Raw genomic sequence first — 115343 nt, forward strand, 5'->3', positions numbered from 1 at the left:
GAAGCAATACCGCTGGAACCGCACACGGCGGCCATTGCCATTGAACCTTTAATAAATCGTCTACGATTCATACCTGAAAATGAGTCCTTCTGGTCTTGTGAATGGTCCCGCGCTGGTTTTTTCAGCAGCAAGAATGTGCCCGTTTCTGACCGCTCACTCTAGACAAAATTCATTAATAATCCAATTGTTGGTCGCCTGGAAACTGTGCAAAAGCGTAAATATTTTATGTCGATAAGAACCGACCGAATCGGATGTAAACCTCACGCAGCATTCTTCAGGTTATGAAAAGTTTATTCCAGACTAACGTGATGTTTCATGACTCGTTTAAACAGCGCCAGACGCGCACGCATAAAGCGGTTTTCCACTTTAAAACCGGCAAGTTTGTTCAGCCCAATCCGCAACAGACGATCTCGCCCCCGAATGCTGGCGGGCCAGCGAACCGGGCCGTGCAGCACGTCGCGCGTGCGGCTGGCATGACGAGCGAAATTCACCCAGTAATCCGCCACCTGCGAGGCAAAGGCCAGGTCATTCTCATTCACATAATGGCATGTGGGCTCAGCCCGCGTTAACGTATCGAATACATACGGTATTTCATTGCCATGACAGGCGCCATTCGCGTAGGTGTTATGCTCCGCTTCGGCGACATAATCAAACCAGTAACGCCAGCACGGTTCGCCGATCCGCTGCTGCGCTTGCATGACGACATAACCCAACGTGGTAAATACCATATCCCGACAGACCTGCCGCCCTAGTGCTTCGTCGCCTTTCACTCCAGGATAAAGCAGCCGGATTAACCCCAGACCAACACGCCGCTCACGGCGCATTTTTTGAATTTGACCGGCAATATCGACGCCAAAAACTGCCAATACGCTGGCTTCATCGCTATTCGAGCCGATCATCACCGGTATTGGATGCTGTTTCGCCGCAAAGAAGGTTTCCAGCATCGGATGCGGCAGCACGACGTCGCCGGAAATCGGCGTCGGCGCAATTTTAAAAGGCGCGTCCAGCGGCCAAAACGTCTCTGCCGGTAAAGCGCGTAGCTGTTCGGCAGTGGCATGGGCTAAGCCAAGATGTTCCGCCAGCGCAACGCCTTTTTTTAGCGCCTCCTCGCGGGGCGTATCCGGCAGCGTATAACCACTCTGAATAATCGCTTTATGAAAAAGCCCCTTCGCCAACGGCGAAGCCATCAACGACAGCACGCTGCGGGCGCCGGCGGATTCGCCAAATAACGTCACATTCTGCGTATCGCCGCCAAACGCGGCAATATTGTCCTGCACCCAACGCAGCGCAGCGATTTGATCGAGTAAAGCGAAATTATGAATACACTCCGCCCCTTCGCCTTCCAGCGCCGGATGCGCGAAAAAGCCCAGATGGCCAAGCCGATAATTGACCGTCACCACGATCGCGCCGCGCTTCGCCAGCGCTTGACCGTCATAGGGCGGCAAACTCCCCGCGCCAATGGTGTAACCGCCGCCGTGTAGCCAGACCATGACCGGCAACGGTTCATGACGCACGGCGGGAGCCCAGACGTTCAGATAGAGGCAGTCTTCGGAAAAATTTCCCGGATCGCCGCCGCCGAGTTCACGACACCAGGTAATATCCTGCCAACTGGCGCAGGAGAAACAATCCGCCTGGCGCACATCCTGCCAGGGCGTAACAGGCTGCGGCGCACGCCAGCGTAGCTCCCCTGTTGGCGGCGCGGCATAAGGTATACCGCGCCAGATATGGATTTCTTCCTGTACGACGCCCACGATTTTACCGTGACGCGTCGCCACCAGCGGGATGGAGGGATTCAACATAACGCCTTCCTTTTACAGTATCCTCACAGCCTGTGAAGCTTACCGCTTTTAAAGCAGACCGCAACGGCGTTTACTGCGTTCTTCCGCTTCCTGATATAACGAAAATTCATCCCGTACTGCACATCCCAGCGCCTGTTCAAAGGCATCGCGGCTGGCATTGCCGTGGCTTCTTGCCAGCGTTTCATCTCCTAAATTCGACTGAAAAATGCCGGCTGCGCTGACCGGAAGAAAATCTTCATAGGTAATCGGCTGCGCGATTACCCAACCGCGCTCAATAAGCGGCTGCGGATCGTCGCCAGGATGGATCGCCTGACGATGCGCCTCGCCGGATGGCGTTAAGCGATAGCGGAACCAGGCAAGCCCCTGCTGGCGAAGCAGAAATTCGCTATCCGGAAAGGCGTTAAAGACCTCCCGCAAATGGAGTTGATGCGTAAAGTTATCCTTACCCGTTCCCGCCTTGTGCAACAGCTCGTCATATAATCGACGACCTTTTGGCGTCAGCGCGACGCCACGTTGCTCAATTTCGCCGAAGCGCGCCGTGTGCGTACCCTGCTTTTCATCAACGAAGAGCACCTGCTCTTCCAGGGCTTTGAAACTGGTTTGCCGCAACAGAATAGGCACTTCGCGGCGAGGCGGACCTTCGATAAGAATTTTAGGCGTAATGCCGCACTCCGGCATCATGGCCTGTACCCGGTCGATATCCAGAGTACGTGGCGTCAGATGGTTAATGTGACATCCCGGAAAACAGACCACGTCGGCAATTAAACGATGCTCACGATGCAGGCTGAGGTACGTTTCTTCATCAACGGTAGCCTGACGATGCCAGCGAAAAGTCTCCAGCGTTTCACGGACGAACTCTTCGGCCTGAGCAGCACTAAAACCGCCCTGCTCGTCGTACTCATCCAGCAATTGTCGGCAGCGCGATGTAAAAATATCCCGCTGCGATAAGATTTCCGCCGCCCGCTGGCGTAATGCCGCGTTTTCAATGAGCTCCAGGCGTAATAGCGAAGTGAACATGCGAAAGGGATTACGCGAGAGCGAAGCCTCGTCAATGGGACGAAATGCCGTGGAGTGCACAGGCACGCCCGCCTGAGAGAGATCGTAATAACTTACCGGGTACATCCCCATGATGGCGAATATCCGACGCAAGGTAGAAAGTTCTTCTGCGGTGCCAACACGAATGGCGCCATGTCGTTCCACGTTCAATCGCACCAGTTCATCGGCATTAGCCAGCTGCTCATGCAGTTTGGGATTATTTTCCAGCACCGCCAGATTCACGTCAGCCACAAGTTCCAGTAACGTACCGTACTGCGGAACTTCCTGCTGGTACATTGCCGACATTGCCTGCGAAAAGTGTTCCCGAATCTCATCTGCCGTGATGGTGTTCGCCATAATGTCATGCCTCCAGTGAATGTTACCTGGAGTGTAGAAAACCTCATCCATTCCGGGGAGAAGAATTTATAAAGTGTGATCCGGTCTGAATTCATTATGCAGAACGGATTGACATGAGCTAGCGTATCCCCGACCAGATCGCGGCTTAACACGCTTAACGGCAGTTGAATCATCAGTAAAATAAAACAGTTGTAACTTGAAATGGTAAAATGTTAATAATATTTTGCTATCAGGTTATCAAAAACAAACAACTTTACTTGTCACCCGCACGGCTCTGTTTTTAACATCGCTTATGGAAAAAAATGGTCTGTTTAGTCAGCGCATTCGGTTGCGCCACCTTCATACATTTGTCGCCGTTGCGCAACAGGGAACGCTGGGGCGCGCGGCTGAAACCCTTAACCTGAGCCAGCCAGCGCTTTCTAAAACGCTGAACGAACTGGAACAACTCACCGGAACCCGTCTGTTCGAACGCGGGCGACTGGGCGCGCAATTAACGGTTCCTGGCGAACAATTTTTGACTCATGCGGTAAAAGTATTAGATGCATTGAATACCGCCGGGCAGGCGCTGAATCGCAAAGAGGACGCCAGCGCCGATGTGGTGCGTGTTGGCGCGCTCCCCACCGCTGCGCTGGGTATACTCCCGGCGGCTATTGGGCGGTTCCATCAACAGCAAAAATCGACCTCGTTACAGGTCGCGACCATGAACAATACGATGTTGCTTGCGGGTCTCAAGTCAGGCGAGATCGATCTGGGTATTGGCCGCATGTCAGACCCGGAATTAATGGGCGGTTTAAATTACGAACTGCTGTTTTTAGAATCGCTTAAATTAGTGGTACGCCCCGGTCATCCCCTGTTACAGGAGACGATCACGCTCAGTCGGGTTATGGAATGGCCGGTAGTCGTCTCGCCAAAAGGCACGGTACCGCGCCAGAATGCGGAAGCCCTGTTGCAAAGCCAGGGGTGTAAAATGCCTGCCGGATGTATCGAAACGCTATCCGCATCGTTATCACGACAACTTACCGTAGATTACGATTACGTCTGGTTCGTCCCCTCTGGCGCGGTTAAAGAAGATCTTCGCCAGGCAACGCTGGTCTCATTACCCGTGCCGACCCAGAGCGCGGGCGAACCGATAGGTATTCTTACGCGAGTTGATATCCCGCTCTCAACCGGGGCGCAAATGCTGATTGCGGCGATCCGTAAATCGATGCCGCTGTGATAGCGGCTGTCGGGCATTAAACGCGCCCGCGGCTAAAATAGCCCGCTGGCGCGACGCTCATTAAAGGAAGGATGATCGCATCGTCGCGCCAGTATCCTGTAAATGAAACGCATCAACGGCTTGCGTCAAACGGGCAGCCTGTTCTTCAAGCGAAGCTGCCGCCGCGGACGCCTCTTCGACCAGCGACGCGTTTTGTTGCGTAACCTTGTCCATCTCAGAAATCGCCTGACTGACCTGAACAATACCGCGACTTTGCTCATCAGAGGCTGCCGCGATATCGAGCATAATATCGGTGACGCGTTTGACGGCATCCACAATCTCATTCATGGTGCTCCCCGCAGCGATAACCTCTTCAGATCCTTGTTCAATCAGGCTGACCGATGCGCCGATCAAGCCTTCAATCTCTTTTGCCGCCTGCGCGCTGCGACTGGCGAGGGTACGAACCTCACTGGCGACCACCGCAAAACCGCGTCCTTGTTCCCCGGCACGTGCCGCCTCGACCGCCGCGTTCAGCGCCAGTATGTTGGTCTGGAAAGCGATACTGTTAATGACGGCGGTAATTTCCGAGATTTTTTTCGAGCTGGTGGAAATATTCCCCATCGTTTGTACGACCCCGGAAACCATCTGGCCTCCGCGACTGGCTTTACCGGAAGCATCTTCCGCCAGTTTGCTGGCGTGATGCGCATTATCCGCATTCTGCTTAACGGTTGCCGTCAACTGTTCCATACTGGCCGCGGTTTGTTCAATGGCGGCAGCCTGCTGTTCAGTACGAGAAGATAAATCCGTATTACCGGCGGTAATTTCGCTGGTGCCTCGATAAATTTCCTCCGCCCCCTGACGCACCGCCCCTACCGTTTGTTGCAACGCATGCTGCATCTGCTGAAGATGATGACTCAGACGACCAATTTCACTGCGTCCTGTGGGCTCATCAGCCATGGTCAGATCGCCCGCCGCAATGCGTTCGATACGTGACGCAGACTGCTGCAAGGGTTGTATCACCGTGCGACGCAGCACCATGAAGGTCATTAACGTCAATACCAGCGCCAACGTAAATGCGCCAATCATAAACATCATACCGAGCCGGGTACGTTGGTAAGCCTGCTCGCTAAGTAGTCTCGCCCGCTCGGTGCGCAGTTCAATCGCTTTCAACAGGACATGGTTATATGCGGCATCCAGTTGTTTTGCCTGCTCGTTTTCATGATTAATGATCGCTTCGAACATGCCATTTTTGGCAAATTTCAGCATCGGTTGCAGGCCGTTGATATAGGCGGTGTAACGGGCGTTTAACTCGTTATCCAATGCATCATCGGCGGGTGTTTTCACCGTTCTGGACATATAAGCGTTAAAGCCGTCCTGAGACTGCTTGATCCGCGTTTCCGCAGCGGCAATATTGGCTTTCATTTCATCCATTTCAGCAATCCGGCTCGCCGCGCCAGCGTGGATCATATTGATACGTGCGGTACGTAAGTGGTTAGCGCTGTTGGATAATCCCATCCGTACCTGAATCTCGTCCGTGACATCACGCTGATCGCGATCGGCCTGTAACAGAAAATAGCCTGCCAGCCCGGCGCTCAAAGCAAAAAGAAGAAGGATGCCACCGAGAATGGAGGAAAACAGCGGAACCAGCCGAATATGATGCAGGAAGCCCAGTTTATGCGAGGCTTGCATCGAGAATGTGTTGCCCATGACCGTCGACTCTCTTGTAAGTTTTATGCGTAAAACACGCCCGTTAGATAGTCATCGGCACTTCGTGACGTTTGCTTATCGCGAAAAGCATCGCCTTCGTCACATTTTCACAACATTCATTCCAGAAAATTCAGAAAAGCGCCAGCGGAAAATCCGCTGGCGGATGAATCAGTTATCGCTAAAGTGGATAACAGTACGGATGGATTTACCCTGATGCATCAGTTCAAAGGCATCGTTAATCTGCTCCAGCGGCAGGCGGTGAGTAATAAAAGGATCTAAACGGATTTTACCGTTCATCGCATCTTCGACCATCCCTGGCAGCTGCGTGCGCCCTTTCACGCCGCCAAAAGCGGAGCCACGCCAGACGCGACCAGTCACTAGCTGGAAGGGACGGGTTTTGATTTCCTGCCCTGCCCCCGCTACGCCAATAATAATGCTTTCGCCCCAGCCTTTATGACAACATTCCAGCGCCGCTCGCATCACGTTAACGTTGCCGATACATTCAAAACTGAAATCTACGCCGCCATCAGTAAGCTCAACAATAACGTCCTGGATCGGTTTGTCGTAATCATTCGGATTAATAAAGTCCGTAGCCCCCATTTCGCCCGCCAGCGTAAATTTTTCCGGATTCGTGTCGACAGCTAAAATACGCCCGGCTTTAGCCTGAACCGCGCCCTGAATAACCGCCAGCCCAATACCGCCTAAACCAAAAACGGCAACGGTGTCGCCCGCTTTCACTTTAGCGGTGTTATGGACGGCGCCAATACCAGTCGTCACGCCACAGCCCAACAGACACACTTTATCCAGCGGCGCCTGCGGGTTCACTTTCGCCAGAGAAATTTCCGCGCAAACGGTATATTCGCTGAACGTGCTGGTTCCCATATAGTGATAAACGGGTTCGCCGTTATAAGAAAAGCGGGTAGTGCCATCCGGCATCAGCCCTTTTCCCTGAGTGGCGCGTACGGCCTGACAAAGGTTAGTTTTACCGGACTTACAGAACTTACACTCGCCGCATTCCGCCGTATACAGTGGAATAACATGGTCGCCGGGTTTCAGGCTGGTGACCCCCTCGCCGACCTCGACTACCACGCCGCCGCCTTCGTGACCCAGGACTGCCGGGAATACGCCTTCCGGATCATCGCCGGAAAGGGTAAAAGCATCGGTATGGCAAACGCCGGTATGGGTGATTTTGACCAGAACTTCGCCTTTTTTCGGCGGCGCAACGTCAATCTCGACAATTTTTAGCGGCTGACCGGGACCAAAAGCAACTGCTGCACGTGATTTCATATATCTCTTCCTGTTACGGTGAGGGAAATTGTTATTTTAGATAAGCGCGAAGGAGATGGCCGATTTCCGCCATCCGAACCGCGCGCTGATCTGGCGTAGTTTCCCCGCTGACCAGCTCATCTTTCAGATGGATTTCAACCATTTCACTCATCAGGCCATTAGACGCGCCGCGCACGGCGGCAATCTGTTGCAGAATCGCCAGACAAGGTTCGCCAGACTCAAGCGCCCGCTCCAGCGCTTCGACCTGCCCGCGTATGCGACGAACACGGGTAAGGATACGTTTTTTATCTTCAGGTGAATGCGGCATTCGACCTCCATATACTATAGGGGGGTATACTATCAGAATTTTATGTTTATGTAATTGTAAAATTACACACAATATAAAAATCAATAGCTTATAGATTTCCGGCATAGACCATCAAGAATCAGTTCACATTCAGCATATTCAGCTCATGGGAACTTTTTCAGGCCACAGACAATAAACACCAAAGCTTTCTTTCTAAGCTGCAATGTTCTGCCCGACTGGGGCACAGAGGTAATGCCGGTAAATCCAGTCCCATTACCCAGAAGTAAATATTTGCTTAATAGTTTTTATTTACTCACCAGGTGGTAATGAATAAAGGTTATGATATGCAGATGTCAGTCTTGTAAGAACGTAACATCACAACTGCGATACACCGCCGACGGGTAGCGAAAATATCTCAACCCTGTGTCTTTCCAGGCTTAGTCAATGTGGACAAAAAATCAAATGAGCGTTATTTGAAAGATTTTTAATACCCAAAAGCGTCATCATTATTGTTAATTTGAAATCAATCTCAGGTAATAATCCATGCCTATTTCGATTTGTAAACATGGTGCTCCTTTTGTTGTTCAACATGAAAATCGGTACGGTTCCGGTGCAAGTCAGTCATCATCACTTTCAAAATCAATCCGCCATATTAGCAACTCTCATGAGGAAATAAAATTTATAAGTTGCTATAGTGCAAATGGAGCCTGTTTTTCCAATGCACAGATGCTAGCCAATGCCTCAGGGAGGCCTGTTATAGGTTACTATGGGAAAATAAATAAGTTAACAGCCAGTCTGGATAATAGCGGTCGTATATTCCGCCCACAGCATAAGCTTGCGGCCAATATTTGTTATGTAGGTAATCGGCTTCTGAGCGCTCCAGTTCAACTTGGGTTTGGCCTGAAACATCTGCTAACCTGTCACTCAAATGGTAATGTCAGATAAAGTGTCATGCCATGTCCTTCCCGGCATTGCTATTCCACAGCCTACAGATATGGGCGCTCAGTTCTTTCTCTAATCTCTGCCATGGGAAGCTCTGGCGTCATTTCACGCTCTTGCCAACCAGTATTTTATTAAAGTCTGACTTTTACCAGGGTAATTTCATAAGAGTGTCCATCTTCTGGTCTAAAAATAATAAATCTATTGTTATTTTTAGTAAAGGATTTCGACAAAATAAAACTATCATGATACCTGGCCAGGACGTAGTACCAGCCTCCATCATACAATATCATTTCGTATTCTTTCTTTAATTGTGGCTTATAGATCCCAACAAAAAAAGAAAATATAAAAAAATATATAATAAAACCAATCATAACTATAGTGAAACAATGCCTTCGCACCCAACTGAGTTGCGTAAAACAAATCACTGGCATCAATTTACTATAAAAACGCATCCCCACCGATAAGCATAAAGCCACCAGTAAAATGATAAAAAAAAGCTCCCACAAAAACGATTCTGTTAAGAGAGAAAACTCGATAACAATTGGAATAAAGAACAAAACCGCTGCCAAAAAAAGGCGTAAGAAGCTAAGGTCGTGGATACGTGCTTTTTGCTTTACTAAAAAAAATAATAGAATACCCACTCCCCACGCTATTATGAATATAGCCATCAGGCTAATCGCATGGAATAGACTTCGGGCAATGTTGTCAGGGCCGACGCCTACATACCACCACGGGAAACCATAGTACGCGGAGACGCCCCAGCCATAAAAATAGGCGCTCCCCCATCCCAGACCACCTAAATAGGCCAAAAGCATTGAAGAGTTTTTAATAATTGAATCATCACTCATTATAGTTAACTCACTTAAGAAATATTTAATATGAAAATAGAAATCAACACGTCATATAAAACACCACCCCCTTGGAAATAATAGCTTGATGATAAGCTTACCTAATTTTCCTGAGTATCAAGCCAGCTCATACCCACGCCAGCACACTAAAATCAGGAGTGGCTACTTTTTTTAGAGGTTTGCCTTAACCAGACGCACAGTCAATAATGATAGCAGTCAGATAATATGTACCCGGCATTAACCTCACGTTGTTGATGATATATTTACTTCGTTGAAAAATAATAAATATTGCATGTGTTTTTTTTGGCGGCGACAAACTGTTAAAGAAGCGCAATTCTATATACACCATTTACCTGATTACTTTTCTTGCTAATATTTGTTAATTAATGTTTTGCTAAAGCGTGATTAATTAGTAAGGAGGACACTATGCCATTGAGTGTTGGACAGGGTTATTTCACATCATCTATCAGTGCTGAAAGATTTAATGTGATAAAAGAAAGCGCACGCCCTCCGGAATTAAGTTTATGGGAGAAAATCAAAGCATATTTCTTCACCACTTACCATGCAGAGGCGCTCGAATGTATCTTTAAACTTTACCACTATCAGGAACTGAATCTAACACCGGTACAGGTTCGCGGAGCCTACATCAAACTTCGAGCCTTAGCGTCTCAGGGATGTAAAGAACAGTTTATTATAGAATCACAGGAACACGCCGATAAGTTGATTATTAAAGATGATAATGGTGAAAATATTTTATCTATTGAGGTTGAATGTCATCCGGAAGCTTTTGGTCTTGCCAAAGAAATCAATAGATTACATCCCAAGCCAAAAAATATTTCTTTAGGTGATATTACCAGACTGGTATTTTTTGGCGACAGTTTATCTGACTCCATGGGGCGTATGTTTGAAAAAACACATCATATCTTACCCTCCTATGGTCAATACTTTGGCGGAAGGTTTACTAATGGATTTACCTGGACTGAGTTTTTATCATCTCCACACTTCTTAGGTAAAGAGATGCTTAATTTTGCTGAAGGGGGAAGTACATCGGCAAGGTATTCCTGCTTTAATTGCCTCGGTGACTTTGTATCAAATACGGACAGACAAGTCGCATCTTACACCCCTTCTCACCAGGACCTGGCGATATTTTTATTGGGGGCTAATGACTATATGACACTACACAAAGATAATGTAATGATGGTCGTTGAGCAACAAATTAATGATATTGAAAAAATAATTTCCGGTGGAGTTAATAATGTTTTAGTCATGGGGATTCCCGATTTGTCTTTGACGCCCTATGGCAAACATTCTGATGAAAAAAGAAAACTTAAGGATGAAAGCACCGCTCACAATGCCCTGCTAAAAACTAATGTTGAAGAATTAAAAGAAAAATATCCCCAGCACAAAATATGCTATTTCGAGACTGCCGATGCATTTAAGATGATAATGGAGGTGGCCAGTAATATTGGTTATGATACGGAAAACCCTTATACTCACCACGGCTATGTACATGTTCCCGGGGCTAAAGACCCTCAGCTGGATATATGTCCGCAATACGTCTTCAATGACTTTGTCCATCCAACCCAGGAAGTCCATCATTGTTTTGCCACAATGTTAGAAAGTTTTATAGCTCATCATTATTCCACTGAATAATGTTCCATCGGCTGCGGTACGCCTTGAGCAAAACACCGCTCAATATCATAGTGCCGGTGGCATGAAAATATGAGGTTGTCTTTGCTGCCGGTTGGTCAATAAGTGATCCATACTCTATGTTCAGTAGGACAAAAATGGATAGAGTCGATAGATCGCCACCGTAACTACAATACTCACTATCACACTGACGATAAAGTATGTTTTGAATGGCTGCTTTTGCGTTTTATGACGGAAGAGTTGTTGACCAACAATCGCACCAGGCCACCCACCGACAACCCCAAACACCAACAAAGTGGATTCCGGCACTCTGCGCCAGGTTTTACGTGCCGCCGTTTTGTCTATACCGTAGATCGCCAGCGTTAGCACGTTGGCGAGCAGGAACCACATCGCGACGGGATGCGATGTAAAAATGCTTCCGACCGCAGCGGAGATCAGGAGTAAATAACAAAAGCGGTTAAGATACATATCATTATGTCATAGCAATAATTAGGGGCATCGGAGCCCATTATACGCGATACATGCGCCTATGTGATGTAGAATTTTTTTTCACTCAGCCAACGAGTCATTAAGGATTCATTTTTAATTACCATGATAATCATAAGGTAATTAACGTATTGTGAACACGATTAAAATGGGTAAAGCCACCGAAAATGTTACCACCTTAACCGTTGCCAGGATAACTTAATGAAGAATCCTCTTTATTGCTGTTTGTTATCCGGTTGGCAGTCTCAGTTTTGGATTTATTTATCGTATTTATATTTATTACATAAGATGTACGATGTTAATTTGAGAATTTTATCTCGACAACCGCATATATTAAGATATTTCTGAATTAAGATTATTATCGATTAAAACAAGTTAACGTTTTGATAAACATAACAACATCGTCAGAACTCCTGATTTGTTGTCGTTTGTTCATAGGATAAATAATTTATATGCTTGCAAATATAGATAGCACGCAAATCAAATTAGCTCAGAAAATGTATTTGACAAGCAAAGATAAGTCTTTATATTGGCCCTGGATAGAGTGGCAAGATGATACTTAGAGACATTAAATACACCGTCACTGAAGCATTTATCTGCTTATCATGTAAATATGTATGCGTAAATGGAGCATAAACTATGTCCAGTATACTAATGTCTATGGTATTTTTACATTTTCACCTTTCATGGGGTCGCTGCACTCATATCCAGTTGATATCTCATGGTATATTCAATCCATTCCCTTTGATGATTCCTGTCAAACCTCCTGATTAAATTAGTTAACAGCGATGGAATACATAACGTTAAGTACTTTACGCCTGCAAATGTCAGGTTCACGCCCTAATGCTTAATTTATAATACACATTACCTTACTACAGGAAATAGATAGCATGTTATTCAAAAAAATTGGCTTATCGATGATAGTGTTGGGAATAATGTCGTCTTCAGCTTTTGCTGATAGCATCGTTGAAGGGAAAACACTCAATGTCGCAGTATCACCGGCCTCTCCCCCTATGTTATTTAAAAGTGCTGATGGCAAATTGCAGGGGATAGATCTGGAGCTTTTTTCGTCTTACTGTCAGTCACGGCATTGTAAGCTAAACATCACCGAATATGCCTGGGATGGAATGCTTGGCGCAGTGGCGAGTGGTCAGGCAGATGTCGCATTTTCGGGAATTTCAATCACAGATAAACGTAAGAAAGTTATTGATTTTTCTGAACCTTATTACATCAACTCTTTTTATCTGGTCAGTATGGCCAATCATAAAATAACGCTCAATAACCTCAATGAATTAAATCAATATTCTATTGGATACCCTCGAGGAATGGCTTACTCCGACCTTATCAAAAACGATCTGGAGCCCAAAGGATACTACTCGTTAAGTAAAGTAAAATTGTATCCAACATATAATGAGACGATGGCTGATCTAAAAAATGGCAATCTTGATCTGGCTTTTATAGAAGAGCCGGTTTATTTTACCTTCAAAAATAAGAAAAAGATGCCGATAGAAAGCCGTTATGTTTTCAAGAATGTTGATCAGCTTGGCATTGCCTTTAAGAAAGGCTCTCCCGTGCGCGATGATTTCAACTTATGGCTTAAAGAGCAAGGGCCACAAAAAATATCTGACATCGTCGATAACTGGATGAAATAGTAAGCTATGTCATCAGGTAATATGCTGGCTATCTTTTATTTCCTATTGGAAGGGATTGGTAATACGCTGCTTGTAACCTTTACCTGTTTTCTCTCAGCGTTTTTTACCGGGCTTACAGTCGCCGTATTACGGCGACTATCCCCCCTTCCACTACAGAAGATACTCGACGCAATGGTCTTTATTCTTCGGGGAATTCCAATACTTATTGCTGTTTTTCTTGTTTATTTTGGATTGCCATCGATTGGCATATATGTTTCACCTCTGGTAGCCATGAACCTCAGCGTCGGCTTAATCAGCGGGAGTTATCTTGCCGAGGTGTTCAGAGGGGCGCTTAAATTAGTTGAGCCATTCGAAATCACGGTAGCGAAAGTAGCAGGAATGCGTCAATTACAGATTATATTAAATATTGAGTTGCCACAGATGTTGCGATTTTCTGTGCCCGGTATTATCAATGAGTTTTCTTCTGTATTAAAAGCGACGCCCTTTGCTTATACTGTAGGTATCGCTGAAATAACGAAGCAGGCAATGTCACTGACAGCCATCACGCTGAACGGGTTACAGATCTATACTCTTGCCGGGGTATTATATTTCATTATTTATAAAATTTTTACTCTTCTGGCCGGAGTGTTTGAGAAAAAATATCGCATCAGTTGAAGCATAAAAATAGAGGTGATACTCATGGCTTTACTGGAACTAAAAGAGATAAGTAAGGAATATTCAGGAAAAAAGGTTCTTGATACGGTTAGTCTAAAAATTCAATCGGGAGACATGAAAGTAGTCATGGGGCCATCGGGTTGTGGAAAAACGACGCTTTTACGCTGTCTGCTTCGATTAGAAGAGCCTGATTATGGTGATATTTATTTTCACGGGAGAAATATTTATGACAAGGAATTTACTATTCTTGAGTTCAGAAAAAAAGTTGGTTGTGTCTTCCAGAATTACGCTTTGTATCGCCATCTTAACGTCATGGATAATATTACCCTTGCCCTATGTAAAGTGTTTGGCATGCCGGGACAACTAGCCCGGGAGAAAGCCTTACATGAGCTACAAAAACTTGATATGGTCTCGCATAGCGCGAAATACCCTTCGCAATTATCGGGCGGGCAGCAACAGCGCGTCGCCCTGGCCCGTACAATGGTCACCGACCCAGAACTCATTATTTTTGATGAGCCGACGTCTGCGCTTGATCCGCTCATGACTCGTGAAGTCGGAATGTTGATCAAGCAACTTCACGACAATGGCGTCACTATATTATGCGTCACTCATGATATTCGCCTCGCCAGATTACTAAGCGATAACGTAACGTTTCTTAATCATGGCAAAATTCGTGCAGAAGGCGCTTTTACCGATCTTGCTTTACGAGAAACGGATCCAGATATCCACTGTTTTTTTAGCGAGGCACAACGATGATCGCTGGCTGGTCTCTCTTCTTTAATGACCTGACTGAACAACTGCCACTTGTTGTGGACGGTATTAAAGAAACCTGTAAACTTGCGCTGATTGTTTCCATCACCGGTTTTTTGTGGGGAATTATTATTTTCTTTCTGAGCCTGAGCCATCGCCCCGTGGTAAAAGCCATAACTCGACTGTACATGGATTTCTTTATCGGTACGCCACTCATTCTTATTCTGTTTGTTATCTATTATGGTTTACCTCAATCTGGCATTCACCTGTCCTCTTTTACCGTGGCGGTTACAGGGTTTACTTTAAACGTCGGCGCATATAATGCCGCGTACATGACAACGGCCTATAACGCATTGAATAAATATGAAACGGAGGCCGCAGTCGTTCAGGGGTTGAACAAACGGCAGGTCTTTTTGTGGATTATACTGCCTCAGGTATTGCTGTCTTCCATTCCAGCCTTAACGAATCAGGTGATTAATAACCTTAAAGACAGCACCATCGTTTTTCTTATCCAATATACTGAGTTTTTCGCGCGAATTCAGGAGGTTGCTGCAACCAGCTTTAAATTCTTCCATGCTTACCTTTTTGCCGCCATAGTGTACCTTATTGGCGTTACCTTTATTGTCGGTTTGACCCGGTTTTTAGAGCATAGACTGCTTCGCCATTACGGTCAGGATTACTGAGTTGCACTGCACTATTCTGATTAATTCATCGCTGACATTATCAAAGTTATTTTTATTTAGTGTTGGTTAAGATTTTAACCTTCATTATTGCGTTAGGTGTCCATTCTGGTCTAAGTCTTACTCCATTGAGGATATTATGGAGCTACCACAACTATCAATATGGCAGCCCGGCGATGGGTTAAGAAAAATAAAGTATAAATATCATGTTTGTCTCATTGTCATATTCTCCGTCCTTATACGGTTGCTGTTTTTAACTGACCGCTACCTTTGGTGTGACGAAGCGTCCAGCGTGCTGATTAGTCGACATAGCGTAGATAATCTGCTCTTCCATGCCGCTTTTGACGTGCATCCTCCGCTTTATTATCTGTTACTGCATGACTGGATCATATTATTGGGTGATAGCATTGCAGCGGTACGCTCTCTCAGTCTACTCTTTGGGATCCTGACAGTTGTGCTGGTTATCGCGCTTACGCGATGGCTGGCAAATGAGCGTACAGCCTTATTGGCGGGATGGTTCGCCGCCTTGATGCCGATGGCAGTCCATTACAGTCAAGAAACGCGCATGTACGCGTTAATGGGAATGCTAACGCTCGCTGCCGCGTTAGCATTGATGATGTGGATAAAAACACCTACCCATAATCGCTATCTTGTCGCGTATGCTTTACTTATGACGTTCAGTTTTTACACCCATTATTTTACCCTGTTTGCACTTATTGCCCACTGGCTCGCAGTAACAATATTATCCTGCCAAAGCCATAAAACGGCCTGCTACCTTAAACTTCCTGGCTGGTGGTTTGCTAACCTGGCGATTGCTGTCGCTTATCTCCCCTGGTTGCCCGTATTGTTTAATTTACTGACTCATCTGGCGCAGTTGAGAGCCGGTAATGATATCGGTTGGATTCCCCCCGTAACATGGCGTGATCTGCCTGCAATGTACTGGCATTTCTTTACCGGAAACAACGGACAGGGTTTTCCGTCGATCATTCTGTGGCTGGCTGTGGGAAGTTTTATCGGTACTGTGGGGCGAATATCTTTATGCAACGGAGAATATGAAAGATATCAGCTGATATTATTTTGTAATCTGGTCATCCCTGTAATGCTGGTCTTCATCATTTCCTGGTGGATGCCGTTATTTATCGATCGTTATTTCTTCTTCTCATCGCTGAGCATTCCTCCCCTGCTCGCGGTATTACTTACCCGCGCAAAAAAAGCGGTTTGTGGCTTCGGTTTTATCTTATTCACCTTATTATTCGGCTATGGTTCATATCATAATAATCCTGAGCACATAGACGAGTTTAAACCATTGGTAAACTATATTAATACCCGTCACCAGCCTAATGATGCCGTGGTAGTCAGTAAAATGTTCGATTATTTAAGTTATGTGTATTATAATAAACGAGATTATCGTGCGTTTCTTTATACACCACCTAACGCACACGGAACATCAGGCAGACCGAATGCCTATGGCTTTGGTTCACTGTTTTATGCGCAAGCCGACCAGACATATATTGATACTCTGACAACGCTTTCAAAAAGTCACCATCGTGTCTGGTTGATAAGCGGCGGTAACTTTAGTCAGGATTACCCCTTGCCGTCAGAATGGCAAAATATCGCAAAATTCAGAAGTGGTAGATTTCAGGCACAATTATTTGTAATACCGACTCAACAGGCGCATCAAATGCAATGATTACCGTTTTTTATCCAGTGCAGTGATAAACAGTACTGCCACTGCCAGACCGCCTAAAAGTAAGGTCCAGCCAAACGCTTCAAAAACCTCAATCATATCGCCTCCGGGTAGGTGATATTAAATCAAGATGGCTATCTCATCGTAACATTTAAAATATCAATTAATGTGCAATAATCGCTTTATATGTATGAATAAATATTGTTCCTCATGTATTTAATTGCATTGCTATTATCATAGGACTCAATATGTGTATATTAACGATTATTAATTATCAGCTTATAATAATATGAATGTCCAATTCATTTATCAGCTATTATTATCCTCTACCTTCTTTAAGATAGCCGCTTAATTCATAATATCGCCTTTATTCGTCGCATTAAATTACTCACTCACCTGATTAATGCTTGCCTAACGATTGCTTCGTTGTTTTAATTCCAGCGCGAAATTATTTAGTGAGAGAACAATGAAGCATACACAACAATCAGGCGCAAAAGTCTATAACCCATTCACGCTTAGCTTATATGACTGGTGGGTACTCAATATCTCAAACAAATATGCCTGGAAGTGTCCTACTGATACGCGACTACTTCCTTTCTTCCTGCATCACATGGGCGAGACTCACCTGGATATTGGCGTAGGTACAGGTTATTACCTGAAACATGCACCTGCGACTCATGCCATTTCGCTGATGGATTTAAATCCGGATAGCCTGAAAATAGCCGCCAGCCGAGTGGGTAATACGAAAATCCGCGCCACACTACAACACGATGTTTTCGACACGTTCCCGGCGGACTGGCACGGGCGCTTCGATTCCGTTTCGATGTACTATCTTCTGCACTGCTTACCTGGTGAGATGACAACAAAAGCGAAGGCAATTAAAAATGCCAGTATGGCGCTTAAACCCGGCGGCACACTTTTTGGTGCCACGATTCTGGGCAAAGAGGTTCCTCACAATGCTTTTGGCAAGAAATTAATGGCTGTTTATAACAAGAAAGGAATATTCAGTAATACCAATGATTCAGCCGATACGTTACGCAGCGTGTTGGACGAACATTTCGCTAAGGTGACTTTGGAGCAACATGGCGCCGTTGCGCTATTTTCCGCCACTATGCCACGTTCATTGTAAGTGTAGTCACTTCCGGGCGGTCGGCAGCGCGATCATGTGGGTTTAACCCGTTGATTAAACATTGGATTACGGAATAGTAATTGTTTATTTTATTTGTCATACAAATAAGTATAATACCCGCTTCCGATGTAGACCCGTCCTCCTTCGCCTGCGTCACGGGTCCTGGTTAGACGCAGGCGTTTTCTGTATGGAATACGCCATCCCCTCTGATAGATGCCTTGTTTGCCTGAAGCAGTTAACCCCACCTGCGACAAACGTCATACAGGACGGTCAGTCACGCTTACGCGGCATCATCCGTAACAGCGTATTGTCTTTCCAGAAATAGTGATGCATCAAAGCAGCGATGGCATGAAGTCCAATAACAAAATAGCCCAGATTCGCCAGCGTGACGTGCCAGGATTTCAGCATATCTACGCGTTCAAAGTTAGCTTCGGCGGCATGGGGCATAGTAATGCCAAATGCGACCCAAGGATTGCCGCGGTTATACATCATGACCAGACCAATAACAGGCAGCACGATAAATAACAGGTAAATCACCAGATGTCCTAAATGCGCCATTCCGGTCATCATCGGTTTTGGACGAGGAACAATGGGCGGCGTGGGATATTTCAGCCGAATAAACAAGCGTGCCACCATTAAAAGCAAAATAGTGATACCACATGAAACATGCGTCATATTAAACCAGGGCCGATAACTACGCGGCGCAAAACCGCGTAGCTCCATCGCGGCGTAAGCCACAATAACCAGAAAAAAGACTAACCAGTGAATACCAATTTGCAGGCCGGAATACTTATTGCCCATAGCGCGTCCTGAATGAAAACCGTAAAGCGACAACATAACCAGCTTTTATAAATAATTCATCAAATTTATGAGATGGTGGTCGCACTTGCCCGTTCACCCTCGCAAACGGGCGATTTTTAGCGTAAAGCTCTCTGTTCTAACGCACTGCGCAGCGTAGTATCTGCCTGCAATACCTGCCATGCGTTTTCAATATCACGTGGGATATCAACGTGAATGATAAAATCTTTACCACGCGGTCCATACCCTGTTTCATCGTCACGCAAACGTGGCAGCTCGCCGGCAATCAGAGACAGATAACGCTCCACCGTCCAGATGCCCTCTTCAACATTGGCAAAACGTGTACCGCCATTAAGGTGGCTCAGTACCGGAACAAAACCAGGAAAACTCAGCCAGCGCGGCGCATCGGTGTCGTCGTTTGTCACGCGCCGGAATGCCGCGATAGTGCGCCGCTGCATGGTGGGGTCTTGCACAACGATAGCCGTGTTAATGTTTTCTTTCGCCTGACGGATCAGTGCGCAGGAGAAACGGGCATTTTCGCCGCAATTAGTTGACCGATCTTCCAGCCAAATTTTCTCAGCCGGAATATGCCAGAACTGGTTCGCGATATCCGCGAGGATCGCGGCTTCAGCGCGTCCGGTTGTGCGAATAGTGTGGTAGCGCGGATGCCGGGCAATCACGGCGTACAAAAACGGCGTCGAATGGCCTATACCGCCGCTAATCAGTAAAGGAACACCTTGCGCTTTGGCGATGCGACAGGCCGCGTCGATAGTGGGGATCACCGCATTGCCCGCCAGGACGACGCAATCCGACGAATAAGGTTGTTCGCCGGAAAAATCATTTTGCGCCAGCCACTGTCCGACGGTATTCACCGCCAGCAATGTTTCCGCAGAGAGCGCCGGAAATGGCGTTGTATTCATAATTCCTCCTTTTTGTTCCGAACCTGTACCGGATCTCTTTGAAAGACGTCGTCGCCTGGCTTTTTAGGCCGTAATCTGATCCATGGCCTGTAAAATACGCTTATCGGAAATAGGATAAGGCGTACCGAGCTGTTGCGCGAAATAACTGACACGCAGTTCTTCAATCATCCAACGGATCTCTTTAACATCATCATCTTCGCGACGCGCTGGAGGCAATTTATTTATCCATTGTTGCCACGCCTGCTGGACGCTTTCGACTTTCAGCATTTGCGCCCGATCGCGGTGCGGATCGACAGCCAGTTTCTCCAGCCGCTTTTCAATTGCCTGCAGATAACGCAGCGTATCGCCGAGACGTTTAAAGCCGTTGCCAGTCACAAAACCACGGTATACCAGACCGCTCATCTGCGCCTTGATATCGGAAAGCCCCAACGCCATGCTCATATCCACCCGCCCTTTCAGACGCTTATTGATATTGAATACGGTCGTCAGGATCCGCTCAACCTGCTTCGCGATATCCACCACAGTATCATTCAGCTCGGCGCGTACCTTTTCGTGCAGCGCGGTGAAACCTGCTTCGCTCCACACCGGTCCGCCGTTGGCATCTATCAGTTTATCTACCCCGCAGGCAATACAGTCATCAATCAACTCCAGTACTTTGCCGTACGGGTTAAAGTACAGCCCCAGCTTGGCTTTATTCGGCAATTTCTCATGCAGATACTTAATCGGTGAAGGAATGTTGAGCAACAGCAGACGGCGTAAACCGCACCACATCGCCTGTTGTTGTTCCAGCGGATTATCAAACAATTTGATAGCGACGCTGTCACGCTCATCCACTAACGCCGGCCACGCCTTCACTTTATAATTACCGCGTTTCTGTTCGTAGCTTTCCGGCAGCTCGCCGAAACTCCAGATATGCAGCCCGCTCTGCTCGATGCCGTCATCCGCCACCGCCGAGAGCGTCTCCTGCACTTTGCCTTTCAGCGCATTTTTAAGCTCGGCGAGCGAACGCCCTTCCTGCAGTTTCTTGTTTTTGTCATTCACCACGCGAAACGTGATTTTCAGATGCTCGGGCACCTGATCCCAATGCCAGTCTTCCCGGTCGACCGTGACGCCGGTCATCCGGCGCAGTTCACGCTCCAGAGCGTCCAGCAGCGGCAGCTCCAGCGGCGTTACGCGACCTAAAAACGCTTCAGCATAGTTTGGCGCCGGAACAAAGTTGCGACGTACCGGTTTTGGCAACGATTTAATCAGCGCAATAACTAATTCACGGCGCAGCCCTGGGATCTGCCATTCAAAACCGCTCTCGTCAACCTGGTTAAGTAGCGGCAACGGAATATGGACGGTCACGCCGTCAGCATCCGCGCCCGGTTCAAACTGATAGCTCAAACGCAGCTTGAGATTGCCCTGGTGCCAGAAGTTCGGGTAATCCAGTTTGCTGATTTTTTCCGCGCCTTCTTTAATCAGCATACTTTTTTCAAAGTTGAGCAGATCCGGCGTCTCGCGGCTGATTTTTTTCCACCAACTATCAAAGTGGCGGGCGGAAATAACGTCATGGCTAATACGCTGGTCATAAAACTCAAACAGGGTATCGTCATCCACCAGGATATCGCGGCGGCGAGATTTGTGCTCAAGTTCCTCGACTTCCGCACGCAATTTTAGATTCTCACGGAAGAAGGCGTGACGGGTTTGCCAGTCCCCCTCCACCAGCGCATGGCGGATGAACAACTCGCGACACAACGCCGGGTCAATCTGGCTGTAATTCACCTTGCGCGCGGCGACAATCGGCAGACCGTAGACAGTAACCTTTTCCGTCGCCATCACCGCGCCTTGCGCCCGCTCCCAGTGCGGTTCGCTATATGAACGTTTAATCAGGTGCTGGGCTACCGGTTCCACCCATTCTGGCTCAATGCGGGCAGCGATGCGCCCCCACAGGCGGCTGGTCTCCACCAGTTCTGCGACCATTGTCCATTTCGGCGGTTTTTTGAATAAACCGGATCCGGGGAAAATAGAGAATCGGGCGTTACGCGCGCCGGTGTACTCTTGTTTATCGGCATCTTTCATCCCGATATGCGACAACAGCCCCGTTAACAACGCAACGTGAATTTCCCGGTACTCTGCGGGTTCACTGTTTACCGGAATCCCCAGTTCTTTGACCACCTGACGCAGTTGGGTATAGATATCCTGCCACTCACGCACGCGTAAATAGTTCAGATAGTCGGTGCGACACAGACGGCGGAATTGATTCGACGACAGGGCCTTTTGTTGCTCGCCGAGGTAATTCCACAGGTTAACAAACGCCAGAAAATCGGACTCCTTATCATGAAAGCGCCGGTGTTTCTCATCGGAAGCCTGCTGCTTATCCACTGGGCGCTCGCGCGGATCCTGAATAGAGAGTGCGGAAGTAATGATCATCGCTTCGCGCACACAGCCATGCTTTTGCGCTTCCAGAACCATACGGGCCAGGCGCGGGTCGACCGGCAACTGGGATAATTGTCGGCCCAGCGGCGTCAGCTTATATGCCGTTTGCTGTTCGTCGGCGGTAATCGCCCCCAGCTCTTCCAACAAACGCACGCCATCCTGAATATTGCGCTTATCCGGCGCTTCGACAAACGGGAAGGCAGCGATGTCACCCAGCCCCAGGGCGGTCATCTGCAAAATAACCGACGCCAGGTTGGTACGTAGAATTTCCGGGTCGGTAAATTCCGGACGTGACAAAAAGTCATCTTCCGAATACAGACGAATGCAGATCCCTTCCGATACGCGTCCGCAACGCCCTTTACGCTGGTTGGCGGAAGCCTGTGAGATCGGTTCAATCGGCAGGCGCTGCACTTTAGTGCGGTAGCTGTAGCGGCTGATGCGCGCAGTGCCAGGATCGATCACATACTTGATACCCGGCACCGTCAGCGAGGTTTCCGCCACGTTAGTCGCCAGCACGATACGGCGTCCGCTGTGCGACTGGAAAACGCGGTTCTGTTCGCTGTTCGACAAGCGTGCATACAGCGGCAACACTTCGGTATGCCGTAAGTTCAGCTTGTTCAGGGCGTCGGCGGTATCGCGGATTTCCCGCTCTCCGCTCATAAAAATCAGGATATCGCCGGGACTTTCACGCCCCAGTTCATCAACAGCGTCAAAAATTGCCTGTAGCTGATCGCGTTCAGTGTCGTCAGCCTCTTCCACGATGGGGCGATAACGAACTTCTACGGGATACGTTCGGCCAGAGACTTCGATAATCGGCGCGTTATTAAAGTGGCGCGAGAAGCGTTCCGGGTCGATGGTCGCAGAGGTAATAATCACTTTCAGATCGGGGCGACGCGGCAGAAGCTCTTTCAGATAGCCGAGCAAGAAGTCAATATTCAGACTGCGTTCATGCGCTTCATCAATAATGATGGTGTCATACTGCATCAATAGCCTGTCCTGCTGGATTTCCGCCAGCAGGATACCGTCCGTCATCAGTTTGACCATGGTGTTGCTACTGACATGATCGCTGAAACGAACTTTATAGCCGATGCAGCCGCCAGGCTCCGTTTGCAACTCTTCGGCAATGCGGTTAGCGACGGTGCGCGCCGCCAGGCGACGCGGCTGAGTATGACCAATAAGTCCTTTAATTCCGCGTCCCAGTTCCATACAAATTTTCGGCAACTGGGTGGTTTTACCGGAACCGGTTTCCCCTGCCACGATCACCACCTGATGATCGCGGATCGCTTCCAGAATGTCCTGTTTCTTCTGGCTAACAGGCAAATTTTGCGGATAAGTGATTGAGGGGCGCGCCGCTTCGCGGAGGGCGACCTGCGCCGCAGCCTGTTCAATTTCTTTCGCCATCGTCTGGAAAATGGCCTGTTGCGCATCAGGATTTTTTACTTTCTTTACGCCATGCAGGCGGCGCGCAAAGCGCTGTTTGTCGCGCAGCATCAGTGCATCCAGCCGCTGCTGTAACACCTGAAGCGTCAACGTAGATTGTTCAGTCATAAAGCTCTTGGGCAGCATTCTGCCTGTTTAAAATCGTTTTAAATGATAGGTATAGAGTACCACATTGGGGCTTTTTTTGTATTGTTCAATAATTTCGAACAAAGGGTTCGATATATTGCGCTATCCCTGCGACATATTTGTGAATAAAGTGTCAACAAGCAACGGGGCCCGCCCCTTCAAACACATAAAAGGAAACACCCATGAGCAAGGTATTAGTTCTTAAATCCAGTATTCTGGCAGGGTACTCTCAGTCTGGTCAGTTGACTGACTATTTTATTGAACAATGGCGCGAAAAACACGTCGCAGATGAAATTACTGTCCGCGATCTGGCGGCCAACCCTGTTCCGGTGCTGGATGGCGAGCTGGTGGGCGCGATGCGTCCGGGCGATGCGCCTTTAACGCCACGTCAGCAGGACGCTCTGGCGCTGTCTGATGAACTCATTGCTGAACTGAAAGCCCACGACGTCATCGTTATTGCGGCGCCGATGTACAATTTCAATATCTCGACGCAGCTGAAAAACTACTTTGATCTGATTGCCCGCGCCGGTATCACTTTCCGCTATACCGAAAAAGGCCCGGAAGGTCTGGTAACCGGTAAACGCGCGGTGGTTCTCTCCAGCCGCGGCGGTATCCATAAAGACACCCCGACGGATTTGATTGCGCCTTACCTGAAAGTGTTCCTTGGTTTTATCGGTATTACCGACGTGAATTTTGTCTTTGCCGAAGGCATCGCCTACGGGCCGGAAGTGGCGGCTAAAGCCCAGGCCGACGCAAAAGCCGCGATTGACAGCGTCGTGGCCGCTTAAATATTTTTGCCTCCCGTTTCGACGGGAGGTGACTTCTTAGGTTCGTAGCGCAAATATCCTACCACGCCGCTACTGCCGCCATCGCTGGGATGCGTTACCCCATCATTGACTTCAACGCAGGCGAAATCAAAAGGCGACACATTTTCGATGCACGCCACATTGACCCCATATTGATCGGGATTGGATCGACGTTGATGAAAAGTATATATCCCGCATACCGAACAGAAAAAATGCACCGCCTTGCCCGTATTGAAGCGATATTCGGTAAGCTTATCCTGCCCTTTTAGCACTTTAATACCCGATAGCGGCGCAGACACTGCCACCGCTCCGCGCATCCGGCAAAACGAACAGTTGCAGCGCCTGGCGGTATGAAAGCCATCGCTAAGTTGAACGGTAAACACGACGCTGCCACAATGGCAGGCAGCAGATAATTTTTCAGACGTCATACCTGGTTACTCTCGCGAATAGTGATACCAGTCAACAGTATAGAAATGGCGTTTCCGGTTCGCCTAATATAAATACGACCTTCATATTCAGAAATTACCAATATAAAAATGCATTTTGCGGTAAAAAAATTGTCGAAAAGCGGTTATTTACGCATCCATTTGCCATTAATTCCCTGGACATATTCTCCCGGCCTGGCGCGCTCAACCAGTTTTTGCCCTGCCATCTTCGCCACCTCATCCACGGGAAGATGATTGCTATCCGCTAACTGCTGATAACTGGCGCGACGGGCATGATTAATATCAAGCACCAGTTTCTGGGTTTCGGCATCATTCTTTAAGGCCACCAGATAGCCATTCAGCGTTTCCCCAACCCGGCCCTGCGTGCGCGCTTCGTCCAGGGTTAAGGCCCACACAGAAGGTGTGAGCAAGCTCAGCGTCAGCACCCATAGCATTAAATACTTTTTCATTATGGCCTCAGAATAGATCGCTGCGTGATTTCAGGAGTTCTTCAACATCTTTATCGACTTTGATATGTATTTCATGCTCGATCTTTACATTCATGTTGATGGTAATCGGCTGTTCCGGCGCGGCGACTTCAATACGTGGCGTGCAGCCCACCACGATAAATGACGCAAGCGCTGACAGCATGGCAATACTCATTTTCATTATTTATCCTCACAGTCCTTGTCTTTCCGGCAAGGAGGTTGCGGCAACGCTGTATTTTGTTCAAGCCATGCCTGTAAATTGTCGCCAAAACGCAAACTGCGCCACAGCGTAAACACATTTTCTTCATGGGTATAGTTCAAGTTAACGATCGCGGTTTTACCATCTACCCGGCTTTTGCCGGTAATGGCCGCCTGCATCGTTAGTACGCCCAGGTTATCAACGTTAATTTTCGTCCACGAATGCGTAATCTCCATATAACGTAACCAGTTGATCGCCGAGCCTGCCGTGACATTATCCTTCACCACCGCATCCGCAGTATCTTTATCGATGCGCAACGTCATTGGCCCGGGATTCGTAAGCCAGCCATCTTTGATTATCCATTTTTCATTGTTCAGCCACAGCGGCAGCGCGCCGCTAACCGGACCAGACATGGCGAATTGCTTTGGATTTATGGCGCTAATCAATTCGCTGGATGAAATATTTTGCACCCGCAAAAGCGCCGGGTCGTGCTGCGGCATTCGCAACTGTTTCATAATGATTTGACCGCCCAGCACGTCTACGCTGACATCGCTTAGCAGTAATGGATTCGACTCGCTCCAGGGATAACCGCCCTGTAAATCAGCGGTGATATTTTTCGCCGTGACCTGGTTGACTATCCCGGCAATACGCAGCGAGACGGGCCCGCGCGTCCCCAATTGCCACGCGCCGTTGTGGAAGCGAAATGGCAGAATGAAATCGACGCCGTTGATTTTGTTATCCGGCATCCAGGCGCTACCGCCTTTTAACACGCCGTGTCCACCTGCTTCAAACCCCTGCCCCTGTGCGGCGGAAAAAGCCACCTGCGCATACAGTGAGCCTTCGCGCAGCGTCATTTTCCAGTCTGGTGGAAGCAACGGCTGGAAAACGATAAGCGACTGCTTCGGCCACCAGGCCTGTCCGCGAAGGCGTTCGCCATCCCAGCGCCCATTCAGCCGTACCGGCCCTATCGCCCCCGCCCGAAGGTCGCCTTTAAACTGGAACAGGGTTGGCTCGCGCCCTTCAACGCTAAAATTAATGGTAGAAGGCGGCAGCACGCTCCCGCTGGTAAATACGGTTTTTCCCGCCTCCAGAGACAGCGCGCCCTGTAGCGACGGCGTTGTGGCGTCGCGAACCCAGACAATAGGTTTATTCAGCGCCAGTCTTGGCGATGTGACGGTCATTGCGCCATAGTGCAACTGATCAAAGCCGGTGGACAAACTGGTCAACCTGATGGTGTTATCATGCCATTCGCCCTGTCCGGCAATATCCCAGCGGGCGCGCATTGGTGTAAAGCTTCCTTGCCCCCAATAGCGCCAACGCCAGCGACCAGCATCAGGGAGAAAATCATTCGCCAGGCCATCAAGATGAAGAACGAAATCGCCCATCTCATTTTCGTGCGCCCGTAAAATAGCCTGTAATCGACCATCAACGCCGCGCGGCGTCACCTTAACGCCCGCCAGCGGCCAACGAATTTCATCAATATCTAACGCATCAATCACCCGTCCGCGCGAGCGTAGCAATGCGCCAGGTGCAAAGGTGAGCTGCGGATCGGCCAGACTGCCGCGGAACATAGCGGGCAATACGGCATAAAAGATTAAATCCTTCTGTTTAGCCTCGCCGGTAAGCTGTAGAGGCATCTCACTGCTGTCCATGCTGAGTTTTCCCGGGCCGATAGTCAGTACAGCGTTCGCTTTACCGGCATCGCCCTGGGTCAGAATATTCAGGCGTCCGCTGACTCGTGCATTATCCGGCCCGGCTTGCCAGTTATCGATATTAAAAGCCAGACGTCCGCTCAAGGGGAATCCCTGATATGGCCAGTTCCAGCGGCCATCGCTGATGGTAAGCCGCTGACGCGTTACCGCCCAGGGGAGATCGAGAATCGGGTCAGGATTACCTCGCGCCATCACGATGAGCTGTCCGGCGTTATCACGCCACTCCAGTTCCGCATCCACCAGCGACGGCTCCTGCGGCAGACGCAAGGTCGCTGCCGCATGACCGCTGACCGGCAGGCCATCCGGTACCAGCGGCAACATAAACTCCCCCGCCAGGCTAACGGGAGGCTGGTTGGCCAGCGCGGCGATCTCCAGTTGGCTCACCGTCAATGCCTGACCGCGTAACTGCCCTTGAAATTTTACTTTTTCGCCCTGATAACGTATCTGCTGAATGAGCGGCGTCATGGAGATCGCCAGCTTGCCCTGCCATTCCGGCCAGGGCGCGAGAATGACATTATCAATGTTAATCCAGGTATTGGGCAGCATTGACTGCCACTGCGCCAGCGTACGCGGCGCGGCGGGAGAAGCTTCCGAAGCGGGCAGTTTCGCCAGGCACGCGGCATCCAGTTTAAGGCTTTTAATATTCAGCAACCAACGGCTGGGATGCGTCAGTTCCGCCTGGGTAATATGCGCTAACGAACAATCATTGACCAGATAGCGAAGATCGGGAATCACTAACCCATGACGTGTCAAGCGTGGACTTTGTTCCAGAGCGATACGGGTACCGACGGGTAGCCAAATTCCCGCCAGAGTGGGAACCCACAGCCCGAGGGTCATCAGTAGCGTCAGAGGGACAAGAATCAGCAGTAACAGTAGCGCAAGGGCGGCTTTATATTTACCCTTCATGGGCCATTAATTTCCTGATTTAACGAAAAATTCAGTCGGCTATCTCTTTATTTTGGCATGATTGCCCGTACATAGCCTAATAGTTCATGTTGCAGGGGCGCCCTCCGGCTATTTGAGGCGTTGTGGAGAATGATAACCTAAAATTATTCATTATATGTATGACTATCAATTATTTTTGATTTTTTGTAAGATAATTTTAAGTATATTTGTGTGATTCTAACATCACTGGAGAAGGTCATATGAAACTCGCCGTCTATAGTACCAAACAGTATGACAAGAAATATCTACAGCAAGTGAACGAAGCGTTCGGTTTTGAACTGGAGTTTTTTGATTTTCTGCTAACCGAGAAAACGGCGAAAACCGCCAATGGATGTGAAGCAGTTTGTATCTTCGTGAATGACGACGGGAGCCGACCGGTACTGGAAGAGCTGAAAAAACACGGCGTGAAATACATCGCGCTGCGTTGCGCCGGATTTAATAATGTCGACCTGGATGCCGCTAAAGAACTCGGTTTGCAGGTGGTGCGCGTACCGGCTTATTCTCCGGAAGCCGTCGCTGAACATGCGATTGGCATGATGATGACATTGAACCGCCGTATTCACCGCGCTTATCAACGCACCCGCGACGCTAACTTTTCCCTTGAGGGGCTGACCGGCTTTACCATGCACGGAAAAACCGCTGGCGTCATTGGTACCGGTAAAATCGGCGTCGCCGCGCTGCGTATCCTGAAAGGCTTCGGAATGCGTTTACTGGCGTTTGATCCCTATCCCAGCACCGCCGCGCTTGACCTCGGCGTCGAGTATGTGGATCTGCAAACGTTGTTTGCCGAATCGGATGTCATTTCCCTGCACTGCCCGCTCACGCCGGAAAACTACCATTTACTGAACCATGCGGCATTCGATCAAATGAAAAATGGCGTTATGGTCATTAATACCAGTCGTGGCGCGCTGATTGATTCCCAGGCGGCTATCGAAGCTCTGAAGAATCAGAAAATCGGCTCGCTGGGGATGGATGTGTATGAAAACGAACGCGACCTGTTCTTTGAAGATAAGTCAAACGATGTTATCCAGGATGATGTTTTCCGCCGTCTGTCGGCCTGCCATAACGTACTGTTTACGGGGCACCAGGCATTCCTGACCGCAGAAGCGCTGATCAGCATCTCTGAAACCACGCTACAAAACTTAAGCCAGCTTGAGAAGGGCGAAGCCTGCCCGAACGCGCTGTTCTAATCCTGTCGCTCCCCTGCGCTCAGGGGAGCATTTTCGGATAACCCCTGAAGATCTATCCGGTCATATTATTACTATAGTCAGTGTTAACTATCAGATTACAGAGAATATCAATGAAGAAAATCGTCACGCTGGTCGCCCTGAGCATCATAATGACGGGGTGTGTGAGCAGTGGAAAAGTGTCCGTCAAACGCGAGCAACTGGAGCACCACCGCTTTGTTCTGGAAAGCGTAAACGGTAAAACGGTCACCGGCCCGGAGCTCAGCTTTGGCGAGGACATGACGGTATCCGGCAAAATGTGCAATCAATTCACCGGCGAAGGAAAACTGTCGGACGGCGAATTAAAAGTGAAAAATTTAGCGATGACCCGAATGATGTGCGCCGATCCGCAGCTTAATGCGCTGGACGGTACCCTCAGCGAGCTCTTCAGCAAAGGCGCACAGGTCGATTTAACCGCGAACCAATTAACGCTGGCGACGGCAGAAACAACGCTAATGTATAAACTGGCGGATTTAGCGCACTAAGCCATTAAGTGAAAAGTTATACGCGTCAGGCGAAACGCCGCGCTTAATAACTCCCGCAGCTTCCGGCGGCAAGCGACTGTTCGCTACAACGTTTGCCGTTGGGTAGCGCGCACATACCAATTACTGAACCATCAAGCTGCCGGGCCGCTGAAAGCGAACCGCCAATCATAGCGCAATTCGCTTCGCCGGCGCTGGACATCGCCGCTTTCATCCCTGGCGAAACATGCGCCGCGGTTGCCTGCTGAACAGGTTCGCTACTGCAAGCCGACAATAATAACGCGGCACATCCCACCCAAAACGCTGCGCGCATTTCTCTCCCCTCTGTTTATTCATCCAAACGACACCGCCCTAAATAATAGGCAGCAGAAACTGACGCGTCGAGAGGCAAAGCGCGCATTTATGCGCTTCATTAACATTTATTGGCAATTTTTTACGTCTTTTCGGCAAGAAATCGCCATTCTCCTCCCGCCAGGGACACAAAAGCGAAAATGGGGCTTGAAGGGCTTTGCTAAAATAAAAGGATAACTACAGGATGCGCTCACGATTATGCGTGTCCCTCTTTTTTGCGCAATGTAAGGGTGTCATATGCAAACAATTGACGGTAATGGCGCGGTAGCGTCGGTGGCGTTCCGTACCAGCGAGGTTATCGCCATTTACCCGATTACGCCCAGTTCAACAATGGCTGAACAAGCGGATGCCTGGGCCGGTAATGGGCTTAAAAATGTCTGGGGCGATACGCCGCGTGTGGTAGAGATGCAGTCGGAAGGCGGAGCGATCGCCGCCGTTCACGGTGCGTTACAAACCGGTTCGCTTTCTACGTCATTTACATCATCGCAGGGGCTGCTGCTGATGATTCCAACGCTGTATAAACTGGCGGGGCAGCTCACGCCGTTTGTACTGCACGTTGCCGCGCGCACCGTCGCCACACACGCGCTTTCTATTTTTGGCGACCATTCCGATGTGATGGCGGTCCGCCAGACAGGCTGCGCGATGTTATGCGCCGCCAGCGTTCAGGAAGCGCAGGATTTTGCGCTGATCGCACACAGGGCTACGCTGAAAAGCCGCGTTCCGTTTATTCATTTTTTTGATGGCTTCCGTACATCGCATGAAATCAACAAAATTATACCGCTAACGGATGAAACCATTCTGAACCTGATGCCGCAGGCGGAGATCGACGCTCACCGCGCCCGCGCGCTGAATCCGGAACATCCGGTGATTCGTGGAACTTCAGCGAATCCGGACACCTACTTCCAGTCTCGCGAAGCGACCAACCCGTGGTACAACGCCGTTTATGATCATGTTGAAGAGGCGATGAGGGCATTTGGCGACGCTACGGGCCGCCACTACCAGCCATTTGAATATTATGGCCATCCCCAGGCTGAACGCGTCATCATTATGATGGGCTCCGCCCTCGGCACCTGCGAAGAGGTCGTGGACGAGCTACTGATACGCGGAGAAAAGGTTGGCGTTCTGAAAGTCCGTCTGTTCCGTCCCTTCTCCGCCAAACATTTGTTACAGGCATTACCGGAAACCGTTCGCGCTATCGCCGTGCTCGATCGCACCAAAGAGCCTGGCGCCCAAGCCGAGCCGCTTTATCTGGACGTGATGACCGCACTGGCGGAGGCCTTTAATAATGGCGAGCGCGAAACGTTGCCGCGCACCATTGGCGGCCGTTATGGGCTATCATCCAAAGAGTTCGGCCCGGCGTGTGTACTGGCGGTCTTTAATGAACTCAGCCATGCGAAACCCAAGCCACGGTTTACGGTGGGCATTTATGATGACGTTACTAACCTCTCGCTGCCATTACCGGAAAATACCCTGCCCGGCAGCGCTAAACTTGAAGCGTTATTTTACGGTCTGGGAAGCGACGGCAGCGTATCCGCCACGAAAAATAATATTAAAATTATCGGTAATTCTACACCGTGGTATGCGCAAGGTTATTTCGTTTATGACTCTAAAAAAGCTGGTGGGCTCACGGTATCGCACCTGCGCGTCAGCGAAAAACCCATTCGTTCCGCTTACTTAATTGCTCAGGCGGATTTTGTCGGCTGCCATCAATTACAGTTTATCGATAAATATCAGATGGCGGAGCGTCTAAAGCCCGGCGGTATCTTTCTGCTTAATACGCCGTACAGCGCCGACGAGGTCTGGTCGCGTCTGCCGCAAGAAGTTCAGGCGGTGTTGAATCAGAAAAAGGCGCGTTTTTACGTGGTTAACGCGGCGAAAATCGCCCGCGAATGTGGACTTGGCGCCCGCATCAATACCGTCATGCAAATGGCTTTCTTCCACCTGACGCATATTCTTCCGGGCGATAGCGCCCTGGTTGAGCTGCAGGGCGCGATTGCCAAAAGCTATAGCAGCAAAGGTCAGGATCTGGTTGAGCGTAACTGGCAGGCATTGGCTCTGGCGCAGGAATCGCTGGCGGAAGTGCCGTTGCAGGCGGTTAATCCGCACAGCGCGCATCGCCCGCCGGTTGTCTCCGACGCCGCGCCGGATTTCGTGAAAACCGTTACCGCTGCCATGTTGGCGGGCCTCGGCGACGCACTGCCTGTTTCCGCCCTGCCGCCGGACGGAACATGGCCGATGGGCACCACCCGCTGGGAAAAACGCAATATCGCCGAAGAGATTCCTGTCTGGAAAGAGGAGCTGTGTACACAATGTAATCACTGCGTCGCCGCCTGCCCTCACTCGGCGATTCGTGCGAAAGTCGTTTCCCCGCAGGCGATGGAGAACGCGCCAGCCAGTCTGCATTCGCTGGACGTGAAGTCCCGCGATATGCGCGGCCAGAAATATGTGCTGCAGGTCGCGCCGGAAGACTGTACTGGCTGTAATTTATGCGTAGAGGTCTGCCCGGCTAAAGATCGGCAAAATCCACAGATCAAGGCGATTAACATGATGTCGCGCCTTGAGCATGTGGAAGAAGAGAAAGTGAATTATGACTTTTTCCTCGACTTACCGGAAATCGATCGCAGCAAACTGGAACGGATTGATATCCGCACATCGCAGCTCATTACGCCGCTGTTTGAATATTCCGGCGCCTGTTCCGGCTGCGGTGAAACGCCGTATATAAAACTGCTGACTCAGTTATATGGCGACAGAATGTTAATCGCTAACGCCACAGGGTGTTCCTCTATTTACGGCGGTAATTTGCCCTCAACGCCTTATACCACCGATGCCAACGGACGCGGCCCGGCATGGGCGAATTCGTTATTTGAAGATAACGCGGAATTTGGTCTCGGTTTCCGTCTGAGCGTGGATCAGCACCGGGCGCGCGTCATGCGTTTACTGGCGCAATTCGCCGATCGCATTCCGGCGGAATTAAACGATGCTCTGCATACCGAAGCAACGCCTGACGTTCGGCGTGAGCAGGTCGCCGCATTACGCCAACATCTGAAATCGGTTGCGGGCGCAGAGGAACTGTTAAAGGATGCTGATGCGCTGGTAGAAAAATCAATCTGGCTGATTGGCGGCGATGGTTGGGCATACGACATCGGCTTTGGCGGTTTAGACCATGTGCTAAGCCTGACGGAGAATGTCAATATTCTGGTTCTGGATACGCAGTGTTACTCCAATACTGGCGGCCAGGCGTCGAAGGCGACGCCGCTTGGCGCCGTCACTAAATTTGGCGAACATGGCAAGCGTAAAGCCCGTAAAGATCTTGGCGTCAGCATGATGATGTATGGTCATGTTTATGTCGCGCAAATTTCGCTGGGCGCGCAGTTAAACCAGACGGTGAAAGCCATCCAGGAGGCCGAAGCCTGGCCAGGACCGTCGCTGATCATTGCCTATAGCCCCTGTGAGGAACATGGTTACGATCTGGCGCTAAGCCATGACCAGATGCGCCAGTTAACGGCGACCGGTTTCTGGCCGTTATACCGCTTTGATCCCCGCCGTGCGGATGAAGGCAAACCGCCGCTGGCGCTGGACTCTCGGCCACCGTCTGATGCCCTGGCGGAAACGTTGCTTAATGAACAGCGTTTCCGTCGCCTGAATGCGCAACAGCCTGAAGTAGCTGAACAATTATGGCGAGATGCCGCATTGGATTTGCAAAAACGCTATGACTTTCTTGCCTTGCTGGCAGGAAAAGCGGAAAAATCCGGCGCAGATTAAAAAATATTCTAAGGATTAGCCTGGAAACAAAAAAAGCCCGAACATTCGTTCGGGCTTGTCAATTTATACGCTGGAAAGCAAAGGTTAACGCAATGGCCCAGCGACAAAATGAATATGTGACAATAAAGGCATATAACAGGCGTAGAATATCGTAACCGAATGATATTGTATAATTTTTATTTCGTATAATACTCCCAAAAGCATTCGTATAAATTATATCTATTTCACTGCGAATTATTTCATTAATTATTGAATTAAACGGTAACATCTCTTTTTAGGTCTTTCCTGACAAGGCAGAAATAACGTTTTAACGTCAACTCGCTGATTATTTACGGGGAATGCGCTTAATATTACGCCGTCCTCCCCTGTTGGTAGTCCCCGCAGAGTATCGTGGAGCAGCACCTAAAATGTGACGTATGTCATTGTACATAAAGTGCCTTTAGGGAGTAGAATTTCAGTGGATACTTAAACAGGAGGTTTTATGAACAGAACGATTCTTGTACCCATCGATATTTCAGATTCAGAATTAACTCAACGCGTGATTTCACATGTTGAAGCCGAAGCAAAGATTGACGACGCTAAAGTGCACTTTTTGACTGTAATCCCGTCTTTGCCCTATTACGCTTCACTGGGACTGGCTTATTCAGCAGAGCTCCCCGCAATGGACGATTTGAAAGCCGAAGCCAAATCTCAACTGGAAGCGATTATCAAGAAATTCAACCTTCCCGCGGACCGCGTGCAGGCGCACGTTGCAGAAGGCTCTCCTAAAGATAAGATTCTGGAAATGGCAAAAAAATTACCGGCCGATATGGTGATTATCGCCTCGCATCGTCCGGATATTACTACCTATCTGTTGGGTTCCAACGCCGCAGCCGTTGTGCGTCATGCGGAATGCTCCGTACTGGTGGTGCGCTAAATACCCGAGCCCGCATAAGAGAGTGCGGGCTCAAATCAACCATCATCATCGCCTAGTGACTGACGCTTTTTGAAAACAGATTGATTACGATTACGCCGCAGATGATAAGCAACATGCCAATAATAGCCGGCACATCCAGTTTTTGGCCAAGAAACAACCATCCTATCAATCCAATAAGAACAATCCCTACCCCAGACCAAATGGCATAAATGATACCAGCAGGGATGGTTCGCATTGGGATGGTAAGGCACCAGAACGCGATACAATATCCGATGATGGTAACGAGGCTCGGTACCAGACGCGTAAAACTATCCGATAATTTTAATGAGATCGTGGCGATAACTTCTACCACGATGGCGATAAATAGAAAGATTACAGCTTCTTTAGTCATACATCTCTTCGTTCCGATATTTTTCGGGTCGTGGTGACATCTTAATTAATACGGATGACAGAATAAAGACGCTTTTGACCCGTTGCGTATCTCGCCATAACATACTTCAGGTTGCATGTGCTGCGGCTGCGTTCCCTTACCCCAGTCACTTACTTGAGTAAGCTCCTGGGGATCCGCTCACTTGCCGCCTTCCTGCAAGTCGAATTATTTAAAGTATAAAAGCAATCTTTCATACACAAGAGATAAAAACAATAAACTTGTTCAGGATTTATGATTACTTAGAAGCGTTTGCCTGCCCCGTATTTTCTGCTTTACCATATGTCCTGTCAATTATACCAACAGGGTCCACTGGTGTTTTTTTTGGCATAACCCAGCCGCTTTCACTGACGCTACCTCGTGTAAGATATTTGACTTTTACCCTAACGATAATAAGATAATGTTCCCTGCTGAACCTGTCTGCAACACTAAGATCGGTGGTATATTCAGGTACGATTCTTCCACTTCGAACCTGCTCTTTGGCTATTTCAGCAGAGACAGGCAATACCTCTACATCGCCCCCCTCAATACCGTCTGCTGTTTTAAAACTAACAATATTTTCAGCCTGCGGACCTATTGTACCTCGGCATAATACCACTTCGGTCTCCCCTGCTGCAGCATCCCCACTCTGGTATTTCTTATAAATACCTTGTACATTTTCTTCTGATGTAGGGTATAAATCTTCTGACAGGGAGGACAGTATGTCTTCCAGTAGGGGGGAATCATCCGTAATATCCAGAAGTTCTTCATCATAACCCGCGTCTCCTTCTCTTAACTCTGAATAAGGCTTATCAATATGGCGAATAAGCCCCCCACCTTTCAGCCCAGACGCCTGATAAAATCTTCCATCAGAAGATCGGTAAAATATCATGGCTGAATCTTTTCCGCTATCCGAATAGGTTGCCCGATACGTTTCTGAACCGGGTTCTTTAGTTAAAACGAGCTCTCTGTCGCCATATTTTATCGTATTAGGCGCTTCCGATGACAGCGGTGGATATGAAGCTTGTTTTCTGTAAAAGCCTTCTCCTGACGGTTTGTAATAACCATACGTTTGTTTATCAAAACCTGTAGCGCGATAGAGCCCATCGTTTCCCGCTGGACCTAACTCAAGAACTTTCTGACTACTCTTTTGATAAATAAAATCTGTATTTTCTATTGACTCTATAGTTTTATAATTACTCCCCTTTTGAATCGGCGCTCGTACTACACCTCTTTGTATTTTATCTTCAACAAATCGGAGGCCCGTATACTTTGCATTTGCCGCTCTTTCTGTGAACTTCGCTCCAGCAACAGGAACAGCCTCCATACCAATACGTACAATATCCTGTACGTAACCGCATACATCCGCAGAGTTTTCCACAACAGCCCGGTTAAGAATACTGCTGGTACCAGCCAGAGCGTTAAAACCAGGGACAAGACCCATTACAATATTCCAGACCGTTCCTAAGAGGTGAAGTCCTGCCCTTGCAGCCGGACTTAATGAGGAAGTTGTGCGATGATGTATAGTATCATCAAGATCAAAACTCAGCTCAATTAATCCTCCCAACCCCTCCTGAATAATCTTATTAAATGCATAAACGAATTCTTGCCCGCCATTCATGGAGGAAAGCTTCTCCTTGAACGATTCGAGAGCCTGAGCCTGTCTCTCATGTTGTTCTTCTAATGTCAGCCAGCTGCTTTGCGCAATATCACTGATCTCGTGAATAAGCCCAATAACGGCCTCTCGCACCATTTTGTTGGTGTCCATTAGTCCTAAAATGTCACACTCCTGCATATGTTCCTTCATATGAGTCTCTGCTCGATAATATTTCTCCGCCCAGTTTAGCTGCTTATTGATCGCGGCTTTCATTAACGAAATTAAAGGATCGTTGCTTTTGGGAAGTATTGATTTAACACCGTTGGAAAATTTATTATTAACCACAATTTTTCTTGCTATTGCGTTTATTTTTTTATCGTTAATTGGCCCCGTTATCTTTGCACACCAAAAAATAATATGGCGCATAATAATAAAATTATTTTTTATGCCTTCAGGGCTAAGCAATACTCTAGCACCACCATTGCTGGATAAATGGTGTATCACTAATTGAACTAGCTTATAAAGATGACTCATCCTTTTTTTATTAAAAGCGCTCTTTCCTCTTTCTTGTCTATCGAAAGATACTATTTCTAACGCTGTAATAATAGCTTCCTTACCATAGAAAACCTCAAAGCTTGAACCAGAAATGTCAGGAAACTTTTCATACAGGACTTTCGTATAATGGCTTTCCATTGTCCATAAAGGCCTGTCTATCATGGGTGGTGCAGACTCAGTGCTGAAATGCAAAGGATGAACCAGCATATCACGCGCTATTAGCTCATATATTTTATATTGGTGTTGGATGTTTTCTCTTACAAAAGATAAAAAAGAAACGAAACTTCCCTCACCGAGAATAATGAGTTTATCACTTAAATGAACTAAAAGACCTTTAAACATATATTCAGCAGCAATAGCTCTTCCATCATGCGTCCACTGCCCAGTTTGAGAAAATGCAAGTAATTCATGATAGCCTCTTTTATAACTATTTGCCTCTTGTTCTTTTCCAAGTAGTTTGAGTACTGCGACAAGGTGTCCTCCTGCAACAGATGTATAGTGATCAAATAGACCATCTAACACCTTACCCAGCGGATGAGGCTCCGTATTTGGGGCAGGATGATCCTCCGGGAGAGCCCTTTCATATCTCTGTAATTCTTTAACGGGTAAAAAATCATTCTCACCCTCTGAATTACCATTTTTTATCCTATAATCACCAGATGTTACTGCTAATCTTGATGATAATAACAAACCAGTTACTGCAATGTTTTTAATACTCCTGTCCATTTTATGAATGGTTACTGGCTGAAGATGATTGCGGCTATGAGAAGATAAGAAAATTTGCTTTTGAATTTCCTTTCCCTCAAATATAATTTGCTCAGTGCTTTTAGGTGGAACAGTTACGCTATCTACATTAAATAGCTCATGTTCACCACTCATCGTTACCTGAGAAAAACACGACGATGTATATGCAATTGCAGCGGGATCAATCTCTTTATAAATAACATTGGCGTAAACGTTTGCAACTTCACCGCTTGCATTTAAATGATCGTGCAAAATATGTTTTAGAAATAGATCTAACAACAATTTTTTTGATGTGATTCCATTTACACAGTTGTGAAAGTCAGGGGGGATTGGATAGCCGTTTTGATCAAATGGAAGCGATAAACATCCTCGCCCCCCATCAATATTTTCGTAACTGTAATTTAGAGATATCTTTACCTCGCATTTATTGGTATTTACATCGTCATTGATACTGCGCTCTACTTTATAATTAACCAGCCTACGGAAGGTTGCGCTATTTGAATAATAAAAATCCAATGTTGATTGGATTTCTTCACATATAATTTCATGTGTTGGCTCAAAGAAGAATTCATAAATATTTAAGCTGTTCTTTTCTTCATCTTTGGCCATCTCATCCAGCTTAATATATTCTTCTGGTAAATTAGATATTTGCTCATGAAAGATATCGTCCTGATAAAGTCCATCCAACATTGAAAGGTACGGTATGGTATCCCAACTTCTGATAGCTTGTATCTGTACCGTCTGCTGTGATTCTCTGGTTGATATATCACTTACTGTTATACGCATTACGTTCTCCAGCCAGAATTATGGTATACATCATAAGATGTAGATATCAGGTAGCAATTCTCATCGCAAATAATTTGTCTGAACTGTACATATGAAACAGGCTATTTTTAATTCAATACGACCACCAGAATAGGCAAGAAAATTTTAAATAGTATACGGTAAACTGATCTTACCCAACGATAATTAAACACTCTGCACTATCTTAGTAGATAATAAAATACTGATACCGTATTTTATATCACCAATAAAAGAGCAAAAAGGGTGTGCCGAATATCATTTTACACCTGTCCCGGTTCACCCCACGGAACCACTTGAAACGTACCATCATCAGGACGCAGCAGCGCCTGAATTTCAGTTGAGCCCGTCACTTCTTAACGGACCTGGCTGCATGATGTATACAGTTGACAATATCCGAAGGTACTATCTCTATTAAAACGTGCTGGCATTCGTCGCCGTAATCCGTACCATACGCGACATACTTTTGCCTGCTGGCTGTTGACGGCAGGAGCGAACCCGGCATTTATAGCCGGCCAAATGGGGCATGAAACTGCGCAGATGGTGTATGAAATTTACGGTATGTGGATTGATGACATGAACGACGAACAGGTAGCGATGTTGAATGCGCGGTTATCGTAGTTGCAAAGTTTGCCCCCAATTTGCCCCATTTAGTACCAGAGAACTGAAATAATGCAAGAAATTCAAAAGAATACAAAAAAAGAGCAATACAACCTCAACAAGTTGCAAAAGCGCCTGCGCCGTAACGTTGGCGAAGCGATTGCCGATTTTAATATGATTGAAGAAGGCGATCGCATTATGGTTTGCCTTTCTGGCGGCAAAGATAGCTATACGATGCTGGAAATTTTACGTAATTTGCAGCAAAGCGCCCCGATCAATTTTTCACTGGTCGCCGTCAACCTCGATCAAAAGCAGCCAGGTTTCCCGGAGCATATCCTGCCAGCCTACCTTGAGCAGCTGGGCGTAGAATATAAAATCGTCGAAGAAAACACCTATGGCATTGTGAAAGAAAAGATTCCGGAAGGAAAAACCACCTGCTCGCTGTGCTCGCGTTTGCGGCGGGGTATCCTGTATCGTACTGCGACTGAACTGGGCGCGACCAAAATCGCCCTGGGCCATCATCGCGACGATATTCTGCAAACCCTGTTTCTGAATATGTTCTATGGCGGAAAAATGAAAGGGATGCCGCCGAAGCTGATGAGCGATGACGGCAAACATATCGTGATCCGCCCGCTGGCTTACTGCCGCGAGAAAGATATTATCCGTTTTGCTGAGGCCAAAGCCTTTCCTATCATTCCTTGTAATCTGTGCGGTTCGCAACCCAACCTGCAACGCCAGGTGATTGCCGACATGCTACGCGACTGGGATAAACGCTATCCTGGACGGATCGAGACGATGTTTAGCGCCATGCAGAATGTCGTGCCGTCTCACCTTTGTGACACTAACCTGTTCGATTTCAAAGGGATCACTCACGGTTCCGAGGTCGTCGACGGCGGCGATTTAGCGTTCGATCGTGAAGAGATTCCCTTGCAGCCCGCTGGCTGGCAGCCGGAAGAAGATGACACCTCCTTAGAGGCGTTGCGGCTTGATGTTATCGAAGTGAAATAATCTGCAGGCGTCTCAGCACTCCGCTGAGACGCCATACTATCGATCATTTTAATAGCCGTACCCGGCATGACTTGCCTTTGATCTTCCCGTTTTGCAACTGCTTCCAGGCTTTTTGCGCTACTGCTTGACGTACGGCGACGTAAACGTGCATGGGATGCACGTTAATTTTGCCGATATCCGCCCCGTCTAATCCAATATCGCCGGTCAGCGCGCCTAAAATATCTCCCGGACGCATTTTCGCTTTTTTGCCGCCGTCAATGCATAGGGTAGCCATCTCTGCGGCCAGAGGGAGTAACGGCTGCCGGGCGGGCGCATTCAGCCAGTTCAGCTTGAGTTGCAGCATTTCTGAAAGAATATTTGCCCGCTGCGCCTCTTCCGGCGCGCAGAAACTGATCGCCAGACCGCTGCTTCCCGCGCGCGCCGTACGGCCAATACGATGGACATGCACCTCCGGGTCCCAGGCCAGTTCATAGTTAACCACCAGTTCGAGCGATTTAATGTCTAATCCTCGCGCGGCAACGTCGGTGGCAACCAGAATGCGCGCGCTGCCATTTGCAAAACGCACCAACGTCTGGTCGCGGTCGCGTTGTTCCAGATCGCCGTGGAGCGCCAACGCGCTTTGTCCTACCGCATTAAGCGCATTACAAACAGCCTGACAATCTTTTTTGGTATTGCAAAACACCACGCAGGACGCTGGCTGATGCTGGCTAAGCAACGTTTGTAGCAGCGAAATTTTTTCATGCGCAGACGTTTCGAAGAACTGTTGTTCGATAGCCGGTAGCGCATCTACCGTATCGATTTCAATACGTATTGGCTGCTGCTGTACACGACCGCTAATCGCCGAAATGGCGTCAGGCCAGGTTGCTGAAAACAATAACGTCTGGCGCGTCTCAGGCGCAAAGCGGATCACCTCATCAATGGCGTCACTGAATCCCATGTCCAGCATTCGGTCAGCTTCATCCATTACCAGAATATGCAGCGCATCCAGCGATACGGTTTCTTTTTGTAAATGATCCAGCAGGCGCCCCGGCGTCGCGACAATGATATGAGGAGCGTGCTGAAGCGAGTCGCGCTGTGCGCCAAAGGGTTGCCCGCCACACAAGGTCAGAATTTTGGTATTTGGCAGAAAACGGGCCAGGCGACGTAACTCTCCGGCAACCTGATCCGCCAGCTCCCGCGTCGGACAAAGCACTAACGCCTGTGTCTGGAACAGAGTGACATCAATTCGATGCAAGAGTCCAAGACCAAACGCCGCCGTTTTGCCGCTACCGGTCCTGGCCTGCACACGCACATCATTTCCCGCCAGAATGACGGGTAATGCTGCGGCCTGAACAGGCGTCATCTCAAGATAGCCCAGCTCAGTAAGGTTATTGAGCTGGGCGGCGGGCAAAACATTCAGGGTTGAAAAAGCGGTCACAATTTACTCTCGCGGTAACGACTCATAGTCAGCAGGCGCGTATCCTCGCAGATCCGGGCGTTTGATGCGACATTTTAATCGGTTCTTCGTCCGGCGGCGGGTCGGGCATCGGCTGAGGACGGGGAAGCGGCTCAGGAATGGGAACAGGGTCAGTGGGAATCGGGTCCGACAAGGACGAGTGTAGATATAGTAAGGTCAAAAGACAGCTCATATTACCCTCCAGAATGTCATTCAGACTCTTAAAGGGTAGACGCAGATATTCTACAGGCAAAAAAAAGCCGACTAATCTAAGTCGGCGTCGTACGAATCAATTGTGCTATGCAGTAATTCAAAAAAGGAAGTAAGACAATATGGAGCGCAACGCCCATCGCTTGACGTTGCATTCACCTGCGAGAGAGATATTGCCCCGAATAGGTAGATGGTTTATTGACTTCGCTCAAATTTCTCGGCGTTTTTTCATACGAAATGGTCTGAAAAGCGCTTTTGTTACAACCATTTACTGCGATGCAACCATAAAGTAACACCACCGATCAGGACAACTAACAGAATACAAAACAGAGAAAAGCCGAACCGCCATCCGCCGCCAGGAATACCGCCCAGGTTAACGCCAAATAACCCTGTTAAAAAGGTGCTGGGCAGAAAAACCATCGCCATAAGCGACATGGTATAAGTTCTGCGCGCCAGAGACTCCTGCATCACCTGGGCAATTTCATCCGCCATGATGCCAGTACGCGCGATACAAGCGTCAATTTCATCCAACCCCCTTCCCAGCCTGTCGGCGATATCCTGCATTCTGCGCCGGTGATCGTCGCTCATCCACGGCAGCCGTTCACTCGCAAGCCGGGCATAGACGTCGCGCTGCGGCGCCATATAGCGGCGCATAACAATTAGCTGTTTACGTAGCAATGCGAGGAAACCGCGCGGTGGGATTTGCTGGTCGAGAAGATTATCTTCCAGATCGATAATTTTATCGTGTAGCTCTTCAATAAATTCACTGGCGTGATCGGTTAACGCATCGCACACATCCACTAACCAGCCGCCGCAATCTACGGGCCCGGTGCCCTCCTGCAAATCACTGACCACATCGTCCAGCGCCAGAACCTTTCGCTGACGGGTAGACACAATGAATCGCTCGTCCATATATAAACGCATTGCCACTAATTGATCCGGGCGTTCGTCAGTACTGCCATTAATACAGCGCAGCGTAATGAGCGTCCCTTCCCCCAAACGACTTACGCGCGGGCGCGAGCTTTCACCAGCCAGCGCATCACGCACGTTATTGGGGAGTAAAGGCGTTGAAGCCAACCAGCGGGCGCTGTCCGGGTGGGTATAATTAAGATGTAGCCAACAGGGATGCTGACTATCGATCACATCATTATCTTCGAGCGGTTTTACTCCACCACGACCATCCAGTAGCCATGCGAAAACGGCATCCGGCACGTTCACATCCGATCCCTTAATGGCTTCCACAGCGCCTCCACGTTACAACTCTCATGCCGTTAGTCTAGCTTTCGGGAAAGGTTAAGCAATCTCTCATTTTCTCATTGCGCAAAAAGAATGACGGGAACGTGCGGAAAAAGCGCCTTAGCAACAGGCGCTTACCAAACATGTATTATCAGGCCTGGCCGCGCCTGGTGATGGTCGAAAGAGATGATACATGAGAGCGCGTCAGCGCATGTTCACTGTAACCCGGCTGGCTTAAACGAAATTTGTCGGTTTTAGTCTGTAACTCGATCACCTGCGCCTTTAAAACATCCGAAGAAGCAGATAGCGCTTCAACCATTAAGACATTGCTATGGGTTGCGCTTTCCAGATCGCTCAACGCCAGGGTTATCTGGTTAATGCCCTTTTCCTGCTCCCGCGTGGTGGTGGAAATTTCATTCATCAGCACGTTTAATTGCCCGGAGCCGCCAACAATCTCCTGCATATTTTTTTCAGCCTCCTGCACTATGGCGGCCCCCTGCCGCACATTGTCATGCGTAACGTCGATCAGCGCCTTGATGCTTTTTGCCGCCTCGGCGCTACGATGCGCCAGATTACGCACTTCCCCGGCCACCACGGAGAAACCTTTTCCATGATCGCCCGCCCGCGCAGCCTCTACCGCCGCGTTAAGCGCCAGAATATTAGTCTGGAATGCGATACCGTCAATCAATGAAATAATCTCCGTCATCTGCGAGGCACAGTCGGTAATAGAACGCATATTTTCTGTAACCCGCACCATTAATTCACCGCCTTTACGGGCGCATTGGGTTGCACAATCCGCCTGTATGCTCGTCATTCGGGTATTATCCGCATTGTTTTTGGTACTCGCCGCCATTTCATCCATACTGGCGGCAGTTTGAATTAGCGAGGCCGACTGCTGTTCCGTCTTTACGGATAGCGACAGACTGCGCGCCGCCAGTTGTTCGGAAAGGGTCATTGCCGTTTGCGAAGAGGATCTGATTTCACGTACCAGCGCGGAAATATTCTCCGACAGGCTATTAATCCCGGGGATGAGTCGTCCGGCGCAATTATTGCCAAATTCGGAGATATGAATAGACAAGTTTCCTGCTGCGACCTCTTCAATACTTTTCTTCACGGTATTAATCGGCACTACCAGATAGCAGGTCATATACCACCAAAGCAGTAATGCCGAGATCAGATAAATGATATTACACGTAATTAAAATAGGGAGATCGTGCAGAAAAGCTATTTGTAAAGTATCCACCAAAAGAAACGTACATACCATAAATAGAATAATGCATGTCCTGACGCTGATATTTCTCAACATTTTTGACGGCCTACAACCAGGATAGGAGACAGGTTTTATTTTTATAGCATTTCAGATATCTATTGCCATTCGTTTCTTTGACATTCTCCATATTCAATACCAGACCATCGCCATTTCCCTTAGTGCAACAGATAAAATTACCTATATTCGCTATGCCAGGATATTCATCCATCCATATTGACAAGTGATGTACTTATCACCATTTTCTGCTTAATAGTTAAGTCGAAAGCCAGTATATTTTAATAGACGCTTAAATAAGCGAATGACTGTTTCTGCGTGTTATTACCGCGGACAGCGTTATCGCCCGTTCTCTTGCAGAATCCTGAGCATTTGGATGAGGCGTTATATCAGGCATAAAATCGGGTTCGCGCGAGCTTGCGCTGGCGGTCCTGTTCGCCAGCGGCAACGATTTACCGACTACGCTTCGCATGGCGCTCCCAGTTATCCTGTTTAGCCTGCACTGTTTTACGTAACGCGACATAACATGCCCCGACACCGCCATGGTGCGGTAGCGCCGAACAATAAGCCTGTACATCCTCAAACTCTGTCAACCAGCGGGCCACATAGCTTCGGACGATATTAGCATGTGACTTCGCCTCTCGCCCTTTACCATGAATGATCAGGACATTACGCAACCCCTCTTTCTGCGCCTCCAGGATAAAACGAAACAGCATCTTTCGGCACGTTTCGACCGGCTGGCGTAACAAATTGAGGCTGGCCTGCTGAGGGTATTTCCCACTGCGTAACTTGTCGATGACCCCCTGCTGCAATCCTTCCCGACGAAATTCCAGCGGTTCATTCAGCGGCAGAATATCCAGAAAGCCCGTCGTCAGGAAATTATCAAGCTGAAGCGTGTCGATACGCTGGGGCGTTTTAAGATTGCGCGTTGGCTGCCAGTGTACATCAGTATGGCGTTTCAGCGGCTGGACATCCTCCATGGCGTCAAGAAACAGCGCTTTATCGTCAAGGTTCATGGTTCATCCTCCAGCGTTTTTGCGACTGCCGTTATCATAACCGTGCCCTGTTATAGCGACAACGGTTTACAGTTATTTCCAATAACAATGACAATGTCAGGCAATTAACCGCCTCGCCCGGCTCTCTTTTTCTCCGCCAACGATATTACTGTCGCTAAATGTGTTATCCCTGACTATCTTTTAAGGAGTATGGTTGCGGGTATTCCTGGCATGATATCTTGTCTCTTACGTTAGATTAAGACGATGTGAGAGAACGGATGCTGAGATTACTTGAAGAGAAGATAGCCACGCCATTAGGACCGTTATGGGTGGTTTGCGATGAGCAGTTTCGACTGCGGGCCATTGAGTGGGAACAGTACCGCGATCGTATGGAGCAACTGCTAAATATCCACTACCGTCACGAAGGCTATGAACGCCTTTCTGCGACTAACCCCGGTGGACTCAGCGATAAGCTTGCAGATTATTTTGCAGGCAATCTCGCCGTAATTGATACCCTGGAAACCGCAACGGGGGGCACACCTTTTCAACGGGAAGTATGGCAGGCGTTGCGCGCTATCCCCTGCGGGCAGGTGATGCACTATGGTCAGTTGGCGGCGCAACTGGGACGACCGGGCGCCGCACGCGCAGTCGGTGCTGCGAATGGCGCTAACCCCATCAGTATTGTTGTTCCCTGCCATCGCGTCATCGGGCGTAACGGCACTCTGACCGGATACGCCGGTGGCGTGCAGCGAAAAGAGTGGCTATTACGCCATGAAGGCTATCTTTTATTATGAATATACAGGCAAAAAGTGCCTTATCGGTCACACTTTTATGTAAAGCAACAACAAATAAATTACGTATTTTCAAATAGATAAAAGTATTCATCAAACTTATACTTGAATTATTCCTTCTCCGGGATAGCTCAGACTTACGCGCTCACCAAAAAGATGTTAAAATTGACAAATATCAATTACGGCTTGAGCAGACCTATGATCCCGGAAAAGCGAATTATACGGCGCATTCAGTCTGGCGGTTGTGCTATCCATTGCCAGGATTGCAGTATCAGCCAGCTTTGCATCCCGTTCACACTTAACGAGCATGAGCTTGATCAGCTTGATAATATCATCGAGCGCAAAAAGCCCATTCAGAAAGGGCAAACTCTGTTTAAAGCAGGTGATGAATTGAAATCGCTCTATGCTATCCGCTCCGGAACGATTAAGAGCTACACCATTACCGAGCAAGGCGATGAGCAGATTACTGGATTCCATTTAGCAGGCGACCTGGTGGGTTTTGACGCCATTGGCAGCGGTCATCATCCGAGCTTTGCACAGGCGCTGGAAACCTCAATGGTATGTGAAATACCCTTTGAGACACTGGATGACCTGTCCGGCAAAATGCCTAACCTGCGTCAGCAAATGATGCGTCTGATGAGCGGTGAAATTAAAGGCGATCAGGATATGATCCTGTTATTGTCGAAGAAAAACGCCGAAGAACGTCTGGCTGCGTTTATTTACAACCTGTCCCGCCGCTTTGCGCAGCGTGGTTTTTCACCGCGTGAATTCCGCCTGACGATGACCCGTGGCGATATCGGCAACTATCTGGGCTTAACAGTCGAAACCATTAGCCGTCTGCTGGGGCGTTTCCAGAAAAGCGGTATGCTGGCGGTGAAAGGTAAGTATATTACTATTGAAAACAGCGATGCGCTGGCGGCCCTCGCCGGTCATACCCGCAACGTCGCTTAAACGTCAGCTAAACCATTGATGTTATCTTCTGCCATATCGTTAAATTTTTCTCATTTATTGATCTGGCAGAAGCGCTTCCTCTGTTTCATTCACCATATTTGAGTTACTCTTTAGTTACAAACTGCGATGACAGTTGTAAGGAGACCCTGTATGGCTATGTATCAAAATATGCTGGTGGTCATCGATCCCAATCAGGACGACCAACCCGCATTACGGCGAGCAGTTTATTTGCATCAACGGATTGGCGGCAAAATTAAAGCTTTCCTGCCTATTTACGATTTCTCGTATGAGATGACCACCCTGCTTTCTCCTGACGAACGCACCGCAATGCGTCAGGGCGTAATAAGTCAACGCACAGCCTGGATACGTGAGCAGGCGAAATATTATCTTGAAGCCGGTGTCCCCATTGAAATTAAAGTGGTCTGGCACAATCGTCCCTTTGAGGCCATCATCCAGGAGGTTATCGCCGGCAGTCACGATCTGGTGTTGAAAATGGCGCATCAGCACGATCGACTGGAAGCGGTCATTTTTACCCCTACCGACTGGCATTTGCTGCGTAAATGCCCAAGCCCCGTGTGGATGGTCAAAGATCAGCCGTGGCCAGAGGGCGGCAAAGCCCTGGTCGCCGTGAACCTGGCAAGCGAAGAGCCCTATCACAATGCTCTCAACGAAAAGCTGGTAAAAGAGACCTTACAATTGGCGGAGCAGGTTAATCATACCGAAGTACACCTGGTCGGCGCCTACCCCGTTACGCCAATCAATATTGCCATTGAGCTGCCGGAATTTGATCCCAGCGTGTATAACGACGCCATCAGAGGCCAGCATTTACTGGCGATGAAAGCGCTGCGCCAGAAATTCAGCATCGATGAAAAAGTTACGCATGTAGAAAAAGGTTTGCCGGAAGAAGTTATCCCGGACCTTGCCGAACATCTCCAGGCGGGGATCGTTGTGCTTGGCACCGTTGGACGTACCGGACTCTCAGCCGCGTTTCTGGGGAACACGGCCGAACAGGTCATTGACCATCTGCGCTGCGACCTGTTAGTCATTAAGCCTGATGAGTATCAAACACCGGTTGAACTGGACGACGAGGACGATTAATCCCTCTTCTGTCCTGCCGGATGGCACTGCCATCCGGCCAATACCCTATTCCTGTTGCTCATCTCCGCCGAGGAAATAGATCCCCAAAGGAATCGCCAGCAGAATAGTGAACACCAGACTGTAAACGAAAATCATTGCCGACTGAATGGCATACATAGAGCTTGTCCACTCGGACAGTGGAATATGATATTGCTCAATCACACCGCCGATAGTCGCGCGCGTTACCACCGATGCCGCAACGATAAACACTGCCAGCAGGCATAACAGAAATTTTTTCCCCTTCGCCGATTTCAGCTTCATCATGATCATAGTATTGTCCTTTACAGATGACTTTGTTACCTGATAGCAACAATACCATGACAATCACGCGATGTCTGCTCCATAAAACGTGACATTGTATTTACATAAAAAGTAAACCGCTGAGATTAAAGCTAATAGCACTATTTCTTCTTTTTACTTATCGATGATCTACGCGTTTATCCTGGGTAAAATACCTGTTAATCAGGTCATTCTGAGCTGTTATCGTAGGAAGGAGCGGAAAACAATAATGTTCACTGAATTTTTTCTCAAAAACGCATTTAATCTGGCGATACTTTTCAGTTGCGGCATGGCGTTGCTGGTCGTGAGATTTTGGCTCAGCCGTAACGTACAGTGGAAGAAAGGATTCACGTTTCATGCGGCACAGTTTTTTATTTACGCGATTATTATTGGGACCATCGGGAGCATCCTGAATAATGCTATTGAAGATTATAATTTGCGTTTTATCTCTTCCGGGGTCATTGATTTTATCTGCACCTCGCTCATTGCGCTTATTCTGACGATAAAACTTTTCCTGATTATTAACCAATTTGAAAAAGCACAGGTCAATAAAGGTAGAGATGTCACCAGTACCCGTATTCTGGCACGGGTCATAAAAATAACCATTATTGTCGCGATTGTCTTATTGTATGGCGAACATTTTGGCATGAGTCTGTCCGGTCTGCTGACCTTTGGCGGTATCGGCGGTATCGCTGTTGGTATGGCGGGCAAAGATGTCCTGAGCAATTTTTTCTCCGGTATTATGCTCTATTTCGATCGCCCCTTCAGTATCGGAGACTGGATTCGTTCTCCTGACAGAAATATCGAAGGTACGGTCGCCGAAATCGGCTGGCGAATTACGCGAATTAACACATTCGACCACCGCCCGTTGTACGTGCCTAATTCCGTCTTTTCATCCATTAGCGTTGAGAATCCGGGACGGATGACCAACCGTCGAATAAAAACGGTTATTGGATTACGTTACGAAGATGCCGACAAAATTGGCCTCATTGTTGACGCTATCAGAAACATGTTGCAGGCGCACAGAGATATCGATCAGAAACAGACGCTGTTGGTCTATTTTAATGAATTCGCCGACTCTTCGCTGAATATTATGGTGTATTGCTTTACCAAAACAACAGTATGGCAGGAATGGCTTGCCGTACAGCAGGATGTTTACCTGAAAATTATTGCGATTGTCCAGGAAAACGGCGCTGACTTCGCCTTCCCAAGCCAGACGCTCTATATCGATGACCCGGAGACCGCGCCTGCGACAAAATAAAAGATAGCCGGTGCCCGATAACGCTTATCGGGCACCGAGGCTTCTCTGTCCGGATGACGGGTTGTTAGCGCCTTCCTCACGGTGATCAACGGCTCTTTTCATTCACCGTCATGGTAAATTCAAGCACCTCATTAGTGTCGTTAACGTAGGCATGAGGCATGTCGGTTCTGGCTACAGCGGAGCAGCCCTCCCGAATAATAAAGCGTCTACCGTTGACTGTTAATGTCAGTGTTCCCTGATTAACAAACAGTAATTCACAGGTGTCTGCCGGATGCCCTGCCGATTCAAACTGTTCACCAGGATGCATTATCCATTGCCAGAGTTCCAGCATATCCGGCCCGCTGGTTCCCGCCATCAGTTTTGCGCTGCCGCCTTTCTCGCCGCGCCACAACACCGGAATAGCATCCCGGTCGATAAGATGGACCATCGGCTCGCTGGCGACGTTGACAAAATCCGCCACGGACACTCCCATTGCCGCCGCGATCTTACATAATAGCGCAATGCTTGGATTGGCTTTACAGCCTTCAATTTCCACCAGCATTCCTTTACTGACGCCGGAACGCCGCGCAAGCTCATCCAGCGACATCTTTTTTTGGCTACGAAATTGTTTGATACGTTGGGAAACAGCTTCATTTATCGTGCTGACGTCGGCGCCCGCCGTGGTCGATAAGTTGACTTTTTTGGTCATTGGTCGATATCATAGAAGAAAATAGTCATTACAGGATTATGCGATGTCTTCTATGTTACCGTCAATCAGCCCGGAACTGGCCCGTATCGCTCCCGGCTTTCGTGCATTAAGTATTAATGTTATTGCCGCTCCGGTTCGCGATGCGCAGGTCGGAGAAATCGCGCTAAAAGAGGCCTGTCAGGCCGTAATTAACGGCCAACCGACGTGGGCACAGGCGCATATAGACGCCTGGAATGCGGTGTTTAAAGCATTCGGCGCAAAACCAAAGCGCACCCCCTGCTCGGCTGAAGCGCTACGAAAACGCGTGTTGAAGGATGGAACAATGGCGGCGCTGGATCCGGTCGTTGATCTTTATAACGCGGTGAGCCTGCGCTATGCCGTACCGGTAGGCGGCGAAAATAGCGCGGCTTATTGTGGATCGCCGCGGCTGGTTTTCGCAGACGGAAGTGAAACATTTGATACCCTGAAAGAAGGACAACCCGTCACCGAGTCGCCAGAACCGGGCGAAGTTATCTGGCGCGATGACAGAGGCGTCACCTGTCGGCGCTGGAACTGGCGTCAGGGAGTACGTACCCGACTAAGCGCTTCAGATAAAGCGATGTGGTTTATCCTTGAAAGCTTGCCGGAAATGCCGGTTGATGAATTGTACGCGGCAGGAAACATGCTGACTGACGGCCTTGAAAAAATGATGCCAGGTTTACGTTTTGAATCCACGTTGATGGGTGTCTGATTGATATTGCGTAACAGGAGAAATACCATGTCGCTGTTTCTGACAAGTTTTATTTTCGAAAAAAAAGAGTACGACGAAGAGTTTTATCAACTGGATGGCTGGATTGAGCGCTATACGCAGTCTATTGATGGCTATATTGGGATGGAAAGCTATACCGATGCCGCCAGCGGAAGAATGGTTAATAATTATTACTGGCAGACCCGCGAATCAATGGAGCTATTGATAAATAATTTACAGCACCAGCAGGCCAAATCACAAAGTCATAAGTGGCTTTCCGGTTACCAGACGATTATTGCAGAAATTCAGGGGTGCCATAACGTTAACCTGCCCCATCCGCTGGCATCATTTTCAGTTCCTTATGCGTGATGCAATAGTATATGTGTTAAATGTGGGGGCACTACAGGAGGATGTCTGCGCCCCTGCATTGCCGGTTATTCGGTTCTCTGTGCAGGGACGGTGCTGATATAAGTGATTAGTAAACAGGAAGATGAGTGATATCTCGTGGTACAATAACACGCGTAACCACATTGTTTTCATCGCACTCTATCAACGCTCTGGCAAAAATACTGAGCTCATTAATTTTCAGCCCGGAATTATCCAAAAACTGGCGGCAAGCGTAGTCAGAAACAAAGGTTATGCCGGGATGAATATCATGTTCCCGAATAAAACGGGCCTGAGCAAATGGCGTATCCATACTCAGCACATATACCGCCCGGTTTGAGTGGCTACCCGCTGATTTAAGGCGGTCACTATAGTCTTTTACCTGCCATTCACAAACCGGCGTATCCAGTGACGGGACGACAATAATCCGCTTTTTTATCCCCGGGATACAGTAACCCGGTAATAAATTATGGCTCACCAGCCCCTTTGTGCAGGGTAATGGTTTGCCTTCAGCCAGTATACCGGGTTTGAGGGTCAGCTGCGTTTTGCCAAAGGTGACAGCGTGTTCCTGACCCAATGAGATATAATCTTGTGTTGTTGCTGGTGTCATAAAAAGTTCTCCTTTTAACGTTTGTATTATTTTAGCCATAATAATTATTTAGCAATCTACTAAAGAACCAAGTCAACATCCATAATAAGAGCAGTGAAATAAAAGCCAACCCATTATTCATTGCTGTTTTTACTCTACTTTTTTATTGTCCCGGAGATAGTAAATTTATCTTTAATCAATTCCCCAAAATATTTATATGTCAATTTCAACTCTCCATTTGAACCTCCATTATAAGTTACCGTCTGAAGATACTCTCCGGGATTACCCCCGGCTTTGATATCGCATCGACTATTCCAACTTCCTATTGAAAAATGCCCACACTGGAGATTGAGATTAGATATGGGGTTATTATTTATATCTTTAACAATAATTTTCACAACAGCACTCTCTCCTGGCATCAGTAAAGATTTATCTGCACTAATGACAGATAAATCTTTACTCAATTTAACTATACGTTTTGTTTCAATAGAATGGAGTTCAGAAACCATCGGCACAGGCGTATATCCTGGTGCTGAGACCATATCTGTTTCGTTATAATGCTCAATTCTTATCTTCGAACCTACATTATCCTCGCTGATAACAATTTCATATTTACACGGCTTTTCACGTAGAAGCTCATGCTGTGAGTCATCTTTCTCAACGCGATAATACGTACATACTGTGGTAGCCGTTTCATTAGCTTGATATTTTTCAGAATCAAGATCACTGACTCTCCCAACCATTCTTGCTTTTAAAAGCATGCCTGGTATAGGTATATATGATTCAAAATATCCATAATCCCCATTCAATTCCAACCCATAATCACTCAACGGCGAACTAGGCCTGTGCCCAACGCTCGGCGCCGTAGGAGGAGAAAACATCCCGACGGTTGCCGCGGACGTTGTCGACGAATCCGCCAAGACGCTTATCGGCGCAGCCGCCAGAAGCAGGCTATAGATAATAAGATTATGTTTCGACATACGCACTGTTGATCCTTTTTAAAACATTAATTCGCATCAGATGCTGCGGTAGAACTCTTAGCATTTTCTTTATCAGAAATAATTCTGACGCGAATATATTTATTCTGTAGCGATTCCCCGTTAAGGCTATAAGGGATAAGCCAGGTGGCTTTTGTCGCCCCCGGTACGGATTGCCAGGATTTCATTTCATCCGAGATTTCCCACTGATAATTAAACGCATCAGTACAGTCCGTGTTATTTATACAAAGCGTTCTGGCTCGCATTTCTGTTCCGACGACTGGCGCAGTGACGCTTCCGTTGGCTTCTTCAGTACCCGGCGTAAAAAGCACCTCCACAGAAGTGACCTTCTGCGCAATACTGTCTGACTGCGCTTGTAGTAGTACGGTACCCTTCACCGGATGTTTATCGTCTGGTCCGCTTGCTTCAATATGTAATTTGAGCGAGCGGGCATCATCGCCGATATGGGTCACCAGAACCCGTTCAACCCAATGGCCGTCACGCTCTGTACCACCGAGCGCTTTAAATGCCAGACCCGGCGTATCTGATTGATACTTAATATTACGTGGTTTGAGCGACGCCCACTCCTCTTCAGAGCGCTCGCGCACGTAGTGCCACTCAATAACCTTCCCCTCTTCTCCGGCGGGAAGCGGCGTACTGACAACAAAGTTGCCATCCTCAACCTGAACATCGTCATTGATAACATTTATCCAGGAACGGAAACTGGTCTCATCCTGTGTCACCCTTACCGTGATACGCTCGGAGGTCACGCGAGTACCCCGGCTGTCAGTCACCGTTAAATAAAGGCTATACTCCTGACCGTCGGTCGCCGTCAGCGGAAGTTGTGGAAGGATAAGGCCGCTGCCCAGACTCCCCTGAAGCTGGAGCCCGGCGAGAAGCTCCGCATCACCCGACCACTCAACTTTCTCAATCGGGTAACGGCTATCTACCGTCGCCATTAATGTCACGAGCGTCCCGGACAGGCCTGACACTGGCATTGCCGTAATGCGGATTTTACTGGCCTGCTCCCGATACGCCATGACGATATCGTAATTACGATCGACAAAGGCACGCCGATTAGTCGTATTTGACGGCGCCCCAACGTTGCGGTAATCAAGCTGTTCATGTAACGGCGTACCGAAGGAATAGTTGACTCTCAGACCGCCCTCAGCCTGCGATCCGCCATTACCGGCGTCCCGATATCCTGCTCTGACCTCAAGCAAGGGGACAGGATTCCAGACCAGAGCCGCACCTGCGGCGCGGGGATTCCGGCTTAATGTACCGTTACCCAATAGATCAACTTTATCCCCGTAATACTGTTCATATGTCAGCTCGCCACTGAACCAGGGAAAATCGGGGAGCGTGCCTTTTGTTCGCAGATCAAAGCCATATGCCGGACGCTCATCATGTAATTCATGAACTGCTGACGTTTTCCAGCCGGTGAGAGGGAAATAATAGTTGCCGGAAAAGGCCAGACTGTCTTTATAGACTTCCCCGCCAATGCCGCCACGCAAGTGGGAATAACGGATGTCGGCATCCAGAAACGTATTGACGCCGAGCAGCCATCCATTGACCTCCTGGCGGTAACCCACACCAACGTTAACATAGGTGCGGCCATCGAAACGGCTGCTGTCGTGGTCGCGAAAGCCAAGCTGGCCAAAGAGTAAAGACGATGTCGTTTCCTGGACGGGAATAAACATATCGAACTCTGATGAACGATATTTCGCGCCGTCTTCAAGATTGACGCCACCACGGAAAATAATCTCCGGAAAAGCGCTCTTCATCCCCTCGTTCACCAAATGATTAGCGGCTTGCCCTGGTAATGCCTTTATTTTTCCTTTGGCATAATCCTCCAGCGTCCCCTCCTGCAGATGCGGAGAAATAGACGATGCCGTCCCCGCAATCCACGACTGAATTTCATTATCGCTATCAGCAATGACCGGGAGTGGAATCTGACTGGTAACAATGGCCCAGGTTATATATTTAGTAATGGGTTTTTTAGAAAAAACCACTTTATTGTCTCCTGCTATATCCCCCTGCCTGGCAGAGGGAGTATTTAAATAAGAGGTTTATTTAGCGATAACCATCAGCGACGGATAGCGCGTTTATTCTCCGGCGTGGCTTTCGTCGTTTTAGGCGTAACGTGGACACGGAACAGTTTATTCTGCTCAGTTCCCTTAATAATATATTTATGTTTTTCAGCGTTAGTATTATTCAGATCGGTGAACTTATCTGGTGTCCCGGCATCCGCCATCTGCCAGGTAAAGTTATAATTACTGACCTCACACTCAGCCGCCGCTGTGGCGGCACATTCCAGTACCGCTTCAAGGGTGCCGCCCACCACTGGAGTGTTGGCGTCATTGGTACCGTTGAGTTCATCAGTCGGTTTACCACTTTCATTCACCACATTGATAGTGACAGAACGTAGCTTATTAGAAATTGTACCGTCTGCGGCGGAGTCGCCGCCCACGCCAGAAGATGAAGAAGTTAATAAGACAGTGGCAGGCAAGAATGCACTATCCGGCGTCCCCGTTGCCGTCTTAATCCGGTAAACGATTTTAATTTTTTTACCGCCTGCATCAGCAGGAATGGTAAAAGCCGTCCCGGTTGCCGCCGGGGTTCCAGAAGGATCGGCAGCCTCATTATCCACCAGGTACCATTTAATATCGTCGGCATTATTCATTTTATCCAGCGATAAGGGATCCCCATCCTCATCCCTAATAAAAACATCCGCTATCTGGAGGGTTGAACCGGTCGTCAGTTCCCCAGACACTTCTATCTTTTTTGCATTAGTAGTTGCCACAGGACGGTGACCAACAGAAGCAGGTGTAGCAGAAGAAGCCATATCATTGGCTCTGGTATTCGCCACCGCCTCTACTGAGACCACGGATGCACAAATCGCTAACGCTAATAAAGATTTTTTGAAGTACAAAACAATTCCCTTTTATTAAATCATTAGAAATAATTACGAGATTTATAATCTCACGAGCTAAAAATTCAGGGTTATTCAATCATTTTAACCCCCTGTGAAATTATGCCCTTCGCCATGCTAATTACTTAGCTTTACTGGCAAAAACCGATCTCCAAGTGTAAAGTTTATTCAAAAACGTCAAGCAATTTAAATATTTCTTGTTTTGCCAGAAAAGCTAACAACCCCACTAGTTTAATAACACAGTATGTCAAATACCTTAAATGTTTATATTTTCGGCTTCAATAAAGAGGAATGATGATGAAAAAAGCCATAATAATCTCAGTATTAGAGCAAATAGAAAAAAATATTGAAGAGAGGATTGATATTGAAAAGCTGGTTGTTATAACAGGTTATTCGCGAAGGAGTTTGCAGGATTTTTTTAAAGAAAAGTGTGGAGTCTCTATCGGAAAATATATCAGACAACGCAAGTTGAGCAGAAGCGCCACTCTGCTAAAGCTGACCTCTCAGTCGGTCACAGATATCGCGTTCAGAATGGGGTTTGATTCAGTGCAGTCCTATAGTCGAGAGTTCAAAAAAACATTTGGTGTCAATCCCAATAACTATCGCAAGGCTGATTTCTGGGATCTCAGAAACCTACGGCCTCCCTACTGGCTTGACTGTGATGAGCATTATCAGTTCGAAATTTGTCAGCTTACGTCAAAAGAAATTTTCGGATTTCAAACATCTCATCAGATCGCAACAAATGACCTTCCTAAAAAAGCGTCGCCTATAAAATGGAAAATCATTCATGAGACGCTCAGAACGTGGGGCGAAAATGTGTATTGTCTCTCGTCTTTTAAGCCGGATAATACCAATGACCAGGTCATCGCCGTAAGCAGTTTTTTTGGTATGGAACATAATTCCGTCGATGGAGGCAAAATGCCCATGTCGAGGGTAATAAAATGTGGTAAATATGCAAAATTCCATTTCGTTGGTCATAAGGAAAAATATCAACAATTTTCCAATACAATATATATGTGTATATTGCCAAAACTGAATCTTATCAGGAGAGAAGGAGAAGATATTGAATACTTCCATTTGGCATCCGTCCAAAAGCAACAGAATAATGAATCCATTGTCGATCTTTATTATTATATCCCTGTACTGTAATGACTTCGTACCATCCACGTATTTCATCTGAAAAGCCTTCTCTTTTCAGAGCGGTAATAAAACTCTCAGTATTGATTCTGATAAAATAAGTGACTATTAAATAAGTTAACATTTTGAAAGGATTGAGAAAATAACTTGTTGTCACGCAACACCGGAGCCAGGTTTCTGACAGTACTGTACGGTGTAGTGATCAGGTAATATTGGCTACAGTTTACGGTAAAAGCAAAGTCCATACTTTAACTATTAATGGGAGTATGCTGGCCGGGCGGCTTGCGGGGCCTTCATGCTCCCACATCTATAATGTTGGTATGATTACATTCTCTCTATACTTTCCTGTGCTAACCTTTTATCTCGTTGAGATAACGTTTAATTAAAATGTTCTCTTTTTGATGTACATTATAAGAGGAGACATTATTCATATTTTCGAAATCAGGGCAGACGATATGTATACAACCATCAGAAACACAGCGCTAGCAATGGTAGCTTGTTTTTCGTATATCGCACATGCCAGTACCCCCCCTCCTCTTATTATCACCAGGGGAGCCGGAGGAGACGCCTCCGGAGCCACAGTCATTCATGATAATTGGCGGCATGGCACTCCTGACCTGGTCAATCTTACCGATATCCCCATAGATAAAATCAGACCAGAAAAATACAGTTGCGTACTGATTATTGGGCAAGGAGCTATAAAAGAAATGCTTCTTGCGAACAATGCCTCAGCAATACTTTCCGGAAAAACTGTTGGTCTTTATAGTCATCTGATCGATCAGAACGCGCTCAGATTACTTCGGCAATTGCAGAACAAAGTGAGATTCAATCTCTTTTTTACCCGCTCACAGATAACTCTACTAAAACTAAGGAACATTTCAGAATATAATTTTTTGAGTTCTAAAGTAAATAATGTCTGGGGACAAGACTCACTAGCAATTGAAACAGTGGCACCTGACAGGGGTAATATACCGGAAAAAGCGCTTCCCCTCAAAACAACGGATTATGTGATCTGGCTGGGTGGAAACTATACTACCTCCTCTGGTACGCAGCGTATCTTCACAAACGATCAGATTGTTGTAGCCCTGAAACCACTACATAATGTTATTTCATCAAACGCATCGATTGCTATTATGCTTTCACCACGTTTTTTTGATAATAGCATGAGTAAAGAAGCAAAAGTTAAACGACTGAAGGCAGTGCTTAACACCTTTTCGCGAAACAGGGTCACATTTTATATGAGTAAGGAGATGCTTGCTAATCTGAAAGAATTTGATTTGCCTGTTCAACTATCCCCTTCTTACGCAGAGCTGATGCGAATGCCCTGGGCCAGCGCTACCCGGCATTTTGCTTCTGTGGATCAATATAACCTGTTTGCTGATCTCATACCTAAAGTCACGCCGTTTCTTCTTGAACCGAATGATGCCGATCAAGCTCTCTATGCGACGGATTATCTTAATACCCGGCGTGTAAGTCTGACCCAAAATATTCTTAACCACGGTTGTGACTAAATAAAACGCGCAGAATCCGGGATAGTTAACAATCCAAAACAGACCGTTAGCCATGAGTACTGTTTACCTTCAATATACAGGGAACAACCAAATAACTGACGACACAAATCAAGCTGAGACCCGGAATTCGGCTATACAGGCACTCTATTCAATTCAGGCCCAGAAACTGTCCGGTACCCATACTGGACACGGCCTCCCAACTGCTTTAGCGCATTACCAGTCCAGCTTCGATGCGCCTTCTGTCGTCTGCACTATTTCACTGGTTTTAATAACGCGATGATAACCATAAACATCAGCGTATTTCGTCATTCCGGTTGCGGTGTCAACCTCCGGCTTACCCTGCGTTTCAATAATCTCTCCCGTCCGGGTCGTCATGGTATAGGTCGTTGTACATCCGGCTAGCATCAACACTGATAAGCTAAGTACCGTAATAAGACTACATTTTTGCATTTCTCGTTTCCCTGGCACCTCTATTTTTGATGTACTTTACCGAATACCGCAACGGCAAGATGGATGATTAGGGCTATTGCTCCCTGTTTGTCCGTATCTGACTGGCTCAGGTTTTTTGATGCGCTGCGTTAATCCGGCAGTAATCGCTCCAGCACATCCCCAGCCAGAAGCACGCTCTCCTGAAGACGCTCCAGGCCATACCCCGCTCGCGCCTTGGCGGAAAGTCCCGCCATTAACGTCCCCATAAAGTCCGTCGTCCGGTCAGCCTCTTGCGGATACCGCATGGCGACATAAGTGCGAATCAGGTTTTCAGCAGCGATGTAAAACTCGCAGGCGGCCTCTCGTGCCGGTTTATCGTTACAATGAGCGCCCTCCAGAACCAGACATCCGGTGGCATCAGGATCGGCAACGTAACGTCTTGCCGCTTCCATCAGCACATCAATAAGGCACTTCGCGGTCGGGCGATCGTGACGCAGAAGCGCCCCGAGCGGAATCGCGTCGGTCATCCTGTAACGCTTTAATACGCGGGTATACAGCCCCAGCTTGCTGCCAAACGCCGCATAGAAACTGGGAGGATTGATCCCGAACGCTTTTGTCAGATCCGCTACGCTCACCGCGTCGTAGCCGCGCGAATGAAATAAGTGTTGAGCGGTTTCAATGGCTTGCTCCGGATCGAACTGGCGAGGACGACCCGGCGTTCGACTATGTTTTGTAGTCATTACTACATAACTCCTTGACGGCATGATTTCATTACGCATATTGTAGTGGCTACTACAATATCATAAAGGACATCCTGATGATGCTATTTCGCAACAAATCTGTACTGGTTTTAGGGGGAAGTCGTGGTATCGGCGCGGCTATTGTACGACGCTTTAGCGCTGACGGCGCATCGGTCGTTTTCAGCTACGCCGGATCGCGTGAAGCCGCCGAAAAACTGGCAGCGGAAACTGGAAGCACCGCCATCCAGACGGATAGCGCCGATCGTGATGCCATCATCAGCCTCGTGCGTGAGTACGGACCACTGGATATTCTGGTCGTCAATGCGGGCGTGGCTCTCTTCGGCGATGCGCTGGAACAAGATAGCGATGCGATAGATCGTTTGTTCCGCATTAATATCCATGCGCCTTACCATGCGTCAGTCGAAGCAGCCCGCAACATGCCGGAAGGTGGACGCATTATTATTATCGGTTCCGTGAATGGCGATCGGATGCCCGTACCGGGAATGGCCGCGTACGCCGCCAGTAAATCAGCCCTGCAAGGGCTGGCGCGCGGCCTGGCCCGTGATTTTGGCCCCCGCGGGATTACGATAAATGTGGTGCAGCCAGGCCCCATTGATACCGACATCAATCCGGAAGATGGCCCCATGAAAGAGCTGATGCACAGTTTCATGGCGATCAAACGACACGGAAGACCTGAAGAAGTGGCTGGAATGGTGGCATGGCTTGCCGGTCCGGAAGCCTCTTTCGTCACCGGCGCGATGCACACCATCGATGGTGCCTTCGGCGCCTGACGGCCAGGCGAATATCACACGGTTGCCGTCTACGCTCCGGCAACCGTGTTAGAAGCTGTTCATGCGAGAAAACATCTGCAAGCGCCGGGATCAATCGTGGATTTTAACGCCAAGACAACCGCGAACAAATTCAGGATTAAAATGCTTCACCGCTTCGCCAACGTAGCCTAAATCAAGGGCGTTGATTTGAGCCATTTCGTTATCCGTTAGTGAGAAATCCCAGATGGCAAAGTTCTCTTCAATACGTTCCTGTCGAGTGGATTTAGGAATAACCGTGACGCCACGCTGCACGTTCCAACGCAGGACAACTTGCGCGATGGTTTTTTGATGGGCATCGGCAATCCTTTGAAGCATGACATTTTCATACGGTTTATGTCTCCCGCCGCCTAACGGCGCCCACGCTTCAGGCTGAACGTTATAATGCTTCATGGTTTCCAGCGCGGCGGGTTGTGCAAAGTATGGATGCAATTCGACCTGGTTTACCATTGGCGTAATTCTGACGGTTTCACAGAAGTTGGCTAACACATGCGCATAGAAGTTGGACACGCCAATGGCTTTTAGTTTACCGGCTTCATAAGCGTCTTCCAGCGCGCGCCACGCACTAAAATAATCGCCCATTGCCTGATGCAATAAATAGAGATCAAAATAATCTAACCCGGATTTTTTCAGCGACGCTTCAATACCTGCTTTGGCCAGATCGTAGTTAGCCATATCTTGCACCCACAGTTTAGAAGTAATAAATAACTCCTCACGGGTACACAGGCCTGTCGCGATGGCTTCACGAACAGCGTCACCAACGGCATCTTCATTGCCGTATACCGCAGCGGTATCGATAAGACGATAACCACTGCGAATAGCGCTTAACACTGACTGCTGACATTCTTCTTTGTCGGTTACCTTAAAAACGCCAAAACCCACCATAGGCATTTTAAGGTTGTTACTTAATATTGAATATTCCACGCTAAAGCACCCTTTCGTTGTAAAGACGCCATGATAAGAGCAAAAGACAGGTACAATGAGTATTGTTAAATCCGATTATTTTTATACAAAAAGTTCATTAATAACAGTTGTACAGATTTTTTATTGCATCCAAACGTTCAGTGCTTGCTATATCCTCGCCGTGTAGCACCTGTTTGATAATGCCTTTTACTTATGCGTCAAAACCAGTACCGTCATTTTGACCGTCTGTGAAAAAGTTTTCTAAACAGGCAATGCGATATCCGGAATAATATTTTTTAGCGAAGAGACTCCGGCTGGCTCAGCGCCGTTTTGCACCAGTCATAAAAAGCGCGTACCGTAGGCGGCAGAAACCTGTTTTGCGGATAGACCAGCGCAAGCGGCAAATCATAAGAATGGTTGTCCATGCAGGTCACCAGCGCCCCACTGTGCAGATACGGCGCAACCAGATAGCTGGCGACGCGAATTAACCCCAGCCCCTGTATTCCGGCCTGAATATAAGCGTCCGTATCATCGACAACCAGCGTCTCCTGCACCCGCATCGCGTAATCCTTCCCCTCACGCGTAAAAAACCAGTCGGTGGTACGCCCAGTGCGGTGGTTCAGGTAGCCGACCGCATGGTGTTTTTGCAGATCATCTAAATTTTCAGGGCTACCGTAACGCTCAATGTAAGTGGGCGATGCTGCTATCACCCAGTTAAAGCTGGCAAGTGGACGGGCAACCAGCGTGGTGGAATCATCGATCCTGCCGGCCCGAATCACGCAGTCATACCCTTGCAGGATAATATCCTCCACGCTATCGCTGGAACAAAGTATCAGCTCCAGCTCCGGATACTGGCGCAAAAAGGCCGGGAGCGTGGGAATAATGCAATGCCGGGCGAGAGATTGCGGCATCCCTACTTTAAAACGCCCTTTGGGTTGTGCCGCCCGGCCGGGAAATGACGACTCCATGGCCGCGATATCTGCCAGTACTCTTTTGCACTCTTCGTAGTAACGCCGCCCCTCTGCGGTCACGCTAAGTTTGCGGGTTGTACGTTGCAAAAGCTGAATCTTAAGCCAGGATTCCAGTTCTTTAACCACCCGCGATACCGTTGAGCGCGGCACGCCCAGCACTTCGGCGGCTCTGATAAAACTATGGGTATCCACTACGCAAACATAGACCTGCATCGCTTCCAGCTTGTCCATTTTCCCCCCGCCAATTATCCCATTTATCAGAACAGTCTAACCCGTCTTCGGCGTCTTATCGAACGCAGAACCCTGACGTAATCTTTAATCTACAGGTGAACCAACACAGAGAGGTGCAAATGAAACAATCCAATAATCAGGTGGGTGAAAAAGTATTGGTGCTGGGCGCGGGACAACTGGGGGCGTCAGTGCTGGCGTCGTTGGTTCCGGCGGTCACACAGCGTAATGGTTCCGTTAGCGTTATTGTGTCAGGGCAATCCAGGGATAAACAGAGCAAACGACGTTCCAGCATTCATCAACAACTGGCGGATGCCGGTGCGCGGTTTATCCCGGTCGACATCGCGGGCAGTTCGGTTGCAGCGTTAAAAGATCAATTCCGCGGTTTTGATACGATCATCAATTGTATGGGGTTTGTCGCCGGTGCGGGTACCCAGATAAAAATCACCCGCGCGGTACTGGAGGCGGGCGTTAAGCGCTATTTCCCCTGGCAGTTTGGCGTGAATTACGATGTGGTCGGCAAAGGCAGTGGCCAGCCGGTGTGGGACGAACAGTATGACGTCAGGACGCTTTTGCGCGAGCAAAACGTCACAGAGTGGGTGATTGTTTCAACCGGTATATTTACCTCTTTTCTCTTCGAACCGGCCTTTGGTGTGGTCAACTTAGCCCAAAAAACCATCAATGCCCTCGGCGGATGGGAAATGCAGGTCACCGTCACGTCGCCTGCGGATATTGGTCGCCTGACCACTGAAATTTATCTGCATCAGCCGCGTATCACTAACGAAGTCGTCTTTGTCGCGGGGGAAACGACCTCTTATGCAAAACTGGCGGAAACGGTCGAACGCGTGACGCAGCAAACTTTTACCCGAGGCGTATTGACGCTACCTGACTTACAGGAGCAGCTCCGTTTACATCCGCATGACCCAATGCTGCGCTATCGCGTCGCCTTCGCGCGTGGTGACGGTATGTGGTGGCCGATGAGCGACACCTGGAATGCACAACATCATCTGCCGACACAGGATATTGCCGCCTGGCTGAAAACACACCAATGAGAACGGCGGCATCAGGCGGCGGGCGTGGTTACCTTTCATCAAAAGGTAACCAGTACGCATCAGTGCTTCACAATATACATTGTACGGCTATAGGCCACATCTTCCGGGTTAGTAATGGGGTATCCCTTTACCCACGGTTTAATTAACCGGCCATTGGTATACTGATAAATAGGCGCTATAGGCGCTTGATCCGTTAAAATTTTCTCCGCTGCATTGTAATCCGCGTTACGCGCTTCGGCGGTATTTTCCATCGTCGCTTGCGTCAGGATTTTGTCATAAGTCGGATTAGTAAAGCGTGAAATATTCCCCGTATGCGTGGACGTTAATAAGGATAAGAAAGCCGACGGTTCGTTGTAATCCCCCACCCAGGAGGCGCGAATAACATCAAAATTACCGGTATTCCGGCTGTCGATATACGTTTTCCACTCCTGGTTTTGCAATTTCACATCCACCCCCAGATTTTTCTTCCACATTGACGCCACCGCAATCGCGATTTTCTGATGGTTTTCTGAGGTATTGTAAAGCAGGGTTAATTTAAGCGGCTTCTGCGATCCGTAGCCTGCTGCACGCAGCAATGTTTTCGCCTGGGCATTAAGTTCTTCCTGGCTCATTTGTTCAAACGGTGAAGGATCGGGCTTAAATCCTGCCGTGACATCCGGTGTAAAATGCCAGGCCGGTTTTTCACCGGTACCTAAGACTTTTTCCGCCATCAAACGGCGATCAATGGTCATACTTAGCGCCAGACGAACGCGGGAATCCGCCGTCGGCCCTTTCTGCGTATTAAACGCATAATAATAAGTCCCTAATTGCGGCGGCGTATAAACTTGCCCTGGAATATCCTTCAATAATTTCTGGTACAGATTTTTAGGGAAAGATTCGGTGATATCAATATCACCGGCAAGATAACGTTTCGTCGCAGCCGACTCTTGGTTAATGGGTAAAAATGTCACTTTTTGCAGTACCGTTTTCGCGTTATCCCAGTAATGCGTATTAGGCACGACCACCAGTTTTTCATTTACCACGCGCTCTTTAAGCACATACGCGCCATTGCCGATCAGTTTTCCCGGCTTCATCCAGTCTTTACCGCTTTCAACATTCGCTTTTTGGACCGGATAAAAGGCAAAACTGGCGGTCAGACTGGCAAACCAGGGCAACGGCTTGTCAAGCTGAATACGCAAAGTGTGCGCGTCCACGGCACTGACGCCAAGCTGATCCGGCGTGGCTTTACTGTCGATAATGGCTTGCGCATTAGTGATGCCAGCCAGAGCGGCAAACCAGGCGAAGGGGGAAAGCGTTTTGGGATCAACGAGACGTTGCCAGCTATAGACAAAATCCTGGGCGGTCACCGGCGTTCCATCGGCCCATTGCGCATTATCCCGCAACGTAAACGTCCAGATACGATTATCATTGCTCTTCCACTGGCTGGCGACGCCAGGGATAATTTCACCCTTTTCGTTCTGGTTAACCAGCCCTTCAAATAGATCGCGGATCACCTGAATTTCAGGCAGCCCAACGGCTTTCGCTGGATCTAACGAAGCGGGCTCATCTTTGATATGACGCACCAGTTCTTGTTTCTCTGCCAGTACCGTTCCACCGGGAACATCCGCAGCATATGCCAGGGAAAAGCTGCTAACCAACAGCGCACAACAGGTTACTGAAACAGAATGCCTCATAGAAGTTCCTCAAAGATGAGTTAAATAACAACGTAATTATTTGTTTCAGCAGAAAGAAATGCAATTATCTTCCGCCAGAAAGTTGATATCGCGCCATACAAGAGGGTAAATAGAAACCATTTGATAATCGGCGGGTTTTACACAACACTACGATGATTACCCTACTGGTCTCAGCTTCGGGAAACATGTATGACTGTCACCCGCCCCCGTGCCGAGCGCGGCGCATTTCCGCCAGGCACTGAACATTATGGACGTTCGCTACTAGGCGCACCGCTAATCTGGTTTCCGGCGCCTGCCGCCGATCGCGAAAGCGGCCTGATACTGGCTGGCACCCACGGGGATGAAACCTCATCCGTGGTGACGCTCTCCTGTGCGTTACGCACCTTAAATCCTTCCCTTCGCCGTCATCATGTCGTACTTGCCGTTAATCCTGATGGCTGTCAACTGGGATTAAGGGCAAATGCAAATGGCATTGATTTAAACCGTAACTTTCCCGCCGCCAACTGGAAAGCGGGTGAAACAGTTTATCGCTGGAATAGCCGCGCGCAAGAGCGTGATGTCGTGCTGCTAACCGGCGACCATCCCGGCTCAGAACCGGAAACCCAGGCGCTTTGCCAGTTAATACATCGACTCCAACCCGCCTGGGTCGTCTCTTTTCACGATCCGCTAGCCTGCATTGAAGATCCACGTCGCAGCGAGCTAGGCGAGTGGCTGGCCGATGCGTTTGCGTTGCCGCTGGTGACCAGCGTTGGTTACGAAACGCCCGGTTCGTTTGGCAGCTGGTGCGCCGACCTCAACCTGCACTGCATTACCGCCGAGTTTCCCCCTGTTTCTGCCGATGAAGCCAGCGAAAAATACCTGCTGGCTATGTCGAATCTGCTCCGCTGGCATCCTAAAGATGGAGTTGACCCGTCGTAAAGCGTAGCGCGGGCTCAACATCAACCGCCAGCCATGTTGGGCCATCAAGATCGGCGAAGCTCACCTGCGGCATAAGCGGCAGCGCGGCGCTAATCGCTCTTGATGTACAGAGCATACAGCCCAGCATCAGGCCGAATCCTTGCTCCCGCGCCTCCGTTGCCAGCGCCAGCGCCTCGGTCAGACCGCCGGTTTTATCCAGCTTAATGTTAATCATATCGTAGCGCCCCGTCAGGGCTTTCAGACTACTGCGAGTATGGCAGCTCTCATCTGCACAGATGGGCAACGGATGAATAAAATTTTCCAGGGCGGCGTCATCCTGCGCGGGCAGCGGCTGCTCCAGCATCGCGACATTCAGATCCGCCAGTAACTGACAACGCGCCGCCAGCCCCTCCGGACGCCACGATTCATTGGCGTCCACAATGAGCGTCGCCTCCGGCACCGCCGCGCGGATCGCCACCATACGTTCGCTAATCAGACGAGCATCGAGTTTGATTTTCAGCAACGTCGCCCCTTTTTCCCATAGTGCCGCCGCACTGGCTGCCATCTGTTCCGGCGTGCCTATCACTACCGTTTGCGCGGTAGTAAAAACCGGGGACAGCGTCACGCCGAGCAGCCCGGCAAGGCTTTGCTGCCGCTGGCGGGCCTGCAAATCCCATAAGGCGCTATCCACCGCGTTGCGCGCCGCGCCTGCCGGCAACAGTTTCTGCAATGCTTCGCGAGTCAGCCCGTTTTCCAACTGAGGCACAATACTCATGATTTGCGCCATGACCGAGGCATCACTTTCACCATAACGTGGATATGGCGTACATTCCCCGATGCCTTTTACGCCCTCTTCTTCCAGTTCGACAACGACAACATGCGCTTCGCTTCGGCTACCACGCGCAATAACGAAAGGCGTATGCAACGGCCAGGTTTCCTCATATACCTTAACAGATCTCATCTCTTCCCCTCTGATAGCGCCGGACGCGGCTTGCTACAAATAGTATTTGCCGTGTTAATGAATAATGACTTAAACTGGATTTCGACGTTAACTATAAGTAAATAGGAACATAATTATGTCACAGACTGTACATTTCCAGGGTAACCCGGTCACCGTTGCCAACGTTATTCCGCAGGCTGGTAGCAAAGCACAGGCTTTTACTCTTGTCGCAAAAGATTTGTCTGACGTTTCCCTCAGCCAATATGCAGGCAAACGCAAAGTGCTGAATATTTTCCCAAGCATTGATACTGGCGTATGCGCCGCATCAGTTCGTAAGTTTAATCAACTGGCCACAGAAGTGGAGAATACCGTCGTATTGTGCGTTTCTGCTGACCTGCCTTTTGCACAGTCGCGTTTTTGCGGCGCGGAAGGCCTGAGCAACGTTATTACGCTTTCCACTCTGCGTAATAACGAGTTTCTGAAAAACTACGGCGTCGAAATCGTTGACGGCCCGCTGAAAGGTTTGGCGGCGCGCGCAGTCATCGTGCTTGACGAAAACGACAACGTTATTTTCAGCCAGTTGGTGGATGAAATCACCCACGAGCCGGATTACGACGCCGCGCTTAATGTCCTGAAGGCATAAGCCAGCGACTGCTGGCGCTACGTTTGTCAGCGCTACAGGCGGTGCTCTTTTGTCACAAGAAGGCCTCTATCCAGAGGCCTTCTTTTTTTCTACTCTTCACCCTTCTTCTGGCTCAGACCATATTCACGCAGCTTATTGGCAATCGCGGTGTGCGATACCCCCAACCGTTTCGCCAGTTTACGCGTACTCGGATAGCTACGATAAAGCTGGGTCAGGACAGAACGTTCAAAACGACTGGTAATGTCATCCAGCGAACCTTCCATCGCATCTTCGCCGACTGCCACCGTCGCGGCATCGTAGTCAGGCAGCAGGATATCCTGCGGACGCAGCTCATACCCTTCCAGTTGCGTCAGCGCCCGGTAAATCGCATTTTTAAGCTGGCGAACGTTACCCGGCCAGCCGTAACGAGTGAGGACCGTACTCAGATCGGCAGACAGTTTCGGTCGCGGAACGCCCTGTTCGTCGGCAAAACGCGCCACGAACAGTTCGGTCAACGGCATAATATCCTGCGGACAATCGCGCAACGGCGGCAAATTAAGCGTCAGAACGTTAAGTCGATAATAGAGATCTTCGCGGAACAGTCCTTTTTGCACCAGCTCCACCAGATTTTTCTGCGTGGCGCAGATAACGCGGACATCAACATGAATTTCGTGATCTTCGCCGACGCGACGGAACGTACCATCATTGAGAAAACGTAGCAGCTTCGCCTGCATACGCGGCGACATTTCGCCAATTTCATCCAGCAGCACCGAACCGCCATTCGCCTGTTCAAAAAAGCCTTTTTTACCTTCCGGCGCATGGCCAAATAGTTCGCTTTCTACCGCATCTTCCGGGATTGAAGCGCAGTTGAGCGCCAGATACGGCTTCGCTGAACGAGGGCTTGCCTGGTGACAGGCATAGGCGAAAAGATCTTTGCCGGTTCCCGTATCGCCGGTAATCAGCAGCGGCGCACTGAGCATCGCCAGTTTGCGCGCCTGCTCAACAACGTGCTTCATCTTTGCGCTCACGGCAATAATCTGACTAAACGCGCTCAGATCCTGCGTGGACAAATTCTGTAGCTGCTGCCCCATACGAATCGTGGAACGCAACATCACGACCGCCCCGGTCAACACGTATTCGTCATTTTCGTTTTGTAAATGTACCGGCGTAATCTCCATCAGGAAGTTTTGCCCGTTGATCACGACATGTTCGTTATGGGAGCTTTGCGGGTTACCGTCCAGCCAGCGCTGAAAATTGAAGCCGTTGATTAATTGTGCGGCGGTATGGTGCCGCATTCGCTCCTGGCTCTGGGCAAAAAGCTGACAACTCGCCGGGTTCGCCATCTCCACTTTACTTTTCATATCCAATGAGAGCACCGGCTCCGGCAACGCCTCAAGCAGCGCGCTCAGGGCCAGATGTTCACGTTCGGACGGCATCCAGGGAACGGTACGGACATCCGTTACGCCGGAAATACGGCGGATTTCGGCCATCAGGCTGCTGAAGTCGGTGAATTCCAGCTCAGCAAAATTAAGATAAATTCGCCCAATGGGATCAATCTCGATTCCGCGTAAATCAATGCTACGTAACACCAGTAAATCAAGTAATTCGCGGGTCAGACCAAGTCGGTCTTCACAAAAGACTTCCAGACGCATGGGAACCTTCACCTGAATAATGAACCATTAAATAGATGATAAGCCACTATTCGGCTGGCAGGAAGGATTCTGTCAACAAATATTGACAGCATGACGGAAAAACGGGCGCTGCGGCGTAAAGCCAGGCAGTCAGCGCCCTGTGGAAGGTCATTTCTCAGGCGACGACTTACTCTTTTGTAACGTCTCTTTTAGCTGACCGATAAGCTGACGACGAAAATCACCGAGACGTGGTTTATCGTTATCGATCCACGGCAATGGTCGACATAGCTCCATCGCTTTTATTCCCAGTCGAGCGGTAAGGAGACCTGCGCCAATCCCCTGTGCCGCGCGCGTGGACAGGCGTGCGGCCAGATCCTGAGACATCCAGTCCATACCGACTTCACGCACCAGCTCACTGGCTCCCGCGAACGCGATATTCAGCAACACCAGACGGAACAGACGAAGGCGGCTGTAATAACCAAGTTCAATGCCATACAGCGTTGCGATACGGTTAATCAGGCGTAAATTACGCCAGGCAATAAATGCCATATCCACCAACGCTAACGGGCTGACGGCGATCATCAGAGTCGATTCCGCGGCGAAACGGCTAATCTCACGTCGCGCCTGCGCGTCAAGTACCGGCTGTACCAGATGCGCATACAAACCGACGATTTCCCTGTCGTTTTGCGTTTCGTGAATAGCGGCATACCAACGTTGTAATGCCGGATGTGATTGATCAATCCCCGCCTGCTGCGCCAGTTTTTCGCAAAATGCGCGACCTTTCCCGACGCTATGGCTATGTAACAGCTCACGCGCTTCATCCCGCTCATGCGCCCGCTGGCGCAAGCGCCATAATCGCCGCCACTCCGTGACCACCGATCCCGCGCCAGCGCCAACGATCAGCGCGCCTGCGGCACAGCCGCCTAAAGCGACCCAGTCCTGAGTTTGCCAGGCATTCATTGTCCACTGTACGCCTTGCCCGACCACGCTCGCGCCAAACAGCGCCAGCCCTCCCATCACCATTTTACGCCACAGGCTGCGTTTGGGACGCAGCGCGGCATCGACCGCCGCTTCTGCCACGCCTTCGTCTTCCGGGCGCTCATCGATAGCTGCAGGCGCAAATGTACGCGACTCCGCTTCGCTGAAAGTTTGCTGCGCTTTGAAGGCCGACGTAGGTTCCTCCTTTAGCGGTTCTGCAAAATCAATACGCGGTTTTAACGGTTCGCTCATCGCAGCTTATCTCCTATTAAAAACTCCAGCGCAGCGTCCAGACGAATATGCGGTAACGGTTTATCAACATCCATCACCTGCGGACGAAAGGCTTCGAACTGAAAACCCTGACTATCCCAAAACGCTTGCCCCGGCAAACGCGAAGGCACTTCGCCGGGGTACACGGTTAACGGCGCGCCGTCACTCAAACGGTTTCCACGTAAAGCCGGGATTTTTTCACCGTTGACCTCAATCACGCCGCTGGTGGTCGCCTGTACCGACGCCAGCCCCAGGCAATCCATACTAATGCCTTCAAACGCGGCATTTTGCCAGGCATCCTGAATAAGTTGCTGGAGCAAGGCCACCATATTGGCATGTTGGTCGAGGGTGACATGGTCGGCTTTCGTCGCGGCGAACAGCAATTTGTCAATCACCGGCGAAAACAGGCGGCGAAACAGAGTTCGCTGACCATAGTGAAAACTTTGCATCAGCTGCGTTAAAGCGAGACGCATATCATTAAACGCCTGCGGCCCGCTATTAAGCGGTTGCAGACAGTCGACCAGCACAATCTGGCGATCAAAGCGTAGAAAATGATTTTTGTAGAACCCCTTGACCACTTTTTCGCAATAGTAGTTAAAGCGTTCGCGCAGCATTCCAGCGTTGGTCTGCTTATCCGCCTGCGCCAGTTTTGACTCGCCGAAGGCGTCCACATCCGGCCACGGGAAAAACTGCAACGCTGGCGCGCCCGCCATATCGCCCGGCAAAACAAACCGTCCAGGCTGAATAAAGTGCAATCCCTGCGATTTACACTGATGCAAATAATCCGTCCAGGCGGCGGCAATCTCCGCCAGCCGGTTTTCATCGGCGGGCGCCAGCGGATCGAGTCCGTCGCAAAGTTGCCGCCATTTTGCGGCCCACTCAGCGCGTTGTCCTTGTAACAAGCCGTTCATCTGACGGGACCAGCTTAAATAATCCTGAGCCAGCATGGGCAGATCGAGTAACCATTCCCCTGGATAGTCCACAATCTCCAGATACAATGTCGAGGTATCTTTAAAATGGCGCAGCAGCGAGTCGTTTGAGCGATAGCGCAACGCCAGCCGAATCTCACTGACGCCGCGCGTCGGTGTGGGCCAGGCGGGAGGATTGCCATAAAGCTGAAGTATCCCCTCGTCGTAGGTAAAACGGGGAATACCAAAATCACGTTGAGGCACGCGCTTTACGCCAAGCAGGCGTTCTTCGCGTACCGCGCTGAGCAACGGTAAGCGCGCGCCCGCGTGGACATTAAGCAACTGGTTAACCATCGCCGTGATAAACGCCGTTTTGCCGCTGCGGCTCAACCCGGTTACGGCAAGTCGCAAATGCCTGTCTACCCCACGATTGACCAGCGCGTTGAGTTCAGTTTTAAGTCGCTTCATTGACATCCTGTTGAGCCTGAAGAGAAGAAAAAATAATAACGAGCCTGCGTTATAGATATGTGCAAAAACGTTATTATCAACTACCCGGAGAGATCAACAACGGCGCATTAAGCGCCGCGGTTAGTATGAGTATTGAGCAATAGATTATCTATTTTTTTACTTTCGGCATATCAAGACGACTGATGCCGCCCATATTCATCGCGTGCGTATACCCCATATCAAGCAACATTTGTTTTGCCATGCCCGACTGTCGTCCGGAGTTGCAATATAACTTTACCGTATCGTTCCTGTCTGGAACTACCGTTTCGATATGAGATTTAATCTCCTTCAATGGGATATTAATCGCGCCCTGAATATGCTCACGCTGATATTGTTCCGGAATGCGGACATCTATCCAGTATTCTGCGGCATAAAGCGGCATGGCTACGAATAACGCTAACGCAAATATTCCTTTTTTCAACATACTTCCGTCCTGACACGTAATGTATTTCGCACACACTATACGCCAGAGCTTAACGAAATATTATGACCAGACTCGCTATTTGTAACGCTGCGAAATTTTATTCGCCGCCTTACGAAGTACTGGCTCCAGCGCAAACGCCAGCAACATTTTTAGCGGACGACGGGCGACGGATTTTACCGCCCATCCCGCCACGCCGGCAGGCCCGTAGCGTAACGCGGTCAACAGAACCAGCTTACCTGCTATTTTGAAGCCGGGCTTTACCTTCTGCCCGGCGCGTTGCCAGCGAGTATTCATCTTCACCTTCCCGATATAACACTTAAAGTTGACGGAAACGACTACGCAGTGTGAACGTATCTGACGTGACGTAGCGTTCCATTTCTCGCAAACGCTTTTCGCCTGCGGCAAGCTCTCTGTCTACGGTATCCAGCAGTTCGCCGCTGGTCGGCTGCGGTTTGCCTGCGGCCAGATTATCCGGCATAGGGTCCAGTACAAAAGACAGAACGATATAGGCCACTACGGTAAAAAACGCCAGCCCAAAGAAAATCGACAGCACGACCAGAATACGCACCAGTTTTACCGGTACATCAAGGTAGTCGGCGATCCCAGCGCAAACGCCACGCAACATGCCCTTTTGCGGCATACGCCATAGTTTTTTATTCAGATTGATTCCACCCATTAGCGCTCTCTCCAGTTCGGATGCTCTGCATCAAGAATGTCTTCCAGCGCCTGAATGCGCTCGCGCATACGTTGCGCATCGTCTGTGAGTTGCAGTAAGCGTTGCTGCTCGCTTTGCGACAGTTCTCCCCGACCGGCGCGGTTGCTGTAATGCAGCCACAGCCAAATCGGTAACACAAACAACACAAAAATGGTTAACGGGATGGCCAGAAATAGCGCGCTCATGCGTTCTCCTTACACCTAAAGCTGATGAGCGACGGCGCGTACCGGCGCCGCCATTGTCATTATTGATTATCTTGCTTCATTTTGGCTTTCAACTGCGCCAGCTGCTCGCTGATTTCATCATCGGCTTTCAGGTTGGCAAACTGTTGGTCCAGCGATTGCTGCTTACCAAAACGATGGCTTTCCGCTTCCGCTTCCATTTGATCGATACGACGTTCAAAGGATTCAAACCGCGCCATGGCTTCATCCAGTTTGCCGCTGTCAAGCTGACGACGGACATCACGGGAAGAACTCGCCGCCTGATGACGCAGCATCAGCGCCTGCTGGCGAGCGCGTGTTTCGCTGAGTTTGTTTTCCAGCTCGCCAATCTCTTTCTTCATGCGCGCCAGCGTGTCATCCACCAGCGTGACTTCCTGTTCAAGCGTAGCAATTAAATCGGTCAGCTTTTGTTTTTCAATCAATGCGGCGCGCGCCAGATCGTCTTTATCTTTGCGCAGAGCCAGTTCCGCTTTTTCCTGCCACTCGGTCTGCTGAGCCGTAGCCTGTTCAATACGACGGGATAACTGTTTCTTTTCCGCTAAAGCACGCGCGGAGTTCGAGCGAACCTCCACCAGCGTATCTTCCATCTCCTGAATCATCAGGCGCACCAGCTTCTGCGGATCTTCCGCTTTTTCCAACAACGCATTGATATTGGCGTTCACGATGTCGGCAAAACGAGAAAAAATACCCATAATTCAATCCTCACATAATGTTCTGATAACGGGCGATGCCCTGCTACATGATTAATACAATTTGCGTGCCAACTTTTCATGTCGCTGATAATAAAGAAATTTTTTCGTTTTACCTCGCCAGCAAAAAAGGATAAAGTGGTGAAAAGCACTAACAAGTGGCGATTTTCATCATGACTGAATTTAAAGATAACCTGCTCGGCGAGGCAAACCGTTTTCTTGAAGTACTGGAACAAGTCTCCCGGCTCGCGCCGCTGGATAAGCCAGTGCTGATTATTGGCGAACGCGGTACGGGTAAAGAACTTATCGCCAATCGCCTGCACTATCTCTCTTCACGCTGGCAGGGGCCGCTTATCTCGCTTAACTGCGCGGCGCTTAACGAAAATCTGCTGGACTCCGAACTGTTTGGTCATGAAGCGGGCGCTTTTACCGGGGCGCAAAAACGTCATCCCGGTCGCTTTGAACGCGCCGATGGCGGCACGCTGTTTTTGGATGAACTGGCGACAGCGCCGATGCTGGTACAGGAAAAGCTGCTGCGGGTGATTGAATATGGCGAGCTAGAGCGCGTCGGCGGCAGCCAGCCGTTACAGGTTAATGTGCGATTAGTATGCGCCACCAATGCCGATTTACCCGCCATGGTAAAGGAAGGAACATTTCGTGCCGATCTGCTCGACAGGCTGGCTTTTGATGTTGTACAACTGCCGCCGCTGCGCGAACGCCAGAGCGATATCATGCTGATGGCCGAGCATTTTGCTATTCAGATGTGTCGTGAACTACGTCTGCCCTTATTTCCCGGTTTTACCGATCGGGCAAAAGAAACGTTGTTGCATTACGCCTGGCCGGGTAATGTCCGCGAGCTGAAAAACGTAGTCGAACGTTCAGTGTATCGCCACGGCAGTAGTGAACATCCTTTGGATGAAATTGTTATCGATCCTTTTCAACGCCATCCCGCCGAACCGCCCGCGCCCGCCCTGCCATCGGCAACCGCCACGCCCGACCTGCCGCTCAAGTTGCGGGAGTTTCAACTGCAACAGGAAAAAGCGCTGCTGCAACGTAGCTTACAGCAGGCGAAATTTAACCAGAAACGAGCCGCCGATTTGCTGGCGCTCACCTACCACCAGTTTCGCGCCTTGCTTAAAAAGCATCAGCTTTAGCTATTTCTCCGGCTAATTGACGACATTTACGCCAGTTATCCACCGACATTTTTACGTGGCGGGCCGAAGTGCGATACACTTTGCAAATTGAACTTCAAAAACTTAACTATTATGCGCCTGGTTTTATCGTCTCTGATCGTGATAGCGGGTCTACTGAGTAGTCAGGCTACGGCTGCGGCTGCGCCCGAACAAACTGCGAGTGCAGATATTCGCGATAGCGGCTTTGTGTATTGTGTTAGCGGGCAGGTCAACACCTTTAATCCGCAAAAAGCGAGCAGCGGCCTCATCGTCGATACCCTGGCCGCCCAGTTATATGATCGCCTGTTGGATGTCGATCCCTATACTTATCGTTTAGTCCCAGAGCTGGCAGAAAGCTGGGAAGTGCTGGATAACGGGGCAACGTACCGTTTTCACCTGCGCCGCGACGTTTCCTTTCAAAAAACCGCCTGGTTTACGCCGACCCGAAAACTCAATGCTGATGATGTTGTCTTTACCTTTCAGCGGATTTTTGATCGTCGGCATCCGTGGCATAACATCAACGGCAGTAGCTTCCCCTACTTTGATAGCCTACAGTTCGCCGACAATGTAAAAAGCGTGCGTAAGCTGGACAATAACACCGTTGAGTTTCGCCTGACGCAGCCAGACGCCTCCTTTTTATGGCATCTGGCTACACACTACGCTTCCGTCATGTCCGCTGAGTACGCCGCGCAGCTTAGCCGAAAAGATCGTCAGGAACTGCTAGACCGCCAACCGGTCGGCACCGGGCCTTTCCAGCTTTCGGAGTACCGTGCCGGGCAGTTTATTCGTCTCCAGCGCCACGATGGTTTTTGGCGCGGCAAACCGCTGATGCCGCAAGTAGTAGTGGATTTAGGCTCCGGCGGTACCGGGCGTTTATCGAAATTACTGACCGGTGAATGCGATGTTCTGGCCTGGCCCGCCGCCAGCCAGCTAACTATTTTACGCGACGATCCGCGTTTGCGCCTGACGTTGCGTCCGGGGATGAATATCGCCTATCTGGCCTTTAACACCGATAAGCCGCCGTTGAATAATCCCGCAGTGCGCCATGCGCTGGCCTTATCGATCAACAACCAGCGCCTGATGCAGTCGATTTATTACGGCACGGCAGAAACCGCAGCCTCCATTTTACCGAGAGCCTCATGGGCTTACGATAACGATGCCAAAATTACGGAGTACAATCCGGAAAAATCGCGCGAACAGCTAAAAGCGCTGGGCATTGAGAATCTTACGCTGCATCTCTGGGTGCCGACCAGTTCTCAGGCCTGGAACCCAAGTCCGCTAAAAACGGCGGAGCTTATTCAGGCGGATATGGCGCAGGTTGGCGTAAAAGTGGTCATTGTGCCGGTTGAAGGTCGTTTCCAGGAGGCGCGCCTGATGGATATGAATCACGATCTGACCTTATCCGGCTGGGCCACGGACAGCAACGATCCGGATAGCTTTTTCAGACCGCTGTTAAGCTGTGCAGCCATCAATTCGCAAACCAATTTCGCCCACTGGTGTAACCCTGAATTTGACAGCGTGCTGCGTAAAGCACTGTCGTCGCAGCAGTTGGCTTCGCGCATAGAAGCGTATGAGGAAGCGCAGAATATCCTGGAGAAAGAGCTGCCGATACTGCCGCTGGCATCATCACTACGCCTGCAGGCTTACCGCTACGATATTAAAGGGCTGGTGTTAAGCCCGTTCGGCAATGCGTCTTTTGCCGGCGTCTCCCGCGAAAAACACGAAGAGGTGAAAAAACCATGATTATCTTCACCCTGCGTCGGTTATTGCTGTTGCTGGTGACGCTATTCTTCCTTACCTTTATCGGCTTTAGCCTGAGCTATTTTACGCCGCACGCGCCGCTACAAGGCGCATCATTATGGAATGCCTGGGTTTTCTGGTTCAACGGTCTGCTGCACTGGGACTTTGGCGTGTCCAGCATTAACGGCCAGCTGATCTCCGAACAGCTTAAAGAGGTGTTTCCCGCCACGATGGAGTTGTGCATTCTCGCCTTTGGTTTTGCGCTGATGGTCGGCATCCCGGTCGGGATGCTGGCTGGCGTGACGCGTAGCAAATGGCCGGATCGTTTTATCAGCGCGCTGGCGCTATTAGGTTTCTCAATTCCGGTTTTCTGGCTGGCGCTTCTGCTCACACTGTTCTTTTCGCTCACGCTGGGGTGGCTGCCGGTATCCGGGCGATTTGACCTACTTTATGAAGTTAAACCGGTTACCGGTTTCGCCATCATTGACGCCTGGATTTCAGATTCGCCGTGGCGCGATGAAATGGTGATGAGCGCCATACGACATATGGTTTTACCGGTGCTCACGCTTTCCGTCGCGCCGACCACAGAAGTGATCCGCCTGATGCGAATCAGCACTATTGAGGTCTACGATCAGAACTACGTTAAAGCGGCGGCCACGCGCGGCTTGTCGCGCTTTACGATTTTACGCCGTCACGTGTTGCATAATGCGCTGCCGCCGGTCATTCCCCGTCTTGGCCTGCAGTTTTCAACCATGTTAACGCTGGCGATGATTACCGAAATGGTTTTCAGCTGGCCAGGGCTGGGACGATGGTTAATTCACGCCATTCGTCAGCAGGACTATGCCGCTATTTCCGCTGGCGTGATGGTCATTGGGTCGCTGGTTATTGTGGTCAATGTGATTTCCGATATTTTGGGTGCTATGGCTAACCCTCTGAAACATAAGGAATGGTATGCCTTACGATAAGAAACAATAAAAATATCATTAAATCAAAAAGTTATGCTTTTATTTTTGTGATAAGTTCGTTTTTTAGTACACAAATATATACACTTTGTTTTCTACTTTCTCCGGCAGTCCATGCTTCGATGATGATTGCCGGAGATTTATCTTCTGTATCAGCGCCTCCGGGTTTCACTACGTATCGCTACCTGCTGTCGCGGTACGCCAGCCCCAATCAAACGCCCGGCCTGCGCCTATTGTTCCAATGTTAGTTTCGGTCGTCGGCCACCATTACATCCCCTCTCCCTTGTCGCTTCCAGTCCAGCGCGGGTTCTTTCCACAATCAATTCACGTTCCATTTCATCGAGTGTGCCCATGACATGAAAGAAGAATCGCCCCATTGGCGTCGACGTGTCTATGCTGCTGTCGGTCAGGCTGTGGAAATTAACGCCGCGTTCGCGCAATTCTTCTACCAGAACGACCAGATGACGCATACTGTGACCCAGGCGATCAAGCTTCCATACAACCAGTGTGTCCCCTTCTGATAACGTCCTGACTAAAAGGAGCAGGCTTCACGGGCTGGATTTATCCAACAAAGCGCGTAGTGAGTGTTTCCCGTGAGGCTGAATACGAAAAAGGCCACGTAAATGCGCAGCCTTTATGGTGAGAGTTCTAATCTTAAGAGGCACTCCATCAAACAAACCACTCACAATTGTCAGAAGCTTGAAGGAGTGCTTTGGGGTGACAGTATCTGCGGCATTGTTGCCACGAACAACGTTCCCGCAAATGCTCAAAATACAATCCCAAAATCCGCTCCAGTAAACAGTCTGAATATCGTTGCCCCACAGATCGCTACAGCCATACAGGAACCTGATAAAGGTTCAGACATAATCGTCTCACCAACAAGATTAAGCCTGTTCTTTAGAGCGTTTAATACCCAGCAACATTTAATTTGTCAACATAGGCCCCATACAATAACTTGATGAGCTACAAGTAGTTATCGCAATTAATTCCCTGGAAGAGAATGCACTTTTGAAATCGGGGTCGCGCCAAACATTCTCTTTATAATATATCCTTACATCCCCCCCTGTTGTATAATAATACTTTGCTATATTTAGCATGTTATCAAACCCCTGTTTATGATTCCCGTACACATCCACTTTACACACGGCATTGACACTAATAGCCTCACTCCCGCGCTTCAGTTCGATACAAAAAAACTGAGTTTCCTTATCCCCTGACGTATACACACCATAAGACAGGTTTTTAATCTGAACATTACTCACATACGTATCATAATCAGCCATAGCTGCATAACAAACACTGGATAATGACGCAAGAGCAAGAGTCAGAACCTTTAATTTCTTTTTCATAATCCACTCCAACAATATTTACCATACTTGTATTTCTCTCGTAAACAAGCTCAACTGCCTCATGTATATTTTCAATTGGGATAGAATTTACAGATACATACTCACTTTGTAACCGCATCATCACTCGCTCAAAATGACCAAACTGGATACCACATAACTCAATATAAGCAACAGACGGCGGAAGGCTGTAGAAACTATTGTCTGCACGGATTCTGTATCTGTACAACCTGCCGCTAAATGTTGCTCTGGAGTAATATAATCGTGCTATATTATAAGACTCATTAATATCTGAGATAGTCGCAATATAGTACTGTCTCGACTACCGGATGCACAGGAGTCATCTCTTATATGTTGCTGAAGATTCCTGTTATTACCGTGCGAAGCAAAACCATCCCGAAAAATCACATCTGAAGGTCTCGAGTCAACACGATATACAAAATCAACGGCACTTGCATAATCAGAAAAACACTAAAAATAATATTACTTTTTTATCATACCCCCTCCCACAGAAACTATCAGGCAAACCACCTAATGTGTTAAACCGAGTGCTAACCATAGCTCAGTCATACTTTACGTCTCGCTGGATAAAATTAGAAAAACAAACCTCCCTGGTTTACGGGCACGAAAATCCCCGTAATCACACAATGCCTATCCTTAAACTGCGGCACTATAACGGCTTCCCCTACAGGGAGCCGTTTTGTTATGCCACTTCTCAATGACCTGCTCGATTTCAGCGACCATCCCCTTATGCCACCGCCTTCAGCGCAGATGTTTGCGGAACATCTTCCTGCTGAGTGTATACAACACTGCCTGACGCTCTCTAAGCATGCAACCGTTCGGCTTTATCCGCCTGGTGTTTATCCCTGATACGCCTGGCACGCAGTTCCACCGCGTAGATAGCGCCATATTCAGGACAGCACCAGACAACGTTGCTGTAAGCAGGAGAAAACCATTCCCGGCAAACTTTGCATTTACGGCGCGGTAATTTAGCCATGCTCACCTCAGACCCGGTTACGGATATAGCATCTAATAACGTTAGATTATGCATGCGTAATAATTCATAGCATATCGATATTAATGTAAATAAAATACAGTCAACAGATTTCTCCAATTTTATTATATATAAACAGAGGCTTACGTTGAGTAATAACAAGATCATACAATCCCGCACCAGTAAAATTAATGTAAAAATAGGCGTAATCATGTATTAATATTGACTGGACAGCAGGTAAGTGATAACAAATAAATATTAAAAAGTAAATATCACATAATAACCATTTCACTACATGAGAGGTGAATATGATGAAACCTATTTCTGCCGCGATCCTCAATATTAGAGGGGCAGCCCCCGGCACTGCCACTATCGAAAATGGCGCAACTAACCTAGCCAAAGATATTATTAGGGTAGCTAATATTGCTTATAATATTTCACAGGTTGAGCAAAAAAGTGGTTTCTTGTTAGTAACGGGAGAGAAAGGCTTCAACAAATCGGCTTGCCTGCATATGCTGGAACAACAAATATCCAGAGTTTTTTCTGGGAAGCACTTATATCCTGGTGTTTTTATAAGTAAAGACGCAGCGTCCGAGTTTGAAAAAACAATCAGCACTCATTATAAAACTCTTTCGGGTCACATTGATCTGCAACAATACACTAATGATGTAAATTGCGGAGCAGTTGTAGGTATTGTTGCACAGCAGCAAGAAAACCTCATACTAGATGAGATCACATTAAGCGCGTTTAAAAAGGTCTATATTACCGGTCATGGTGCAGCAGGCACTAATGTTCTAGCCAGTGGCGACTCTGTTTTTTCTGCAAAACAACTGGTTGATATTCTGGTTGCTAATAAAGTTTTAGAGGTTATAAAGGATATAAGGATTAGTAGTTGTTATTCCGCAGATAAAAGAGAGCCTAATAGTTTTAAAAAGGAGGACATAGATAAAGCGAATAGAAATGCTGGTTTCTTTGAACGAATGGTGTTTGGAGAACGTGATACTTTTATAGAGAGGGTTGCTAATGAGATCTGGAGTCGAGGCTACACAGATGTCAAAGTTTCTGGTTATCATGGTGCTGGTGTATTTTATGCTGGTGAAATCCCATTTACACATCTTAGAAGCACGACGATCCCGCCAACTATCACTGTAAAAAGAAAGTCCGTAAGAGTAACGCTGGAAAGTCCTATAGATTAAATCATAAACTCAGCTCTATTACTTTTGGGTAGATAAAGGGGTTATCATCAAAATTATATTTTTGTTAATGTTTTTACGATATTGTAAACTGACAGTTACTGTATAAATAATCGGTAACTGTCAGCTCACATCTGAGCTAATAAATATAATTCCCCCTGCTGACCCGCTGCAGCGGTTTAAGACGCAACACCTCATGCCGGCGTATTCCGATCTGTCTTATTGTGAACCTCCCAGAGACTAATGCCGCAACTGAACACAAACTCCGCCAGATACTTTAAGCCGGACTATTCCCCGGATGCCGCCGCGCGCCGCTTCTACAAATACCGCAACATCCTGATCGCGCCATACTCCAAACTGGCGCCAGCCGCCATTGTCGGTCTTAATGACCCTGGCCCAAATTCCGTACAGTGCTAAAACTTCTCCCAGTAGTCGTATGTTCTTTTACGGTTAACGCTTCTGTTTTTTTCTTCTTCTCCAGTACCATCTGGTGACGAGGATCGAGTCCCTCAGTTAACCATGATCTAAAGTACTGACGGCGTTCCCTGGCATGAGATAGTGATATGGTTGGATAATCGCCAATCGTCAGTTGAGCAGCGTTCCCGTTCCATCTGTATCGGTAAAAGAATGTTATACTGCCGGATGTAGAGAGCCTGACATTGAGACCATGAGCGTCTGAGATGACCTTGATTTGGTCTCTTTTTTTGCCAGGAGCCTTTCTTAATTTTGTATCGGCAAGCAATGTGTACACTCCATGAGAGGATATACACATTAGTGTACACATTTTGCATAAATTGATAACCTCAAAGTACACAAAATTAAAACACCAACGCTCGATAACGAATTGATAATGTTTAAAAATTTCAAAAGACATAAAGCATGGTAAACAAAAATAAAACGAGTAAATATGCCTTACGATAGCGTCTACAGCGAAAAGCGCCCGCCAGGCGCCCTGCGCACTGCTTGGCGTAAATTTTATAGCGACGCGCCTGCGATGGTGGGCCTGTATGGATGCGCCGGTCTGGCGTTGTTGTGTATTTTTGGCGGCTGGATCGCGCCCTATGGTATCGATCAGCAATTTTTGGGCTATCAGCTACTGCCGCCCTCCTGGTCACGCTATGGTGAAGTCTCCTTTTTTCTGGGGACTGACGATCTGGGGCGCGATGTGCTGAGCCGCCTGTTAAGCGGCGCGGCGCCCACAGTCGGCGGCGCGTTTATCGTAACGCTGGCGGCTACGCTATGTGGATTAGTCCTCGGCGTAGTGGCAGGCGCGACGCACGGTTTACGCTCTGCCGTACTGAACCATATTCTGGACACGCTGCTTTCCATCCCTTCGCTCTTGCTGGCGATTATCGTCGTGGCATTTGCCGGCCCACATCTGTCACACGCGATGTTTGCCGTCTGGCTGGCCCTGTTGCCGCGAATGGTACGTTCCGTCTATAGCATGGTGCATGATGAACTGGAAAAAGAGTACGTCATTGCCGCCCGTCTGGATGGCGCGACAACGCTGAATATTCTGTGGTTCGCCATTTTACCGAATATTACCGCCGGTCTGGTCACCGAAATTACCCGGGCGCTGTCGATGGCGATTCTGGACATCGCCGCGCTGGGATTTTTAGATCTCGGCGCGCAGCTTCCCTCTCCTGAATGGGGCGCCATGTTGGGAGATGCGCTGGAGCTAATCTATGTCGCGCCGTGGACCGTTATGCTACCCGGCGCGGCGATAACGCTCAGTGTTTTACTGGTAAACCTGCTCGGAGATGGGATTCGTCGTGCGATTATTGCGGGGGTGGAATAATGCCGTTACTGGATATCCGCAATCTCACCATTGAATTTAAAACCAGCGAAGGTTGGGTAAAAGCGGTCGATCGCGTCAGTATGACATTAAGCGAAGGCGAAATTCGCGGCCTGGTAGGTGAATCGGGTTCCGGAAAGAGCTTGATTGCTAAAGCTATTTGCGGCGTCGCGAAAGACAACTGGCGAGTCACTGCCGACCGTATGCGTTTTGATGATATCGATCTGCTGCGCCTCTCCTCTCGTGAACGGCGTAAGCTGGTCGGGCATAATGTGTCGATGATCTTCCAGGAGCCGCAGTCGTGCCTTGATCCTTCCGAACGCGTCGGCCGCCAGCTAATGCAAAATATTCCCGCCTGGACCTATAAAGGCCGCTGGTGGCAGCGTTTAGGCTGGCGTAAACGGCGTGCTATTGAATTACTGCACCGGGTGGGAATTAAAGATCATAAAGACGCGATGCGCAGTTTTCCCTATGAACTGACCGATGGCGAGTGTCAGAAAGTCATGATCGCTATCGCGCTGGCGAATCAACCGCGACTCCTGATCGCTGATGAACCCACCAACTCAATGGAACCAACGACGCAGGCGCAAATTTTTCGCCTGCTGACCCGACTGAATCAAAACAGTAATACCACCATTCTGTTGATTAGCCACGACCTGCAAATGCTGAGTCAGTGGGCTGACAAAATCAACGTTTTATACTGCGGCCAGACGGTAGAAACCGCGCCAAGTAAAGATCTGGTGACGACGCCACATCATCCTTATACGCAGGCGCTTATCCGCGCGATTCCGGATTTTGGCAGTGCGATGCCGCATAAAAGCCGTCTGAATACGCTGCCGGGCGCGATCCCGCTACTGGAGCAGTTACCGATAGGTTGTCGTCTGGGGCCGCGCTGCCCTTACGCGCAACGAGAATGCATTATCACGCCACGCTTAACCGGCGCGAAAAATCATCTCTATGCCTGTCATTTTCCGCTGAATATGGAGAGAGAGTGATATGGTGGAAACTCTGCTTGAAGTGCGCAACCTGAGTAAAACCTTTCGCTACCGGACAGGATGGTTTCGCCGCCAGACCGTCGACGCCGTGAAACCATTAAGCTTTACGCTTCGTGAGCGTCAGACTCTGGCCATTATTGGCGAAAACGGTTCCGGCAAATCCACGCTGGCAAAGATGCTGGCCGGCATGATTGAACCCACCAGCGGCGAGCTTCTTATTGACGATCATCCCCTGCATTACGGCGACTATTCGTTTCGAAGCCAACGTATTCGAATGATTTTTCAGGACCCCTCAACGTCACTGAATCCACGTCAACGTATTTCGCAGATCCTTGACTTCCCCCTGCGCCTTAATACCGATCTGGAGCCGGAACAGCGGCGCAAACAGATTGTCGAGACGATGCGTATGGTGGGGCTATTGCCCGATCATGTGAGCTACTACCCGCATATGCTGGCGCCGGGGCAGAAACAGCGTCTGGGCCTGGCCCGCGCGCTGATTTTACGCCCTAAAGTCATTATCGCGGACGAAGCGCTGGCTTCGCTTGATATGTCCATGCGCTCGCAGCTCATCAATCTGATGCTTGAATTGCAGGAAAAACAAGGCATCTCCTATATCTATGTCACGCAGCATATCGGCATGATGAAACATATTAGCGATCAGGTATTAGTGATGCATCAGGGGGAAGTGGTTGAACGCGGCAGCACCGCCGATGTGCTCGCCTCTCCGCTACATGAGCTTACCCGTCGTTTAATCGCAGGCCATTTTGGCGAGGCGCTGACCGCTGACGCATGGCGAAAGGATCGCTAAGCGAAACAAATACCCTCAGTTCGATTCTCTGAGGGTGTTCATGCGACTGCCCAACAGCAATGTTTCAACCTCTTCTAACGCAACGGAAGCAAATAACGTGCCCTGGGTTGCCCAAATGCCTGCCGTTTTTAACACTGGCAAATAGCGTGTGTTTTCCTGGCCACCCACCACGATCTTGTCACAATAACGCCGGATATGTTTGACAAGCAGCGGAAACGTCATTTTTTCAATTTGTGAGACAAAAAAGCTGCGATCAAGTTTTACGCCGCTAAAACACCCGCAAACTAATGGCGCAGCGGTTGCGTTCCCTACGCCCAGGTCGCCCAGCCATAATGGATTAGGTTGTTTATGAAGCGCGTGTATTAAAGGATCGACTAAGACGTTATCTTGACATGAAAAATGTTCAGCGACCTGCAGCTCCACAAATAGCATGGCGTGTAGTAATGCGCGAATATCTTTGTCCTGAAGGACAAGCTGCGCCATACCCCGATCGATATTTACGATACAGAACAGGCCGTGGCGTAGAAACCAGCCATGTTTGGCCGCGATTGTCCGCAACAGATCAAGCAGAAAACGGCGCTTCTGCGAATTGTCCCATGACGAGATAACAAACTCAGGGTGTAGCGGACGAGCGGGCGACGATGCAAAATGGGTAGTGATTTCGACACCCAGTAAATCCCCCTCCATTGCCCTTATCGGCTCTGCCATAAAAAAATAGCGCATGTGACCACTCCACTTGATCTTAACTCCCTGATAATGCGCTTTTAACGCAAATCAATCAATAAAAACGATCAATATATAAAAAATGATCGAAAAAAACAATATATGTTAACTTCATGATAACTTGCTAATTTTATGTTTTGAGAATGTTCTTCTATTGCTATAAGGAAATTTACATACTACGCCGAACAACGCTAATACGACGGCATGAGACCATCCGTAAAGCCGGGGTCTTCTTGCCAGGTAGAGGGGAAAAATCAAGGCGAGTTAATGTTGTTGCACCATCGCGAGGCATTTCATCCACTATGGCGGCGCGGCATCACCAACCGTACTTGCGAGTTGCATCTCCGCTGCAGGCTGTCCAGATCCCCTGAACGACCTTTAAACGAATAGCAACTCTCAATAATTGATCGGCAAATCTGTAGCGAATGAACCCCGGCGATTCGCAGAAAAGAACGGAACTAAATGCTATTTTTTTAATTCATCCTTTAATACTTTAGCCACAAGAGTCCCTTCCTCCGGCGCGGCTAGTTTAAAACGTCTTCCTGACGCAGGTGTCTGTTCTTCCTCTCCGATTAACTCATCAAGCTCTGTAATAAGTGACTTATAATATTCAATATCTTCAGTATTTCCTTCGGTCTCGGCCTGCTTTAATTTTATCAGGTAACGGGCCTTAATTTGCTCTTCCAGTTGCCTTGTTGCAAGAGAAACGCTTCGCTGTTGCCGGGATTCTTGTGACAGCACGATTTGATCGCCATCCACAAAGAAAAGTACCCCCTCTTTAACCAGAATATTACCTAAGTTATCTATATCATGCATATAAACCCCCCGGGATTCAAGAAGCGCCTCCGCCATTCGATAGTTATCTTCATCTTCAATATCGAACTCCTGACCTTGAATATATTTTGAAACTAAAACCGTAACGTCTTTACCATTAATATTCATGATGGCCGAACGAGAAAAATCCTTGTCGCCATTGGCCATGTTCAAATACTTACTGACACGATCAGGATGACAATTACGATGTTCCGGAGAGTTAACATCCACTTTTATTCCCCGCTCATTAATTGGAATCTTAACAACAAACTCATCATTTAACAGATAGACTGTCCCATAACTTCCGCTACCTATTTTATTTTTTTCAATATCATGCATGCGGATATTTTTTTTAAACTCCGACGAGTTAATAAACGCCTCTATTGCCGCTGGTTGTGATGCATCCGTCTGATCAGTATCGCCGCTCTCATCACCAGACGCCATGGCGGGCGTGGTCAGGAAGTCTATCAAACGTTGCTCAAAAGCCTCATAGACTCCATTACTACCTGCTTCGCTCGGCGGCTGGTTATCATTATCTAAAGCGGCAAGCGTAATTTCCCCATTATTATAATTAAACATCGTTTCTTTTAAAAAATCGACGCAATGTTCAGAACACTCCGTCTCGGTCACTAATACTCCATCGTAAAACATCTGTAGTAGTAACATATTTTCTTGATGTGCTAATACCTCTACAGTGTATTTATCCATTGTTTCAGGTCTGGAGGCATCAATAAGTTTAATATATCCAAGAAGGGGGCGCCATCGTGTACAGTCTTCATCTCGCCTCGAAAATGGTCGTAGCGAGAAAGGCTTCGAAATATCGGGACGCTCGTTTTTTTGGCACAGTAGATCATATATCTCTTTATAATCAGAAATTAAACTTCGCCTGGTAAATATATTCCTGAAAAAATCTATGAATTTCTCATACGTTGAAAAAACATGCTCTTTTTTATTATCGATGATATCTCTTAAATACCTTTCTGATATCTGGCAACTATGATTTCCGATCTGAAATGTAAACGGCATATGTCTCATCCTCTGAAAATTTATTATAATACACATGCAAACATATAAAAACCCGATTTGTAACTACTGTAATCACCTGATTTCCAAAATTTTTCATATTCAGTATTACTCTGCATCAATAAATAGAGAAAACCTTCAGCACCTAAAAAAGAAATTATTTTTGTTAAGCATTTGCTGGTTAAAGTTACATGTCCATAACATCGTTAATAGGTGAGGAAAACCATTCGGATGAATATTCAGGCTTCCTACAGAACCTTTATTTGTCTGGTGGAAGGTGCATCGCTATGCGTACTTGCTATCCGTCCCGGTGTCTCTGGTTGGATGAGGCGAACCTTACACCAGCTGGTATACTGCACCGTAGGGCCTTCTAGCTTGGCCCTGGGGAGTGCTCAAAATCCTCAGGGACTTCGTTACCGTGTGGTTTTAGAACGTCACCTGCCGGAGATAGCGGCGGAAAAATAGCGTGACACACGGGGCCAGGAGTGGGATATAATTTCAGACTAGTTTCGAATAATGTTGAAAAGTTGCTGTTAACCATTGTTCGTAAAAGCAAAAAATAAGCAATGACTATAAGGATTAAAGCTATGGGTTTTCTTTCCGGTAAGCGCATTCTGGTCACTGGCGTGGCCAGTAAACTGTCCATCGCCTACGGTATCGCACAGGCGATGCACCGCGAAGGAGCTGAACTGGCGTTCACCTACCAGAACGACAAACTGAAAGGCCGCGTAGAAGAATTTGCTGCCCAGCTGGGTTCCAGCATCGTTTTACCGTGTGATGTCGCTGAAGATGCCAGTATTGACGCTATGTTTGCAGAGCTGGGTAACGTTTGGCCGAAATTTGACGGTTTCGTACACTCAATTGGTTTCGCGCCTGGCGATCAGCTGGACGGCGATTATGTTAATGCGGTTACCCGCGAAGGCTTTAAAATCGCTCACGATATTAGCTCTTACAGCTTTGTTGCCATGGCGAAAGCCTGCCGCACCATGCTGAATCCGGGTTCTGCGCTGTTGACCTTGTCTTATCTGGGAGCGGAGCGCGCCATCCCGAACTACAATGTCATGGGTCTGGCGAAAGCCTCTCTGGAAGCTAACGTGCGTTATATGGCAAATGCTATGGGACCGGAAGGGGTTCGCGTCAACGCCATCTCTGCGGGTCCAATCCGCACGCTGGCGGCGTCCGGTATTAAAGACTTCCGTAAAATGCTGGCGCATTGTGAAGCCGTTACGCCAATTCGTCGCACCGTGACCATTGAAGATGTGGGTAACTCAGCGGCGTTTCTGTGCTCCGATCTCTCGGCAGGCATTTCTGGCGAAGTCGTTCATGTTGACGGCGGGTTCAGCATTGCGGCAATGAATGAACTGGAACTCAAATAAGCGCATTAAGTTTATTAGCGGGCGGCACGGCTGTGCCGCCCCATTCCCCTCACTCACCGCTCATCTCGTTATATAGCGTTCTGATATTTGTTATCACCTAACAATCTTTCATCCCTTTCCCGCATACGCCAGGATAATCCAGCATAAACGATCCGACGCCGAATCATTATCGATCGCCATTTCATCCTCGGGAAACCCTATGGAACAATGCCGAAAAGCGGGTAAAAGCCACTGGTATCATGAAACACAATCCACTATGTCGTCACAAACCCCGCTTTCGCTGATGCCGGAAGCCGCGTATGTTAACGATCGTTTTTTACTGGATTTAACGGTATCAGAAACCGCGTTGACGCCTTTTGAGTCATGGTTAAAGCCCGCTCGCCAGTTGGCGGATGTCTTATTTCCCCGCACGGTTCTCAACGACCGGCTTCATACGTTTAGCGCCTATGAACGTATGAGCACCGCGCTGACCGCCGCTCAGGTATTTGGGGTTCAGCGTTTGTGCCGCCATTATGCCGCACGTCTGGCGCCGCTACCTGGCCCTGACGCCTCAAGAGAGAGCAATCAACGGCTGGCGCAAATTACGCAATACGCTCGTCAGCTTGCCGGCTCCCCCTCCGTTATCAATACGCGGGCCCGTGAACAGCTTGCAGAGGTGGGATTAACCGCCCGGGATACCGTACTCATCAATCAGATCATTGGGTTTATCGGTTTTCAGGCGCGGGTAGCGGCGATATTTCAGGCGTTTTGTCGTCTGCCCGTGCGCGAACTGCCCGGCCAGGAGATGCAGCGCTTTGCCAGGGCCGCGCGGTTTCAAAACCCCCAGACGACATGGCGGCCCGCCGCCAGTCTGGTAGAATATTCTCCAGCCCATACCAAAGTTCGGCGGCAATATTCGTCTTCACAATGCCAAATAATGGCGCCGGTACTCATCCGCGATCCGTCTTCATTCGCGTTACTCGAGCGCATACTGACCAGCACATTACACACCGCGTCACCCCCTTCTTTACTTCCACTTATCACGCTCCTCACATCACGTATCAACGGCAGCGCCGCCTGCTTTAACGAACAGGCAACCCAACCTGGCGCGTGGCGTCGCGCTGTCATCACGTTACGCCAGGAAGACGACGACATCGCTCGTTGGGAGCTTGAGCCTGCGCTGACACAGGCGATACAATGGCTCACCAGAGCGCCCGATCGCTTTAGCGCCGCGCATTTTTTCCCGCTACTCACCAGGGGAGTTTCATCGGAGCAGGCCATTAATATGTTAGGCTGGTGCGGCGTGTGCGGATGGTTAAATCGTTTAAAAATCGCGTTGGGCGAAACCTATTAACTCATCCATTACTGAAAGAGCGCTTGCTGCGCCAGGCAGAATCGCGTAAAACTGTCAGCCGCTCTTTTGGCTACGAAAATAGACGAATATGTTTCAGGACAACCCGCTGCTAGCGCAGCTTAAACAGCAACTGCATTCCCAGACGCCGCGCGCTGAAGGGGTCGTAAAAGCCACGGAAAAAGGCTTTGGTTTCCTTGAGGTTGACGCGCAAAAAAGCTATTTCATTCCTCCGCCGCAGATGAAAAAAGTGATGCATGGCGATCGTATCGTCGCGGTCATCCACACGGAAAAAGAACGGGAGTCTGCCGAGCCGGAAGAACTGATCGAACCGTTCCTGACGCGCTTTGTGGGAAAAGTTCAGGGTAAAAATGACCGCCTGTCCATCGTGCCGGATCATCCGTTGCTGAAAGACGCGATTCCCTGCCGCGCCGCGCGCGGCGTTCAGCATGAGTTCAAAGAAGGTGACTGGGCGGTTGCCGAAATGCGCCGCCATCCGCTTAAAGGCGACCGTTCGTTTTACGCCGATTTAACGCAGTACATCACCTTTGCCGACGATCACTTTGTTCCCTGGTGGGTTACGCTTGCCCGCCACAACCTGGAAAAAGAAGCGCCGAACGGCGTAGCGACGGAGATGCTGGACGAAGGGCTGGAGCGCCAGGATCTTACCGCGCTGAATTTCGTCACTATCGATAGCGCCAGCACTGAAGATATGGATGACGCGCTTTATGCTGAGGAATTAGCGGACGGCAGACTCCAGCTTACGGTGGCTATCGCCGATCCTACCGCCTGGATTGCCGAAGGCAGTAAGCTGGATAACGCCGCGAAAATTCGCGCCTTCACCAACTACCTGCCGGGCTTCAATATTCCTATGCTGCCGCGTGAGCTGTCTGACGATCTGTGCTCACTGCGCGCCAACGAAGTGCGTCCGGCGCTCGCCTGTCGCATGATAATCGCCGCAGACGGCACCATTGACGATGATATCGCCTTTTTTGCGGCCACGATCGAATCGAAGGCCAAGCTGGCGTACGACAATGTCTCCGACTGGCTGGAAAATAATGGCACCTGGCAGCCGGATAACGAAGGCATTGCCCAGCAAATTCGTCTGTTGCACCGTATTTGTTTAAGCCGCAGTGAGTGGCGTCATCATCATGCGTTAGTCTTTAAAGACCGCCCGGATTACCGCTTTGTGCTTGGCGAAAAAGGCGAAGTATTGGATATTGTGGCGGAACCGCGCCGTATCGCTAACCGTATCGTAGAAGAGTCGATGATCGCCGCTAACCTTTGCGCCGCGCGCGTACTGCGCGATAAGCTCGGTTTCGGTATTTACAACGTACATACGGGCTTCGATCCCGCGAATGCCGACGCGCTGGCCGCACTGCTTAAAACGCATGGTCTGCATGTCGATGCCGAAGAGGTGCTGACGCTGGAAGGCTTCTGTAAACTGCGTCGCGAACTGGATGCGCAACCCTCCGGTTTCCTTGACAGCCGCATTCGTCGCTTCCAGTCTTTTGCGGAAATCAGCACCGAGCCGGGGCCGCATTTCGGTCTTGGTCTTGAGGCTTACGCCACCTGGACTTCTCCCATCCGTAAGTATGGCGATATGATTAACCATCGCCTGCTGAAAGCGGTCATCAAGGGGGAAGCTATTGCGCGTCCGCAGGAAGATATCACCCAGCAAATGGCGGAACGCCGTCGCCTGAACCGTATGGCGGAGCGCGATGTCGGCGACTGGTTATATGCACGCTTCCTTAACGATAAGGCGGGGACAAATACCCGTTTCGCGGCAGAAATTATTGACGTCAGCCGCGGTGGTATGCGTGTGCGACTGGTCGATAACGGCGCTATCGCCTTTATCCCTGCCCCGTTCCTGCACGCCGTTCGCGATGAACTGGTATGCAGCCAGGAAAACGGTACGGTACAGATTAAAGGTGAGACGGTTTATAAAGTGACGGATGTCATTGATGTCACTATTGCGGAAGTTCGCATGGAAACCCGCAGCATTATTGCCCGACCGGCAGCGTAACCACGCTTAGCTCGCTCAACGGCCTTTGCTGAGAAGGCAAAGGCCGTTTCTTTTCTTCTTCTCCCTTCCGTCATGCTCTGCGTTTAATCTTATTCAAGCACCCCATTTCTTGTTATTTTTAGCTGGCGACTATGCTTTTTCCAGAATCTGGATTACATATGAATACATAGATAAAACAATACGTTCAGCCATAATTACCCTTATTTATAACATGGCTAACCTTTCTTTTCGGGCACCTGGCGCTTAAATGGGATGGTATGCATGATGAAACAGATTCAGGAACAAACGGCGCTAAGTCCCCTTCACTCTCACTGGCGTCTGGCTGATAACCGCAACGTGCTGTATCTCTCCCCGACAGGTGAAACGGATACAGAAAAAACGGTCGAGCTATCGCCGGAGCAAGCCGGGCGTATCCGGGAAATAACGGCGATTACGTCCAGTCTGCTGATAACGTTGTTGATAGAAAAACAGGTTACCGTAGTACACCTGGTAGGCCGTAAGATTAATAACCGTGAATGGGCTGGCAGCCTGGCAACCTGGCCTGATACGCCTGCCGTCGCGCCAACGCAGGCGCAGGAGCTCTCTTTTGCCGAGCAAATCGTATCAGAAGCCAACTCAGTCATTGCGATACTGGATAGTCAGGGAAAAATCTGTCGATTTAATCAGTCATGCGAAGAGTACACGGGCTTAAAAGAGCGAGATGTAATTGGTCAAAGCGTCTTTAAATTATTTATGAGTCGCCGGGAGGCGGTTGCCTCCCGGCACTACATTGAGAATTTTTTTCGCAATGGCAATGCCTATGAAATCGAACGCTGGATAAAGACCCGTAAAGGCCAACGCCTGTTCTTATTTCGTAATAAATTCGTCCATAACGGCAGCGGAAAAAACGAAATTTTCCTGATCTGCGCAGGCACGGATATCACCGAAGAAAGGCGGGCTCAGGAGCGTTTACGCATACTGGCGAATACAGACACCGTCACCGGCCTGCCCAATCGCAATGCTATTCATGAATTTATTAATCATGCTATTGCCTCGGCTGGGGAGTCGCAGGTGGGTATCGTTTATCTCGATCTGGATAATTTCAAGAAAATTAATGACGCCTATGGGCATATGTTTGGCGATCAGCTCCTACAGGCCGTTTCGCTGGCGCTGTTGAGTTGTCTGGAGGAAGATCAATTGCTGGCCAGACTGGGGGGAGATGAATTCATTGTCCTCGCTGCCCATACGTCTCAGGCCGCGCTGGAAGCAGTAGCCTCACGAATTCTTACCCGTCTGCGGCAACCGTTTCGTATTGGACTCATTGAAGTTTACACGGGATGCGCCATTGGCATTTCGTTGGCCCCCCGGCACGGACAGGACAGCGAAAGTCTCATTCGCACTGCCGACACCGCAATGTATAACGCCAAAGAAGGCGGCCGCGGTCAGTTCTGCGTTTTTTCGCCGGAAATGAATCAGCGCGTATTTGACTATCACTGGCTGGATACAAACCTGCGAAAAGCGCTGGAAAACGACCAGTTACTTATTCACTATCAGCCCAAAATTACCTGGCGCGGCGAAGTACGTAGCCTGGAAGCGCTGGTACGCTGGCAATCGCCGGAACGCGGATTAATTCCGCCGCTGGAGTTCATCTCATACGCCGAAGAGTCAGGACTCATCGTCCCGCTGGGCCGCTGGGTGATTCTGGATGTGGTTCGCCAGATTGCGAAATGGCGCGATAAAGGGATTAACTTGCGCGTAGCCGTTAACTTTTCGGCGCGACAACTGGCCGACCAGACGCTTTTTACTGCGCTTAAACAGGCTTTGTACGATCTGAATTTTGAGTATTGCCCGATCGATGTCGAGCTAACGGAAAGCTGCCTGATCGAAAACGACACGCTGGCGCTATCGGTTATCCAGCAATTTAGTCAGCTCGGCGCCCAGATTCATCTGGATGATTTTGGCACCGGGTATTCTTCGCTTTCTCAACTCGCCCGGTTCCCTATTGATGCCGTTAAACTGGATCAGGCTTTCGTCAGAGATATCCATAAGCAACCGCTGTCGCAATCTCTGGTTAGGGCGATTGTCGCGGTGGCTCAGGCGCTAAATTTACAAGTGATTGCCGAAGGTGTAGAAAATGCTAAAGAAGATGCCTTCCTGACAAAAAACGGCGTCAATGAACGACAGGGCTTTTTATTCGCCAAACCTATGCCCGCCGTTTCTTTTGAACGCTGGTACAAACGTTATCAGACGAAAAAAATGCGTTAATGGCGACGATAATAGGGAGAACAGCCTGTGCAGACAGGCATAGCCCTATTTTTCCCTTCTCTTTTCAGATTAATTTCTGCATCATGAATTGAAACCTTTTCTGACATTAAGGATGACAAACATGTCTGATATCGAAGCACAACGAATTGCCGCACGCATTGATACCGTGCTGGATATCCTTGTTGCTGGCGATTACCACTCGGCCATCAATAACCTTGAAATATTGAGAGCAGAGCTGTTAGATCAGGTTAAAGACGGTATCTCGCCATCCCAGGCTCCCGGGTCGCCCTGGGAAATCTGATAGCGATTATTTGTCCGGGATGGCCGTTAGCCCTTCCCGGCTCTCTGACTGTCTGTTGACTCCTCTTAACGAATAAAATTAATACTATGAACTCCCGACAACAATCAATTTTGCAAATGGTGGTTGATAAAGGCCAGATGAGCGTTGCTGAACTGGCGAAAATTACCGGCGTATCTGAAGTCACGATTCGTCAGGATCTGAATACCCTGGAAAAGCAGAGCTATTTACGCCGTGCGCACGGTTTCGCCGTTTCGCTTGAGAGCGATGACGTAGAGACTCGCATGATGACGAACTACACGCTAAAACGCCGACTGGCGGAGTTCGCCGCCTCGCTGGTCAGTCCAGGGGAATCCGTTTTTATTGAAAATGGCAGCAGCAATGCGCTATTGGCCCGGACGCTGGCGGAACAAAAAGATGTCACGATCATCACCGTGAGCAGTTATATCGCGCACCTGCTCAAAGAGACCCCTTGCGAAGTCATTCTCCTTGGTGGAATCTATCAGAAAAAAAGTGAAAGCATGGTAGGGCCGTTGACGCGACAGTTTATCCATCAAGTGCATTTCAGCAAAGCATTTATCGGTATTGATGGCTGGCAGGCTGATACCGGTTTTACCGGACGCGACATGATGCGATCGGATGTGGTTAACGCTGTTCTGGAAAAAGGCTCAGAAGCGATTGTCCTCACCGACAGCTCCAAATTTGGCTGTGTGCATCCCTATCCCCTGGGCCCGCTCTCTCGCTTCCATCGTGTCATTACGGATTCCAAAATTTCCGCCAGCGATCAAATGCAGTTAGAACATGCGGGGCTGCTAGTCAATGTTATTGGCTCATCCGTTTAAAATATTTCCTGATGGTTTGCCCTATGGCAAATCATCCTCTCTCTAAGACTTTTCTGACATCCCAATTAAGACTATTTACCTGTTGTAACGAGCGTAACATCGTAAAATTAATATTAGCGAAATAACAGGAAGTGACTATCACCTGCGTGATATACCCCTGCGCAATCAGGTTTTACGGAAAATCTCTTAACAGGTTTTATTTTAACTATAGTTATAGTGAGCTTAATTCCGTGAATCGTTAATTCAGGAGAGAGTATTATGTTTATGACGAGCAAAAAAATGGCCGCTGCTGTGCTGGCAATCACCGTAGCAATGTCTCTGAGCGCCTGCTCAAACTGGTCCAAGCGCGATCGCAACACGGCTATTGGCGCAGGTGCGGGGGCGTTAGGCGGCGCAGTGTTAACGGACGGCAGTACATTAGGCACCCTGGGCGGCGCGGCGGTCGGCGGCGTGATTGGTCACCAGGTTGGAAAATAATCCAGACGTTTAAATATTGAACGGCTCAAAATAATACGTTTATTCTTTTCAGGTCTGGATTACAAAAATAGACAAAGTTGACTTTCACGCCACGGTAATTTACAACCGTGGCGTTTTCATTAGCCGCCAGCTAATTTTACTTTCATTCCTTTAGCTTCCAGCAATGATTTTATCAAGTCGCGTTTATCACCCTGAATTTCAATAATTCCTTCTTTTACTGCCCCGCCGCAGCCGCATTTTTTCTTCAGTTCAGCCGCCAGTTTGGTTAATTCCGCATCATGCATCTCGATACCGGTAATCAAACATACGCCTTTACCTTTACGGCCACTGGTTTGACGCTGAATGCGAACGACACCATCCCCTTTGGGACGAACCGGCGCCGTTTTAGGTTCTTCAATGCGCCCCGTCTGTGTTGAATAAACCAGACGACTATTGGAATCGCTCATTATGCCTCCCGTTTCAGTGACGCGTTAATATCCTTCAGCGTTTGCGCCGGATCTACCGATTGCGTAACCGGGCGGCCAATCACCATATAGTCGACGCCGGCGGATAATGCCTGTTCGGGCGTCATAATGCGTCGCTGATCGCCTGCCTCGCTGCCTGCGGGCCGAATGCCCGGCGTCACCAGCTTAAATGCAGCGCCAAAGACCTGTTTAAATCTGACCGCTTCCTGAGCGGAACAGACCACGCCATCCAGCCCGCATTGCTGCGTCAGGCGCGCCAGCCGCTCCGCATGTTCCGCCGGTGACAACGTCACGCCCAGATCGCGCAGATCGCTGGTTTCCATACTGGTCAACACGGTCACGGCAATGAGCAACGGCGCATCTTTACCGAATGGCGCCAGCGCGTCGCGCGCTGCGGCCATCATTCTCGCCCCGCCAGACGCGTGAACGTTTACCATCCAGACGCCCAGGTCTGCCGCTGCGGCGACTGCCCGGGCCGTGGTGTTAGGAATATCATGAAATTTTAGATCAAGAAAGACATCAAACCCACGTTGCTGGAGATCCCGAACGAGCTGTGGACCAAACAGCGTGAACATCTCTTTGCCCACTTTTAAGCGACAATCGCGAGGATCGATTTTATCGACAAACGCCAGGGCTTTATCGCGTTCATGGTAATCCAACGCCACAACGACAGGCGATTCAGTAATAGCGCAGGAAGAAGATGAAGCAGTAAACGTCATGACCAGACCTTCTTGATGATGGGCACCGGAAGTGGCGCAAATTGGATAAACGGCGTGCATTCTACCTGCGGCGCAGGGAAATTAACAGGTTCGATTGACAACCTGATAAGCCCTGCCTGCCGATGCCAGCGTCGTTTCTAGTTTTACATCATTAAGTATGTTGTAACTAAAGTGAAGCTTTTTTTATATACTACTGCCCATCAAGTCCGCGAATAGGTTTAATGGTCGACCATGCCCGGCAGGACGGACAGTGCCAGTACAAGGTATAGGCGGTAAAACCGCATTTCTGACAACGATACCGCGGTTTACTGCGCACCTGCTCGCCAACCATATCACGCAGTACCATCAGGCTTTCTTTCGCTCGCCCTTCTTCCGCCTCGTTGAGATGGTAATCCATCAGCTTATGGAACACCCGCATGGTAGGATGTCGCTGTAGCTGACGTGTGATATAGACTTGAGCTGCGTCACTACCTTCACGCGCTTCCAGAATATCGGCAAGCATTAACTCAGCGCCAGCACCAGTATTCTCCTCAACGGCGCGACGTAAAAACTCCGCCCACTCGGCATTTTTACCGAGCTGTTGATAACAGGTTTGCAGCATCTCCAGCGTTTCGCTGACCAACTCTTTATCCTGAACGATCACACGTTGCAGGCTTTCGACCGCTTTGGCGTAATCCCCTCTCGCCATATAAACGCGCCCCATCATGATAGACACCCGGGCGCTATTTTTATCTGCGGCGGCACCTTTTTTCAGCAACGCCATCGCGCGATCCATGTCGTCGTTGCCCATCTGCTGTAACGCTAACTCACAGTAAAAGTGGGCGATTTCGATACGCTGTTTATCTTTGCCCAGTTTCACCAGCCGTTCTGCGACTTCGATCGCCTTTTGCCAGTCGCTGGTTAGCTGATAGATTTGCAAGAGCTGCTGTAACGCGCCTACGCGAAATTCCGTTTCGTCGGTAAGTTGGTTAAACATATCTTCTGCGCGGTCATATAAACCGGCGGCCATATAGTCGCGCCCCAGTTGCTGAACAGCCAGTAAACGCTGTTCATAGGTCAATGAAGCGCTTTCCATGAGCGTTTGATGAATACGAATGGCGCGATCGACTTCGCCGCGAGAGCGAAACAGATTACCGAGAGTGAGATGAGCCTCAACGGTGCCAGTATCCTCTTTAAGCATATCGAGGAACAGATCCACCGCTTTATCTTGTTGGTTACTCAGCAGGAAGTTAACCCCTGCGACATAATCGCGCGACAGGCGGTTAGCTTCATCCTGTTTTGTTTGTTGCGCACTTCTGCGACCCATATACCACCCATAGGCAGCGGCTACAGGCAACAACAGAAATAACAACTCCAACATAAATGATTATTCCTTTACAACCGACGAATCGGCAGGGACCGCAACGTCGGTTGCTGGCGAGAGCTTGTTTTCCAGTCGTTTAATTTTACGTTCAGCGCGGGCAAGGGAAACGCGGACCCGCAGCCAGAACAGGCCGCAAATCAGCCAGCCAATCGCAAAACCGACGGCGAACAGCACAGCAAGCAACGTGGAGATACGATACTCCCCTTGCGCCAGCAGGTAGTTAAACGTCACCTGTTGATCATTCTGCGCGCCCAGCGTCACCGAAATAACAAAAATCGCCAATACCAGTAAGAAAATGAGTAAATATTTCACATTACTTCCCGTTATGTGGTTTGCGCGAATAAATCGTGTCCAACTTACCGCATCCAGCCTTCTAAATTACCATTTTCCCGCCTCGCGCGAAATGGAAATGCGCCCGCCATCAGATGATTTAAGGGCAATAGTCAGAAAATCAACCGTTGTCAGCTTTCCTGCTCGCGTTCAGCAATTTCTTGCGCTTCTTCACGAGGCGGCATAAGCGGCCCGCAAATTCGCTGCGCCAGCCAGGTCGCCAGGGTAACTAATAGCCAGGAGATGAGCGTGGCGACCACTAAATCTCGCGGCCAGTGCATTCCCAGAAGTAAACGGCTGCCCATTACGCCGGTCGCCCAGACTAACAAAAACGCGATGGTGAAAGTCCGTCTGCGCGGCCATAACAGACCCACGGCCAAAAGCGCCCAGCTCGCTGCAAACATGGTGTGTCCGGAGGGAAACGCAAAACCCGTCTCTTTTTGCCAGTGCTGACGCAGGAAAACGGGGATGTTCTGTTGCCCGGCCAACTGCTCTTTCACTAAATGTCCGCGTTCTGTACGCTTTAAAGTGTAGAACTCATCGACGGGAATATGGTGCGTTTTTTCAAGCCAGACCACAAATGGCCGCGGCTCCTGTACGCGCTCCTTTACCCATGACTTCACGCCCTGCCCGACGATAATCGCCCCACCGAGAATCGCAAACAGCATAATGGCGGCGCGCAGGCGAAATCGCAGGCACCATAAGAACCATCCACAAAGAATCACATGCGTGATAACGCCCCAGGGTTTGGTCACGGTTTCCGTTATCCAGAATAGCGTTTTTAGCCACCAGACCTGATGTCCTGGCTGCCACTGCCAGCCTGATACCCATACGGCAAGCGGCATGATAAGCAACAGGGCGGCTCCTGCCGCGGTGCGCCTCGCAATTGAAAGCATGGATGCTCCTTTTATAAGTAAGTATCACAATCATAACTGAAAATTCTCGCCGGACTGGAAAATTGACAAATTTGTGCCATTCCTGAGCAATTACGTGGTAGTGATTAGGTGATGTCCGCCGCCTTATGGCAAAATAGCGGGATACAAGCCAACAGGCGACGACACCGCAGGCGTCAGCATAATCTGGAGAAATACATGCAGCTTAAACGTGTGGCAGAAGCCAAACTGCCAACCCCATTGGGTGACTTTCTGATGGTGGGATTTGAAGAACTGGCAACCGGACACGACCATGCCGCGCTGGTTTTTGGCGATATTTCAGGTAAAACGCCGGTACTGGCTCGCGTTCATTCCGAATGTCTTACCGGGGACGCGCTTTTTAGTCTGCGCTGTGATTGTGGTTTTCAACTGGAAGCCGCGCTGACGCATATTGCGGAAGAAGGACGCGGAATTCTGATATACCACCGTCAGGAAGGCCGCAATATTGGCCTGCTTAATAAAATTCGCGCTTATGCATTACAGGATCAAGGCTATGACACGGTGGAGGCCAATCATCAGCTCGGCTTTGCCGCCGATGAGCGTGATTTCACCCTGTGCGCGGATATGTTCAAATTACTGGGCGTGGATGAAGTTCGCCTGCTGACCAATAATCCGAAGAAAGTCGAAATACTGACCGAGGCGGGAATTAATATCGTGGAACGCGTTCCGCTCATTGTGGGTCGTAATCCAAATAATGAGCATTATCTCGATACTAAAGCGGCCAAAATGGGTCACCTGCTAAACAAGTAAGCCACCGGTATTAAAGCGCGGGCCTGCCTGTTTACGGCAGGCCCGATAAACGGCTTTAGTTCAGCATATTTCTAATGACATAGTGCAATATGCCGTCATTCTGGTAGTAAGTCAGCTCGGTGGCGGTATCAATGCGACAGCGACAAGGTACCGTTTCTTTGCTGCCGTCCGATCTCGTTAACGTCACCGGAATGGTCGCGCCAGGGCGCAGGTTTTGCAGATCCGCGATATCAATCACCTCTTCCCCGGTCAGTCCCAGCGTTTTACGCGTTACGCCCTGTGGAAACTCCAGCGGCAGGATCCCCATCCCAATCAGGTTTGAGCGGTGGATACGTTCGAACGACTCGGCGATCACCACGCGAATACCTAACAGCCGCGGACCTTTTGCCGCCCAGTCACGGCTCGATCCCGACCCATACTCTTTCCCGGCAATCACCGCCAGCGGCGTTTTTTCCTGCTGGTAGAGCATCGCGGCATCATAAATCGACATCGCTTCCGTACCCGGCAAATGCCGCGTCATCCCACCTTCGACGCCGGGCAGCATTTCGTTGCGAATACGAATATTGGCGAACGTACCGCGCATCATCACTTCATGGTTGCCGCGCCGTGATCCATAGGAGTTAAAATCCTTCCGCTCAACGCCGTGGTTTTGCAGATAGCGTCCGGCGGGACTGTCCGGCTTGATACTGCCGGCCGGGGAAATATGGTCGGTCGTCACCGAATCACCCAGCATCGCCAGGATACGCGCGCCGTGGATATCTTTGACGGGCGCAGGCTGGGCCTGCATTTCATCAAAGAAAGGCGACAGGCGAATATAGGTTGAATCCGACTGCCAGCCGTAGGTATCGGACGATTCAACCTGAATCGATTTCCATTCTTCCGTGCCCTCAAACACTTCCGCATACTCTTTACGGAACATATCCGATGATACCAGTTCAACGGCGCGGGCAATTTCCTGCGCCGAAGGCCAGATATCCTTCAGGTATACCGGATCGCCTTTACGATCGTACCCCAGCGGGTCTGTCGCGAGGTTAATATTCATGTTTCCGGCCAGCGCATACGCGACCACCAGCGGCGGCGACGCCAGCCAGTTCGTTTTCACCAGCGGATGGATACGCCCTTCAAAATTTCGGTTACCGGAAAGCACGGCCCCTACCGTCAGATCGCCTTTTTTAATCGCGGTCTCAATAGGCTCCGGCAACGGACCGGAGTTCCCGATACAGGTCGTACAGCCATAACCGACCAGGTTAAAACCGAGCTCATCCAGATAAGGCGTAAGTTTGGCCTGCGCCAGATAGTCAGATACCACTTTTGACCCCGGCGCCAGAGAAGCCTTGACCCACGGTTGACGCTTCAACCCCAGCGTTACTGCCTTTTTCGCCAGTAATCCCGCCGCCATCAGCACGCTGGGATTCGAGGTATTCGTACAGGAGGTGATGGCGGCAATGACGACAGCGCCATCCGGAAGCTGATATGGCTGTCCGTTCATCGTATAGTCAACCGGCTGGCGATCTCTTTGCGCGGTATTCAGCTCCAGCTCGGCGCTGGCGGCAAAGGCTTTCGGCACATCGCCTAACGCCACGCGATCCTGCGGGCGTTTCGGCCCGGCCAGGCTGGCCTCGACATCGCCCATATCCAGTTCCAGCGTACTGGTAAATACCGGTTCGTCACCGGGATTACGCCACATTCCCTGCGCCTTCGCGTAGGTTTCAACCAGCTCGACCAGATCGTCGCTACGTCCGCTTAATCGCATATATTCCAGGGTGATGGCGTCAATGGGGAAGAAACCACAGGTGGCGCCATATTCCGGCGACATATTAGCGATAGTCGCGCGATCCGCCAACGGCAGCGAATCCAGACCATCACCATAAAATTCAACAAATTTACCCACGACGCCATGCTTACGCAGCATTTGCGTGACGGTTAGCACCAGGTCAGTAGCGGTGATCCCCTCCCGAAGTTTACCGGTTAACTTAAAGCCGACGACATCCGGGATAAGCATCGACACGGGCTGACCAAGCATCGCCGCTTCCGCTTCGATACCGCCCACGCCCCACCCCAATACGCCCAGACCATTAATCATGGTCGTATGGGAGTCAGTCCCCACCAGCGAGTCCGGGTAAGCAATCCACTCCCCGTCCTGTAATTCGCTCCAGACGGCTTTACCCAGGTATTCCAGGTTAACCTGATGGCAAATGCCGGTTCCGGGCGGCACCACGCTGAAACGGCTGAATGCCTGCTTTCCCCATTTCAGGAACATATAACGCTCATGGTTACGTTCCATTTCCAGCCGCACGTTTTCTTCAAACGCATCGTCATCGCCGAAATGATCGACCGTCACAGAGTGGTCAATAACCAGATCAACCGGCGATAACGGGTTCACTTTCGACGTATCGCCGCCGAGGCGTTTAACGGCTTCACGCATCGCCGCCAGGTCGACAACGGCAGGCACGCCGGTAAAGTCCTGCATCAGGACACGGGCGGGCCGCCAGGCAATTTCACGATCGGCATGGGCATTTTTAAGCCAACCGGCCAGCGCCTGAATATCTTCATCAGTCACAGATTCGCCGTCCTGCCAGCGCAACAGGTTTTCCAGTAACACTTTAAGTGATTTGGGCAAACGGGCGATATCGCCCAGGGATTTGGCAGCCAGCGGCAGACTGTAGTAATGATACGTTTTATCTTTGGCCTGCAATGTATCCTTACTGGCTTCTCGTAGGGTTGACGACATAGCTCCTCCTTAAATGACAGGGTTGCGTTACCCTGATTCTCCACAGGGTTGTATTAAAGATAACACAAACAAAATGTAACGTTTTGATAACAACCCAAATTGCTAAAAGAGGAGAAACCTAACAGGCGAGGAACGAAGATGAAAAAGCCCGATAAATAACGCATTATCGGGCTTTGACGAGATTAGACGGCAATCCAGATTAACTCGGCCCAGAACAGTAGCGATAATATAAACGCGCCAGTCCATGACCAATACTTTATATTTGACGTTAACATAGGCGACACCAACTGTGTTTAATCAATACTGAGAAGCGCTCAGCACACGGTTGCTGCGGTGTAATAAGACAGCGTTAATAAAACAGTAACGCCAATAAAAAGACGAATATTATTTTTGTGACACCTCGTCAGCAAAAGCATCAATAAATGCCCGCTGCTGCGGTGTGAGCGTCCAGTGTTGCGGAACAGACCGGAAAACGGTCGTATCCGGGGTGTTATCATCGTCACAAGATTGAATCGGGGGCGCGACCACGCGCTCGCGTTCCGACGTAATGCTCACTTAGCCCCACCAATGCCAGATAACAAGCGCTACCACTACCCAGAACAACGCAGAACCCACAAAAACCGCCAGCCATGCTTTACGTTTGAGCTCAGGGTCGCGGCGCGGTTCCTGGTTTTCAGAAGGCATTACTAACCTCATGCTATCGGTATCACTTATCATTTCAGCACCAAACAATCGGTACAATTAATCATCAGATGAGACAAATCCTAAATAAACTTTAGTCAAAAATCCAGTCAATTTACGAATCGTTGCCAGTGAATAAATCAATCTTTTGACTCAAGATAACTATTTGGAAAAAGAAACTGGCGGGACGGGTAATTCAACACTATTTTGCTGATCATTACCCGTAATACTTTGAGGGATATTGCAAAAAGCGGCTTTGTCTGCCATGCCACTACGACACAAACCGACGGTGCTATTACTTTTCAGGCAGCTTTATATCCTGAAACATCGCTTCAATTTCTTCATTAGAACGCAACGCCACCGCCGTATCCACCACATCACGCGTCAGATGCGGCGCAAAACGCTGGATAAAATCGTACATATAGCTGCGTAAAAAAGTACTACGGCGAAAACCAATTTTTGTGGTGCTGTGGCTAAAAATATCGTGCGCGTCAATCCGCACTAAATCAGGATCGGCAAGCGGATCGACCGCCATGCTGGCAATGACGCCAACGCCCAGCCCCAACCTGACATACGTTTTAATCACATCCGCATCGGTTGCTGTAAAGACGATCCGCGGCGTTAACCCTGCGCGATTAAAAGCGGTATCCAGTTCGGAACGCCCGGTAAAGCCGAAGGTATACGTCACCAGCGGATACTTCGCCAGCGCTTCAATCGTTACGGAAGACGTTGCCGCCAATGGATGATCCGGCGTCACCACTATCGAACGGTTCCAGTGATAGCATGGCAACATCACCAGATCGTCATATAAATGCAGCGCTTCCGTGGCAATCGCGAAATCGGCGTTCCCTTTCGATACCGCTTCCGCAATCTGCGTTGGCGACCCCTGGTGCATATGCAGCGAAACGCGCGGGTAACGCTCGATGAAGCCTTTAATCACGCCTGGCAATGCGTAACGCGCCTGAGTATGGGTAGTGGCAATATAGAGCGAGCCTTTATCCGGCCAGGTGTGCTCGCCGGCGACCGACTTAATGGCATCGACTTTGGAAAGCACCTCACGCGCAATACGAATAATCTCCTGTCCTGCGGGCGTCACCTGAGTCAGATGCTTACCGCTGCGGGCGAAAATCTGGATGCCAAGCTCATCTTCCAGCATCCTAACCTGCTTGCTGATCCCCGGCTGGGAAGTATACAACCCCTCAGCGGTAGAGGAGACGTTAAGGTTATGATTAACCACTTCAACAATGTAACGAAGCTGCTGCAATTTCATAATACATCATCCAGATTAGCGCCATCAGGCCATCGTTTATCTGCAGACTTAATCGGGCTGCTAATACGATTTAATAATAAAAAAGGTGTTAACTATAACCACTATATCATTTATATCTGAACTGTATAGCCAGCGCGATAAAATAATAAGGCCGCTATACCCAAAATAATTCGAGTGCTTAAAGGCGGCAAGAGAGTGAGTCCCCAGGAGCATAAGGTGACTGGGATGAGCGACAAATCTGCCGGGAGCAGATTTGAACGTCGCGTGCGACGGCCCGTCAGGACGAGGCCCATGGATGGGCCGAGTAATCCGTAGCCAACACATAAGCCACTTTAAATATGAAGGGTATATAAAAAAGGGCCGCTTACGCGGCCCGCTTGACTATAGTGACGACAGGCAGGGGTTATTTCTTGCCTTCAACCCACTTGCCGTCGACGAAGAACGCTGACCATCCCGTCGCCTTCCCGTCTTTTTCCGCCGCAACGTACTGCTGTTTTGTTTTGCGGCTAAAGCGAACAACGGTTTTATTGCCTTCCGGATCCTGCTGCGGCGCATCCGCCAGATAACGCAGTTTTTCCGGCAGGCGATCGCGGAACCGGTATAGCTCCTCGACTAATGGCGCGCGCGTTTCGCGTGATTTCGGGAACGTATTGGCCGCCAGGAATATCCCTGCGGCACCATCGCGCAGCACAAAGTACGCGTCCGATTTTTCACACGGCAGTTCCGGCAATGGAACAGGATCTTCCTTCGGCGGCGCAACTTCGCCGTTACGCAAGATCTTACGGGTATTTTTACATTCGTCGTTAGTACAGGCCATGTACTTACCAAAACGCCCCATTTTCAGGTGCATTTCGGAACCACATTTCTCACACTCAACGATCGGACCGTCATACCCTTTGATGCGGAACTCGCCTTCTTCAATCTCGTAGCCGTCACAGGTTGGGTTATTACCACACACATGCAATTTACGCTTCGGATCGATCAGATAGCTGTCCATCGCCGTACCACACTTCTGACAGCGACGCTTGGCGCGCAGGGCGTTGGTTTCGGCGTCGTCGCCTTCCAGCACGTTCAGAACTTCATTTTCCGGCACCAGGTTAATGGTCGTTTTACAACGCTCTTTCGGCGAAAGCGCATAACCTGAACATCCAAGGAAAACCCCCGTACTGGCAGTACGAATTCCCATTTTACGGCCACAGGTTGGACAGTCGATGCTGGTCAGCACCATCTGGTTAGGACGCATCCCCCCTTCTTCCGGATCTTTCTCGGCTTTATCGAGCTGCTGAGTAAAATCGCTGAAGAAGTTATCCAGCACCGCTTTCCACTCGGCCTGGTGATTTGCAACCTGATCCAGACTATCTTCCATCTGCGCGGTAAAATCGTAGTTCATCAATTCGCGGAAGTTTTCTTCCAGCCGATCGGTGACGATTTCACCCATTTTTTCCGCATAGAAGCGACGGTTTTCAACGCGAACATAGCCGCGATCCTGAATGGTCGAGATAATCGACGCATAGGTAGACGGACGACCAATACCGCGCTTCTCAAGCTCTTTAACCAGAGAAGCCTCGCTAAACCGGGCTGGCGGTTTAGTAAAGTGCTGAGCAGGCGTCAATTCAACTAGCGTCAGCGCATCGCCCTTATTCACGGCAGGCAATGTGCGATCTTCATCGCCTTTACGCAGCGCCGGCATCACTTTTGTCCAGCCGTCAAAGCGCAAAATACGCCCACGCGCTTTCAGACGGAATTCGCCAGCGCCAACGGTAAGCGTAGTGGAGTCATATTGTGCTGGCGTCATCTGACAGGCGACAAACTGACGCCAAATTAGCTGATACAACTTCTGCGCGTCAGCCTCCATGTCTTTCAGCGACTCCGCCATGACAGCAACGTCGGAAGGACGGATCGCTTCGTGCGCTTCCTGAGAGTTTTCTTTGCTGGCGTACTGGTTCGGGTTATCCGGCAGGTATTTCTTGCCGAAATTATCGCCAATATAGCCGCGCACCATGTTGACCGCATCCTGACTCAGGTTGGTGGAGTCGGTACGCATATAGGTGATGTAGCCCGCCTCATACAGACGCTGCGCCATCATCATGGTTTTCTTCACGCCAAAGCCCAGCCGGGTGCTGGCCGCCTGTTGTAGCGTGGAGGTGATAAACGGCGCGCCAGGTTTGCTGCTGGTCGGTTTGTCTTCACGCTCCAGTACGCTATAGCGCGCTTTTTCCAACAAGCTGACGGCGGCAAGCGTCTGCTCGCGATTTACCGGCCGGAATGGCTTGTCGTTCTGATGCGTGACCTGTAGCGGTAGCGCCTCGCCAGACGGCGTCGTCGTATTAGCGTCAATTTCCCAGAACTCTTCCGGAACAAACGCTTTAATCTCGCGCTCGCGCTCAACGACCAGACGGACCGCGACAGACTGAACGCGACCTGCCGACAAACCACGGGCGATCTTTTTCCACAGCAGCGGCGAGACCATATAGCCTACCACGCGATCCATAAAGCGGCGCGCTTGCTGGGCGTTGACCCTGTTAATATTCAGCTCGCCCGGCTGTTCAAACGCCTGGCGAATGGCATTTTTGGTTATTTCGTTAAAGACTACGCGACTGTAGCGCGCGTCATCGCCGCCGATCACTTCCCGCAGGTGCCATGCAATGGCTTCCCCTTCGCGGTCAAGGTCGGTTGCGAGATAGATGTGGTCGGCTTTTTCCGCCAACTGTTTCAGTTCAGAGACGACCTTCTCTTTACCGGGCAGCACTTCATAGTGCGCATCCCAGTTGTGCCACGGATCAACCCCCATACGGTTGACGAGAGCGCCACGTTCATCCTTTTTGGGCTTTTTAGCCGTTTTGGTGGAGGTAGAGTCGGCGCTCTTTTTAGCTGCTGAGCCACTGGTCGGCAAATCACGGATATGACCCACGCTGGATTTCACCACGTAGTCATTACCCAGATACTTGTTGATCGTTTTGGCTTTTGCCGGGGACTCAACGATGACAAGAGCTTTACCCATATTCACCTTTACCTAAGTTGATTCTTCCAGGAATGCGTCGCATGTTGATTCACCTTCCACTGGCGACGAGACAACGATATATGGTCTCTGCGTCTGCGGATATCAACCCCTTGTACTGGCTTTGTGTACGAAATGTAACCCTCAGGTGACTGAGTTAACAGGCTTTTTTGCACACACGCGCTATAGCACGACGGAATTTTGGTCGAATGTCAAGCAATTCTGTTGCCAGATTGACGAAAGCGTCACACTGTACCTGATAAAATTCGATACGCAACTTTATTAGCATGCAAAAACAAATCTTGCCAGTGAACGCAACATGACAAATCCATCAATTTCCTGTGAGAATATTTGCCCATCAGAAGTGCTCAGCGTAGACTAATCTCCTTGTTTAAGGAGTAAAAAATGCATAAAGAGACGCAACCTATCGATCGCGAAACACTGTTGCTTGAAGCCAACAAAATTATTCGGGAACATGAAGACACGATGGCAGGTATTGTCGCCACCGGCGTAACGCAGAGAAATGGCGTGCTGGTTTTCAGCGGCGATTACTTTTTAGACGAGCAAGGGTTACCGACCCCTAAAAGCACCGCGGTGTTTAACATGTTTAAACACCTGGCGCATGTGCTGTCTGAGAAGTATCACCTGGTTGATTAATCCATGCCGGATGGCACTGAATGCCATCCGGCAATAGCGGTTTACATCAACGGCTTTTGTCCACGCTGCCACCAGCGCAGCAGCAGCCGATCCGCGCTTTCCGCCGCGCTGCCGGTAACACGATCGATCAGTTTTTTACGCTGCATATAGCGCACATTCAGCACCTCGCGCCCTTCCATCAGGCCGAGAATAACCTCATCGCTGGTGTTAATCTCATCAACCAGCCCCTTCTCCAGCGCCTGCTGACCGTACCAGTGTTCGCCCGTGGCGACCTGTTCAATGTCCAGAGCCGGACGCATCCGTTGCACAAACTCTTTGAACAGATGGTGGGTTTCGTTGAGATCTTCACGAAACTTCTGCCGCCCTTCTTCCGTATTCTCGCCTAACAATGTCAGGGTACGTTTGTACTGCCCTGCGGTATGCAGTTCAATATCAATGTCTTTACTTTTGAGAAAGCGGTTAAAGTTCGGAATTTGCGCGACAACACCAATTGACCCCACAATAGCGAACGGCGCCGCAATAATTTTTTCCGCCACGCAGGCCATCATGTAGCCTCCGCTTGCCGCGACTTTATCCACCGTCACGGTCAGCGGAATATTTTTATCGCGCAGGCGCTGCAATTGCGATGCCGCCAGGCCATAGCCATGCACAACGCCGCCGGGGCTTTCCAGACGCACAACCGCCCGATCGCCGGGTTTCGCCACTGCCAGCACCGCCGTGACCTCTTCGCGTAACGCATTAACTTCGTGAGCGTCCATACTGCCTTTGAAATCTATCACCCATACGCGCGGTTTGTCCGATGTCGCAATGTCCCCCAGCTTCGCTTTCGCTTTGGCGGCTTTCGCCTCCTGCTTATGCTTTTTTTTCTGCGCTTTATGCCACAGTTTTTGCTGATGGCCATCCATCAACGCCGCAGCAAGGTCATCCTTCATCTCCTGATACTGCTCGCTCAAATTGGTCACGCGCAGCTCGCCGCGCTGACGTTTGCGTTGCGTAGCATTCACGATCAGCAACACAATGACGGCAATGGCCACCACAACGGTGACGATTTTTGCCAAAAATAAGCCATATTCAGACAACAATTCCACGACTCCCACCTTGATTAAATAACGCGACTTGCGCTCAGTGTACAACAGGCATCGAAGCCAGTCTCTCTTCATCCGTATGCCTGTTGAGGAAGAAAAAGTATGACAAGACGTTCATTTTACGGCGTTATCGCCCCTGTCTGATTGAAAAAAAAGGCGCTTTCAGGCATAAACCCGAAAAGTTAACGCGAAGATAAGACAACCTGGCAGGACGGTGTACCACGCCGTTGAGGAGTAGCCATGCATTACCAACCGAAACAAGATCTATTGCAAAACCGCATTATTCTGGTCACTGGCGCCAGCGATGGCATTGGGCGGGAAGCCGCGCTCACGTATGCGCGTTACGGCGCAACGGTGATTCTGCTGGGACGTAACGAAGAGAAACTGCGTCGGGTCGCGCAGCACATTGCTGACGAGCAACATGTTCAACCACAGTGGTTTACGCTCGATCTGCTGACCTGCACCGCTGAAGAGTGCCGGCAAGTGGCCGACCGCATCGCCGCGCACTATCCCCGCCTGGATGGCGTCCTGCACAATGCCGGGCTACTGGGGGAAATCGGTCCAATGAGCGAACAAGATCCGCAGATCTGGCAGGATGTCATGCAGGTAAACGTTAACGCCACCTTTATGCTCACCCAGGCGCTGTTACCGTTATTGCTGAAGTCCGATGCCGGCTCGCTGGTCTTTACGTCATCAAGCGTTGGCCGTCAGGGACGCGCCAACTGGGGCGCCTATGCCACCTCGAAGTTTGCTACTGAAGGAATGATGCAGGTGCTGGCGGACGAATACCAGAACCGTTCTCTGCGTGTTAACTGCATTAACCCGGGCGGCACGCGCACCAGTATGCGCGCCAGCGCCTTTCCGACGGAAGATCCACAGAAATTAAAAACGCCTGCCGATATTATGCCGCTTTACCTGTGGCTTATGGGCGACGACAGTCGCCGTAAAACCGGTATGACCTTTGACGCCCAACCGGGCCGTAAACCAGGAATCGCCCAATGAGTGATGAACGTTATCAGCAGCGCCAGCAGAAGGTAAAAGATCGGGTTGACGCCCGTGTCGCCCAGGCACAGGAAGAGCGCGGTATTATTATCGTGTTTACTGGCAATGGTAAGGGCAAAACCACGGCGGCTTTCGGGACTGCCGCCCGCGCCGTAGGACACGGTAAAAACGTAGGTGTGGTGCAATTTATTAAGGGCACCTGGCCCAACGGCGAGCGTAATCTGCTGGAACCGCATGGCGTCGAATTTCAGGTGATGGCAACGGGATTTACCTGGGAGACGCAAAATCGCGAGGCAGACACTGCAGCATGTATGGCCGTTTGGCAGCATGGTAAACGGATGCTGGCCGATCCGCGGCTTGATATGGTGGTACTGGATGAGCTGACCTATATGGTGGCGTATGACTATTTGCCGCTGGAAGAGGTCATAAGCGCGCTAAACGCGCGCCCTGGTCACCAGACGGTGATTATTACAGGTCGCGGCTGTCACCGGGATATTCTTGATCTTGCGGATACCGTCAGCGAACTGCGTCCGGTTAAACATGCTTTCGACGCGGGCGTAAAAGCCCAGATGGGAATTGATTATTAACCGTAGGCCGGATTAAGGCGTTTGCGCCGCCATCCGGCACAAACCCTCTTGTCTGATGATTCTCAGCCTATAGACCGCGGTAGAGATTACCCGTTGTTATTACGCCCACCGGAGCGGCGTCCGCCAGCTATCTGGCTGTGGCGTTTTACCGCCCGACGGATCTGGTTCGCTTTCATACGACGACGGTCTTTTTCGACGGCAACCTTCGACGAGGTTTCCGGCGGGAGCTCTACCAGACCACGCAGATAGTTCGTTTGCGCGAGGTCGAGCTCAGTCCAGCCGCCGCGCGGCAGGCCTTTCGGCAGCGGGATATCGCCGTAACGAACGCGGATCAAACGGCTGACCTGAACGCCTACCGCTTCCCACAGTCGGCGAACTTCGCGGTTGCGTCCTTCCGTCAGCGTCACGTTATACCACTGGTTAATGCCTTCGCCGCCGCTGAATTTAATGGTCTTAAATGCCGCCGGACCATCTTCCAACTGTACGCCACGGCTTAAATCACGCAGTTTCGATTCATCCACCTGACCGAACACGCGCACGGCATATTCACGTTCAACTTCACGACTAGGGTGCATCAGGCGGTTCGCCAGTTCACCGTCGGTGGTAAATAACAATAGCCCGCAGGTGTTGACATCCAGACGTCCTACCGCAATCCACCGCGCGCCGCGCAGTTTCGGTAAGCGATCAAAAACGGTTGGCCGCCCTTCAGGGTCATTGCGGGTACACAGTTCACCTTCTGGTTTGTAATAGGCCAGAACGCGGCAAATTTGTTCCGCCGACTCTTTCACCGAAATCAGGTGACCGTCGATACGGATTTTCAAACCGGGAGTGACTTCAACACGATCGCCAAGCGTGGCGATTTTACCGTCAACGCTGACACGTCCCGCTTCAATAATGGATTCGATTTCACGGCGAGAGCCGTGGCCAGCGCGCGCCAGCACTTTTTGTAACTTTTCGCTCATAGAGCTTCCTTCAGGTGTCGCCTTCACAGGCGTCGAACAGGAGAATGAACGGCGCGTTGCCGCGCCATTTTAAGGCCGCGTAGTATACAGACTTACGCCCTTATAAGAAAGGTGTAACGTCGCCGACGCCTTCGCGCAGCACCACCGGGGAGTCATTGGTCAAATCGATTACCGTGGTAGGCTGTTGACCGAGGTAACCGCCGTGGATGATCAGATCCACCTGCTTCTCCAGCCGATCTTTAATCTCCTCCGGGTCCGACTCGGTAAAATCGCTGCCAGGCAGCATCAACGACGTCGAGAGCATTGGTTCGCCCAGCGTATCCAACAACGCCAGCGCAATCGGGTTTGACGGTACGCGCAGGCCGATAGTTTTACGCTTTTCCTGCAACAGACGGCGCGGCACCTCTTTTGTCCCCTTCAGGATAAAGGTGTAGTTACCCGGCGTATTGTTTTTCATCAGACGAAACGCCACGTTGTCGACGTAGGAGTAGGTCGACAACTCGGACAAATCGCGGCACATCAGCGTGAAGTTGTGGCCGTCCGGCAGATGACGAATGCGGCAAATGCGCTCCATTGCGCCTTTGTCTTCAATTTTACAACCCAGGGCATAGCCGGAATCGGTTGGATAAACAATAACACCGCCTTTACGCACAATGTCGACGGCCTGATTAATCAGCCGTTGCTGTGGGTTATCCGGATGGATATAAAAAAACTGGCTCATACTTCCCTCACTGTGATATTTGCGGCTGTTCCCATGTCTGCCATACGCCTTCAACGCCAGCGGGCAGCCAGAGTTTACGCCCCAACTCAATCCACGGGCAGGGCTGATGGAAATCAGATCCAAGCGATGCCCATAAATGATGCTGACGCGCAAGCGTCGCCAGTTGGGTGCGTTCATTGGGCGATTGTTGGCACTGCGCCACTTCCATCGCGTCGCCGTGATGGTCGGCAAAATGCGCCACTAATCTTTTCAGCCACTTAGCGCTAAGGTCGTAGCGTCCCGGATGGGCCAACACCGCCTTACCGCCAGAATGATGAATGACATCAATAGCTTGTTCTATTGTACACCACTGCGGCGGAACGTAACCGGTTTTCCCACGCGCGAGATATTTTTTAAAAACCTCCGCCATGGTCGCGGCTTTGCCGCACTCCACCAGAAAGCGGGCGAAGTGGCCGCGCGTCACCGCGCCGCCATTGGCCAGTCTCAATGCCCCTTCCCACGCGCCGGGAATATGGGCTTTTTCCAGACGCTCCGCAATGAGCCGACCGCGTGCCTGACGCCGCTGTGTCTGCTGCGCCAGAAAATCGCGCATTGCCGGGTGCGCAATATCAATATTCAGACCCACAATGTGAATCTCATGATTCTCCCAGACCGTTGAAATCTCCACGCCGGGAATAAGATTCAGGGCCAGCCCGGAACGTGAAATTTCTTCTCTTGCCGCAGGAATCGCGGCTGTGGTGTCATGATCGGTAATCGCCAGCGTGCCGACTCGCATCTCTACCGCACGGTGTACTAATGTTTCTGGCGTCAACAGTCCATCGGACGCCGTGGTATGACTGTGCAGATCGTAAATCACTGCGTAATTCGTGTCGCTCAAGGCGGCTCCCATAGAGATAAAGGTATGTCATGTACATCATAACGGTTCCGGCAAATATA

General features: G+C 49.5%; 109 protein-coding genes and 8 pseudogenes (1 of these 117 cut by a window edge). 51 read left to right on the forward strand and 66 right to left on the reverse strand.

The genetic code is table 11. The features are described 5' to 3' along the window. From NA624_RS02940 to hglS, 3 genes are all read right to left on the reverse strand, one after another. Positions 1–71 carry the beginning of a glucan biosynthesis protein D gene (locus NA624_RS02940; protein ID WP_001081958.1) on the reverse strand. The gene continues 1585 nt to the left of window position 1, outside the view, so 71 of the gene's 1656 nt are visible here — the first part of the coding sequence; it begins with the start codon at positions 69–71; its stop codon lies off the left edge, out of view. Positions 72–290: 219 nt separating this feature from the next. After that, positions 291–1799, reverse strand: a complete 1509-nt coding sequence (locus tag NA624_RS02945; protein ID WP_000933979.1) for a carboxylesterase/lipase family protein — start codon at positions 1797–1799, stop codon at positions 291–293. Positions 1800–1847: 48 nt separating this feature from the next. Next, positions 1848–3191 carry a 2-oxoadipate dioxygenase/decarboxylase HglS gene (hglS, locus tag NA624_RS02950; protein ID WP_000024104.1) on the reverse strand — a complete coding sequence of 448 codons (1344 nt, stop codon included), beginning with the start codon at positions 3189–3191 and terminating at the stop codon, positions 1848–1850. A gap of 292 nt (positions 3192–3483) precedes the next feature. Between hglS and NA624_RS02955 the strand changes: the two genes are divergently transcribed. After that, positions 3484–4407, forward strand: coding sequence for a LysR substrate-binding domain-containing protein (locus tag NA624_RS02955; protein ID WP_000414259.1), 924 nt, complete (start codon positions 3484–3486; stop codon positions 4405–4407). A 60-nt stretch (positions 4408–4467) separates the two neighbouring features. Here the strand turns inward: NA624_RS02955 and NA624_RS02960 are convergent, their stop codons facing one another. The 3 genes from NA624_RS02960 to NA624_RS02970 form a co-directional block, all read right to left on the reverse strand. Beyond that, positions 4468–6093 carry a methyl-accepting chemotaxis protein gene (locus NA624_RS02960; RefSeq protein WP_000528501.1) on the reverse strand — a complete coding sequence of 542 codons (1626 nt, stop codon included), beginning with the start codon at positions 6091–6093 and terminating at the stop codon, positions 4468–4470. Positions 6094–6261: 168 nt separating this feature from the next. Further along, positions 6262–7380 carry an S-(hydroxymethyl)glutathione dehydrogenase/class III alcohol dehydrogenase gene (locus NA624_RS02965; RefSeq protein ID WP_000842142.1) on the reverse strand — a complete coding sequence of 373 codons (1119 nt, stop codon included), beginning with the start codon at positions 7378–7380 and terminating at the stop codon, positions 6262–6264. A 31-nt stretch (positions 7381–7411) separates the two neighbouring features. Further along, on the reverse strand, positions 7412–7687 hold the full coding sequence (locus NA624_RS02970; RefSeq protein ID WP_001120770.1) for a metal/formaldehyde-sensitive transcriptional repressor: 276 nt from the start codon (positions 7685–7687) through the stop codon (positions 7412–7414). A gap of 522 nt (positions 7688–8209) precedes the next feature. On the opposite strand from NA624_RS02970, the gene steB reads away from it, so the two are divergent. Then, on the forward strand, positions 8210–8611 hold the full coding sequence (gene steB / locus NA624_RS02975; RefSeq protein WP_001540100.1) for a type III secretion system effector SteB: 402 nt from the start codon (positions 8210–8212) through the stop codon (positions 8609–8611). A gap of 128 nt (positions 8612–8739) precedes the next feature. Here steB and NA624_RS02980 read toward each other — a convergent pair whose 3' ends face one another. Beyond that, on the reverse strand, positions 8740–9456 hold the full coding sequence (locus tag NA624_RS02980) for a hypothetical protein (protein ID WP_001527697.1): 717 nt from the start codon (positions 9454–9456) through the stop codon (positions 8740–8742). 426 nt (positions 9457–9882) lie between these two features. On the opposite strand from NA624_RS02980, the gene sseJ reads away from it, so the two are divergent. Then, on the forward strand, positions 9883–11109 hold the full coding sequence (gene sseJ / locus NA624_RS02985; protein ID WP_001131420.1) for an SPI-2 type III secretion system effector SseJ: 1227 nt from the start codon (positions 9883–9885) through the stop codon (positions 11107–11109). 120 nt (positions 11110–11229) lie between these two features. Here sseJ and NA624_RS02990 read toward each other — a convergent pair whose 3' ends face one another. Continuing rightward, positions 11230–11574 (reverse strand): DUF1294 domain-containing protein, encoded by a 345-nt coding sequence (locus NA624_RS02990; RefSeq protein WP_000281190.1) that lies wholly within the window; start codon positions 11572–11574, stop codon positions 11230–11232. Positions 11575–12482: 908 nt separating this feature from the next. Here NA624_RS02990 and NA624_RS02995 point away from each other — a divergent pair. The 6 genes from NA624_RS02995 (at position 12483) to NA624_RS03020 (ending at position 18144) form a co-directional block, all read left to right on the forward strand. After that, positions 12483–13244: a transporter substrate-binding domain-containing protein gene (locus NA624_RS02995; RefSeq protein WP_000897695.1), complete on the forward strand. Its 762-nt coding sequence runs from the start codon at positions 12483–12485 to the stop codon at positions 13242–13244. Between the two features lie 6 nt (positions 13245–13250). Further along, complete coding sequence (locus tag NA624_RS03000) at positions 13251–13898, forward strand: amino acid ABC transporter permease (protein ID WP_000094442.1); 648 nt, start codon at positions 13251–13253, stop codon at positions 13896–13898. A gap of 24 nt (positions 13899–13922) precedes the next feature. Then, positions 13923–14654 (forward strand): amino acid ABC transporter ATP-binding protein, encoded by a 732-nt coding sequence (locus tag NA624_RS03005; protein ID WP_001185903.1) that lies wholly within the window; start codon positions 13923–13925, stop codon positions 14652–14654. Beyond that, a complete protein-coding gene (locus NA624_RS03010) occupies positions 14651–15331 on the forward strand; it encodes an amino acid ABC transporter permease (protein WP_000560165.1) in 681 nt (226 codons plus the stop codon). Before NA624_RS03005 ends, NA624_RS03010 begins: the two co-directional genes overlap by 4 nt. 136 nt (positions 15332–15467) lie before the next feature. Beyond that, positions 15468–17018: a glycosyltransferase family 39 protein gene (locus NA624_RS03015; protein ID WP_001550137.1), complete on the forward strand. Its 1551-nt coding sequence runs from the start codon at positions 15468–15470 to the stop codon at positions 17016–17018. A 463-nt stretch (positions 17019–17481) separates the two neighbouring features. After that, positions 17482–18144 (forward strand): class I SAM-dependent methyltransferase, encoded by a 663-nt coding sequence (locus tag NA624_RS03020; protein WP_001527769.1) that lies wholly within the window; start codon positions 17482–17484, stop codon positions 18142–18144. A 270-nt stretch (positions 18145–18414) separates the two neighbouring features. Here NA624_RS03020 and cybB read toward each other — a convergent pair whose 3' ends face one another. The 3 genes from cybB to hrpA all read right to left on the reverse strand — a co-directional run bounded on the left by cybB (position 18415) and on the right by hrpA (position 23828). Next, complete coding sequence (gene cybB, locus NA624_RS03025; protein WP_000527275.1) at positions 18415–18945, reverse strand: cytochrome b561; 531 nt, start codon at positions 18943–18945, stop codon at positions 18415–18417. A 116-nt stretch (positions 18946–19061) separates the two neighbouring features. Continuing rightward, the gene (locus tag NA624_RS03030) at positions 19062–19862 is read right to left on the reverse strand and encodes a YdcF family protein (RefSeq protein WP_001098508.1); all 801 of its coding nucleotides are present in this window, start codon (positions 19860–19862) and stop codon (positions 19062–19064) included. 63 nt (positions 19863–19925) lie between these two features. Beyond that, positions 19926–23828: an ATP-dependent RNA helicase HrpA gene (gene hrpA / locus NA624_RS03035; protein ID WP_001550139.1), complete on the reverse strand. Its 3903-nt coding sequence runs from the start codon at positions 23826–23828 to the stop codon at positions 19926–19928. Between the two features lie 200 nt (positions 23829–24028). On the opposite strand from hrpA, the gene azoR reads away from it, so the two are divergent. After that, the gene (gene azoR, locus NA624_RS03040; RefSeq protein ID WP_000048929.1) at positions 24029–24634 is read left to right on the forward strand and encodes an FMN-dependent NADH-azoreductase; all 606 of its coding nucleotides are present in this window, start codon (positions 24029–24031) and stop codon (positions 24632–24634) included. Here the strand turns inward: azoR and NA624_RS03045 are convergent. The 4 genes from NA624_RS03045 to NA624_RS03060 all read right to left on the reverse strand — a co-directional run bounded on the left by NA624_RS03045 (position 24631) and on the right by NA624_RS03060 (position 28382). Further along, positions 24631–25080 carry a GFA family protein gene (locus NA624_RS03045; protein ID WP_001518898.1) on the reverse strand — a complete coding sequence of 150 codons (450 nt, stop codon included), beginning with the start codon at positions 25078–25080 and terminating at the stop codon, positions 24631–24633. The genes azoR and NA624_RS03045 overlap by 4 nt on opposite strands. 143 nt (positions 25081–25223) lie before the next feature. Beyond that, a complete protein-coding gene (locus tag NA624_RS03050) occupies positions 25224–25547 on the reverse strand; it encodes a YdbL family protein (RefSeq protein ID WP_000760414.1) in 324 nt (107 codons plus the stop codon). A gap of 7 nt (positions 25548–25554) precedes the next feature. Then, on the reverse strand, positions 25555–25746 hold the full coding sequence (locus NA624_RS03055) for a YnbE family lipoprotein (RefSeq protein WP_000784063.1): 192 nt from the start codon (positions 25744–25746) through the stop codon (positions 25555–25557). Next, positions 25746–28382 carry a YdbH family protein gene (locus tag NA624_RS03060; RefSeq protein ID WP_000677022.1) on the reverse strand — a complete coding sequence of 879 codons (2637 nt, stop codon included), beginning with the start codon at positions 28380–28382 and terminating at the stop codon, positions 25746–25748. Before NA624_RS03060 ends, NA624_RS03055 begins: the two co-directional genes overlap by 1 nt. A 239-nt stretch (positions 28383–28621) precedes the next feature. Here NA624_RS03060 and ldhA point away from each other — a divergent pair, with 239 nt between their 5' ends. Both ldhA and hslJ read left to right on the forward strand, forming a co-directional pair. Then, positions 28622–29611: a D-lactate dehydrogenase gene (ldhA, locus tag NA624_RS03065; protein WP_000762206.1), complete on the forward strand. Its 990-nt coding sequence runs from the start codon at positions 28622–28624 to the stop codon at positions 29609–29611. A gap of 110 nt (positions 29612–29721) precedes the next feature. After that, positions 29722–30132, forward strand: coding sequence for a heat shock protein HslJ (gene hslJ / locus NA624_RS03070; RefSeq protein ID WP_000725242.1), 411 nt, complete (start codon positions 29722–29724; stop codon positions 30130–30132). A 43-nt stretch (positions 30133–30175) separates the two neighbouring features. On the opposite strand, the gene NA624_RS03075 is transcribed toward hslJ, so the two are convergent. Further along, the gene (locus tag NA624_RS03075) at positions 30176–30442 is read right to left on the reverse strand and encodes a putative hemolysin (RefSeq protein WP_001200680.1); all 267 of its coding nucleotides are present in this window, start codon (positions 30440–30442) and stop codon (positions 30176–30178) included. Between NA624_RS03075 and NA624_RS03080 the strand changes: the two genes are divergently transcribed. The 3 genes from NA624_RS03080 (at position 30346) to uspF (ending at position 35158) form a co-directional block, all read left to right on the forward strand. Continuing rightward, on the forward strand, positions 30346–30657 hold the full coding sequence (locus NA624_RS03080) for a hypothetical protein (RefSeq protein ID WP_031601775.1): 312 nt from the start codon (positions 30346–30348) through the stop codon (positions 30655–30657). The two genes, NA624_RS03075 and NA624_RS03080, sit on opposite strands and share 97 nt — an antisense overlap. 60 nt (positions 30658–30717) lie before the next feature. After that, complete coding sequence (nifJ, locus tag NA624_RS03085; RefSeq protein ID WP_001193258.1) at positions 30718–34242, forward strand: pyruvate:ferredoxin (flavodoxin) oxidoreductase; 3525 nt, start codon at positions 30718–30720, stop codon at positions 34240–34242. 481 nt (positions 34243–34723) lie between these two features. After that, a complete protein-coding gene (gene uspF, locus NA624_RS03090; protein ID WP_001082296.1) occupies positions 34724–35158 on the forward strand; it encodes a universal stress protein UspF in 435 nt (144 codons plus the stop codon). A 52-nt stretch (positions 35159–35210) separates the two neighbouring features. Here the strand turns inward: uspF and NA624_RS03095 are convergent, their stop codons facing one another. Next, positions 35211–35549, reverse strand: coding sequence for an SMR family transporter (locus NA624_RS03095; RefSeq protein WP_000159242.1), 339 nt, complete (start codon positions 35547–35549; stop codon positions 35211–35213). 274 nt (positions 35550–35823) lie between these two features. Beyond that, positions 35824–39246 carry a DUF4765 family protein gene (locus tag NA624_RS03100; RefSeq protein ID WP_439040249.1) on the reverse strand — a complete coding sequence of 1141 codons (3423 nt, stop codon included), beginning with the start codon at positions 39244–39246 and terminating at the stop codon, positions 35824–35826. A gap of 429 nt (positions 39247–39675) precedes the next feature. On the opposite strand from NA624_RS03100, the pseudogene NA624_RS03105 reads away from it, so the two are divergent. After that, positions 39676–39882: pseudogene (locus NA624_RS03105) on the forward strand (tyrosine-type recombinase/integrase); the annotation flags it as partial. Positions 39883–39933: 51 nt separating this feature from the next. Continuing rightward, positions 39934–40869 carry a tRNA 2-thiocytidine(32) synthetase TtcA gene (gene ttcA / locus NA624_RS03110; protein WP_001156210.1) on the forward strand — a complete coding sequence of 312 codons (936 nt, stop codon included), beginning with the start codon at positions 39934–39936 and terminating at the stop codon, positions 40867–40869. Positions 40870–40912: 43 nt separating this feature from the next. Here ttcA and dbpA read toward each other — a convergent pair whose 3' ends face one another. The 5 genes from dbpA to smrA all read right to left on the reverse strand — a co-directional run bounded on the left by dbpA (position 40913) and on the right by smrA (position 46030). Next, positions 40913–42286: an ATP-dependent RNA helicase DbpA gene (gene dbpA / locus NA624_RS03115; protein WP_000123698.1), complete on the reverse strand. Its 1374-nt coding sequence runs from the start codon at positions 42284–42286 to the stop codon at positions 40913–40915. Between the two features lie 28 nt (positions 42287–42314). Next, entirely contained in the window at positions 42315–42497 is a 183-nt protein-coding gene (gene ynaL, locus NA624_RS03120) for a proline-rich small protein YnaL (protein WP_001670836.1), read from the reverse strand. 275 nt (positions 42498–42772) lie between these two features. Then, entirely contained in the window at positions 42773–43756 is a 984-nt protein-coding gene (zntB, locus tag NA624_RS03125) for a zinc transporter ZntB (RefSeq protein WP_000387370.1), read from the reverse strand. Between the two features lie 145 nt (positions 43757–43901). Then, positions 43902–45056 (reverse strand): methyl-accepting chemotaxis protein, encoded by a 1155-nt coding sequence (locus tag NA624_RS03130; protein WP_000945611.1) that lies wholly within the window; start codon positions 45054–45056, stop codon positions 43902–43904. Between the two features lie 410 nt (positions 45057–45466). Next, positions 45467–46030, reverse strand: coding sequence for a DNA endonuclease SmrA (smrA, locus tag NA624_RS03135; protein ID WP_001046800.1), 564 nt, complete (start codon positions 46028–46030; stop codon positions 45467–45469). A 257-nt stretch (positions 46031–46287) separates the two neighbouring features. Here smrA and ogt point away from each other — a divergent pair, with 257 nt between their 5' ends. The 3 genes from ogt (at position 46288) to uspE (ending at position 48849) form a co-directional block, all read left to right on the forward strand. After that, complete coding sequence (gene ogt, locus NA624_RS03140; RefSeq protein ID WP_000945034.1) at positions 46288–46803, forward strand: methylated-DNA--[protein]-cysteine S-methyltransferase; 516 nt, start codon at positions 46288–46290, stop codon at positions 46801–46803. 195 nt (positions 46804–46998) lie between these two features. Next, positions 46999–47751, forward strand: a complete 753-nt coding sequence (fnr, locus tag NA624_RS03145; RefSeq protein WP_000611914.1) for a fumarate/nitrate reduction transcriptional regulator Fnr — start codon at positions 46999–47001, stop codon at positions 47749–47751. 150 nt (positions 47752–47901) lie between these two features. Continuing rightward, a complete protein-coding gene (gene uspE / locus NA624_RS03150) occupies positions 47902–48849 on the forward strand; it encodes a universal stress protein UspE (protein ID WP_001262138.1) in 948 nt (315 codons plus the stop codon). A 45-nt stretch (positions 48850–48894) separates the two neighbouring features. On the opposite strand, the gene NA624_RS03155 is transcribed toward uspE, so the two are convergent. Then, positions 48895–49158, reverse strand: coding sequence for a DUF2534 family protein (locus NA624_RS03155; RefSeq protein WP_000605646.1), 264 nt, complete (start codon positions 49156–49158; stop codon positions 48895–48897). 238 nt (positions 49159–49396) lie between these two features. On the opposite strand from NA624_RS03155, the gene NA624_RS03160 reads away from it, so the two are divergent. Then, entirely contained in the window at positions 49397–50428 is a 1032-nt protein-coding gene (locus tag NA624_RS03160; RefSeq protein ID WP_000493666.1) for a mechanosensitive ion channel family protein, read from the forward strand. Between the two features lie 85 nt (positions 50429–50513). On the opposite strand, the gene NA624_RS03165 is transcribed toward NA624_RS03160, so the two are convergent. Beyond that, positions 50514–51116, reverse strand: a complete 603-nt coding sequence (locus NA624_RS03165) for a helix-turn-helix domain-containing protein (RefSeq protein ID WP_000163368.1) — start codon at positions 51114–51116, stop codon at positions 50514–50516. Positions 51117–51159: 43 nt separating this feature from the next. Here NA624_RS03165 and NA624_RS03170 point away from each other — a divergent pair, with 43 nt between their 5' ends. Both NA624_RS03170 and NA624_RS03175 read left to right on the forward strand, forming a co-directional pair. Then, positions 51160–51846 carry a B3/B4 domain-containing protein gene (locus NA624_RS03170; protein WP_000097268.1) on the forward strand — a complete coding sequence of 229 codons (687 nt, stop codon included), beginning with the start codon at positions 51160–51162 and terminating at the stop codon, positions 51844–51846. A gap of 27 nt (positions 51847–51873) precedes the next feature. Further along, complete coding sequence (locus tag NA624_RS03175) at positions 51874–52212, forward strand: antibiotic biosynthesis monooxygenase family protein (RefSeq protein ID WP_000051812.1); 339 nt, start codon at positions 51874–51876, stop codon at positions 52210–52212. Positions 52213–52318: 106 nt separating this feature from the next. On the opposite strand, the gene NA624_RS03180 is transcribed toward NA624_RS03175, so the two are convergent. The 4 genes from NA624_RS03180 to zirU form a co-directional block, all read right to left on the reverse strand. Next, positions 52319–52876 (reverse strand): redoxin family protein, encoded by a 558-nt coding sequence (locus tag NA624_RS03180; protein WP_001062620.1) that lies wholly within the window; start codon positions 52874–52876, stop codon positions 52319–52321. A 95-nt stretch (positions 52877–52971) separates the two neighbouring features. Then, positions 52972–53796, reverse strand: a complete 825-nt coding sequence (locus tag NA624_RS03185; protein WP_001543107.1) for a ZirS family two-partner secretion-like system exoprotein — start codon at positions 53794–53796, stop codon at positions 52972–52974. 26 nt (positions 53797–53822) lie between these two features. After that, positions 53823–55805 (reverse strand): two-partner secretion translocator ZirT, encoded by a 1983-nt coding sequence (gene zirT / locus NA624_RS03190; RefSeq protein ID WP_000232038.1) that lies wholly within the window; start codon positions 55803–55805, stop codon positions 53823–53825. Positions 55806–55879: 74 nt separating this feature from the next. After that, complete coding sequence (gene zirU, locus NA624_RS03195; RefSeq protein ID WP_000273676.1) at positions 55880–56725, reverse strand: two-partner-like secretion system exoprotein ZirU; 846 nt, start codon at positions 56723–56725, stop codon at positions 55880–55882. A 291-nt stretch (positions 56726–57016) separates the two neighbouring features. Between zirU and NA624_RS03200 the strand changes: the two genes are divergently transcribed. After that, positions 57017–57874, forward strand: a complete 858-nt coding sequence (locus tag NA624_RS03200; RefSeq protein ID WP_077905324.1) for a GyrI-like domain-containing protein — start codon at positions 57017–57019, stop codon at positions 57872–57874. A 389-nt stretch (positions 57875–58263) separates the two neighbouring features. Next, positions 58264–59373, forward strand: coding sequence for a hypothetical protein (locus NA624_RS03205; protein WP_000275498.1), 1110 nt, complete (start codon positions 58264–58266; stop codon positions 59371–59373). Positions 59374–59586: 213 nt separating this feature from the next. On the opposite strand, the gene NA624_RS03210 is transcribed toward NA624_RS03205, so the two are convergent. Together NA624_RS03210 and NA624_RS03215 are read right to left on the reverse strand one after the other, a co-directional pair. Further along, positions 59587–59823, reverse strand: coding sequence for a YgdI/YgdR family lipoprotein (locus tag NA624_RS03210; protein WP_001168017.1), 237 nt, complete (start codon positions 59821–59823; stop codon positions 59587–59589). Between the two features lie 128 nt (positions 59824–59951). Next, positions 59952–60542 carry a TetR/AcrR family transcriptional regulator gene (locus NA624_RS03215; RefSeq protein ID WP_000208476.1) on the reverse strand — a complete coding sequence of 197 codons (591 nt, stop codon included), beginning with the start codon at positions 60540–60542 and terminating at the stop codon, positions 59952–59954. A gap of 77 nt (positions 60543–60619) precedes the next feature. On the opposite strand from NA624_RS03215, the gene bdcA reads away from it, so the two are divergent. Next, positions 60620–61333: an SDR family oxidoreductase gene (bdcA, locus tag NA624_RS03220; protein WP_000979080.1), complete on the forward strand. Its 714-nt coding sequence runs from the start codon at positions 60620–60622 to the stop codon at positions 61331–61333. A gap of 90 nt (positions 61334–61423) precedes the next feature. On the opposite strand, the gene NA624_RS03225 is transcribed toward bdcA, so the two are convergent. Together NA624_RS03225 and NA624_RS03230 are read right to left on the reverse strand one after the other, a co-directional pair. Continuing rightward, the gene (locus tag NA624_RS03225; protein ID WP_000456775.1) at positions 61424–62293 is read right to left on the reverse strand and encodes an aldo/keto reductase; all 870 of its coding nucleotides are present in this window, start codon (positions 62291–62293) and stop codon (positions 61424–61426) included. A gap of 275 nt (positions 62294–62568) precedes the next feature. Next, positions 62569–63474 carry a LysR family transcriptional regulator gene (locus NA624_RS03230; RefSeq protein ID WP_000359206.1) on the reverse strand — a complete coding sequence of 302 codons (906 nt, stop codon included), beginning with the start codon at positions 63472–63474 and terminating at the stop codon, positions 62569–62571. A 119-nt stretch (positions 63475–63593) separates the two neighbouring features. On the opposite strand from NA624_RS03230, the gene NA624_RS03235 reads away from it, so the two are divergent. Next, positions 63594–64523 carry an aromatic alcohol reductase gene (locus NA624_RS03235; protein WP_000814359.1) on the forward strand — a complete coding sequence of 310 codons (930 nt, stop codon included), beginning with the start codon at positions 63594–63596 and terminating at the stop codon, positions 64521–64523. A 59-nt stretch (positions 64524–64582) separates the two neighbouring features. Here NA624_RS03235 and NA624_RS03240 read toward each other — a convergent pair whose 3' ends face one another. After that, the gene (locus NA624_RS03240; RefSeq protein WP_001216567.1) at positions 64583–66196 is read right to left on the reverse strand and encodes a peptide ABC transporter substrate-binding protein; all 1614 of its coding nucleotides are present in this window, start codon (positions 66194–66196) and stop codon (positions 64583–64585) included. Positions 66197–66385: 189 nt separating this feature from the next. On the opposite strand from NA624_RS03240, the gene mpaA reads away from it, so the two are divergent. Continuing rightward, entirely contained in the window at positions 66386–67114 is a 729-nt protein-coding gene (gene mpaA / locus NA624_RS03245; protein ID WP_000219104.1) for a murein tripeptide amidase MpaA, read from the forward strand. Here the strand turns inward: mpaA and ycjG are convergent. After that, positions 67089–68054: an L-Ala-D/L-Glu epimerase gene (gene ycjG / locus NA624_RS03250; RefSeq protein WP_001258075.1), complete on the reverse strand. Its 966-nt coding sequence runs from the start codon at positions 68052–68054 to the stop codon at positions 67089–67091. The genes mpaA and ycjG overlap by 26 nt on opposite strands. A gap of 115 nt (positions 68055–68169) precedes the next feature. Here ycjG and tpx point away from each other — a divergent pair, with 115 nt between their 5' ends. Next, positions 68170–68676: a thiol peroxidase gene (gene tpx / locus NA624_RS03255; RefSeq protein WP_000084401.1), complete on the forward strand. Its 507-nt coding sequence runs from the start codon at positions 68170–68172 to the stop codon at positions 68674–68676. An 89-nt stretch (positions 68677–68765) separates the two neighbouring features. Here tpx and tyrR read toward each other — a convergent pair whose 3' ends face one another. The 8 genes from tyrR to pspA form a co-directional block, all read right to left on the reverse strand. Beyond that, positions 68766–70307 (reverse strand): transcriptional regulator TyrR, encoded by a 1542-nt coding sequence (gene tyrR / locus NA624_RS03260; protein ID WP_001235493.1) that lies wholly within the window; start codon positions 70305–70307, stop codon positions 68766–68768. A gap of 147 nt (positions 70308–70454) precedes the next feature. Then, complete coding sequence (locus tag NA624_RS03265; RefSeq protein ID WP_001294469.1) at positions 70455–71516, reverse strand: YcjF family protein; 1062 nt, start codon at positions 71514–71516, stop codon at positions 70455–70457. After that, complete coding sequence (locus NA624_RS03270; RefSeq protein WP_000825860.1) at positions 71513–72910, reverse strand: YcjX family protein; 1398 nt, start codon at positions 72908–72910, stop codon at positions 71513–71515. Before NA624_RS03270 ends, NA624_RS03265 begins: the two co-directional genes overlap by 4 nt. Before the next feature lie 148 nt (positions 72911–73058). Continuing rightward, positions 73059–73373, reverse strand: a complete 315-nt coding sequence (gene pspE, locus NA624_RS03275; protein ID WP_000913432.1) for a thiosulfate sulfurtransferase PspE — start codon at positions 73371–73373, stop codon at positions 73059–73061. A 75-nt stretch (positions 73374–73448) separates the two neighbouring features. Then, on the reverse strand, positions 73449–73667 hold the full coding sequence (pspD, locus tag NA624_RS03280) for a phage shock protein PspD (RefSeq protein WP_001097607.1): 219 nt from the start codon (positions 73665–73667) through the stop codon (positions 73449–73451). A 22-nt stretch (positions 73668–73689) separates the two neighbouring features. Beyond that, positions 73690–74049, reverse strand: a complete 360-nt coding sequence (gene pspC / locus NA624_RS03285) for an envelope stress response membrane protein PspC (protein ID WP_000508936.1) — start codon at positions 74047–74049, stop codon at positions 73690–73692. Further along, on the reverse strand, positions 74049–74273 hold the full coding sequence (pspB, locus tag NA624_RS03290) for an envelope stress response membrane protein PspB (RefSeq protein WP_001274953.1): 225 nt from the start codon (positions 74271–74273) through the stop codon (positions 74049–74051). Before pspB ends, pspC begins: the two co-directional genes overlap by 1 nt. Positions 74274–74332: 59 nt before the next feature. Then, entirely contained in the window at positions 74333–75001 is a 669-nt protein-coding gene (gene pspA, locus NA624_RS03295) for a phage shock protein PspA (protein WP_000511000.1), read from the reverse strand. Positions 75002–75171: 170 nt separating this feature from the next. Between pspA and pspF the strand changes: the two genes are divergently transcribed. The 3 genes from pspF to sapB all read left to right on the forward strand — a co-directional run bounded on the left by pspF (position 75172) and on the right by sapB (position 78875). Beyond that, positions 75172–76152 (forward strand): phage shock protein operon transcriptional activator, encoded by a 981-nt coding sequence (gene pspF, locus NA624_RS03300; RefSeq protein ID WP_024134425.1) that lies wholly within the window; start codon positions 75172–75174, stop codon positions 76150–76152. A gap of 111 nt (positions 76153–76263) precedes the next feature. Continuing rightward, complete coding sequence (sapA, locus tag NA624_RS03305) at positions 76264–77913, forward strand: peptide ABC transporter substrate-binding protein SapA (RefSeq protein ID WP_001241620.1); 1650 nt, start codon at positions 76264–76266, stop codon at positions 77911–77913. Then, positions 77910–78875 (forward strand): peptide ABC transporter permease SapB, encoded by a 966-nt coding sequence (gene sapB / locus NA624_RS03310; protein ID WP_000583298.1) that lies wholly within the window; start codon positions 77910–77912, stop codon positions 78873–78875. The genes sapA and sapB overlap by 4 nt, the downstream gene beginning before the upstream one ends. Before the next feature lie 230 nt (positions 78876–79105). Here the strand turns inward: sapB and NA624_RS03315 are convergent. The 4 genes and pseudogenes from NA624_RS03315 to NA624_RS03330 all read right to left on the reverse strand — a co-directional run. Continuing rightward, positions 79106–79408: pseudogene (locus NA624_RS03315) on the reverse strand (recombinase family protein); the annotation flags it as partial. A gap of 158 nt (positions 79409–79566) precedes the next feature. Then, a pseudogene (locus NA624_RS03320) lies at positions 79567–79737 on the reverse strand (putative holin); the annotation flags it as partial. Positions 79738–79795: 58 nt separating this feature from the next. Further along, the gene (locus tag NA624_RS03325; protein WP_000727929.1) at positions 79796–80221 is read right to left on the reverse strand and encodes a subtilase family AB5 toxin binding subunit; all 426 of its coding nucleotides are present in this window, start codon (positions 80219–80221) and stop codon (positions 79796–79798) included. A 19-nt stretch (positions 80222–80240) separates the two neighbouring features. Beyond that, positions 80241–80744, reverse strand: a pseudogene (locus NA624_RS03330) (pertussis toxin-like subunit ArtA); the annotation flags it as partial. A gap of 179 nt (positions 80745–80923) precedes the next feature. On the opposite strand from NA624_RS03330, the pseudogene NA624_RS03335 reads away from it, so the two are divergent. Beyond that, positions 80924–81061: pseudogene (locus NA624_RS03335) on the forward strand (IS4 family transposase); the annotation flags it as partial. Here NA624_RS03335 and NA624_RS03340 read toward each other — a convergent pair. Beyond that, positions 81042–81215: a recombination protein NinG gene (locus tag NA624_RS03340; protein WP_001557003.1), complete on the reverse strand. Its 174-nt coding sequence runs from the start codon at positions 81213–81215 to the stop codon at positions 81042–81044. The pseudogene NA624_RS03335 and the gene NA624_RS03340 overlap by 20 nt on opposite strands. Before the next feature lie 305 nt (positions 81216–81520). Here NA624_RS03340 and NA624_RS03345 point away from each other — a divergent pair, with 305 nt between their 5' ends. Both NA624_RS03345 and NA624_RS03350 read left to right on the forward strand, forming a co-directional pair. Next, on the forward strand, positions 81521–82408 hold the full coding sequence (locus NA624_RS03345; RefSeq protein WP_000977500.1) for a hypothetical protein: 888 nt from the start codon (positions 81521–81523) through the stop codon (positions 82406–82408). A gap of 240 nt (positions 82409–82648) precedes the next feature. Next, positions 82649–82822 (forward strand): hypothetical protein, encoded by a 174-nt coding sequence (locus NA624_RS03350; protein WP_001135892.1) that lies wholly within the window; start codon positions 82649–82651, stop codon positions 82820–82822. Here the strand turns inward: NA624_RS03350 and NA624_RS03355 are convergent. Beyond that, positions 82822–83177: pseudogene (locus NA624_RS03355) on the reverse strand (Arm DNA-binding domain-containing protein); the annotation flags it as partial. The gene NA624_RS03350 and the pseudogene NA624_RS03355 overlap by 1 nt on opposite strands. A gap of 135 nt (positions 83178–83312) precedes the next feature. Here NA624_RS03355 and sapC point away from each other — a divergent pair. The 3 genes from sapC to sapF are packed head-to-tail and all read left to right on the forward strand — an operon-like array spanning position 83313 to position 86003. Continuing rightward, a complete protein-coding gene (gene sapC / locus NA624_RS03360) occupies positions 83313–84203 on the forward strand; it encodes a peptide ABC transporter permease SapC (RefSeq protein WP_001146139.1) in 891 nt (296 codons plus the stop codon). Continuing rightward, positions 84203–85195, forward strand: a complete 993-nt coding sequence (sapD, locus tag NA624_RS03365) for a peptide ABC transporter ATP-binding protein SapD (protein WP_001128869.1) — start codon at positions 84203–84205, stop codon at positions 85193–85195. The genes sapC and sapD overlap by 1 nt, the downstream gene beginning before the upstream one ends. A 1-nt stretch (position 85196) precedes the next feature. Further along, the gene (sapF, locus tag NA624_RS03370; RefSeq protein WP_000230462.1) at positions 85197–86003 is read left to right on the forward strand and encodes a peptide ABC transporter ATP-binding protein SapF; all 807 of its coding nucleotides are present in this window, start codon (positions 85197–85199) and stop codon (positions 86001–86003) included. A gap of 15 nt (positions 86004–86018) precedes the next feature. Here the strand turns inward: sapF and NA624_RS03375 are convergent, their stop codons facing one another. Together NA624_RS03375 and steC are read right to left on the reverse strand one after the other, a co-directional pair. Then, positions 86019–86726: an EAL domain-containing protein gene (locus NA624_RS03375; protein WP_001268410.1), complete on the reverse strand. Its 708-nt coding sequence runs from the start codon at positions 86724–86726 to the stop codon at positions 86019–86021. Between the two features lie 465 nt (positions 86727–87191). Beyond that, on the reverse strand, positions 87192–88565 hold the full coding sequence (steC, locus tag NA624_RS03380; RefSeq protein WP_001116920.1) for an SPI-2 type III secretion system effector kinase SteC: 1374 nt from the start codon (positions 88563–88565) through the stop codon (positions 87192–87194). A 34-nt stretch (positions 88566–88599) separates the two neighbouring features. Here steC and NA624_RS03385 point away from each other — a divergent pair, with 34 nt between their 5' ends. From NA624_RS03385 to osmB, 9 genes and pseudogenes are all read left to right on the forward strand, one after another. Then, positions 88600–88779 (forward strand): hypothetical protein, encoded by a 180-nt coding sequence (locus tag NA624_RS03385; protein ID WP_031603249.1) that lies wholly within the window; start codon positions 88600–88602, stop codon positions 88777–88779. Continuing rightward, a pseudogene (locus NA624_RS03390) lies at positions 88754–89032 on the forward strand (hypothetical protein). Before NA624_RS03385 ends, NA624_RS03390 begins: the two are co-directional and overlap by 26 nt. 117 nt (positions 89033–89149) lie before the next feature. Next, a complete protein-coding gene (gene fabI, locus NA624_RS03395; RefSeq protein WP_000506501.1) occupies positions 89150–89938 on the forward strand; it encodes an enoyl-ACP reductase FabI in 789 nt (262 codons plus the stop codon). Positions 89939–90137: 199 nt separating this feature from the next. Continuing rightward, positions 90138–91115: pseudogene (locus NA624_RS03400) on the forward strand (carboxymuconolactone decarboxylase family protein); the annotation flags it as partial. 244 nt (positions 91116–91359) lie between these two features. Next, the gene (locus NA624_RS03405; protein WP_000485041.1) at positions 91360–93294 is read left to right on the forward strand and encodes an exoribonuclease II; all 1935 of its coding nucleotides are present in this window, start codon (positions 91360–91362) and stop codon (positions 93292–93294) included. A 261-nt stretch (positions 93295–93555) separates the two neighbouring features. Then, positions 93556–95538, forward strand: a complete 1983-nt coding sequence (gene pdeR, locus NA624_RS03410; RefSeq protein ID WP_000977609.1) for a cyclic di-GMP phosphodiesterase — start codon at positions 93556–93558, stop codon at positions 95536–95538. Between the two features lie 121 nt (positions 95539–95659). Further along, positions 95660–95839 carry a YciZ family protein gene (locus tag NA624_RS03415; RefSeq protein ID WP_001279854.1) on the forward strand — a complete coding sequence of 60 codons (180 nt, stop codon included), beginning with the start codon at positions 95660–95662 and terminating at the stop codon, positions 95837–95839. An 86-nt stretch (positions 95840–95925) separates the two neighbouring features. Then, positions 95926–96678 (forward strand): DNA-binding transcriptional regulator YciT, encoded by a 753-nt coding sequence (gene yciT / locus NA624_RS03420; protein ID WP_001088593.1) that lies wholly within the window; start codon positions 95926–95928, stop codon positions 96676–96678. A gap of 258 nt (positions 96679–96936) precedes the next feature. Continuing rightward, entirely contained in the window at positions 96937–97155 is a 219-nt protein-coding gene (gene osmB / locus NA624_RS03425) for an osmotically-inducible lipoprotein OsmB (protein ID WP_000481166.1), read from the forward strand. A 119-nt stretch (positions 97156–97274) separates the two neighbouring features. On the opposite strand, the gene yciH is transcribed toward osmB, so the two are convergent. The 5 genes from yciH to pgpB all read right to left on the reverse strand — a co-directional run bounded on the left by yciH (position 97275) and on the right by pgpB (position 100927). Further along, positions 97275–97601: a stress response translation initiation inhibitor YciH gene (gene yciH, locus NA624_RS03430; protein WP_001285203.1), complete on the reverse strand. Its 327-nt coding sequence runs from the start codon at positions 97599–97601 to the stop codon at positions 97275–97277. After that, positions 97601–98338 (reverse strand): orotidine-5'-phosphate decarboxylase, encoded by a 738-nt coding sequence (pyrF, locus tag NA624_RS03435; RefSeq protein WP_001529407.1) that lies wholly within the window; start codon positions 98336–98338, stop codon positions 97601–97603. The genes yciH and pyrF overlap by 1 nt, the downstream gene beginning before the upstream one ends. A gap of 190 nt (positions 98339–98528) precedes the next feature. Beyond that, the gene (gene lapB / locus NA624_RS03440) at positions 98529–99698 is read right to left on the reverse strand and encodes a lipopolysaccharide assembly protein LapB (RefSeq protein ID WP_000891378.1); all 1170 of its coding nucleotides are present in this window, start codon (positions 99696–99698) and stop codon (positions 98529–98531) included. Between the two features lie 6 nt (positions 99699–99704). Next, on the reverse strand, positions 99705–100013 hold the full coding sequence (locus NA624_RS03445; protein WP_000876301.1) for a LapA family protein: 309 nt from the start codon (positions 100011–100013) through the stop codon (positions 99705–99707). A 149-nt stretch (positions 100014–100162) separates the two neighbouring features. After that, entirely contained in the window at positions 100163–100927 is a 765-nt protein-coding gene (gene pgpB, locus NA624_RS03450; protein ID WP_000948651.1) for a phosphatidylglycerophosphatase B, read from the reverse strand. A gap of 195 nt (positions 100928–101122) precedes the next feature. Between pgpB and ribA the strand changes: the two genes are divergently transcribed. Beyond that, positions 101123–101713: a GTP cyclohydrolase II gene (gene ribA / locus NA624_RS03455; RefSeq protein WP_001176283.1), complete on the forward strand. Its 591-nt coding sequence runs from the start codon at positions 101123–101125 to the stop codon at positions 101711–101713. Between the two features lie 55 nt (positions 101714–101768). Here the strand turns inward: ribA and acnA are convergent, their stop codons facing one another. The 6 genes from acnA to topA form a co-directional block, all read right to left on the reverse strand. Further along, positions 101769–104444, reverse strand: coding sequence for an aconitate hydratase AcnA (acnA, locus tag NA624_RS03460; protein WP_000099475.1), 2676 nt, complete (start codon positions 104442–104444; stop codon positions 101769–101771). 182 nt (positions 104445–104626) lie between these two features. Further along, positions 104627–104719 (reverse strand): small membrane protein YmiC, encoded by a 93-nt coding sequence (ymiC, locus tag NA624_RS03465; RefSeq protein ID WP_223148964.1) that lies wholly within the window; start codon positions 104717–104719, stop codon positions 104627–104629. A 109-nt stretch (positions 104720–104828) separates the two neighbouring features. After that, positions 104829–104999, reverse strand: a complete 171-nt coding sequence (locus NA624_RS03470; RefSeq protein WP_000029025.1) for a hypothetical protein — start codon at positions 104997–104999, stop codon at positions 104829–104831. After that, entirely contained in the window at positions 105000–105140 is a 141-nt protein-coding gene (locus NA624_RS03475) for a YmiA family putative membrane protein (RefSeq protein WP_213083417.1), read from the reverse strand. 280 nt (positions 105141–105420) lie between these two features. After that, positions 105421–106395: an HTH-type transcriptional regulator CysB gene (gene cysB, locus NA624_RS03480; protein WP_000776232.1), complete on the reverse strand. Its 975-nt coding sequence runs from the start codon at positions 106393–106395 to the stop codon at positions 105421–105423. Positions 106396–106798: 403 nt separating this feature from the next. Next, entirely contained in the window at positions 106799–109396 is a 2598-nt protein-coding gene (gene topA, locus NA624_RS03485) for a type I DNA topoisomerase (protein WP_000513595.1), read from the reverse strand. A gap of 402 nt (positions 109397–109798) precedes the next feature. On the opposite strand from topA, the gene NA624_RS03490 reads away from it, so the two are divergent. Continuing rightward, the gene (locus NA624_RS03490; RefSeq protein WP_000548616.1) at positions 109799–110050 is read left to right on the forward strand and encodes a YciN family protein; all 252 of its coding nucleotides are present in this window, start codon (positions 109799–109801) and stop codon (positions 110048–110050) included. A gap of 41 nt (positions 110051–110091) precedes the next feature. On the opposite strand, the gene sohB is transcribed toward NA624_RS03490, so the two are convergent. Then, the gene (gene sohB / locus NA624_RS03495; RefSeq protein WP_000422082.1) at positions 110092–111138 is read right to left on the reverse strand and encodes a protease SohB; all 1047 of its coding nucleotides are present in this window, start codon (positions 111136–111138) and stop codon (positions 110092–110094) included. Positions 111139–111375: 237 nt separating this feature from the next. On the opposite strand from sohB, the gene NA624_RS03500 reads away from it, so the two are divergent. Continuing rightward, positions 111376–112137, forward strand: coding sequence for a YciK family oxidoreductase (locus tag NA624_RS03500; protein ID WP_000559310.1), 762 nt, complete (start codon positions 111376–111378; stop codon positions 112135–112137). After that, the gene (gene cobO / locus NA624_RS03505) at positions 112134–112724 is read left to right on the forward strand and encodes a cob(I)yrinic acid a,c-diamide adenosyltransferase (RefSeq protein ID WP_001278862.1); all 591 of its coding nucleotides are present in this window, start codon (positions 112134–112136) and stop codon (positions 112722–112724) included. Before NA624_RS03500 ends, cobO begins: the two co-directional genes overlap by 4 nt. Positions 112725–112810: 86 nt before the next feature. Here cobO and rluB read toward each other — a convergent pair whose 3' ends face one another. The 3 genes from rluB to rnm all read right to left on the reverse strand — a co-directional run bounded on the left by rluB (position 112811) and on the right by rnm (position 115296). Next, positions 112811–113686, reverse strand: a complete 876-nt coding sequence (gene rluB / locus NA624_RS03510; protein WP_001291233.1) for a 23S rRNA pseudouridine(2605) synthase RluB — start codon at positions 113684–113686, stop codon at positions 112811–112813. A 100-nt stretch (positions 113687–113786) separates the two neighbouring features. Beyond that, a complete protein-coding gene (locus NA624_RS03515) occupies positions 113787–114407 on the reverse strand; it encodes an L-threonylcarbamoyladenylate synthase (protein ID WP_000077250.1) in 621 nt (206 codons plus the stop codon). A 7-nt stretch (positions 114408–114414) separates the two neighbouring features. Then, entirely contained in the window at positions 114415–115296 is an 882-nt protein-coding gene (gene rnm / locus NA624_RS03520; protein WP_000500452.1) for an RNase RNM, read from the reverse strand. Positions 115297–115343: the final 47 nt, after the last annotated feature.

It is taken from the genome of Salmonella sp. NW38, from assembly GCF_051807745.1.
Classification (GTDB): Bacteria; Pseudomonadota; Gammaproteobacteria; order Enterobacterales; family Enterobacteriaceae; genus Salmonella; species Salmonella enterica.

Excerpts from the sequence above, each read along its gene's own strand:
- NA624_RS02945 (WP_000933979.1), bottom strand. The coding sequence starts at position 1,799 with ATGTTGAATCCCTCCATCCCGCTGGTGGCGACGCGTCACGGTAAAATC.
- hglS (WP_000024104.1), bottom strand. The coding sequence starts at position 3,191 with ATGGCGAACACCATCACGGCAGATGAGATTCGGGAACACTTTTCGCAG.
- NA624_RS02955 (WP_000414259.1), top strand. The coding sequence starts at position 3,484 with ATGGAAAAAAATGGTCTGTTTAGTCAGCGCATTCGGTTGCGCCACCTT.
- NA624_RS02960 (WP_000528501.1), bottom strand. The coding sequence starts at position 6,093 with ATGGGCAACACATTCTCGATGCAAGCCTCGCATAAACTGGGCTTCCTG.
- NA624_RS02965 (WP_000842142.1), bottom strand. The coding sequence starts at position 7,380 with ATGAAATCACGTGCAGCAGTTGCTTTTGGTCCCGGTCAGCCGCTAAAA.
- NA624_RS02970 (WP_001120770.1), bottom strand. The coding sequence starts at position 7,687 with ATGCCGCATTCACCTGAAGATAAAAAACGTATCCTTACCCGTGTTCGT.
- steB (WP_001540100.1), top strand. The coding sequence starts at position 8,210 with ATGCCTATTTCGATTTGTAAACATGGTGCTCCTTTTGTTGTTCAACAT.
- NA624_RS02980 (WP_001527697.1), bottom strand. The coding sequence starts at position 9,456 with ATGAGTGATGATTCAATTATTAAAAACTCTTCAATGCTTTTGGCCTAT.
- sseJ (WP_001131420.1), top strand. The coding sequence starts at position 9,883 with ATGCCATTGAGTGTTGGACAGGGTTATTTCACATCATCTATCAGTGCT.
- NA624_RS02990 (WP_000281190.1), bottom strand. The coding sequence starts at position 11,574 with ATGTATCTTAACCGCTTTTGTTATTTACTCCTGATCTCCGCTGCGGTC.
- NA624_RS02995 (WP_000897695.1), top strand. The coding sequence starts at position 12,483 with ATGTTATTCAAAAAAATTGGCTTATCGATGATAGTGTTGGGAATAATG.
- NA624_RS03000 (WP_000094442.1), top strand. The coding sequence starts at position 13,251 with ATGTCATCAGGTAATATGCTGGCTATCTTTTATTTCCTATTGGAAGGG.
- NA624_RS03005 (WP_001185903.1), top strand. The coding sequence starts at position 13,923 with ATGGCTTTACTGGAACTAAAAGAGATAAGTAAGGAATATTCAGGAAAA.
- NA624_RS03010 (WP_000560165.1), top strand. The coding sequence starts at position 14,651 with ATGATCGCTGGCTGGTCTCTCTTCTTTAATGACCTGACTGAACAACTG.
- NA624_RS03015 (WP_001550137.1), top strand. The coding sequence starts at position 15,468 with ATGGAGCTACCACAACTATCAATATGGCAGCCCGGCGATGGGTTAAGA.
- NA624_RS03020 (WP_001527769.1), top strand. The coding sequence starts at position 17,482 with ATGAAGCATACACAACAATCAGGCGCAAAAGTCTATAACCCATTCACG.
- cybB (WP_000527275.1), bottom strand. The coding sequence starts at position 18,945 with ATGGGCAATAAGTATTCCGGCCTGCAAATTGGTATTCACTGGTTAGTC.
- NA624_RS03030 (WP_001098508.1), bottom strand. The coding sequence starts at position 19,862 with ATGAATACAACGCCATTTCCGGCGCTCTCTGCGGAAACATTGCTGGCG.
- hrpA (WP_001550139.1), bottom strand. The coding sequence starts at position 23,828 with ATGACTGAACAATCTACGTTGACGCTTCAGGTGTTACAGCAGCGGCTG.
- azoR (WP_000048929.1), top strand. The coding sequence starts at position 24,029 with ATGAGCAAGGTATTAGTTCTTAAATCCAGTATTCTGGCAGGGTACTCT.
- NA624_RS03045 (WP_001518898.1), bottom strand. The coding sequence starts at position 25,080 with ATGACGTCTGAAAAATTATCTGCTGCCTGCCATTGTGGCAGCGTCGTG.
- NA624_RS03050 (WP_000760414.1), bottom strand. The coding sequence starts at position 25,547 with ATGAAAAAGTATTTAATGCTATGGGTGCTGACGCTGAGCTTGCTCACA.
- NA624_RS03055 (WP_000784063.1), bottom strand. The coding sequence starts at position 25,746 with ATGAAAATGAGTATTGCCATGCTGTCAGCGCTTGCGTCATTTATCGTG.
- NA624_RS03060 (WP_000677022.1), bottom strand. The coding sequence starts at position 28,382 with ATGAAGGGTAAATATAAAGCCGCCCTTGCGCTACTGTTACTGCTGATT.
- ldhA (WP_000762206.1), top strand. The coding sequence starts at position 28,622 with ATGAAACTCGCCGTCTATAGTACCAAACAGTATGACAAGAAATATCTA.
- hslJ (WP_000725242.1), top strand. The coding sequence starts at position 29,722 with ATGAAGAAAATCGTCACGCTGGTCGCCCTGAGCATCATAATGACGGGG.
- NA624_RS03075 (WP_001200680.1), bottom strand. The coding sequence starts at position 30,442 with ATGCGCGCAGCGTTTTGGGTGGGATGTGCCGCGTTATTATTGTCGGCT.
- nifJ (WP_001193258.1), top strand. The coding sequence starts at position 30,718 with ATGCAAACAATTGACGGTAATGGCGCGGTAGCGTCGGTGGCGTTCCGT.
- uspF (WP_001082296.1), top strand. The coding sequence starts at position 34,724 with ATGAACAGAACGATTCTTGTACCCATCGATATTTCAGATTCAGAATTA.
- NA624_RS03095 (WP_000159242.1), bottom strand. The coding sequence starts at position 35,549 with ATGACTAAAGAAGCTGTAATCTTTCTATTTATCGCCATCGTGGTAGAA.
- NA624_RS03100 (WP_439040249.1), bottom strand. The coding sequence starts at position 39,246 with ATGCGTATAACAGTAAGTGATATATCAACCAGAGAATCACAGCAGACG.
- ttcA (WP_001156210.1), top strand. The coding sequence starts at position 39,934 with ATGCAAGAAATTCAAAAGAATACAAAAAAAGAGCAATACAACCTCAAC.
- ynaL (WP_001670836.1), bottom strand. The coding sequence starts at position 42,497 with ATGAGCTGTCTTTTGACCTTACTATATCTACACTCGTCCTTGTCGGAC.
- NA624_RS03130 (WP_000945611.1), bottom strand. The coding sequence starts at position 45,056 with ATGTTGAGAAATATCAGCGTCAGGACATGCATTATTCTATTTATGGTA.
- smrA (WP_001046800.1), bottom strand. The coding sequence starts at position 46,030 with ATGAACCTTGACGATAAAGCGCTGTTTCTTGACGCCATGGAGGATGTC.
- ogt (WP_000945034.1), top strand. The coding sequence starts at position 46,288 with ATGCTGAGATTACTTGAAGAGAAGATAGCCACGCCATTAGGACCGTTA.
- fnr (WP_000611914.1), top strand. The coding sequence starts at position 46,999 with ATGATCCCGGAAAAGCGAATTATACGGCGCATTCAGTCTGGCGGTTGT.
- uspE (WP_001262138.1), top strand. The coding sequence starts at position 47,902 with ATGGCTATGTATCAAAATATGCTGGTGGTCATCGATCCCAATCAGGAC.
- NA624_RS03155 (WP_000605646.1), bottom strand. The coding sequence starts at position 49,158 with ATGATCATGATGAAGCTGAAATCGGCGAAGGGGAAAAAATTTCTGTTA.
- NA624_RS03160 (WP_000493666.1), top strand. The coding sequence starts at position 49,397 with ATGTTCACTGAATTTTTTCTCAAAAACGCATTTAATCTGGCGATACTT.
- NA624_RS03165 (WP_000163368.1), bottom strand. The coding sequence starts at position 51,116 with ATGACCAAAAAAGTCAACTTATCGACCACGGCGGGCGCCGACGTCAGC.
- NA624_RS03170 (WP_000097268.1), top strand. The coding sequence starts at position 51,160 with ATGTCTTCTATGTTACCGTCAATCAGCCCGGAACTGGCCCGTATCGCT.
- NA624_RS03175 (WP_000051812.1), top strand. The coding sequence starts at position 51,874 with ATGTCGCTGTTTCTGACAAGTTTTATTTTCGAAAAAAAAGAGTACGAC.
- NA624_RS03180 (WP_001062620.1), bottom strand. The coding sequence starts at position 52,876 with ATGGCTAAAATAATACAAACGTTAAAAGGAGAACTTTTTATGACACCA.
- NA624_RS03185 (WP_001543107.1), bottom strand. The coding sequence starts at position 53,796 with ATGTCGAAACATAATCTTATTATCTATAGCCTGCTTCTGGCGGCTGCG.
- NA624_RS03200 (WP_077905324.1), top strand. The coding sequence starts at position 57,017 with ATGATGATGAAAAAAGCCATAATAATCTCAGTATTAGAGCAAATAGAA.
- NA624_RS03205 (WP_000275498.1), top strand. The coding sequence starts at position 58,264 with ATGTACATTATAAGAGGAGACATTATTCATATTTTCGAAATCAGGGCA.
- NA624_RS03210 (WP_001168017.1), bottom strand. The coding sequence starts at position 59,823 with ATGCAAAAATGTAGTCTTATTACGGTACTTAGCTTATCAGTGTTGATG.
- NA624_RS03215 (WP_000208476.1), bottom strand. The coding sequence starts at position 60,542 with ATGACTACAAAACATAGTCGAACGCCGGGTCGTCCTCGCCAGTTCGAT.
- bdcA (WP_000979080.1), top strand. The coding sequence starts at position 60,620 with ATGATGCTATTTCGCAACAAATCTGTACTGGTTTTAGGGGGAAGTCGT.
- NA624_RS03230 (WP_000359206.1), bottom strand. The coding sequence starts at position 63,474 with ATGGACAAGCTGGAAGCGATGCAGGTCTATGTTTGCGTAGTGGATACC.
- NA624_RS03235 (WP_000814359.1), top strand. The coding sequence starts at position 63,594 with ATGAAACAATCCAATAATCAGGTGGGTGAAAAAGTATTGGTGCTGGGC.
- NA624_RS03240 (WP_001216567.1), bottom strand. The coding sequence starts at position 66,196 with ATGAGGCATTCTGTTTCAGTAACCTGTTGTGCGCTGTTGGTTAGCAGC.
- mpaA (WP_000219104.1), top strand. The coding sequence starts at position 66,386 with ATGACTGTCACCCGCCCCCGTGCCGAGCGCGGCGCATTTCCGCCAGGC.
- ycjG (WP_001258075.1), bottom strand. The coding sequence starts at position 68,054 with ATGAGATCTGTTAAGGTATATGAGGAAACCTGGCCGTTGCATACGCCT.
- tpx (WP_000084401.1), top strand. The coding sequence starts at position 68,170 with ATGTCACAGACTGTACATTTCCAGGGTAACCCGGTCACCGTTGCCAAC.
- tyrR (WP_001235493.1), bottom strand. The coding sequence starts at position 70,307 with ATGCGTCTGGAAGTCTTTTGTGAAGACCGACTTGGTCTGACCCGCGAA.
- NA624_RS03265 (WP_001294469.1), bottom strand. The coding sequence starts at position 71,516 with ATGAGCGAACCGTTAAAACCGCGTATTGATTTTGCAGAACCGCTAAAG.
- NA624_RS03270 (WP_000825860.1), bottom strand. The coding sequence starts at position 72,910 with ATGAAGCGACTTAAAACTGAACTCAACGCGCTGGTCAATCGTGGGGTA.
- pspE (WP_000913432.1), bottom strand. The coding sequence starts at position 73,373 with ATGTTGAAAAAAGGAATATTTGCGTTAGCGTTATTCGTAGCCATGCCG.
- pspD (WP_001097607.1), bottom strand. The coding sequence starts at position 73,667 with ATGAATACTCGCTGGCAACGCGCCGGGCAGAAGGTAAAGCCCGGCTTC.
- pspC (WP_000508936.1), bottom strand. The coding sequence starts at position 74,049 with ATGGGTGGAATCAATCTGAATAAAAAACTATGGCGTATGCCGCAAAAG.
- pspB (WP_001274953.1), bottom strand. The coding sequence starts at position 74,273 with ATGAGCGCGCTATTTCTGGCCATCCCGTTAACCATTTTTGTGTTGTTT.
- pspA (WP_000511000.1), bottom strand. The coding sequence starts at position 75,001 with ATGGGTATTTTTTCTCGTTTTGCCGACATCGTGAACGCCAATATCAAT.
- pspF (WP_024134425.1), top strand. The coding sequence starts at position 75,172 with ATGACTGAATTTAAAGATAACCTGCTCGGCGAGGCAAACCGTTTTCTT.
- sapA (WP_001241620.1), top strand. The coding sequence starts at position 76,264 with ATGCGCCTGGTTTTATCGTCTCTGATCGTGATAGCGGGTCTACTGAGT.
- sapB (WP_000583298.1), top strand. The coding sequence starts at position 77,910 with ATGATTATCTTCACCCTGCGTCGGTTATTGCTGTTGCTGGTGACGCTA.
- NA624_RS03325 (WP_000727929.1), bottom strand. The coding sequence starts at position 80,221 with ATGAAAAAGAAATTAAAGGTTCTGACTCTTGCTCTTGCGTCATTATCC.
- NA624_RS03340 (WP_001557003.1), bottom strand. The coding sequence starts at position 81,215 with ATGGCTAAATTACCGCGCCGTAAATGCAAAGTTTGCCGGGAATGGTTT.
- NA624_RS03345 (WP_000977500.1), top strand. The coding sequence starts at position 81,521 with ATGATGAAACCTATTTCTGCCGCGATCCTCAATATTAGAGGGGCAGCC.
- NA624_RS03350 (WP_001135892.1), top strand. The coding sequence starts at position 82,649 with ATGCCGCAACTGAACACAAACTCCGCCAGATACTTTAAGCCGGACTAT.
- sapC (WP_001146139.1), top strand. The coding sequence starts at position 83,313 with ATGCCTTACGATAGCGTCTACAGCGAAAAGCGCCCGCCAGGCGCCCTG.
- sapD (WP_001128869.1), top strand. The coding sequence starts at position 84,203 with ATGCCGTTACTGGATATCCGCAATCTCACCATTGAATTTAAAACCAGC.
- sapF (WP_000230462.1), top strand. The coding sequence starts at position 85,197 with ATGGTGGAAACTCTGCTTGAAGTGCGCAACCTGAGTAAAACCTTTCGC.
- NA624_RS03375 (WP_001268410.1), bottom strand. The coding sequence starts at position 86,726 with ATGCGCTATTTTTTTATGGCAGAGCCGATAAGGGCAATGGAGGGGGAT.
- steC (WP_001116920.1), bottom strand. The coding sequence starts at position 88,565 with ATGCCGTTTACATTTCAGATCGGAAATCATAGTTGCCAGATATCAGAA.
- NA624_RS03385 (WP_031603249.1), top strand. The coding sequence starts at position 88,600 with ATGCAAACATATAAAAACCCGATTTGTAACTACTGTAATCACCTGATT.
- fabI (WP_000506501.1), top strand. The coding sequence starts at position 89,150 with ATGGGTTTTCTTTCCGGTAAGCGCATTCTGGTCACTGGCGTGGCCAGT.
- NA624_RS03405 (WP_000485041.1), top strand. The coding sequence starts at position 91,360 with ATGTTTCAGGACAACCCGCTGCTAGCGCAGCTTAAACAGCAACTGCAT.
- pdeR (WP_000977609.1), top strand. The coding sequence starts at position 93,556 with ATGATGAAACAGATTCAGGAACAAACGGCGCTAAGTCCCCTTCACTCT.
- NA624_RS03415 (WP_001279854.1), top strand. The coding sequence starts at position 95,660 with ATGTCTGATATCGAAGCACAACGAATTGCCGCACGCATTGATACCGTG.
- yciT (WP_001088593.1), top strand. The coding sequence starts at position 95,926 with ATGAACTCCCGACAACAATCAATTTTGCAAATGGTGGTTGATAAAGGC.
- osmB (WP_000481166.1), top strand. The coding sequence starts at position 96,937 with ATGTTTATGACGAGCAAAAAAATGGCCGCTGCTGTGCTGGCAATCACC.
- yciH (WP_001285203.1), bottom strand. The coding sequence starts at position 97,601 with ATGAGCGATTCCAATAGTCGTCTGGTTTATTCAACACAGACGGGGCGC.
- pyrF (WP_001529407.1), bottom strand. The coding sequence starts at position 98,338 with ATGACGTTTACTGCTTCATCTTCTTCCTGCGCTATTACTGAATCGCCT.
- lapB (WP_000891378.1), bottom strand. The coding sequence starts at position 99,698 with ATGTTGGAGTTGTTATTTCTGTTGTTGCCTGTAGCCGCTGCCTATGGG.
- pgpB (WP_000948651.1), bottom strand. The coding sequence starts at position 100,927 with ATGCTTTCAATTGCGAGGCGCACCGCGGCAGGAGCCGCCCTGTTGCTT.
- ribA (WP_001176283.1), top strand. The coding sequence starts at position 101,123 with ATGCAGCTTAAACGTGTGGCAGAAGCCAAACTGCCAACCCCATTGGGT.
- acnA (WP_000099475.1), bottom strand. The coding sequence starts at position 104,444 with ATGTCGTCAACCCTACGAGAAGCCAGTAAGGATACATTGCAGGCCAAA.
- ymiC (WP_223148964.1), bottom strand. The coding sequence starts at position 104,719 with ATGTTAACGTCAAATATAAAGTATTGGTCATGGACTGGCGCGTTTATA.
- NA624_RS03475 (WP_213083417.1), bottom strand. The coding sequence starts at position 105,140 with ATGAGGTTAGTAATGCCTTCTGAAAACCAGGAACCGCGCCGCGACCCT.
- cysB (WP_000776232.1), bottom strand. The coding sequence starts at position 106,395 with ATGAAATTGCAGCAGCTTCGTTACATTGTTGAAGTGGTTAATCATAAC.
- topA (WP_000513595.1), bottom strand. The coding sequence starts at position 109,396 with ATGGGTAAAGCTCTTGTCATCGTTGAGTCCCCGGCAAAAGCCAAAACG.
- NA624_RS03490 (WP_000548616.1), top strand. The coding sequence starts at position 109,799 with ATGCATAAAGAGACGCAACCTATCGATCGCGAAACACTGTTGCTTGAA.
- NA624_RS03500 (WP_000559310.1), top strand. The coding sequence starts at position 111,376 with ATGCATTACCAACCGAAACAAGATCTATTGCAAAACCGCATTATTCTG.
- cobO (WP_001278862.1), top strand. The coding sequence starts at position 112,134 with ATGAGTGATGAACGTTATCAGCAGCGCCAGCAGAAGGTAAAAGATCGG.
- rluB (WP_001291233.1), bottom strand. The coding sequence starts at position 113,686 with ATGAGCGAAAAGTTACAAAAAGTGCTGGCGCGCGCTGGCCACGGCTCT.
- NA624_RS03515 (WP_000077250.1), bottom strand. The coding sequence starts at position 114,407 with ATGAGCCAGTTTTTTTATATCCATCCGGATAACCCACAGCAACGGCTG.
- rnm (WP_000500452.1), bottom strand. The coding sequence starts at position 115,296 with ATGGGAGCCGCCTTGAGCGACACGAATTACGCAGTGATTTACGATCTG.